Source organism: Burkholderia singularis (assembly GCF_001718875.1).
GTDB classification, from domain to species: Bacteria; Pseudomonadota; Gammaproteobacteria; order Burkholderiales; family Burkholderiaceae; genus Burkholderia; species Burkholderia singularis.
The window spans coordinates 3498347-3612119 of the sequence record NZ_CP013448.1 but is presented as its reverse complement, the minus strand read 5'-3'; the positions used below and the strand labels follow the sequence as shown (position 1 = coordinate 3612119).

Below are 113773 nucleotides of genomic sequence, written 5' to 3'. Positions count from 1 at the left end.
AGCGAGCGCCGGGCAATGCGCGTGCGGCGATAATGACGCGGCCTATTTTTCCATTGATTCGATTTCGAGGCAGTCGTTTGGATTGCCCTTTTCCGCCCATGATCCGTACTGGTTTTCGTCTCGCCCGCCCATGTTCTCGGCCGGGTCATTTGCGCGCCCCGTTGCGTGCCCCGTTTTCCGCCCGCGCGCGTCGCGCGGCGGTCGTACTGAGCGTGCTCGCCGCGCTTGCCGCGTGCTCGCCCGCTTATGACTGGCGCACGCTGCACAGCGATGCGGGCTACACGATCGATCTGCCCGCGAAACCGACTGTCGACGAACATGCGATCACCATCTCCGGCGTGCCGATGACGATGCGGATGCAGGCGGCGCACGTCGGCGGGGCGGTGTTCGCGGTCGGCACGGTCATGCTGCCGGACGATCGCGATGCAACCCAGCATGCCGCGCTGGCCTACCTGCGTGCCGGTTTGGCGCGCAACCTTCGCGCGCAGCCGGCCGAGCGCGCAGTGCTCGTGCCGCTCGCGTCGGGCGGACAGGCCACGGGCACCGAGCTGACGATGAGCGGGACGCCGGAATCGGGGAGCGATGCGCTCGCGCCGAAAACTGTGATCGCGCGCATCGTCGCGCGTGGCCGGCATGTCTATCAGGCGGTCGCGATTTCCGATGCGCCGTTGCCCAATGAGCCGCTCGAACAATTTTTCGGCTCGCTGAAGCTCGATTGAAACGGTAAATCGGCGTCCTGAGAGTGGGCTTCGAACTGAAAGTTCCTTCGCAAGAATAGTGGCTAGTTGGCGGATTCTGCGGGGTTTTTTGGGTTACCCACAGAGACTGTGGATAACTATGTTGAAAAGTTTGACGAGTGCTCGGCAAACGCCCGCCAGAGCGTCTTTCAGTTAGTTTGCCCGGAATCTTGGCACCCAAAAAAACATATATAAATCAATGTATTGGAGGCCGAGTTTCAAGTGATGGCTGGCATGCGCGGCGCGCCCCTCGGATACTGGCAATTGTGTATAAGTCAAGTCTTGACATCGAAATTTTTGCTGTGATGTCTGCCGGCAATACAAGTCGGCCGCAGCAATCACAAGCGGGTGTGAGGCCTCAGCCAAGCGAAAAAGCCCGCCGATACCGAATCGCTTCAGCGATATGTCCCGAATTTGCCGAATCGTCACCTGCCAGATCCGCGATCGTGCGCGCGACCTTCAGCACCCGGTAATATGCGCGCGCCGACCAGCCGAAGCGCTCGCCCGCCTCGCGCAGCAGCGTTTCGCCCGCGCTGTCCGGGCGACAGAACGCATCGGTTTCCCGGCCGGTCAGCCGGTGGTTGGTCTTGCGTTGACGCGCGAATTGACGCTCGCGCGCCTGCGCGACGCGCTCCGCCACGGCCGCACTCGGTTCGCGCGTCGCGGGCGAACGCTCGGCGAGTTCCGCAGGCGTCAGCGCGGGAAGCTCGATCTGGATGTCGATCCGATCGACGAGCGGCCCGGACAATTTGCGCAGATAACGCGCGGCGACATCCGGCGAGCAGCGGCAGCGGCCCGATGGATCGCCGCGCCAGCCGCACGGGCATGGATTCATTGCGGCGATGAGCTGGCACGCGGCGGGGAAATCTGCTTGCAGCGCGGCGCGCGAGATCGTGATGTGCCCGGCTTCGAGCGGCTCGCGCAGCGTCTCGAGCACGTTCCGGTCGAATTCGGGCAGTTCATCGAGAAACAGCACGCCGAGATGCGCGAGCGTGATTTCGCCCGGTTGAGGCGGATTGCGGCCGCCCACGAGCGCGGCCGGGCTCGACGAGTGATGCGGCGCGCGAAACGGGCGCCGCCGCCACTGCGCGGGCGAGAAGCCCGCGCGGCTCGATGAAAGGATGGCCGCCGACGTCAGCGCCTCGTCGTCGGTCAACGGTGGCAGCAAGCCGGGCAGCCGTGCGGCCAGCATCGATTTGCCGGCCCCCGGCGGGCCGATCATCAGCATGTGATGGCCGCCCGCCGCGGCGACCTCGAGCGCGCGCTTCGCGGCGCACTGGCCGATCACGTCGGCGAGATCGGGCGCGCCCGCATCGGGCAACTCGTCGAGCCGGGGTGCGGCGACGGGCGACAGCCTGGCGTCCGGCCTACCGGCAAGATGCGCGCATAGTGCCTGAAGATCGGCCGCACCGTAGACGGTAACGCCCGGCACAAGCGCCGCTTCGGCTGCGCTCGGAAGCGGCAGATAGAGTTCCGGTACGCTCCCGCGGGTTCGCGACGGGGACGCTGGCACAAATCCGGCCGACATGGGCGCGGCCCACGCCGATCCGGCCGTTGGCATGCCGGCCGCGGGTATCCCGGCCGATGTAATGCCGGCCGGGATTGCCGTTGCAGCCCGCGCATCCCCGGCCTGCACGGATTCCGGCGCCGTGCTCGCCGCAGGCTCGGGCGTGTCCGGCTGCTCGCCGCGCGCGGTGCCGCACGCCATTGCGAATGCGCCCCGCATCGGCCGTAGCGCGCCGGTGAGGGACAGCTCGCCCGCGAATTCGCGATGCTCGAGCGCGCCGGCCGGAAGCTGCTGACTTGCAGCGAGGATGCCGAGCGCGATCGGCAGATCGAAGCGGCCCGACTCCTTCGGCAGATCGGCGGGCGCGAGATTGACGGTGATGCGCCGCACCGGGAATTCGAAACCGCAGTTCGACAGCGCGGCGCGCACGCGTTCGCGGCTTTCGCGCACTTCGAGATCGGGCAGCCCGACGATCGAGAACGACGGCAATCCGTTGGCGAGATGGACTTCTACGGTGACTTCCGGCGCACGGCCGGCAGCCGGCGCGCGGCTGCGCACCACGGCAAGCGACATGATCGGACTCCTCGTCGACCGGACGGGCGGCGCCGATCGATGATCGGCGCCGCCCCGGTTTCTGGTGTTTACGAACGATTTCGATGCGCGTTTGCCGGCGATGCGCGAATTTGTGACTGCTCAGCCGCCGCTCGGGCGAGCGGCGGCGTACTTCGATATCAGGCCTCAGTCAGCTTGCGTTCGAGTTCGGCGACGCGCTTTTCGAGTTCTTCGAGCCGCGCGCGGGTGCGGGCGAGCACTTGCGACTGCGTGTCGAACTCCTCGCGGGTGACGAGATCGAGCTTCGAGAAGCCTTGCGAAAGCACGGCCTTCACGTTGCGTTCGACATCCTTGACCGGCGAGTTTTTCAGCAGATCGCCAATGCGCGATTGCAGGTCGTTGAAAACGTCGCTGGGTTGCTTCATGGTGTTCCCCTTCCGAATGCACAAAAAATGTGCAACTGCAGTTGCGTTCGTGCCCGCGAAATGCGCATGACCGAAGTTGGTGCGTGCGCGGGCCCGCTTTCCGGGCATTCGAGCGCGAAACCCGCGTTCGCCGTGCGCCGGACGTGCAAGCACTCTAACAACCTTCCTTTCGGTACGCCAGCCAACCATGTCCGCGTTGGCCGTTCGGCCAGGGGCGGGATGCGCCGCCGCCGCGCCCGCGCGCATCGTCGAAATCCGCCTGAAAGTCTGACAACACGGCGCTTGCCGACATGGCATGCGAGTTGCTGAGGATATTCCGCTACACATTGCAGCGGCGATGGGCAACCACATAGCGAGAGGACTTCATGAAACTGATTACTGCAATCATCAAGCCGTTCAAGCTCGATGAGACGCGTGAGGCCCTGTCGGCCCTGGGCGTCTCGGGCATCACGGTGACGGAGGTCAAAGGGTTCGGCCGCCAGAAGGGGCACACCGAGCTGTATCGCGGGGCCGAATACGTCGTCGATTTCCTGCCGAAGATGAAGATCGAGGCCGCCGTGCCGGAGGATCTCGTCGAGCAGGCGGTCGAGGCGATCGAGCGGGCGGCGCGCACGGGCAAGATCGGCGACGGCAAGATCTTCGTTACGCCGATCGAGCAGGTGATTCGGATTCGCACTGGGGAGACGGGCGCCGACGCCCTTTGATTTCAACGACACGAGACATACGAACGACAAGAGGAAAACCAAGATGCGCAAGATTCTGATGTCCCTGCTGATGGCCGGCTCGCTGCTCGCGGCCGGCATCGGCGCCGCGATGGCCGACGATGCCGCGTCGGCGGCCGCCGCATCCGGCGCGCCGGCGAGCGCCGCGGCTGTCGCGACCGACGCCGCATCCGCGAGCGCCGCGCCGGCAAGCGCCGCCGCCGCATCGGCTGCCGCGCCGGCTTCCGCTGCCGCCGCGCCGGCCGCGCCTGCCGCGCCGTTCTCGGTCGATGCGTCGAAGATCAGCGCGGGCGATACCGCATGGATGCTGACGTCGACCGCACTCGTGTTGTTCATGACGATTCCAGGGCTGGCCCTTTTTTACGGCGGCATGGTCCGCAAGAAGAACGTGCTCGCGACGGTGATGCAGAGCTTCGCGATCACGGCGCTCGTCACGGTGCTGTGGACCGTGATCGGTTACAGCCTCGCGTTCACGCCCGGCAGCGGCTTCATCGGCGGCTTGTCGCGGGTGTTCCTGTCGGGCATGAACTACATCCACGGCGACAAGGCGACGACGCTGACGGTGAGCCATCTCGCGACGACGATTCCGGAAAGCGTCTACTTCGTCTATCAGATGACGTTTGCGATCATCACGCCGGCGCTCATTTGCGGCGCGTTCGCCGATCGGATGAAGTTCTCGGCGATGCTCGTGTTCATGACGCTCTGGTCGCTGATCGTCTACGTGCCGGTGGCGCATATGGTCTGGGAGCCGACCGGCTGGCTGTCGTCGGACGGCGTGCTCGACTTCGCGGGCGGCACGGTCGTGCACATCAACGCGGGCATTGCGGGCCTCGTGTCGTGTCTCGTACTCGGCAAGCGCGTCGGCTACGGCCGCGAGGCGATGCCGCCGCACAATCTCGTGCTGACGTTGATCGGCGGCTCGATGCTGTGGGTGGGCTGGTTCGGCTTCAATGCCGGCTCGGCGGTGGCGGCCGACGGCCGCGCCGGTTTCGCGATGCTGACGACGCAAGTGGCCACCGCGTGCGCGGCGCTCGGCTGGATGTTCGCGGAGTGGATCGCCAAGGGCAAGCCGTCGGTGCTCGGCATCGTGTCGGGCGCGGTGGCGGGGCTCGTGGCGATCACGCCGGCCGCCGGCTTCGTCGGCGTCGCGGGGGCGCTCGTGATCGGTGTCGCGGCGGGCGTCGTCTGCTTCTGGTCGGCGACGTGGCTCAAGTCGAAGCTCGGCTACGACGATTCGCTCGATGCGTTCGGCGTGCATGGCGTCGGCGGCATTCTGGGCGCTTTGCTGACGGGCGTGTTCGCGGTGAAGGATATCGGCGGCGCGGACGGCAGCCTGCTGCTGCAAGCGAAGGGCGTCGCGATTACGCTGGTCTACAGCGGCATCGTCAGCTTCATCCTGCTGAAGCTCATCGATCTCGTCATCGGCTTGCGGGTGACCGAGGAGGAGGAGCGCGAAGGGCTCGACGTGATTCTGCACGGCGAGCACGTCGAATGATTGACCGGCGCGGGCAGATGTTCCGGGCCGGCGGCGGCCAACCGTATGTACTTTGGCCGCCGCATGCACCAGTATGAGCGCAGCGATTTCGACCCGCCTTCCGGCGGGTTTTTTTTCGGGTCCGCCGCCTGCTTCCCGCACCGTCCGGCGCGCTTGCAGATACGGTATTGGCCATATCCCTGCGCTCAATCAGGTCAATAGCGACAAACATTCGGTCATATCTTGTGTTTGCGGGAACAATCCCCAAATGCAGCAAGCAATTGCTCTACAATCTTTTTTCTCCCGTCCGCGAGTCACACATGGTTCCCCATCTCGTTACGGCGTTAAATGGCCCGCTGCTCGAACTCGAGCGCAAGATCCTCGACGCCACGCCTGCGATCGAACGCTGGTTCAGGCTCGAATGGCAGGAGCACACGCCGCCGTTTTATTGTTCGGTCGATTTGCGCAATGCGGGCTTCAAGCTCGCGCCTGTCGATGCGAACCTTTTTCCGGGCGGCTTCAATAACCTGCCGCCCGAAGTGCTGCCGCTCGCGGTGCAGGCGGCGATGGCGGCGATCGAGAAAATCTGTCCGGACGCGAAGGGGCTGCTCGTGATTCCCGAGCTGCCGACGCGCAATGCGTATTACCTCGAGAACGTCGCGCGCCTCGCGACGATCATGCGCCAGGCGGGCCTGAACGTGCGTTTCGGCTCGCTCGATCCAAGCATCGTCGACATCACGCCGATCACGCTCGCCGACGGCCAGCGGATCGTGCTCGAACCGCTCGAGCGCACGCCGCGCCGCCTTGGCCTGAAGAATTTCGATCCATGCTCGATCCTGCTGAACAACGATCTGTCGGCAGGCATTCCGAGCGTGCTGGAAAATTTGCACGAGCAGTATCTGCTGCCGCCGCTGCATGCCGGCTGGGCGGTGCGCCGCAAGTCGACGCATTTTTCGTGCTATGACGACGTCGCGAAGAAATTCGCGAAGATGGTCGGCGTCGATCCGTGGATGCTCAATCCGTATTTCTCGTCCGTCGAGGGCGTCGACTGGCACGCGCCCAACGGCGGCGATGCGCTTGCCGAGGCGATCGACGCGGTGCTCAAAAAGATCGCGCGCAAGTACCGCGAGTACGGAATCGGCGAGCGGCCGTATGTCGTCGTGAAGGCCGACGCGGGCACGGCGGGCCGCGGCGTGATGACCGTGCACGACGCGGCGGAGATCGGCCGGCTGTCGAAGCCCGAGCGCGTGAAAATGGCTGAGTCGAAGGCGGGCGCGCCGGTGCGCGACGTGATCGTGCAGGAGGGCGTGTATACGTTCGAGCGGATCGGCGACGAGGTGGCCGAGCCGGTCGTCTATATGATCGACCGTTATGTCGTGGGCGGGTTCTATCGCACACATGGCGCGCGCGATCGCGACCAGAATTTGAACGCGCCCGGCATGCATTACGTGCCGCTCGGCTTCGAACACACGGCGCTGCCGGATACGCACGCGAAGCCGGGCGTGGCGCCGCCGAACCGCTTCTATATGTATGGCGTCGTCGCGCGGCTTGCGCTTATCGCGTCGTCGGTCGAACTCGAGAAGACCGACCCGGAAGCCATCCAGGTGTGACGCCGCCTTTTCCGCATCAGGTACGCATGGACATTCTCTTTATCGCCGACCCGCTCGAGCGCTTCAAGATCTACAAGGATTCGACCTACGCGATGATCGCGGAGGCCGCGCGGCGCGGGCACGCGGTGTATGCGTGCGAGCCGAGCGCGCTCGCATGGACCGGCGCGGGCGTCGAGGCCGACGTGTATCGTGTGACGATCGTCGGCGATACGGCCGATCTGCATCGCGAGCGCTGGTACGAAGCGGGCGCGCGCGAGGCGCGTGCGCTGCCGTCGTTCGGCGCGATCTTGATGCGCAAGGATCCGCCGTTCGACATGGAGTACGTGACGTCGACGTGGTTGCTCGAGCTTGCCGAGCGCGCGGGCGCGCGCGTATTCAACCGGCCGCAGGCGATTCGCGATCATTCGGAGAAACTCGCGATCGGCGAGTTCGCGCAGTTCGTCGCGCCGTCGCTCGTCACGCGCGACGCCGCTCGGCTGCGCGCGTTCCATGCCGAGCATGGCGACGTGATCATCAAGCCGCTCGACGGCATGGGCGGCATGGGCGTGTTCCGTGTGAAGCCGGACGGAATGAATCTCGGCTCGATCATCGAGATGCTGACGCACGACGGCGCGCGCACCGTGATGGCGCAGAAATTCATCCCGGAAATCAGCGCGGGCGACAAGCGGATCCTGCTGATCGGCGGCGAGCCGGTGCCGTATTCGCTCGCGCGGATTCCGCAGGGCAACGAGGTGCGCGGCAATTTGGCGGCGGGCGGCGTCGGCGTCGCTCAGCCGCTCGGCGCGCGCGACCGCGAGATCGCGACCGCGCTCGCGCCGGTGCTCGCAGCGCGCGGGCTGCTGCTCGTAGGCCTGGACGTGATCGGCGATGCGTTGACCGAAGTGAATGTCACGAGTCCGACTTGCTTTCGGGAAATCATGGATCAGACGGGGTTCGACGTCGCGTCGATGTTTGTCGACGCGTTGGAGCAGGCGGTTCGCTAACGTCTGTTTTGGCCCCCTCGGCTCGGCGGCGCACGCGCAGGCCCATCGCCGCCGGCATGGTCGACCGGCCTGCTACAATGCCCGCTCGCCGGCACGTTATCGTGCGCGAGGCCCGGCGGTCGGGCCGCACTCGTTGTAAGGCTGATATGAAACGACCCCCACGCTTACTTCGTTCGCCGCGCCTGCAAAGGGCGGCCAGCTCTTCTCCGTCGACGGAATTCGTTTCGGGGCGACGGATGGCGGTTCGGCGGAGGTTGACATGGCAGGCATTCTGATCATCGCGCACGCGCCGCTCGCTGCCGCGTTGCGGGACTGTATCGTGCACATCTACGGCGGGCTGCCCGCGCGTATCGGTTGCATCGACGTGCAGCCGAGCAGCGATCCGGTCCAGGTCATGGCGTTCGCGCATGCGGAACTCGCGCGCCTGAAGGAAGACAATGGTGTGCTCGTGCTGACCGACATGTACGGCGCAACGCCCGCGAACATTGCAGGACAACTCGCGAAGGTCGAAGGCGTCAGAGTGTTGGCGGGCGTCAATCTGCCGATGCTGGTGCGCGCGGTGTGCTACCGCACGACGCCGCTCGATACGCTTGTCGACAAGGCGCTCGCCGGCTCGACGAAGGGAATCCACGAAATCGCGGCGGGCACGCCGCCGCCGCGTTCGGGCACGTTCGGCTGCGGCGAATGCGCGCCGATTCCACCCGAACCGAAAGCGCGCGCCGAAGAGCCGCATTGAGCGGCTCGCGGCAATCGCAATCGCCTCCGTGCGGCTGGCAGGCAGGCCGGCCGCAAGCTCGTTTTGACCTCATTGGAACACCATGCTTCAACAAGAAACGACCATCGTCAACAAATTGGGGCTCCATGCGCGCGCGTCGGCCAAGCTTACGCAGCTCGCAGGCAATTTTCAGTCGGAAGTCTGGATGACGCGCAACGGTCGCCGGATCAATGCGAAGAGCATCATGGGCGTGATGATGCTGGCTGCCGGGATCGGCAGTACGGTGACGATCGAGACGGACGGGCCGGACGAGAAAGAGGCGATGGACGCGCTGCTCAAACTGATCGCCGACAAATTCGGCGAAGGTCAGTAACCGGCCGGGCGGCCGCGGCGGGCAGCCGCCGCGTTATGCTGAAAAAATGCCGCGCGCCGCCGCGGCATTTTTTTCATCATGCGTTCGTTTCTGGCGTACTTGACCGGCTGCCATGTTGCGCCGCATGCAGCCGCGCGCGGGGTGCGGAATTTATAATCGTCAGCCGGGGTCATAAGCGCATCGCGACGGTGCGTCGCGGCTCACGTCTTTAGGAGGTGCGCGTGTCCTTCACGCTGCAGGGCATTCCCGTTTCAAGAGGTATCGCGATCGGACGCGCGTATCTGATCGCGCCGGCGGCGCTCGATGTCGCGCATTATCTGATCGAGGCCGACCAGATCGACGCCGAGGTGGCGCGCTTACGCGCGGCGCTGGGCGCCGTGCGCGGCGAACTCGATGCGCTGCGCGCCGACTTGACTCACGATACGCCGAGCGAAGTGGCTGCGTTCATCGACGTGCACGCGATGATTCTCGGCGACGCGATGCTCGTTCAGGAAACGATCGATCTGATCCGCACGCGCCGCTATAACGTCGAATGGGCGTTGACCGAGCAACTCGACGTGCTTGCGAGTCACTTCGACGACATCGAAGACGAATATCTGCGCGAGCGCAAGGCCGATATCGAACAGGTGGTCGAGCGGGTGCTGAAAGCGCTCGCGGGCGCGCCGTCGGCTGCGCAGGCGCTCGACAAGGCGGCGAAGAGCCGCGACGAGATGATCGTCGTCGCGCACGACATCGCGCCTGCCGACATGATGCAGTTCAAGACGCAGTCGTTTCAGGCATTCGTCACCGATCTCGGCGGGCGCACGTCGCATACGGCGATCGTCGCGCGCAGCCTCGGTATTCCGGCCGCGGTCGGTGTGCAGCATGCGAGCGCACTGATTCGTCAGGACGATCTCATCATCGTCGACGGCGACGCCGGGATCGTGATCGTCGATCCGGCGCCGATCGTGCTCGAGGAGTATTCGTACCGGCAATCGGAAAAGGCGCTCGAGCAGCGCAAGCTGCAGCGGCTGAAGTTCTCGCCGGCGCTTACGCTGTGCGGCGCGAAAATCGACCTGCTCGCGAACATTGAGCTGCCCGACGACGCGAAAGCGGCCGTCGATGCGGGCGCGGTCGGCGTCGGCCTGTTCCGCTCCGAGTTTCTGTTCATGAATCACAAGAACCAGATGCCGGAGGAGGAAGAGCAGTTCGCCGCGTACAAGCGCGCGGTCGAACTGATGCAGGGCAAGCCCGTGACGATCCGCACGATCGACGTCGGCGCGGACAAGCCGCTCGACGCGCACGACGAAGGTTACGAGACCGCGCCAAACCCGGCGCTCGGCCTGCGTGCGATCCGCTGGAGCTTGTCGGAGCCGCAGATGTTCCTCACGCAGTTGCGCGCGATGCTGCGCGCATCGGCGTTCGGGCAGGTGAAGATCCTGGTGCCGATGCTCGCGCACGCGCAAGAGATCGATCAGACGCTCGACCTCATCAACGAGGCGAAACGCCAGCTCGATGCGGCGGGGCTGGCCTACGATCCGAACGTGCGCGTCGGCGCGATGATCGAGATTCCGGCCGCGGCGATCGCGCTGCCGTTGTTCCTGAAGCGCTTCGATTTCCTGTCGATCGGCACGAACGATCTGATTCAGTACACGCTCGCGATCGATCGCGCGGACAACGCGGTCGCCCATTTGTACGATCCGTTGCATCCGGCGGTGCTGCATCTGATCGCCTTCACGCTGCGCGAGGCCAAGCGCGCGGGCGTGCCGGTATCGGTGTGCGGCGAGATGGCGGGCGATCCGGCGCTCACGCGGCTGCTGCTCGGCATGGGGCTCACCGAGTTCTCGATGCATCCGAGCCAGTTGCTCGTCGTCAAGCAGGAGATCCTGCGCGCGCATTTGAAGGCGCTCGAGAAGCCGACCGCGGACGTGCTCGCGGCATTCGAGCCGGAGGAAGTGCAGGCGGCGTTGCAGCGGCTCGCGAGCGCGGAGCCGAAGGCGGACGTCGCGGCTTGAGGGTGGGCTGGGCATGCATGGCGTAGGCGTCGTGTGCCTGACGCAGGCTCGCCGGGCTTCGGCGTGATCGTCGCGCGCACCGGCGAGTATCGTGATTCCCGCGATAGTGGCCGATGGTGGCGACTGCCGGGATTGCCGCGGGTGACTGCGGCTCGGTTGACTGTCTGCGTGGTGGGCTATCGGCATCGTCGCGCCGGCTTCGCGGCAGCGTGGTTATCGCGCGATGTGCCAAAGCGTGCACGGTGTGCCGCGTTGCTTGCGTTGCGTCGGCACGCTCGCGTGCACTGACCGATGACCGACGTGGCGACGCGCGACCCGCGTCAGTGCGTGCCGCCCGCGCCGCATACCGCGCAATCCGGCTGCCGCGCGATTCTCATCGTGTTCCATTCCATGCGCAGCGAATCGAGCATCATCAGCCGGCCGGTGAGCGTCGTGCCAATGTTGCCGATCACGCGCAGCGCCTCGGCCGCCTGCATCGCGCCGATGATGCCGACCGTCGGTGCGAACACGCCCATCGTCGCGCATGCCACTTCCTCGAACGGCTGATCCTCCGGGAACACGCACGCGTAGCACGGCGAGTCCGGATCGCGGAAATCGAACGTGCTGATCTGCCCGTCGAAACGCAGCGCAGCGCCGCTGACGAGCGGCACGCGGTGCGCGACGCAGGCGCGGTTGATCGCGTGGCGGGTCGCGAAGTTGTCGGTGCAGTCGAGCACGACGCTCGCGCGCGGGACGTGCGCCTTCAGCCACGCATCGTCGACGCGCTCGGCGAGCGCGTTCACCTTTACGTCGGGATTCAGGCGCGCGAGCGTGTCGCGCGCCGATTCGACCTTCGTGCGGCCGACCGACGCCGTCGCGTGCAGGATTTGCCGCTGCAGGTTCGTCAGATCGACCGTGTCGGCGTCGACGATCGTGATCGTGCCGACGCCGGCCGCGGCAAGATACATCGCCGCGGGCGAACCGAGGCCGCCCGCGCCGACGACAAGCGCGTGCGCCTCGAGAAAGCGCTGCTGCGCTTCGATACCGATTTCGTCGACGAGGATGTGGCGCGAGTAGCGCAGAAGTTGATCGTCATTCATGGTGGGCGGGCGCGAGGGCGGAGAACCGGTGTGGGCTTATTTTAGGCGCGCAAAGAAAACGGGCCATCGCGGCGGCTTGCCGCGATGGCCCGTGTGCGGGCCGGATGCTTACACGCTGCGGCTTACTGGGGCGCCGACGCGGGCTTGGGCGCCGTTTTCGGTGCCGCTTTGGCCGCCGACGCGCCCTTGGCCGCCGAAGCTGCCGTCTTGCCGGCCGCGTCTTTCGAGGCCGCGCTATCGGCGGCGAGCATCTTCGACTGCTGGAACGGCTTGCCTTCGAGCTTGTTGAGCGCCTGCTGCATCATGAAATCGTCGGCGCTGCCGAACTCCACCGGCTTGCGGTCGCGATCCTTCTGCCGCTCTTCAGGCGTCTTCTTGTCGTTCTGCTCCTCGAGGATGCGCAGTTGCTCCATCCGGCGCTGTTCGCGTTCCTCGAGTTCCTTCTTCTCGTTCGGGTCCTGCGTGTTGGCGAGATGGTTCGTGTAATCGACCTCGCGCGTGACGAGCGCGTCGTCCGGATCGCCGTCCGCGAATTGATCGACCGGGATGTCCGGCACGATGCCCTTGTTCTGGATCGAGCGGCCGCTCGGCGTGTAGTAGTACGCGGTCGTCAGGCGCAGCGCGCTGTCCGCGGTCATCGGCCGCACCGTCTGCACCGAGCCTTTGCCGAACGTCGCCTTGCCCATGATGGTCGCGCGGTGCGCGTCCTGCAGCGCGCCCGCGACGATCTCCGAGGCCGACGCCGAATACGCGTTGGTCAGCACGATCATCGGCACGGTCTTATAGATCGCCGGCAGATTTTTCAGCGGATCGGTATCGAATGTCGGCAGACGGTAGTTGTCGAAATTGTCGCGGTAGACCTGCTTCGAATCCGGGATCTGGCCGTTGGTCGACACGACGACGGAATCCGGCGGCAGGAACGCGCCCGCGACGCCGACCGCGCTTTGCAGCAGGCCGCCGCCGTTGTTGCGCAGATCGAGAATCAGGCCCTTCAGATTCGGCTGCTGGCGCGCGATGTCCTCGAGCTTCGCGGCGAGATCGGGCGTGGTGCGCTCCTGGAAGCTCGTGATGCGCACATACGCGTAGCCCTGATCGAGCAGCTTCGCCTTCACGCTCTGCACCTTGATGATCGCGCGCGTGACCGTGACGGGGAACGTGCGATCGTCGCTTTTGCGGAAGATCGTCAGCGTGACCTTCGTGCCCGGTTCGCCCCGCATCTGCTTGACGGCCTTGTCGAGCGTCATGCCGCGCACCGGGCGATCGTTGATTCGCGTGATCAAGTCGCCGGGGCGGATGCCGGCGCGGAACGCGGGGGTATCCTCGATCGGCGAGATCACCTTGACGAGCCCGTCTTCCTGCGAGATTTCGATGCCGAGGCCGGCGAAGCGGCCCTTCGTCTGTTCCTGCAATTCCTGGTAATCGGTCTTGTCGAGAAACGACGAATGCGGATCGAGGCTCGATACCATGCCCTTGATCGCGGCGGTCAGCAGTTTCTTGTCGTCGACGGGCTCGACGTATTCACGCTTGATTTGCCCGAACACTTCGGCGAAGAGGCGCAACTGATCGAGCGGCAGCGGCGCGGCGACCGACGTTGCGGCCTGCTCGGCCGATGCGGAAATCTGCAGCGTCGCGAAGACGCCGGTTGCGAGGCCCGCGGCAATCAGGCCGATGTTCTTCAATTTCATACGCATAGAGTTGGGTACGATCGGAAAGCGCTTGGCTGTCGCGGGAGCAACGGGACGAGCGAACGACGGTCAAGTATAACTGTTCGCCCGGATGCCTTGTGGATCGGGGCGAAACGGGATGCGGCGGTGAATTCGACCGCGCCGCGGCGCACAGGTTCGCCGCGGCGCGGCACGGGCGGACAGTATTTTGCGTGGCCGAGGCGGCGTGCGTGCGCTGCGCCACCGTTGGCCGTGTGCGCGGCGCCGGCTTGCGTGGGCTCGCGCCGGTTTGCCCGCGCAGCTTACGCTTATTACGCCTGCGCCTTGCCCTGCTGGGCGACGGCCGCCTGCGCTTTCGCGATTGCGTCCTGGTCGCCGAGATAGTAGTGCTTGACGGGCTTCAGGTTGTCGTCGAGTTCGTAGACGAGCGGCACGCCGTTCGGGATGTTCAGGCCAACGATATCGGCATCGGAGATACCGTCGAGATACTTGATCAGCGCGCGCAGCGAATTGCCGTGCGCGGCGATCAGCACCTGCTTGCCGGCCTTGATCGCCGGGGCGATCGATTCGTTCCAGAGCGGCAGCACGCGCGCGACCGTATCCTTCAGACATTCGGTGAGCGGCAATTGCTCGCGCGGCACCTTCGCGTAACGCGGATCGCCGTATGGCGCGCGCTCGTCCGACGCGTCGAGCGCGGGCGGCGGCGTATCGTAGCTGCGGCGCCAGACCAGCACCTGCTCGTCGCCGTACTTCGCGGCGGTTTCCGCCTTGTTGAGCCCCGACAGCGCGCCGTAATGGCGCTCGTTGAGCCGCCACGAATGGACGACGGGCAGGTACATCAGATCCATCTGGTCCTGCACGTGCCAAAGCGTGCGGATCGCGCGCTTGAGCACCGACGTGTAGGCAATGTCGAACGTGTAGCCGGCCTCCTTGAGGAGCAGGCCGGCCTGTTGCGCTTCGCGGTTGCCTTGTTCGGTCAGGTCGACGTCAACCCAGCCGGTGAAGCGGTTTTCCTTGTTCCACGTCGATTCGCCGTGGCGGATGAGAACGAGCTTGTACATGGATGCTTGCGGTCGGTAGTGAGGAAGCGGTAAGCGGATGCGGCCCCTCGCGGGACGGTATCGTAGACAGGAGGTTATTTTATAATGGCGGGATTGTCCTGATTCGATTTCTCAGTTTTCTCTTTTCCGACGGATTTTCCGTGACGTTCTTCACCGATTACACGAATCTCGCGCTCATCGCGATCCTGGTGGTTTCCGGCGGCCTGCTTGCATGGCCCGCGTTCAAGCGCGGCGGCGGCGGGCTGTCCGCCGCCGAGGCCACTCAATTGATCAACCGCCGTAACGCGATCGTCGTCGATCTGCGCGCGGCGGCCGCGTTCGATGCGGGGCACCTGCCGTCCGCGCGCTCGATCGCGTTCGACGAACTCCAGACGAAAGTCGGCCAATTGTCGAAAAACAAGGGTACGCCGGTGCTGCTCGTGTGCGAGAACGGTCAGCAATCGCACAAAGCGCGCAAGCTCGTCGAGCAAGCCGGTTACCAGGACGTTCATGTGCTGCAGGGCGGCCTCGCCGCATGGCAGCAGGCCGGCATGCCGGTCGTCAAATAAGGAGTGGCGAAGTGAACAAAGTGGTCATGTACAGCACCCAGGTGTGCCCGTATTGCATCCAGGCCGAGCGGCTGCTCAAGCTGCGTGGCGTCGAGCACATCGAGAAGGTGCTGGTCGACAAGGAGCCGGCGCGCCGTGCGGAAATGATGGAACGCACCGGCCGCCGCACGGTGCCGCAAATCTATATCGGCGACACGCACGTCGGCGGCTACGACGATTTGTCGAAGCTCGATCGCGAAGGCGGCTTGACACCGCTTCTCGAAACCGCTGCCGCTTGATCCTCGCAGCGCGGTGCGCCGCCGCACGACGGGCGGCGCACGACCTTAGCATGACCATACCGGGCGGCCGGAGGGTTCCGGCCGCCACGATTATTTTTTAGGGAACCACCATGTCCGACGTCGAAAATCAACCGTTCTTCAACATCCAGCGCATCTACCTGAAAGACTTGTCGCTCGAGCAGCCGAATTCGCCGGCGATTTTCCTCGAGCAGGACATGCCGTCGGTTGAAGTCGAAGTCGACGTGAAGGCCGAGCGCCTTGCCGAAAGCGTCTACGAGATTGCCGTGTCGGGCACCGTCACCGCGAAGGTCCGTGATAAGGTCGCGTTTCTGATCGAGGCGAAGCAGGCCGGTATCTTCGATATCCGTAACATCCCGGACGACCAGATCGATCCGCTGTGCGGGATCGCATGCCCGACCATCCTGTTCCCGTACCTGCGCTCGAACATTGCCGATGCGATCACGCGCGCGGGCTTTCCGCCGATCCATCTTGCCGAGATCAATTTCCAGGCGCTGTACGAGCAGCGTCTCGCCCAACTCGCGCAACAACAAGGCGGCGCGCCGAACGGCTCGACGCTCAACTGAGCGCGGGCAAGCGTCATGAACGACCGGCTCGCGCGCAACCGGTGCGCAGCATGAAGGTTGCGGTTCTGGGCGCGGGCGCGTGGGGCACGGCACTCGCCGCGCATCTCGCCGCGCGGCACGACACGCTGCTTTGGGCTCGCGATGCCGCGCTTGCGGCGGAGCTTGCCGCGCGGCGCGAGAACGTCCGTTATCTGGGCGGCGTCGCGTTGCCGCCGGCGTTGCGTTACGGCGCCGATCTCGCCGAGGCGTTCGCGCATGCGCAGGCGGATGACGCGCTGTGCGTGATCGCCGCGCCCGTGGCCGGGCTGCGCGCGTTGCTTCGCGAGATGCACGGCACCGGCCGTGCGCCCGCGCATTTCGTCTGGGTTTGCAAAGGTTTCGACGCCGACACGCGACTGCTGCCGCATCAGATGGTGGCCGGCGAATTGCCCGCGCACGCGAGCCACGGCGTGTTGTCGGGGCCGAGCTTCGCACGCGAGGTCGCTCAAGGGCTGCCTGTCGCGTTGACTGTCGCGAGCGCGTCTGCCGCGTGCCGCGAGCGCACGCTCGCCGCGTTTCATCATGGCGCGATGCGCATTTATACCGGCGACGACGTCGTTGGCGTGGAGGTCGGCGGCGCGGTGAAGAACGTGCTCGCCATCGCCACGGGCATTGCCGATGGGCTCGGTCTCGGTCTCAATGCGCGCGCGGCGCTCGTCACGCGCGGGCTCGCCGAGATGTCGCGGCTCGGCGTCGCGCTCGGCGGCCGGGCCGAGACGTTCACGGGGCTGACCGGCCTGGGCGATTTGATCTTGACCGCCACGGGTGATTTGTCGCGCAATCGGACGGTGGGCATGCAGCTTGCGGCAGATCGCTCACTCGACGACATCCTCGCGGCGCTCGGGCACGTTGCCGAAGGCGTGCGATGTGCGCGGGCGGTATTGTCGATCGCGCAAGAGCGCGGCGTCGAGATGCCGATCACCGCGGCAGTGTGCGCTGTGCTGTTCGACGGTGTCACGCCGTGCGATGCGGTGAGCGGATTGCTGCGCCGGGACGCGAAAGCGGAGTGAGGGCGGCGCGAATCAAACGCGGCCCGGGTTGGGCCGCGGTCTGTAATCGATGAATTGACCGGCGGCGACGCGGGCGCGCAGGCTTGTTTATCTGGCGTTCACGCGCTGTGGACGGAGAACGTGATGCCGATCATCGGTTCAACGTTTGTCGACGCAAGCATCGTCGATATCACGACACTTCCGCTCGATGCGATCGTCAACGCGGCAAACGAGTCGCTACTGGGCGGCGGCGGCGTGGACGGCGCGATTCATCGCGCGGCAGGGCCGGCGCTCGTGGCGGAATGTGCGACGTTGGGCGGTTGCGCGACGGGCGATGCGAAGCTCACGCGCGCGTACCAATTGCCCGCGAAATATGTCGTCCATACGGTCGGCCCGGTATGGCGGGGCGGCGGGCATCGAGAGGCCGAGTTGCTCGCGTCGTGCTACCGGCGCTCGCTCGAAGTCGCGGCCGACGCGAGATGCGTGTCGATCGCGTTTCCTGCGATCAGTTGCGGCGTCTATCGCTTTCCGCCGGATGCCGCGACGGCGATCGCCGTGCGCACGGTGAGCAACGCGCTGTCGTCTGGCGCGCGTTTTCAGCGCATCGTATTTGCGTGCTTTTCCGACGACATGCTGGCGCATTATGCAGCCGAGCTCGCGCGGCTCAAGTGAGATCGAGGGGCGCCGCTGCCCGCCGTCGTGCGCGGTCAGCGGCGCGGGTTCGTCTATACCGGCTTGCGCGCCACGACGGTCGGAAACATCCGGCCGCGATCGTCGGCGAATCGGATCTCGGCAAAGCCGGCTCGTTCGAGTTGCGTCCGGGTCTGCGCATGCGTGCGGAAAACATTCCATTTCACGCCGAGCACGTGCACGAACAACGTTTGTTGCAGTGCGAGCGCATCCGGCGTGGTCACGCTCAGATCCCAGGGCGATTCATCCGATAGCGCCGGCGGCGGCGTCAGAAAGCTCGTGATCAAATGACCGCCGGGCTTCAGTGCGTCGAAGAACCGGCGATACAGCGCGATCACGCGGTCTTCGTCGGGTTCGTAGATATTGAGGCCGTTGCTCGTCAGCGCATCCACCTGCGCATGCAGACCCAGCGACCACGCGTCGCCACGGCGTAGCGACAGCCGATCGGTCAAGCCGCGCTCGGTTGCCAGCGCCCAAGCACCATCCAATGCGCGCGGGTCGAGATCGATGCCGAGCAGCTTTATATCGTCATAGCCGCTGTGGTCGAGCAGCAGCAGATCGCCCATCCATCCGCATGGCACGGACGCGAGCGTGATGCCAGGCTTGAGTAGCGCTTGCAGTTCCCGGCGAAAGACGCCGAAGCGTTCGCGCGTGGCAAGCCCGGCGGGCAGACGCTCGAATAATCGATATTCGAGATCGGTTGTCGCGCCCGGTTTCAACGTGCCAGGTTCGTAGGTCACGAGACGATGTGTCCACTCACCGTCGAGCCCGCGATTGACGAGCAGGAAGCGTCCGAATTCGAATGTGGCGAGCTGCTCGACCAGCGCGAGCTGCTGGCCGAGCATCGCGGCCGGAAGATCGTCCTGTGCGCGCAAGCGGGCCTGGATCGTGGCGATGGCGGATTCGACGGTGTGATCGGAACCGGTGCGATGGGAAATCAATTGATTGGCGCTGTTCATTGCGATGATGACCTCATCTCGTTGAGTGCCGTAACGATCATAGAAAGCGAGTCGATCAACCGAAAGCCGACGTTGCGACGGCCTAACCTGCTTTGGCGCGGAACTCAGGCGACGCTGCCGAAACCGATTGATTGACCACCATCCGGCGGCAATTGGCGGTCGATGCTGCGTTTCATCACGCACCGCCTTCGAATCCCGCCTGCCGCCACGCCTCGAATACGACCACCGCAACGGTATTCGACAGATTGAGGCTGCGGTTGCCCGGCCGCATCGGCAGCCGCACGCGCTGGGGTGCGGCAAATCGTTCGACCAGCTCGGCGCGCAGCCCGCGCGTTTCCGAGCCGAACACGAACCAGTCGCCCGGCGCGAACGCCCGATCGTGAAAGCGTCCCGAGCCGCGCGTCGTGAACGCGAACATCCGTGCGGGGTCCGGTGCTTCGGCGGCGACGAATGCGTCCCAGTTCGGATGAACTTGCATTTGCGCGTACTCGTGATAGTCGAGCCCTGCGCGCCGCATTTTCGCATCGTCGAGCGGAAAGCCGAGCGGCTCGATCAGATGCAAGCGTGCGCCCGTATTCGCGCACAGGCGGATGACGTTGCCGGTGTTCGGCGGAATTTCGGGTTCGACTAGGACGACGTTGAACATGATTCGATCGATGTTTGCTGGTGAGCGCCTGTTGCGGCTCCGTGTTTTCCGACGGCGCGAGGTGGCGCCGTCAATCCTTCGCGGTGCGCAGCGCGACGAAATTCGTCACGCGGCGCGCGCCCGCGTCCTTCAATGCGCGCGCGATCGCGTCGAGCGTCGCGCCTGACGTCATCACGTCGTCGACGATGCCGATGTGCAATCCCGTCACCGGCCGCGCGATTGCGAACGCAGCCGCGACGTTCATGCGCCGCGCGTCATAGGCGAGCCGCGATTGCGGCGCGGTGTCTGTGACGCGCGCGACCAGCGTCGGGTCGGCCCGCACGCACAATGCCTGCGCGAGCGGTCGCGCGATTTCCCATGCCTGGTTATAGCCACGCTCGACGAGACGCCGCGCCCCAAGCGGCACAGGGGCGATCGCGTCGAGCGGCGGCGCGTCGTCGAGCGCGTCCGACGCAAGCCGTGCGAGCCGCGCGCCGAATTCGCGGCCGAGCGCGAGATGCGCGCGGAACTTCAGTTCTAGCGCAAGGCCGTCGAGCGGCGCGCGGTAATCAGCGAGCGCGAGCGTTGCGTCGAATCCCGGCGGGGCGTTCGCGCACGCGCTGCAGTAATAGCGCGCGGCGCGCGGCGGCCGCGCTTTTTCCGGCGCGTTCGTGGGTGGCCGCGCGAGCGCCGCTTGCAGCGGTTGCGCGCGTGCCGAGGTGCCCGTGCCGTGCGGCGAACTTGCTGCCGGCAACGCGTGCGCAGCGCGCCACGTCTGCATGTCATGACGCATGCGCTTGCCGGCGAGCGGGAGCGCACAGCGCGGGCAGCGCAGCCGTGCTTCGTTCCAATAGGCGTCGTCGCACCACGCGCAAATCGTCTGGTGTGACAAATTGCCGCACAGCGCGCAGCGGTTCGGCAGCGCGGCGGCAACAAGGCGCGCGAATAGACCGGCCGCACAGATCCTCGCCACGCGGATGCTGCGTCGCAAAATCGCACGGTCGGCCATCGTCGGCTCCTGTCCAAGGCCGCTTCGCTGAACGCCGCGAAGCGAGCGAGTATACTTCGGGCTCTTCGCCAGTGTGCTCCAAATGTCCCCAGCTCCCGCACAAACCGGCCGTCCGGCCGATGACCCGCGGCGTTTGCGGCAGATCTTCGATCGCCGCGCCGCCGGATTCGGCGCCGTGTCGTTTCTGCCGCGCGAGATCGCGCAGCGCATGCGCGAGCGTCTCGATTACATCAAGATCAGTCCCGCGAGCGTGCTCGACGCGGGCTGCGGCACGGGCGACGACCTGCCCCTGCTGCGCGCGCGCTTTCCCGAGGCGCCGGTGTTCGGTGTCGACGTGTCCCACGGGATGCTCGCGCGCGCGGCCGAGCGCGATGCCGCCGATACCAACTGGCGCCGCTTCCTCCCCGCGACGCTTGCCAAGGCGCTCGGCCAGCGCGGCCCGCGCGTCGCGCAGGCCGATTTCTCCATGCTGCCGTTTGCCGGCGGCGCGTTCGATCTTCTCTGGTCCAATTGCGCTTTGCATTGGCATGCGCGTCCTGATCTCGTGCTGCCCGAATGGCACCGTGTGTTGCGTGTCGATGGGCTGCTGATGTTCAGCACGCTTGGGCCCGATACGCTGCGCGAGCTGCGCGCGGCGTGGGCGGACGCGGCTCGCGCAGTCGACGCGGCCGCACCGGCGCGCATCGTGGATTTCGTCGATATGCACGATTTGGGCGACATGCTCGTCGAAAGCGGTTTCGAGATTCCGGTGATGGATCAGGAGGTGCTGACCGTCACCTACAAGTCTCCCGCTTCGCTGCTCGCGGATGTGCGCCGCTGGGGCGCGTATCCGTTCGAACGCGACGAGGCGTCGGCGCGGGCGTCGCGGCGGCTGCTTGCGGCGCTGCACGATGCGCTCGATGCGCGTCGGCGCGACGATGGCACGATCCCGCTCACCTTCGAGGTGATCTACGGTCACGCGTGGAAGGCGGCGCCGCGCACGACGGCCGAAGGCTACGGCATCGTGCGTGTGCAGGACATCGGAAAAGGGCGTTCGAAGCGCCCGTGAAAGTGCGTTTGAGGGGGCGCGCAGCGGGTCGTGCGCAGCCGGGAAACATTGGGCAATGCACAGCCCGCACGGATGGAAAGCGTCCTCCGAAATGGCCGGAAAGCTTGTCGCGCTTGGCTCGCCGGGCATCGCCGCTTGCTTGTGGATGACTTTGAACCCGCCTATAATGCGACAGTTTGTCGTCCTGGGGGTGTCCCACAATACCGGTCGGACGGCGCTTTGACGAGCAGTTGGAGCCAAGCATCAGACGTCGTTCGCGAGAGGCAGCGATGGAAGCAGCGGAAGGTTTGCCGGATGCCGAGCCGGTCCTGAAGGACTGGTTGATGAAACGCAACTGCTCGGTGTCGCCGCGTCAGTTCGTGACGTTCTATGTCTCGCTCGCCGCATGCTCGCTGATGATTGCGGTCCTGTTGTTTTGGCGCGGAGCATGGCTCGTGCTGCCGTTTACCGGGATCGAGCTGTTGGCGGTAGGCGTCGCGTTTATCGTTTATGCGCGCCATGCAGTCGATTACGAGCGCATCCGGCTGTTTCGTCACCGGCTCATCATCGAGAGGATGAGCGCGGAGCGGCTGACGCAGATCGAATTGAACCCGGACTGGGTGAGGGTCGAGCCGGGCGAGTCGCCGTGCGATCCGATCAGGTTGGTATCGCGTGGCGAAGCGTTCGTGATCGGGCAGCATCTTGCGCAATACCGGCGCGCTCAGTTTGCGCGCGAGCTACGTGCATCGTTGATGCGCGGTGGCTGAAACGGGTGGCCGGTGTAGCGGGCGGCCTGCGGCGGGGCAGGGTTTGAATGGAAATTTTGGGTAAGGAAGCTATGAAAACAATCAAGCGAGCCCTCACGGGCGTGCTGGCATGCAGCGGGCTGCTCTTCGCCGGTGCCGCTGCGGCGGTCGGCGACAGCCCGGGCGGCCCCCGCGTCAACGAGATCAATCTCCAGCCGCCCGTGACGAAGATTGCCGAGGAGCTTTACGACCTTCACACGATGATGCTGATCCTCTGTACGGTGATCTTCGTCGGCGTGTTCGGCGTGATGTTCTATTCGATCTTCGCGCACCGCAAATCGAAAGGCCACAAGGCCGCCAATTTCCACGAAAGCACCACGGTCGAAATCATCTGGACGATCGTGCCGTTCATCATCGTCGTGCTGATGGCGCTGCCCGCGACGAAGGCCGTCGTCGCAATGAAGGACACGACGAACGCCGATCTGACGATCAAGGTCACCGGTTACCAATGGAAGTGGGCGTATGACTACGTGAAGGGTCCGGGCGAAGGCATCGGCTTTTTGTCGACGCTGACGACGCCGCGCAGCGAGGTCAACGGCCAGAAGCCGATTTCCGATACCTATCTGCAGGAAGTCGACAATCCGCTCGTCGTGCCGGTTAACAAGAAGATTCGCATCATCACGACCGCGAACGATGTCGTCCATTCCTGGTATGTGCCCGCGTTCGGCGTGAAGCAGGATGCGATTCCCGGCTTCGTGCGCGACACGTGGTTCAAGGCCGACAAGGTCGGCACCTACCGCGGTTTCTGTACCGAGCTGTGCGGCAAGGAGCATGCGTACATGCCCGTCGTCGTCGAGGTGCTGTCGGACGACGATTACGCGAAGTGGGTGAGCGCGCAGAAGGCCAAGCTCGCCGCGGGCGCGGTCGATCCGAACAAGGTCTATACGCGCGCCGAGCTGATCGCGCACGGCGAGGAAGTCTACAAGGCGAACTGCGCGGTGTGCCATCAGCCGAACGGCAAGGGTCTCGGCGCATTCCCGGCAATCGATGGCGGCCAGATCGCGAACGGTCCGATCGCCGCGCACGTCGAGCGCGTGCTGAAGGGCAAGGGCGCGATGCCGTCGTGGGCGTCGCTGTCGGATCTCGACATCGCGTCGGTGATCACGTTCGAGCGCAATTCGTGGGGCAACCATAAGGGCGACTCGCTGCAGCCGAAGCAGGTGGCCGATGCGCGTAACGGCAAGTTGCCGGAGGACAGCGCGCCGGCCGCGGGCGAGGCCGCCGCGGCACCCGCCGCCGAAGCCGCATCGGGCGCGTCCGCACCGGCGCAGCAGGCTCAAGCCCAGGCGCTGCCGGCTGCGATCTACTTCGAGATCGGCAAGAGCGAGCTGCCCGCGGACGCGAAGGGCGCGATCGCCGCAGCCGTCGATTACGCGAACGCACATCCGGACGCGAAGCTCGTGCTGTCGGGCTATACCGACAAGACGGGCTCGGTCGCGACGAACGAGGAGCTGGCGAAGCATCGTGCGCAGGCGGTGCGCGATGCGCTGAAAGCCGCGGGCGTCGCCGAAGCGCGCATCATCATGAAAAAGCCGGAAACGATCACGGGCGGGGCGGACGCGAAGGAAGCCCGGCGGGTCGAGATCGGCCCGGCGGCTTGACGTGTCGCTGTGTTTGTCGACGTATTCGCATTAGGAGATTCTCATGTCTAGCATCGGGCACGACGTAACCGCGGGCCACGCGCACGACGACCACGCGCACGAAACGCCGCACGGCTGGCGGCGGTGGCTGTATGCCACCAACCATAAGGACATCGGTACGCTGTACCTGTTGTTCTCGTTCATCATGTTCCTGTCGGGCGGCGTGATGGCGCTCGGCATCCGCGCCGAGTTGTTCGAGCCGGGGTTGCAGATCATGCGTCCGGAGTTCTTCAACGAACTCACGACGATGCACGGCCTGATCATGGTGTTCGGCGCGATCATGCCGGCGTTCGTCGGCTTCGCGAACTGGATGATTCCGCTGCAAATCGGTGCATCCGACATGGCGTTCGCGCGGATGAACAACTTCAGCTTCTGGCTGCTGCCGGTCGCGGCGGTGCTGCTCGTCGGCTCGTTCTTCGCGCCGGGCGGCGCGACGGCCGCCGGCTGGACGCTGTACGCGCCGCTGTCGACGCAGATGGGCCCGGGCATGGACTTCGCGATCTTCGCGGTGCACATCATGGGCGCGTCGTCGATCATGGGCTCGATCAACATCATCGTGACGATCCTGAACATGCGCGCGCCGGGCATGACGCTGATGAAGATGCCGATGTTCGCGTGGACCTGGCTCATCACCGCGTACCTGCTGATCGCCGTGATGCCGGTTCTGGCCGGCGCGATCACGATGGTGCTGTTCGACCGCCATTTCGGCACGTCGTTCTTCAACGCGGCGGGCGGCGGCGATCCGGTGATGTACCAGCACATCTTCTGGTTCTTCGGCCACCCCGAGGTGTACATCATGATTCTGCCGGCGTTCGGGATCGTGTCGCAGGTGATCCCGGCGTTCGCGCGCAAGCCGCTGTTCGGCTATAGCTCGATGGTGTACGCGACGGCGTCGATCGCGATCCTGTCGTTCATGGTCTGGGCGCACCACATGTTCGCGACCGGCATGCCGGTCACGGGCCAGCTCTTCTTCATGTACGCGACGATGCTGATCGCGGTGCCGACGGGCGTGAAGGTGTTCAATTGGCTCGCGACGATGTGGCGCGGTTCGATGACGTTCGAAACCCCGATGCTGTTCGCGATCGGCTTCCTGTTCGTGTTCACGTTCGGCGGCCTGACGGGCCTGATGCTCGCGATGGCACCGCTCGATATCCAGTATCACGGCACGTATTTTGTCGTCGCGCACTTCCATTACGTGCTCGTCGCGGGTTCGCTGTTCGCGCTGTTCGCCGGCTGGTATTACTGGTCGCCGAAGTGGACCGGCTGGATGTACAACGAAACGCGCGGCAAGATCCATTTCTGGGCGTCGATGATTTTCTTCAACGTCACGTTCTTCCCGATGCACTTCCTGGGCCTCGCCGGCATGCCGCGCCGTTATGCGGACTATGCGGCGCAGTTCACCGACTTCAACCAGGTCGCGACGATCGGCGCGTTCGGCTTCGGCCTCGCGCAGGTGTACTTCCTGTTCGCGGTCGTGCTGCCCGCCTACCGCGGCGGCGGCGAACTGGAGAAAGCAAGTGACAAGCCGTGGGATGGCGCGACGGGCCTCGAATGGACGATCCCGAGCCCGGCTCCGTTCCACACGTTCGAGCAGCCGCCGACGGTCGAGTAACGATTGGCCGGTAATCGCCGCTCGCGTCGCATGACGCGGGCGGCGGTTCCGATCGAAGCAATACGAACCTACGCATGACCCGGAATCCACAACAAAGACGCACGCCCGAGCAGATCAGCGCGGGCAACAAGCGGATGGGGCTGATCCTCGTGATCGTCGCCGCCGTCTTTTTTGTGGGTGCCGTCGTGAGGCAGTGGATTGCGTCCACGTCCTGACGCAGTACTTGAGGAAGTCGTGATGTCGAAGTCCGGCGCGCATGTCGATCGCGCGTTCAACCGGTCGATGCTGTTGAAGCTCGTCGTCGTGGCGGGGCTGATGTTCGGCTTCGGCTTCGCTCTGGTGCCGATGTACCGCGCGATCTGCCAGATCACCGGCCTGAACAACCTGCTGCAGCGCGACGTCAGCGCGAGCGAGGCGAAGAATACGCAGGTCGATTACAGCCGCAAGGTGTCGATCGAACTCGATGCGAACGCGCGTGGGCCGCTGGGCTTCAAGCCGAAGCTCGGCAGCATCGATGTGCATCCGGGCGAATTGACGACGGTTGTCTACGAAGTCACGAACGGCCAGGGCAGGACGGTGGTCGCGCAGGCGATTCCGAGTTACGCGCCGAAGCAGGCCACCGAGTTTTTCAAGAAAATCGAGTGTTTCTGCTTTACGCAACAGACGCTCGCGGCGCACGAGACACGTGACATGCCGGTCGTGTTCGTGATCGACCCGAAGTTGCCGAAGGACGTGAAAACGATCACGCTGTCGTACACGTTCTTCGAATTGAATGCGCCCGCGCCTGCTCGCGGTGCGGCGCAAGAGCCGGGCCGCGCTGCGGCGAAGCCCGCCGCGTAAGACCGAGGGAGGCGACGATGATGAGCGAAATGGGTAGAAAAGGCACATTCGCACAGTCGATGAAGGCGGTGCTCTGGTCGTTTTTCGGCGTGAGGCGGCGGCGCGATCTCGAGGCCGACGCGACGCAGTTGAACCCGCTGCACGTGTTGAGCGCCGCGCTGATCGGCGCGGCGATCTTCATCGCCGTGTTGATCCTCGTCGTACACGCGGTGGTGGGGTAGTCAATACGGATTGAGACGGCGCGCCGATTGCGCGTGCCGGGATGCAACAAGCGAGGCGGCGCCGCGTGCGTCGCCGAGAAATAAGCCGGAGCGTTCCGGAACAAATTGGACTGAAGTGGAGAATCAAGCATGACCGGTCAAAACGAGAGCCCGTACTATTTTGTGCCGCATCCGTCGCAGCACCCGATCAGCGCGGCCATCGGCCTGCTGGTCATGCTCGGATCGTTCGCGCTGTGGATCAACGGCGAGCCGTGGGCGCCCTTTACCGCGCTCGTCGGCCTGCTTTGGCTGCTGTTCACGCTGTATCACTGGTTTGGCGATGCGATCGGCGAATCGGAAGGCGGGATGTACGGCAAGAATGTCGACAAGTCGTTCCGCTGGAGCATGAGCTGGTTCATCTTCTCCGAAGTGATGTTCTTCGGTGCATTCTTCGGCGCGCTTTTCTACGCGCGTGAAATCGCCCTGCACCAACTCGGCAGCCTCGACTACAAGCTGATCTGGCCGGATTTCTCCGCCGTTTGGCCGAACGAAGGGCCGGCCGCACTCGCGGGCCATTTCAAGACGATGGGCCCGTGGCCGATTCCGACGCTGAACACCGCGTTGCTGCTGTCGTCGGGCGCGACGCTGACGGTGTCGCACCACGCGCTGCGTGAAGATCACCGGAACAAGGCGATCGCATGGCTTGCCGCGACGCTCGTGCTTGGGGTCTGCTTCTTGTTCCTGCAAGGTTTCGAATATTTCCACGCATACAACGAGTTGAACCTGACGCTCGGCTCCGGCGTGTACGGCTCGACGTTCTTCCTGCTGACGGGCTTCCACGGTTTCCACGTGTTCCTTGGCGGCACGATGCTCGCGGTCGTGCTGGTGCGGATGATCCGCGGTCACTTCAAGCCGGATCACCACTTCGCATTCGAAGGCGCAGCGTGGTATTGGCACTTCGTCGACGTCGTCTGGCTGGGTCTTTACGTCGTCGTCTACTGGCTGTAACGGAAACGGCCCGCGCGATGCCCGCGCGGGCTGCTGGCTTGATTTGCCGATGCGCTGTGTACGCGCCGCCGGCAACTGGGCCGACGCGCCGCACCGACTTTGTCGGGCGGCGTTTTTGCTTGATGGTGGCGTGTGTGCGGCGATATGCCGCACCCGGCCGTATCAGCGGCCGATCGGAATGCCGGTCGAATGGATCCAGCCCATCCAGTTTGCGATCAGGATGAACAGGAACAACGAGATCGACAATCCGACGCGCATCGCGAGCGACCAAACCATCCGCTTCGTATGGCCCCGGTCGTGCATCATGAAATACAGCGCGGATGCCATGCTGGCAATGATGAGAACGAAGGCGATCGGAACGAGAATGTGCATGAAGCTGGCCGGAAAGCGGCAGTTCGTAACGGAGATCTCGATTATCTCATTTCAGCCGCGCGGCGGCTGCCTCCGGAGGCTGGCGCGATGAAGGTCCGCTGGTTGCCCGCGCTGCTGATTCTTGCCGTGATCGCGGTGACGGTGCGGCTCGGCTTTTGGCAGCGCGACCGCGCGCATCAGAAGGAGGCGCTCGATGCGCAGATCGCGCGCTATGAGCACGCGAGCCCGGTCGATGTGCCGCGCGAACGCGTTGAACTCAACGAGATCGAGTTCCATCGCGTGCGCGCGACCGGGCGCTTCATGCGTGAAGCCGCTGTTTTTCTCGACAATCGGCCCTACCGTGATCAGCCCGGCTTTTACGTCGTGATGCCGATGAAGCTGGCCAACGGCGGTTATGTGCTTGTGAACCGCGGCTGGTTGCCGCGCAACATCGCCGACCGTACCGCGATCCAGCCGTTCGTGACGCCCGCGGGCGAGGTGACGCTCAGCGGCATCGCGCGTCGCGACGCGACTCGCGTATTCGAACTCGGCAGCGGCGGGTCGGCCGCGGGGCAAAGGATTCGGCAGAATCTCGACGTTGCCGCCTACGCGCGCGAAACCGGCTTGCCGCTGCAGCCGTTCGTGATTCAGCAGACGAGCGACGACGGCGACCACCTGGTGCGCGACTGGCCTGCGCCGACGATGGGCGTCGAGCGCAACTACGGCTATATGTTGCAGTGGTGGGCGATGGCGGCGGCGGCGGCCGGGTTGGGCCTTTATGCCGCGTGGCGAGCGGCGAGGCGTCCGGGAAAAAAGCAGGCCGGGCGTGCCGATGCGGCTTGACGCCGGCCGATTCGTCATTCAGGTGCGGCAGGCGGGTGCGGCCGTTGGACGGCAACGCGGAGAATGGTGCGCGCATCGTCTGAATCCCGCCGGCATGCCGTAAAGCGTATGACGTAAGGTGTGCGCCGTCTGGCTAAGCGTCGGCTTGATTCGCCATAGTTTGGACGATCCGGCGCGGTGCGGCCGAACCGGCCGGCTTGCGTGGCGTGGCGCCGCGTCCCGTTTTCAATGTTTCAAGAGGTTCATGAACATGCATTCTTCTCGTCCGACGCAGCAGTCAGCCGATGCTCCGCGAACGGCATCCGCGCAGCGCGGCTCCTGGCAGCGGGGCCGCTGGGTGTTGCTCGCGCTTGCGCTCGTCTGCGCGGCGCCCGTGATTGCGTCGTACTTCACGTATTACGTGATCAAGCCGAACGGCGGATCGACAAACTACGGTACGTTGATCGAGCCGCAGCGGCCGATTCCGCCTGAGCTGACCGTGGTCGATGAGGCCGGGCGGGCGGTGCCGCTTGCGTCGCTGCGCGGCGTCTGGCTGTTCGTGATGGAGGACAGCGGCGCATGCGATGCCGCGTGCGCAAAGAAGCTCTATTTCATGCGTCAGGTGCGCGCGACGCAGGCAGGCGAGCGGCAGCGGATCACGATGGTCTGGCTGAAGAGCGATGCGGCGGCGGTGCCCGCGACGATCGAGCGCGCGTATCCGGACACCCGCAAGCTGCGCGCCGATCCGGCCGCCGTGGCGGCATGGCTGCCGGCCGATGCGGGCACGCGCGTGACCGACCATATCTATATCGTCGATCCCAGCGGGAACCTGATGATGCGTTTCCCGAAAGACCCGGACCCGAGCAAGATCAAGCGGGACGTGACCAAGCTCCTCAAGTGGTCGAGCATCGGCTAAAGCGCCGGCCGCGCCCGGCGACGAAGGTAGGAGAGAAGAACCGATGTATCTACTGCAACTCGGCCTGATCGGCCTCTGTATCGCGTTGCTGCCGTTGTCTTACGTATGGGTGAAGGCGGACGATGACAAATTCCGCAAGCTCGTCTGGGTGACGACTTTCCTGACGCTCGATCTCGTGATGTTCGGCGGCTTTACCCGGCTCACCGATTCCGGCCTCGGTTGCCCGGATTGGCCGGGCTGTTACGGGACGTCGTCGCCGTTCATCGCGCATGCGGCGATCACCGCCGCGCATCAGGCGATGCCGACCGGCCCGGTCAGCATGACGAAGGCGTGGATCGAGATGGTGCACCGCTATTTCGCGATGGCCATCGGCGTGCTGATCATCGCGCAGATGGTCATTGCATGGGCGGCGCGGCTGCGCGGCCGGACGCTCTGCGTGTCGCCGTGGTGGCCGACCGGCCTGCTGATGCTGATTCTCGTGCAAGGCGCGTTCGGCGCGTGGACCGTGACGATGAAACTGCAACCCGTGATCGTGACGATCCATCTGCTGCTCGGGCTGACGCTGCTCGGCTCGCTCGGCTGGCTGGCCGCGCGGCTCACCCCGCCGCCCGCGATCGACGCCGCCGCCGGCCGCTACCGCGCGGCGGCGCTCGCGGCGCTCGTGCTGCTGGTGGCGCAGATCGCGTTGGGCGGCTGGGTCAGCACGAACTACGCGGTGCTTGCCTGTACCGATTTCCCGACTTGCAACGGTGCGTGGATTCCGTCGATGGATTTCCGCAACGGCTTTCATCTGTGGCGCGCGCTGGGCATGACAAACGACGGCGACGCGATCACGCAGGACGCGCTCGTTGCGATCCATTGGACGCACCGGACTTTCGCATTCGTCGTCGTGGCCTATTTGGTTGCGTTCGCGCTGAAGGTGCGGCGCTTCGCGTCGTTGCGGCGGCCGGCCGATGGGGTGCTCGCCGTCGTCGCGCTGCAATGCGCGACGGGCCTGACGAACATCGTGCTACAGTGGCCGTTGCCCGTCGCGGTCATGCACAACGGCGGGGCTGCGGTCCTGCTGCTGCTCGTCGTCATGTTAAACTTGCGCATCCTTTCAAGCCGTTCCGGCCGCATCGCGCAACCCGCGCGCGATACCGCGCCCGCGTGACGCCTACCAAGCATGGACACCACGCTTTCCCGACATCCCGGTAACCGCCTATCCCAATACCTCGCGCTGACGAAGCCGCGTGTCACGCAACTTGCGGTGTTTTGCGCCGTGATCGGGATGTTCCTCGCGACGCCGGGGATGGTGCCGTGGAAGGTGCTCGTCGGCGGCACGGTCGGCATTTGGCTGTTGGCCGGCGCGGCGTTCGCGATCAATTGCCTCGTCGAGCAGAAAATCGACGCGATGATGCGGCGCACCGCGTGGCGTCCGTCCGCGCGCGGCGAGATCACCACCGCGCAGATCCTGTTGTTCTCGGCCGTGCTGGGCGGCGCCGGCGCGTTCACGCTGTACACGTTCACGAATCCGCTGACGATGTGGCTGACGATCGCCACGTTTGTCGGTTATGCGGTGATCTACACGCTGCTGCTCAAGCCCGCCACCCCGCAGAACATCGTGATCGGCGGCGCATCGGGCGCGATGCCGCCGGCGCTCGGCTGGGCGGCCGTCACGGGCGCGGTGCCGGGCGACGCGTGGATTCTCGTCCTCATCATCTTCGTTTGGACGCCGCCGCACTTCTGGGTGCTCGCGCTGTACCGCCGCAAGGATTACGAGAACGCGGGGCTGCCGATGCTGCCCGTCACGCACGGCGAAAAATTCACGCGGCTGCATATCTTGCTTTACACGCTGATTCTGTTTGCCGTGTCGATGATGCCGTTCATCTCGGGCATGAGCGGAATCGTTTTTCTGACGAGCGCGGTGCTGCTCGGCGCGATCTTCGTCGGCTACGCGTGGAAAATCTACCGCGATTACTCGGATGCGCTCGCACGCAGTGCGTTCCGTTACTCGATCGTGTATTTGTCGCTGCTGTTCGCGGCGCTGCTCGTCGATCACTACGCGCGTCCCGTGATCGGGATGTGACTCTTTCGCTTCGACTGCGATGCTCAAATCCCTGTTTGCACGCCGCGCGCGCCGCGGCTGGTTGTTCGCCTGCGCGCTGGCACTCGCATTGACGGCTGCGGGCTGCGACAAGCAGCCCGCGTTCCAGAATCTCGACATCACCGGCAACACGCAGTTCGGCGCCGACTTCGCATTGCCCGATACGGCGGGCAAGATCCGCACCCTCGGTGAGTTCAAGGGGCGCGCTGTCGTGCTGTTTTTCGGCTACACGCATTGCCCGGACGTTTGCCCGACGACGCTCGCGGAGCTTGCGCAGGCGATGCAGCAGCTCGGCCCGGACAGCAAGCGCGTGCAGGTGCTGTTCGTCACCGTCGATCCCGAGCGCGATACCGCGCAGATCATGTCGCAGTACGCGAGCGCGTTCAATCCGGCTTTCGTCGCGCTGCGGCCCGCCGACGATGCGCAACTGAAAAAGATCGCGAAGGACTTCCGCATCTACTACGCCAAGGTGCCGGGCAAGACGCCTGACAGTTACACGATGGACCACACTGCCGCGAGCTACGTGTTCGATCCCAGCGGCAAGCTCCGCCTGTTCGTGCGCGATGGCCAGGGGCCGGGGCCGTGGGTCCACGATCTGAAGCTGCTGCTCGATTGAGCGGTGGCGGCGCGCGCCGGCCTCCGGCGTCGGCGCTCGATGTTTGAGGCGGCAATACGCGGGCGGTTTGGAGCCGGCCCGCGCATGACGCTGCTCCATACCCATATAAGCGGGATGTATTTCACAGCGCTTCGATCTTGTGACACCATCTGCGTTTTCCAAGGTGCGGCTTGGCCTAACAGGCTGTCGCGCTCCTTTTATCGAGCCTGAATGGTTCCAGCAAGCGAGAAAAACAGATGAAGCGTCGCACTCTCCTGAAGGTGGTTTCCGCGGTGGCGGCCGGTGCGGCCGCGCTGTCCGTTTCTGCCGGCGCATATGCGCAGAGCAAGACGATCAAGGTCGGCACGGTGTCGGGGCCCGACGCCGAGGTTTGGCAGGTCGTGCAGAAAGTCGCGAAGGAGAAAGAAGGGCTCGACGTGAAAGTGATCGAGTTCAACGACTACGTGCAGCCGAACGCCGCGCTCGATTCGGGCGACCTCGACGCGAACAGCTTCCAGCATCAGCCGTATCTCGACAGCCAAGTCAAACAGCGCGGTTACAAGATCGTCAGCGTCGGCCTCACGTATATCTCGCCGATCGGCGTGTATTCGAAGAAATACAAGTCGTTGAAGGATCTGCCGGCCGGCGCGAAGGTTGCGTTGCCGAACGATCCGTCCAACGAGAATCGCGCGCTGCTGCTGTTGCAGTCGCAGGGCGTGATCAAGCTGAAAGCCGGTGCAGGCACGGGCGGCAATAACGCGACCGTGCTGGATATTGCCGACAATCCGAAGAAGCTGAAGCTGACCGAACTCGATGCCGCGCAACTGCCGCGTGTGCTGGGCGATGTCGACGCGGCGGTGATCAACACGAATTACGCGCTTGCAGCGAACCTGCAGCCGACCAAGGATGCGATCGCGCTTGAATCGCTGACGAGCCCATACGCGAATTTGATCGCGGTGCGCGTGAAGGATAAGGATCAGCCGTGGGTGAAGAAGCTTGTCAAGGCTTACCAGTCGCCGGAAGTGAAGGAATTCATCACGAAGCAGTTCAAGGGGGCGATGGTTGCGTCGTTTTGAGCACCGTTTGATTGGGGTGTCGAAGAAGCGCTGAATCCCACCGACGCCCGTTTCGAATTGCCGAAGGCCCGCGCTTGCGCGGGCCTTGGTTTTTTTTGTGCGAGAGGTTGGCCACGCACGTCGGATTCCGCGACGCAAGCGGATCGTGACCGACTGTTTATCCTGTCCGTGATGCCGCGACGCGACGGTGTTTTTATCGATTCAACGTAGCTCGCCATGATCGGCGAAAGGGGTAGCGGCCCTGTCGATCCAGCGATCAACGAGCAACCGGCCGGATGCGCAGGGCGTGCGTTTGCCCGTGAGCGGTCTAGCGCGGCGATAGCCATAGGCAGTACGAAGCCAATACGAATTTTGACGACATCCGTTTTTATCGCTTTTCTTGCGATCGTGGGTATCGAAGGAGTTGCGGTCGTGGCTGCTGCCAAAAGTATGATCATTCCGGGGCAAACGAAAATTCCAGGAAATCTTTGCTTGGCGGATGCTGCACGGATTGATTGTTATATCGATTTTGTGCGTCCGGTAATATCCGTTGCTGGTATGAGGTTTGCCGGTTTTTCGAACATGTGCATGAGCGCTTTGTTTATGTTTTTTTATGGTTCAATCGGCTTTTCACTGTGTAATGCAACTGATCGGGATTATTCATTGAATCGATGATTGTGAATGGGGGCAGTGTTGTATCGGCGCTGCCGCGCCTTATTCGCATAAAAAGCGGATTTGTGCGCCGTGAAAGACAATGATGCTTGATGGTCACGGCATCAAGCGAATAAGCGAGATATCGTTTCCGGAGCAACTCGTTTGTACCGTTGCGCCGGTGGTGTAAGCCAACGCGGCGATCTCGAGCATGGCTTTTCCATTGAATGTGTCCAGGCCGTGTGCATAACCAAGCGTATTCCAGTTTTTGGACGCATCTTGGCCGCTGAACAGAATGCGCGGTGTCCAGTCGCTAATATCGTATGAGATGGCGGAGATCGTCACATTCTGATCCGGACAACCGGCGTCTTCTGCGTGGCAATAACGCACTCCAATGGTAAATATAAATAGCGTGGCGCTGAATTGAGCGATGACTCTCCATGAGTTTTTCATTTCATTTTCTCCTTTGATTTTGCTTGGTGATGAGTTTGAAAATTTCGAGTGCCTTGTTCTGGGTGAAAAATAAGATGTGGGACGTTTGTTTTGGTTTGTGCGGTGAAAATGTGCTGCTGTTTCGGGCTTCTGCTTGAATCGAGCTTGCGAACGTGATTTTGGGGAATAAATGGTGCTTGGGTTAAGTGGTTGTGGTGTTTTTTTAAACGTTTTCAGTCTAGGAAGAATAAAAGAATAATTCAATGGAGGTGAGATAAATTTATTTTCGGAGATTGTTTTTTCGGGGTTTTAAAATTTTGCAACGGTGAGCGGAAAGGGGGTATTGTCCGGATATTTCGTGTCGGTGATTCGGTAAGCGGGAAATCGTATTCATTGGGCCGTATTGATGTGAGATGTGAAACTGATTTACATCGATTCATGCGCCTGCGAATTTGGCAAAAACGGATAGGCTCGCATCGCACGCCAGCAGCCAGCATGCGGCGGCGGCCACGCGTAGACGCCTGTTGCTCGCGCCGTCTTGGTTGCGCGATCGTTGGCCGATGCGCCGCTGGCTGGCTGCATCCGTGGCCCGCTTACTTTTCATTTGCCCCGCCCGGCGCATTCCTGCCCATGCGGGTTCCGGAGAAGTGTTCGTAGATAAAAATCCCTTGTATAACAACCGGTTGATGCGTGTACCTTCAAATCTCCCACGACGCCTTAATTTGCCGGGCTAGAATGACGCGCGGCTGAGGCGGAAGTAGGGCCGGACGCTGCCGGCGGGGTGCCGGCACAGGTTCGGCCGCCGATGCAGGCGATCGCCTCGAAAGTTTTGATGGGTAACGGATATTGGCGGGCGCAATATCCTCGAAAATTGGCCGTCGTTCCCCGTTTTCGGGGCCGGCGCGAGCCGCGTGCGTTCCGGAGAACGCGGCTCGCAGCGTCATGCAGAACCGAACCGGGGGAGACAAGACTCATGAAACGATTCAAGTTCGTTGCCGTTCACGCGATCGCCGCAGGCGTCGCGGCGTTTTCGATGCTCGGCGGCGCGGCCGCGCATGCGCAGACCGTCAAGGTGCTGTCGATCGTCGATCATCCGGCGCTCGACGCGATTCGCGACGGCGTGCGCGCGGAGCTGAAAGCCGAAGGCTACGGCGAGGACAAGCTGAAGTGGGAATATCAGAGCGCGCAGGGCAACGCGGGCACCGCCGCGCAGATCGCGCGCAAGTTCATCGGCGACCAGCCGGACGTGATCGTCGCGATTGCGACGCCCGCCGCGCAGGCGGTCGTCGCATCGACGAAGAGCGTGCCCGTCGTCTACTCGGGCGTGACCGATCCCGTTGCCGCGCAACTCGTCAAGGGCTGGGGGCCGTCGGGTACCAACGTGACGGGCGTGTCCGACAAGCTGCCGCTCGACAGGCAGGTCGCGCTGATCAAGCGCGTCGTGCCGAAGGCGAAGACGGTCGGCATGGTCTACAACCCCGGCGAGGCGAACTCGGTGGTCGTGGTGAAGGAACTCAAGGAGATTCTCGCGAAGCAGGGGATGACGCTCAAGGAGGCGGCCGCGCCGCGCACGGTCGACATCGCGCCCGCCGCGAAGAGCCTGATCGGCAAGGTCGACGTGATCTACACGAATACCGACAACAACGTCGTGTCCGCTTACGAATCGCTGGTGAAGGTCGCCAACGACGCAAAGATCCCGCTCGTCGCCGGCGACACCGACAGCGTGAAGCGCGGCGGCATCGCGGCGCTCGGCATCAATTACGGCGATCTCGGGCGGCAGACCGGCAAGATCGTCGCGCGCATTCTGAAGGGCGAGAAGCCGGGCGCGATCGCGTCCGAGACGAGCAGCAACCTCGAGCTGTTCGTCAATACCGACGCGGCCGCGAAACAGGGCGTGACGCTCTCGCCGGATCTGGTCAAGGAGGCGAAGACGGTCATCAAGTGATCGCATGACGCGCGCCGCCGCGGCCGCCCTCGCGGGCGCGGCGGCGGCGCGGGCGATGCATGCGGCCGGGCGCGACGCCGGTCGGCCGCTGCTCGCAGGTTCGCCGCTTGCAGCAATAGGATTTCTTCAATCATGTCTCTGTTTTCTCTGCTGGGCGCGCTCGAAATCGGCCTCGTTTTCAGCCTCGTCGCGCTCGGGGTGCTGATCTCGTTTCGCATCCTCAACTTTCCCGATTTGACTGTCGACGGCAGCTTTCCGCTGGGCGGCGCCGTTGCCGCGACGCTGATCGCCGCAGGCCACGATCCGTTCACGTCGACGCTGGCTGCGATATTCGCCGGCGCGTGCGCGGGCTTCGTCACCGGCTGGCTGAACGTGCGCCTGAAAATCATGGATCTGCTCGCGAGCATTCTGATGATGATCGCGCTCTATTCGGTGAACCTGCGGATCATGGGCCGGCCGAACGTGCCGCTCATCACCGAGCCGACGCTCTTCACGGCGCTCCAGCCTGACTGGCTGCCCGATTACGTGCTGCGGCCGGCGTTGTTGTTCGTGGTGGTGGTTGTCGCGAAGCTCGGGCTCGACTGGTTTTTCTCGTCGCAATTGGGCCTCGCGATGCGTGCAACCGGCGCGAATCCGCGCATGGCGCGTGCACAGGGCATCGCGACCGGCCGCGCGACGCTCGCCGGGATGGCGTTGTCCAACGCGCTCGTCGCGCTCGCCGGCGCATTGTTTGCGCAGACGCAGGGCGGCGCCGATATCTCGATGGGGATCGGCACGATCGTGATCGGTCTGGCCGCGGTGATCATCGGCGAGACGCTCGTGCCCGCACGCCGGCTCGTGTTCACGACGTTCGCCGTCGTGCTCGGGGCGATTCTTTATCGTTTCTTCATCGCGCTCGCGCTCAACAGCGATTTCATCGGGCTGAAGGCGCAGGATCTGAATCTCGTGACGGCCGTGCTGGTGACGCTCGCGCTGGTGTTGCCCGCGACGCGCAAGAAGCTGTTCGCCCGCAAGACGGGAGGGGCGTGAAATGCTGTTGGCGCAAGATCTGAAGTTGACGTTCAACCCCGGCACGCCGATCGAGACGCGTGCGCTGCGCGGGCTTTCGCTCGAGATTCCGAACGGCCAGTTCGTTACCGTGATCGGCTCGAACGGCGCCGGCAAGTCGACGTTCCTGAACGCGGTCAGCGGCGACCAGATGGTCGATTCGGGGAGCATCACGATCGACGGCGCCGATGTCACGCGCAAGCCCGCGTGGGATCGTGCGCCGCTCGTCGCGCGCGTGTTCCAGGACCCGATGGCGGGCACCTGCGAGGCGCTGACGATCGAGGAAAACATGGCGCTCGCGCTTGCGCGCGGCGAGCGGCGCGGTTTTCGGGCGGCGCTGAACCGCGCGTCGCGCGAGCTGTTTCGCGACAAGCTGCGGCTGCTCAATCTCGGGCTCGAAAACCGCTTGACCGATCGGATCGGTTTGCTGTCGGGCGGGCAGCGGCAGGCGGTGAGCTTGTTGATGGCGTCGCTGCGACCGTCGCGGATTCTGCTGCTCGACGAGCACACGGCCGCGCTCGATCCGAAGACGGCCGCGTTCGTGCTGGAGTTGACCGCGCGGATCGTCGCCGACGGCAAACTGACGACGATGATGGTCACGCACAGCATGCGGCAGGCGCTCGATTACGGCGATCGCACGGTGATGCTGCATCAAGGGCAGGTGGTGCTCGACGTAGCCGGCGATGCGCGGCGCGGGCTCGACGTGCCCGATCTGCTGAAGATGTTCGAGCAGACGCGGCGTGAGCAGCTCGATGATGATGCGTTGCTGCTTGGCTGAGATTCGCAAGCGGGGCGGCGGCATGGCCGCGCGGCCGTGTCGTCGGCCGCGCGCGCGGCTGGCGTGTCGCATGAAGAAGTTGCTTGCCGTGGTTCGGCGACGGCGGGTGGTTGCGGTGCGCCGGTTGGGCGGCAATCGCGCGCGAGCGGGCTTTTCGTGGGCGCGCACGCGGTTGCCTGCCAGAGTCCGCGCCGGTTTTCCGCCGCCTATCCTCTGACGAACGGTTAGTTTCGCATCGGCGTTGTGTACCGCGAGTGCGTTGCCATATACTGTATATATATACAGTTATCGGTGATGCGATGTCCGTTTCCTCCGTCTCCCTCGAATCGCTCCATCCTTCGCTCTGGCGCGGCTCCCAGCTTGCGCGCGGCGGGCCGCGCACGCTCGATACCGGCTTCGCGTCGTTGTCCGCCGAGCTGCCGGGAGGCGGCTGGCCCGTTGACGGGCTCGTCGAAATGCTCGTGCCGCATGCGGGTTGCGGCGAGTTGCGCGTGCTTGCGCCCGCGCTGGCCGCCGCCGGCAGCGCACGGCGGCCGTTGGTGCTCGTCGCGCCGCCGTATGTGCCGCATGCATGTGCGCTTGCCAGCCTCGGCATACCGCTTGATGCGTTGCTATGGCTGCGCGCCGAACGCGGCGGGGACGCACTGTGGGCGGCCGAGCAGGCCCTCAAGACCGGCTGCTGCGGAGCGCTTTTGCTTTGGCAGCAGGACGTGCGCGTCGAGGCGCTGCGTCGCTTGCACGTTGCCGCCGCCCGCGCGGGCGACACGCTGTGCGTGGTGTGCCGGCCGCCGTCGGCGGCGCGGCAGCCGTCGCCCGCGGTGCTGCGCGTCGCGCTTCATCCGGCTGCAGGCGGCGTGTCGGTCGAGATCGTCAAGCGTCGCGGGCCGGCGCACGGCGCGCCGCTCGCGCTCGAATTGCCGTCGCCCATCGTGGAGAGCCGCTATGCGCGTCTTGCTCGCTATCCATTTGCCTCGTCTGCCGCTCGACGTGTGCGTACCGCAGTCGCTTGAGCGCGCTGCGGGTTGCGGGTGCGGCGTCGATGACGGGGCGGCTGCAAAGCGTGAGCTTGCAACCAGGCATGGGCAAGCGGCAAAACGCAACCCTGCGGGGCCTGGGCACGACACCGGAAGCCAGCGCGCCGCGGGCTGCGTGGTGCTCGAGCAAGGCGTCGTGCTGATCGCAGACGCGTGCGCCGGTGCGCGTGGCGTGCGCGTGGGCATGAAGCGCGGCGGCGTGCTGACGTTATCGCCCGGCACGCGGCTCATCGAGCGCGATCCGCTGCGCGAGGCCGATGCGTTGCGCGCCGTTGCGCTCGCGTTGTTGAAGTTTTCGCCCTGTGTGGCGCTCGAAGACGAAGCCACGCTGATCGTCGATGTCGGGGCGAGCTTGCGTTTGTTCGGCGGTTTGCCGTCGTTGTGCCGGCAGGTGCGGGCGACGCTCGCCACGCTCGGTTATGCATCGCGCCTCGCGGTCGCACCGACTGGGGGCGGCGCATGGCTGCTTGCGCGAGCGCCGGATGGCCGGTGTGCCCGGCGCCGCGTCACGCGTCTTGCGTCGCTCGTGCGCGCGCTCGATGCGCTGCCATGCGAGCTGCTGCCCGGTGCGCGTCCGTATGCGGACTGGTTGCGCGGTCTCGGCTGCCGCACGCTTGCCGATCTGCGCCGCTTGCCGCGTGCGGGGCTGCAGCGCCGTTGCGGCCCCGCGCTCGTCGCCGCGCTCGATCGTGCTTATGGCGATGCCGCGGAGCTGCATGCGTGGCTGCCGGTGCCGCCTGTCTTCGACGCACGGATCGAGTTGCCGGAGCGCGTCGACTATGCGCAGGCAGTATTGTTCGTCGCACGCCGGCTCGTCGTGCAGTTATGCGGCTGGCTCGCCGCGCGGCAATTGTCCTTGGCGGCAATGACATTTGCGCTCGAGCACGAGCGCGGCCGGCAGGCGGTGCCGCCGACATCGCTGACGCTCGCGTTTGCCGAGCCCGCGCGCGACGAAACGCACTTCATGCGCGTGCTCGGCGAGCGGCTCGCGCGGCTCGCCCTGCCTGCCGCGGTGATTGCGGTGCGGTTGACTGTCACGCGCGTCGAATCGGTCGCGCTGAGCGCCGGTGATCTGTTTCCCGAGCCCGGCCGCACACGCGAGGCGCGGGCACGGCTTGTCGAACTGCTGAGCGCGCGGCTCGGTGCGGACAGCGTGCTGCGTGCGGCGCCCGCTGCCGATTATCGGCCCGAGGCGGCCAACCGCTGGGTGCCGCTGCATACGCCGGCAGCCAAGTCAGCCGGAACGCCGGCGGGCTCGCCTGCTGCGGCGTTTGCCGCATCGCCCGCCGCGCCGCCGCGTCCCGCATGGCTGCTAGTCGAGCCGTTGCTGCTCGAAACGCAAGAGAACCGGCCGGTTTACCGCACGCTGCTCAGGATCATGTCGTCGGCCGAGCGTATCGAGGCGGGCTGGTTCGATGGTCAGCTGGTCGAACGTGACTACCATGTCGCGCAGGACGCCGCAGGCGCGTGCTATTGGGTCTACCAGGAACGCGCGAGCAGCCGCGGCGGCGCCGGGCCGCGCTGGTTTCTGCACGGCCTTTTCGGGTGAGCGGCGATGGACGGAGCCTCGTTCCATCGCTTGCCCGACTATGCGGAGCTGTTCTGCCGGTCGAATTTTTCGTTTCTGCACGGTGCGTCGCATGCGGAGGAACTCGTCGAGCGCGCATTGCAACTCGGCTATCGCGGCATCGCGATTACCGACGAGTGCTCGCTCGCGGGCGCGCCGCGCATGCATGCCGCGGCGAAGGGAAAGAATCTGCGGCTCGTCGTTGGCTCGTACTTCGATGTGACGCCGGACGATGTCGAACCCGGCCGCGATCCGGGGCCCGGCGCGTTCGGCCTCGTGCTGCTCGCGCAGAACCGCGAGGGCTACGGTAACTTGTCCGAGCTGATCTCATGGCGGCGGATGAGCGCGCCGAAAGGCACATACCGGCTGACGCCGAGCATGCTGGCTGCGCCGCCGCCGGCGTTCGCGCATTTGCGCGGCGTGCCCGACTGCTTCGCGATCCTCGTGCCGACGTATCCGGCTCGTGCCGATGTGCTCGATATGCAACTCGCCTGGTTCGACGCGCTGTTCGGCGCGCGTGCGCGGCTCGGACTCGTGCGGCTGGAGCGCGCGCTCGACGGCGCGCATCGCGACGAGGTTCGCGTGGCCGGCGCGCGGCGCGGGATGCACGTCGTCGCGCTCGGCGACGTGACGATGCACGTGCGCTCATGCAAACCGTTGCAGGACGCAATGACGGCGATTCGGCTCGGCATGCCGATCGCGGAATGTGGCTACGCGCTTGCACCGAATGCTGAGCAGCATTTGCGTGCACGTCCTCGGCTGGCGCAGTTGTTCGACGCCGCCGAGCTTGCGCAAACGTGCCAGATATTGGACGCGTGCCATTTCTCGCTCGACGAATTGCGCTATGAGTATCCGCACGAAATCGTGCCGGCAGGGCACACGCCTGCGAGCTACCTGGAGCAGCAAACCTGGGCGGGCGCGCGCAAGCGCTATCCTGAAGGCATACCGGACAGGGTGCGCCGGAGCATCGAGTACGAACTCGGCTTGATCGCCGAGCTGGAATACGAGCCTTATTTCCTGACGGTCTACGACATCGTCCAATATGCGCGCAGCCGGAACATCCTGTGCCAGGGCCGGGGTTCGGCGGCGAATTCGGTCGTCTGTTATTGCCTGCACGTGACCGAGGTGGACCCCGACCGGAGCACGACGCTGTTCGAGCGTTTCATCAGCCGCGAGCGCGGCGAGCCGCCCGATATCGATGTCGATTTCGAGCATCAGCGCCGCGAAGAAGTCATCCAGTATCTCTACGAGAAATACGGCCACGATCGCGCCGCGCTCGCCGCCGCCGTTGCGACGTACCGTCCGCGCGGCGCGCTGCGCGAGACCGGCAAGGCGCTCGGCGTCGATCCGATGCTGATCGAGCAGGTGGCCAAAGCGCACCGCTGGTTCGACGGTAGCGACGATCTGCTCGCGCAGTTCGCGCTGGCGGGGCTCGATCCGGATACGCCGCTGATTCGGGCTTGGGCTGCGCTTGCCGCGCGGCTGCTCGGTTTTCCGCGCCATCTGTCGCAGCATTCGGGCGGCTTCGTGATCAGCCGCGGCAAGCTCACGCGGCTCGTGCCGGTCGAGAACGCGGCGATGGATGGGCGGCGCGTGATTCAGTGGGACAAGGACGATCTGGAGTCGCTCGGCCTGATGAAGGTCGACGTGCTCGCGCTTGGGATGCTGTCGGCGCTGCATCGCGCATTCGACATGATCGACGCGTGGCGCGGCAAGCGCAACGGCAAGCCGTTCGGGATGGACAGCATCGTGCAGAACGACAAGGCGACCTACGACATGATCTGCCGCGCCGATACGGTCGGCGTATTCCAGATCGAATCGCGTGCGCAGATGGCGATGCTGCCCAAGCTCAGGCCGCGCAAGTATTACGACCTGGTCGTCGAGGTGTCGATCGTGCGGCCTGGCCCGATCCAGGGCGGCGCGGTGCATCCGTATTTGCAGCGGCGCCGGATCGAGTCCGGCGAGGAGCCGGGGCAGATCACGTATCCGAGCGCCGATCTCGAGAAGGTGCTCGAGCGCACGCTCGGCATCCCGATTTTCCAGGAACAGGTGATGCAGATCGCGATCGTCGCGGCCGGCTTCACCCCCGGCGAGGCAGATGAACTGCGCCGCGCGATGGCTTCGTGGAAGCGCAAGGGCGATATTGCCAAATATCGGAAGAAAATCATCGACGGCATGCTCGAGCGCCAGTATTCGCGCGAATTCGCTGATCAGATCTTCGAGCAGATCAAGGGCTTCGGTGAATATGGTTTTCCGGAGAGTCATGCGGCGAGCTTCGCGCATCTCGTCTATGCGAGCAGTTGGCTCAAATGCCACGAGCCGGCGATCTTTCTTGCCGCGCTGCTGAACAGTCAGCCGATGGGCTTTTATCCGCCTGCGCAACTCGTGCAGGACGCGAAGCGCCATCGCGTGACTGTACTGCCGGTTGATGCGACGAAAAGCGGCTGGCACGCCTTGCTCGAGGCACTGCCCGGCAGCCCGCCGCCCGGTGGCCAACCGGCGGTGCGGCTCGGGCTGTCGCTGGTGCGCGGGCTAGGCGAGGACGCGGCGCGGCGGATCGAGGCGGCGCGTGCGGCGGGGCCGTTGGCGAGCGTGGACGAGCTGGCGCGCCGCGCGAGCCTGACACGTCGCGATCTCGAGGCGCTGGCTGCCGCGAACGCGTTCGCGACGCTCGCCGGCAATCGCCGCGACGCGCTGTGGCAGGCGGTGGCTGCGGCGCCGGAGCGCGGCCTGCTTGCCGCCGCGCCGATCGATGAGCCGGTAAGGCCCGCGCTTGGCGTGCCGACCGAAGCTGAAGACATTCACGCCGACTATCGAACCATAGGGCTCACGCTGAACCGGCATCCACTCGCATTGTTGCGCGCAGTGCTCGATGCGCGGCGGCTGTCTTCCGCTCAGGCGCTGCGCGCGTGCCGCGATGGCCGGCTTGCGCGCGCATGCGGGATCGTGACGGCGCGGCAGATGCCCAGCACCGCGAAAGGCGTACTGTTCGTCACGCTGGAGGACGAGACGGGGTGCGTAAACGTGATCGTCAAGCCCGAGCTGCTTGAGCGGCAGCGCCGCGAGACGCTCGATTCGCAGTTGCTGGCGGTGTCGGGCGTCTGGCAGAGCGATCATGGCGTCGCGCACCTGGTTGCGCAATATCTCGAGGATCTGACGGCGCTGCTGGGCGACTTACGGACGTCGAGCCGCGAATTTCATTGAGGCCCCATATCGGCCGACGTGGAGGCCGATATGGTGGCCGGAACGTGGAGCATACCAATTCATACCAGTGCACCAATATCGGCGCGATTCCGGTTGCTATCCCGTAAAAATCCCGCCCTTCGAGATCGCGCCGTGAATACATATTTTTGTATGTTCGGGTAAATACCTAGCCTGCAATCCCCTGTAAATAAAGGGTTAAAGGCCGTGCAAACCCTTGTGCCGCAACGCTTTACGGCCGCGTGCGGTACGCGCCGGGACCAAATTGACTGGTATTATTTTGGTTATATAATGGCCTCGCCTTTCGACGGGCGGCGTCTGCCGTCGCGATTTCGTCAGCCGAGCTGTTGTGCCGATGTGCGAGACTGAGCATACGCGCGTGCGGCCGGTTTTCTTCCTCTCGCACATACATCTGACGCACGCCGACCCGATCCTGAAGAGAACATCATGCTGACCGGAAACATACTCACTGCCGAAGGCTGGATTCACGGCACGATCGAGTTCGAGAACGGCCGAATCACGGCGCTGTCGGGCGCCGCGACGGACCCGTCGAAGAACGACGCGCCTTACATCCTGCCCGGTTTCATCGATCTGCACGTACACGGCGCGGGCGGCGCCGACGTCATGGAAGGCGGCGATGCGATCGAGACGATCGTCCGCACGCACGCGCGCTACGGCACGACGAGCCTGCTGGCCACGACGATGACGGCGCCGCGCGACGAACTCAAACGCGTCGTCGCGGAGCTTGGCGGCGTCGCGCGCGCACGCACGCCGGGCGGCTCGCGCGTGCTCGGCGTGCATCTCGAGGGGCCGTACATCAACCCCGGCAAGCTCGGCGCGCAGCCGGACGCCGCCGTCTCGGCCGTGCTCGACGAAGTGCTCGATTACCTGTCGATCGCGCCGATCCGCGTCGTCACGCTCGCGCCGGAGATCGCCGGCCATATCGAAATCATCTCGGAGATGGCCGCGCGCGGCGTGCGCGTGCAGCTTGGCCATTCGCTCGGAACCTACGACGACGCCGTCGCCGCGCTCAAACACGGCGCTTGCGGTTTCACGCATTTGTTCAACGCGATGTCGCCGCTGCATCACCGCAATCCGGGCCTCGTCGGCGCGGCGCTCGCGCATGCGGAGTACGCGGAGATCATTCCCGACCTGCTGCACGTGCATCCGGGCGCGATTCGCGCGGCGCTGCGCGCGATTCCGCGCCTGTACGTCGTCACCGACAGCACGTCGGCCACCGGCATGCCCGACGGCGAATACCGGCTCGGCAGCCAGCACGTGACGAAGTGCCTGGGCGGCGTGCGGCTTGCCGACGGCACGCTGGCGGGCAGCACGCTGACGATGGACCAGGCGTTGCGCAACCTCGTGTCGCTCGGCTTGCCGATCGCCGACGTGTCGAACCGGATGTCGCGCTATGCGGCCGATTATCTGGGCCTTGCCGATCGCGGCCGCATCGCGCGCGGCGCATGGGCCGATCTCGTCGCGCTCGATCGCGATCTGAACCTTACCGCGACCTACGTCGAAGGAGAATCGATTGTCGAATATGCTTAACGAGGCGCGCGAGTCCGCGCAGGTCGTCGCCGCGCAACTCGCGGACACGAGCCTCGTCGAGGCGCTGGCCCGGCGGCTTGCCGAGCGCGCGCCGCAAGTCGCGCTGAGCGTGGCGCGCGGCAGCTCGGATCACGCGGCGAGCTATTTCGCAAGCCTGACGATGAGCCGCGTCGGCGTGCCGGTCGCATCGCTGCCGATGTCGGTCGCGACGCTGCAGCAGGCGCCGCTGAAGGTTCAAGGCCAGCTCGCGCTTGCGTTCTCGCAATCGGGCAAGAGTCCCGATCTCGTCAATACGATGTCCGCGCTGCGCGACGCGGGCGCGCTGACGGTCGCCGCCGTCAACGTGCTGCCGTCGCCGCTCGCCGATGCCTGCGAGTATCGGCTGCCGTTGCTGGCCGGCCCCGAGCTGTCGGTTGCCGCGACGAAAAGCTATATCGCGATGCTGTCGGTTGCCGCGCAACTCGTCGCGTTCTGGCAGCGCGACGCCGCGCTCGTCACCGCGCTGCGTGCTCTGCCCGACGTGCTCGTTCAGGCGGGCCGGCTCGATTGGTCGTGCGCTGTCGGAGAATTGCGCGACATCGAGCGGATGATCGTGATCGGCCGCGGGCTTGGTCTTGCGATCGCGCAGGAGGCGGCGCTCAAGTTGAAGGAGACGTCGGGCATCCAGGCCGAGGCGTTCTCGAGCGCCGAAGTGCGGCACGGTCCGATGGAGCTGATCGATCGCGACTATCCGCTGCTGGTGTTCGCGTTGCCCGGCCCCGAGCAGCAGGGTTTGTTGCAGCTTGCGCGGGACATGCGCGCACGCGGCGCGCGCGTGCTCGTCGCGGCGCCGCCGGGTACGCCCGAGGCGACGCTGCCGCTCGCGGGCACCGCGCATCCGGCGCTCGATCCGATCGCCGCGATCCTGTCGTTTTATGTCATGGCGGCCGAGTTGGCCGCCGCTCGCGGCCGCGATCCGGACACGCCGCGCCATCTGCATAAAGTCACCGAAACACATTGACGAGACGAGACCGCCCCATGAGACGCGCCGAGGAGTTCCAGTTGAAGCAGCCGCCCCACGATCAGACCATCCTGCTCGCTCCGCTGACGGGCCCTGTCGTGCCGCTCGCCGACGTACCCGATCCGGTGTTCTCGGGCGGCATGTTCGGCGACGGCATCGGTATCGATCCACTCGAGGGCCGGCTCGTCGCGCCGTGCGCGGGCATCGTGTCGCACGTCGCGCGCACGGGCCACGCCGTGACGGTCACGTCCGACAGCGGCGCCGAAATCCTGTTGCATATCGGCATCGACACGGTCGAGCTTGACGGGCTCGGTTTCACCGCGAAAGTGGCCGCAGGCACGCGCGTCGCGGCGGGCGATCTGCTGATCGAGTTCGATCAGGATCTGGTCGCGCGTTCGGCGCCGAGCCTCGTATCGGTGGTCGCGATCGCCAATTCCGATGCGTTCGAAATCGTCGAGCGCGCGGGCGCGGGTGTCGTGAAGGCGGGCGCCGGACCGCTCCTCACGCTGCGCGCGCGCGGCGGCGCGGCGGTCTCGGCGGGCAACGCGGCAGCCGCAAGCGATGCCGGCGAGGCGGCTGGCCCGGTTGCCGGCGCGTATGCGGGGGGCGGCCAGCCTGCCACGGCCGAACTGCCCGAGGTGCGCCGGTCGATCACGCTCACGCAGCCGGGCGGCCTGCACGCGCGCCCGGCCGCGCGCGCGCGCGAAGCTGCGCGCGGGCTCGATGCGCAGGTCGACGTGCACTTCGACGGGCGCCGCGCGGCGTTGCAAAGCGTCGTCGGGCTGCTCGGCCTCGGCGCGGGAGAAAACGCGACGATCGAGCTGGTCGGCACGGGGCGCGATGCGGCGCGGGCGGTTGAACTCGTCGCACACGAGCTGCTGCGCGAAGCGCATGGCGAAGCCGAGGAGAAGCCGGCGCGCGCGGCGTCGCCGGCACCGGCCGCCGCGCCTGTCTTTGCGGCGGCACGTGCGCCGCTCGATCCGAACACGCTCGCGGGCGTATGCGCGTCGCCCGGCATCTCGGTCGGCGCGCTCGTGCGTTGGGACGACGCCGACGTCGCACCGCCCGAACTCGCGGCCGGTACGCCGGCCGCCGAAAGCCGTCTGCTCGACCGCGCGCTCGCCGCTGTCGACGCGGAGCTGGAAGCGACGGTGCGCGAAGCGTCGCAGCGCGGCGCGGTCGGCGAGGCGGGTATCTTCTCCGTGCATCGCGTGCTGCTCGAGGACCCGGCGCTCGTCGATGCCGCGCGCGACTTGATCAGCCTCGGCAAGAGCGCGGGCCACGCGTGGCGCGAGACGATCCGCGCGCAGATCGCGGTGCTGTCCGGCGTGGATGACGCGCTGCTCGCCGAGCGCGCGGCCGATCTGCGCGACATCGACAAGCGCGTGCTGCGCGCGCTCGGCTATACGAGCGCGACCGCGCGCGAACTGCCCGCCGAAGCGGTACTCGCGGCCGAGGAGTTCACGCCGTCCGATCTCGCGTCGCTCGATCGCGAGCGCGTGACGGCGCTCGTGATGGCGCGCGGCGGCGCGACATCGCACGCGGCGATCATCGCGCGGCAGCTCGGCATTCCGGCGCTCGTTGCGGTCGGCGACGCGCTTTTCGCGATTCCGGAGCACACGCAGGTCGTCGTCGATGCGAGCGCGGGCCGCATCGAATATGCGCCGACCGAACTCGACGTCGAGCGCGCGCGGCTCGAGCGCAAACGGCTTGCCGGCGTGCGCGAGGCGAATCGCCGGATGTCGGGCGAGGCCGCGGTGACGCGTGATGGCCGCAAGATCGAGGTGGCCGCGAACATCGCGACGCTCGACGATGCCCGCATCGCGCTCGACAACGGCGCCGATGCGATCGGCCTGTTGCGCACCGAGCTGATGTTCATCCACCGGCAGGCCGCACCGACGACGGCCGAGCATCGGGACAGCTATCAATCGATCGTCGATGCGTTGCAGGGCCGCACGGCGATCATCCGCACGCTGGACGTCGGCGCCGACAAGGAAGTCGATTACCTGACGCTGCCGCCCGAGCCGAATCCGGCGCTGGGCCTGCGCGGAATCCGGCTCGCGCAGGTGCGCCCCGATCTGCTCGACGATCAGTTGCAGGGCCTCCTCGCGGTGCAGCCATACGGCTCGGTGCGAATCCTGCTGCCGATGGTCACCGATGTAGGCGAGCTGGTGAGGATCAGAAAGCGCATCGACGCGTTCGCGCACGCGATGGGCCGCACGGCGCCGGTCGAGGTGGGGGTGATGATCGAGGTGCCGTCGGCGGCGCTGCTCGCCGATCAGCTCGCGCAGCACGCGGATTTTCTGTCGATCGGCACCAACGACCTGACCCAATATACGCTCGCGATGGACCGGTGCCAGGCGGATCTCGCCGCGCTCGCGGACGGCCTGCATCCGGCCGTGCTGCGGCTGATCGATGCGACGGTGCGCGGCGCGGACAAGCACGGCAAGTGGGTCGGCGTGTGCGGCGCGCTCGGCGGCGATCCCGTCGCGGTGCCGCTCCTGGTCGGTCTCGGCGTGACGGAGCTGTCGGTGGACCCGGTGTCGGTGCCGGGCATCAAGGCGCGCGTGCGCGGTCTCGATTACCCATTGTGCCGTCAGCGCGCGCAGGATTTGCTCGCGCTCGAATCGGCGCAGGCGGTAAGAGCGGCAAGCCGCGAGATCTGGCCGGCGGACTGAGCAGCGTCCGGCGTTGCGTTGATCGCGGGTGTAGTGTTGCGGGGTATTTCAGCATCAATCAGCATGACTGAATAAATTATTCGACGACGAGACATCAAAGGATTGGAGGATCGAATGGACGGGAATCCGTTTCTGAAAATACAGAGCCTAGGCCGAGCGCTGATGCTGCCGATCGCGGTACTGCCGGTGGCGGGCATCTTGCTGCGTCTCGGGCAGCAGGACGTGCTCAACATCAAGATGATCGCCGACGCGGGCGGCGCCATCTTCGACAATCTGCCGCTGCTGTTCGCGATCGGCGTTGCAGTTGGCTTTGCGAAGGACAACAACGGCGTCGCGGCGCTCGCGGGCGTGATCGGCTATCTAATCGAAGTCGCGGTCATGAAGGACATCGATCCGAAGCTGAACATGGGCGTGCTGTCGGGGATCATCGCGGGCGTGGTCGCGGGGCTTCTGTACAACCGTTACAAAGATATCAAGCTGCCCGATTACCTGGCGTTCTTCGGCGGCAAGCGCTTCGTGCCGATCATCACCGGACTCGTGTGCGTGGTGCTCGGGATCGTGTTCGGCTATGTGTGGCAGCCGGTGCAGCACGCGATCGACGCGGTCGGCCAGTGGTTGTTGACGGCGGGCGCGATCGGCACGTTCGTCTACGGCTTCCTGAACCGTCTGCTGCTTGTCACGGGCCTGCATCACATCATCAACTCGCTCGTCTGGTTCGTGTTCGGCACGTTCACGCCAGCCGGCGGCGCGGCGGTGACGGGCGATCTGCACCGCTTCTTCGCCGGCGATCCGGGCGCGGGCAGCTTCATGGCGGGCTTTTTCCCGATCATGATGTTCGGCCTGCCCGCCGCTTGCCTCGCGATGTTTCATGAGGCGCCGAAGGAGCGCCGCGCGATCGTCGGCGGGCTGCTGTTCTCGATGGCGCTGACCTCGTTCCTGACGGGCGTGACCGAGCCGATCGAATTCAGCTTCATGTTCCTCGCACCGGTGCTCTACGTCATCCATGCGGTGTTGACGGGCTTGTCGCTCGCGATCTGTCAGCTGCTCGGCGTGAAGCTCGGCTTTACGTTCTCGGGCGGCGCGATCGACTACGTGCTGAATTACGGGCTGTCGACGAAGGGCTGGGTGGCGATTCCGCTGGGCTTGGCGTATGGCGCCGTGTATTACGGGTTGTTCCGCTGGTTTATCCGCAAATTCAATATGGCGACGCCGGGCCGCGAGCCGGCCGGTGCCGATGCGCAAGCCCAGTCGTTCGCGGCAGGCGGCTTCGTCGCGCCGGCGGCGGGGGCGGCCGTGCCGCGCGCGCAGCGCTACATCGCGGCGCTTGGCGGCGCGGCGAATCTGTCGGTCGTCGATGCATGCACGACGCGCCTGCGTTTGTCGGTCGTCGATCCGGACAAGGTGTCGGAAGCCGATCTGCGGACAATCGGCGCGCGTGGTGTGCTCAAGCGTGGCGGCAGCAGCGTGCAGGTGATCATCGGGCCGGAGGCGGATCTCATCGCCGACGAAATCCGCACGGCCGTTAGCGGTGGCGCGGGCGCCGCCGGTGCTGCGGCTTCGGCCGTGCCATCGGCCGCGGCAGCCGACTCGGCGCCGATGGCCGGTGCATCCGCGAGCGCGCAGACCGGGCCGCTCGATCCGGACCCGGCGCGCTGGCTCGCGGTGTTCGGCGGCGCAACCAACGTGGCGGCGCTCGACGCCATTGCGGCGACGCGGCTGCGTGTGGTCGTGCGCGATCCGTCGGCGGTCGACCGTCAGCGTCTCGCGGCGCTCGACGTCGCGTGGGTGGCGGCCGATACGTTCCATATCGTCTGCGGACCGTCGGCATCGCGCTATGCGCAGTATCTGGCGGCGCGTCTGCCGTCGACGGGCGGCGGCGCGGCGGCTCAGCCGGCTTGATGCCGCGCGCGTAGGGCGCGGTTCCCGTGCGGGTGGGGCGCAGGGGCCGCGAGCAGTGAGCAAGAGCGGTGACGGCCATCCGAGGCCCGTCACCGCTCTTTTGTTTTTCAGCCAGGGCTGCGTGGCGTTTCCGGCGTCCGGCCGCCGCTGACGTCTCGATCGGCTGGCGCTCGGCCGGCACGGGCCGAGCCATTTATCGGCCCGGCCCCGTGTACCGCCTATCCGCGCATCACTTTCACTCGTTCGTCAGCACGAACGTCGGCTCCCGATACCCAATGCCCGCACGCTGCAGCTTGGCGAGTTCGCGCTGCTTGAGCACCGTCGCGAAGCCCGCCCAGTCGCGTTCGAGCGCGGCCTTGTCGACATGATGGGTGTCGCCGAGCTTGTAGCGCACGCCCGCCGCATAGGGCAACTCCCAGTCCGCCTTGTGCCACGCGCGTTCGGCGAGCGCGAGAAGCCTCGGGTATGCCATGTATTCGAGCAGCCGGTCGTTACGCATCACTTCCCCCCAAGCCTGCCCCTGGATGCCTTCGATTCGCGGTGCGGCGCCGGTGCCCGTCACGTCGAACGGATTGCCGTCGCGATCGCCGAACAACTCGGCGTTTTGCGGCAGGTTTTCCGGCGCGAAGGAGAACACCTTGTACTCGTCCGTCGCATGCGAGCCCCAGTAATAGCCGCGTTCGCGCGGGTTCGTCGTGTACGGGAAATCGAAGTACAAGTAGTCGGGCAGCGCGAGCACGGTCTCGTAACCCTTCGCGCTCCAGTCGCGCGCGCTGTCGGCCGCGCCCCAGAATACGGTGTCCCACAGCGACACCATCACGTGCTTCGTGCTGAAGTCCTGCGGACCGTTCGCATGTTTGAGACCGTCCTGCCAAGCGGCCATCGTGCCGATGCCGTTGGCGGCGACGATCGCGCTGACCTGTTTCGCGAAGCGCGTGGGCAACTCGTCGATCGATTTGATCTCGCCACGCTGCAACAGCGCATTGCACATCGGCGAGCGGGCCCACGGCTTGTCTTGAGCGGCGAGGTCGACGCGCCCCTTGCCGGGATCGGTCCCGTCGAGCGCCTGGAATCCGGCGCCGAGCAGGATGTTCTTCGCCTCGTCGCCGCCGAAGTGCCAGGTGGCGAGCGGCGCTTGCGCGTCGGCGTGCATCGCGGCGATTTCGCGGATCACCTTCGATGCGAAGTTCAGCGCGCCGGGCACGCACGGATTCAGATCGCTGCGCCGGTCGTAGAACTGAACCGTCGTGAGCCGCGACGTGTCCTGCGGATCGAGCAGGCGGTATGCGTTCGCCTCCTGTTCGCGGCCGGCGGCGTGCAGGCGCCGATAGCGCGCTTCCATCGTCACGACGGCCGCGCGCGAGTGCGCAGGCATGTCGATTTCGGGGATCACGTCGACAAAGCGGCTGGCCGCATAGCGCAGCAAGCCGATGTAGTCGTCGCGCGTCAGATAGCCGCCGCCTGAGCGGTTATCGGGCCCCGAGCCGAGTTGCGGCAGCAGGCAGCGCGTTTCGCCCGGATCGTGGCAGCGGCGCGCGCCGATCTCGGTCAACTCCGGCAGCCCCGGAATCTCGATCCGCCAGCCTTCGTCGTCGGACAGATGCAGGTGCAGCCGGTTGAGCTTGTATGCGCTCATCTGGTCGATCAGGCGGCGCAGCGTCGCGGGATGCTTGAAATTGCGCGCGAGATCGACGTGCATTCCGCGGTGCGGGAAGCGCGGCGCGTCTTCGACGAGCATCGCGGGAATCCGTCCGCCGCCCGCGGGCGTGAGCGAAAAGAGCGTCTGCACGCCATAGTAGAGGCCGGCGGTATCGTAGCCTTCGATAAATGCGCCGCGCGGGCCGATCGTGAGCCGGTAGCCGCCCGGCACCGCGATATCGGCGGGCAGCCGGCGCGGCGCGAGCATGCCCGCGACCGGCGCGCCGTTCCCGCTGTCGAGCCCCAGCGTGCCGGCGCGCTCGCGCAGCGCGGCGACGTGCGTGGGCGCGAGATCCGGCAGCATCAGCGCGACGCCGCGCAGTTCGAGCGCGCCGCCGAGCGCGCGCTGGCGCTTCACGCTAGGCAGCGCGCGGCTCGTGACCGGCTGCGCGGCCACGGCCGGCGCGTTGCCGGCCGAGTTGCTCTGCGCATCGGCGGGCAGGGATTCGACGTAGCGCGTTTCGTCGTCGGTGTCGTTGTAGCGGAGCACCGCGGGCGCCGCGCCGGCGACGACGACATACGGTCGAGGCAGCACGTCGCTGTAGCGCAGGAACCAGTATTCGGCGACGAACGGCAACTCGACGCGCTCGCCCGGCGCGAGTTTGAGCGCGCCCGGTTGCGGCGTCAGCTCGTACAGATCGCCCGTCAGGTGGCGCAGCGTGAAGCCCGGCCGATCGATCTTGAAGAGCCGGCGGATGCTGTGCAGATAGAGCCGCCAGCCGCCGTCCGTGATGAGCTGGCGGCCGCGATTTTGCAGGATCAAGCGGCCGGTCGCGCAGCTTGCCCAGTCGGCGCCGAGATTCGCGCACGGCACGCCGGCCGATGCAGCGTGGTTGTTGTCGATGGCGACACGCAGCGCGAGGCTGTTCGACAGCAGAGCCGCAAGCGTGCCGGGCACGACGGGGCGTGCTGGGCTCGCCGCCGGGCCGGCGGTTTCGGGCACGGCAAGCTGCGCGGGCGCGGCGACCGGCAGCAAAGTGGCCACGGCCAGCCAGCCGGCACCAAAAAGACGGGGAATCAGGTTCATGTGGAGTCCTTGGAAAAGGTACGGCGATACGACGCCGTTGGATTACGTCGCTGCAATCGGGTCTTTCAAGGAAGCGGGAAAAAGGCCGCCGCGAGCGGGCCGTGGCGAAAGCGGCAGCGCAGGCCGAACGGGAACTGGGATGTCTCCTCCGCCAATGGGATGCGGCCTGTCGACGGCCTCCAGAGGATCTTATGAAACCTTTTATTGGTGTTCAAGTGGTATTAATTTGGATTTGTATTGGCATTGAATTTGGCGAAAAAAAAGCTCTCGCGTGAGGCGAGAGCGTGGTTTGTTGCAAGCGATCGATCGTTGATCGCGTGAGGCGGTGGAGCGCGGACGTTCGCGCGGCGCTTGACTGCTTACGCCTGCGCCGTGGCGTGTGCGCTGCCCGTCATGCCCGCGTCACGCCCGAGCCGCGTTTTTGACGCGCCTCGAGCCACATTGCATTGATCGTGCCGAATGCGAGCGCGACGCCGATGCCGAGAATCCAACTGAAGTACCACATGATTCGACTCCTTCCGATTTCTTGCTTCTTGCGAACGGTTCCAACGTTGCGCGAATCCGGCGCTGCCGCCCAAGCGGACCGGCGCCGGTCGAGCGCAACGTTAATACATTGAATGCCGGTTTTCGTGGAGCACGTCCGGCGTGACTTTGCCGCGCACCACGCGGTACACCCAGCCCGTATAGACCAGGATGAGCGGCAGGAACACGATCACGGCGCCGAGCATCACCTCGAGCGTCAGGCGGCTGGAGGTCGAATCCCAAACGGTGAGGCTGCTCCTCGGGTCAAGCGAAGACGGCATGATGAACGGGAACATCGAAAAGGCCGCGGTCAGAATCACGCCGACGATCGTGAGGCCGGTGCAAACAAACGCGGTCTTCTCGCGCTTCGAACCGGCCAGCCATGCCGCGATCAAGCCGCCCGCGATGCCGACAGCGGGGGCGGCGAGCATCCATGGATACTGGCCGTAGTTCGCGAACCAGAGGCCCGAGCCGGCCGCGACCTGCTTGACGAGCGGGTTCGCGACAGTATCGACGGGCGCCGCCTGCGTGATCCGATAGCCGTCGACGAATGACGCGACGAGCACGCCCGCGATCGCGAACAGCACGGCCGCGGCGAGCGCCGATACGCGCAGCGCGAACGTGGCGCGCTTGGCGATCGCGCCGTCCGTCTTCATTTTGACGAACGCGGCGCCGTGGGCGACGAACATCGCCAGGCTCACCAGCCCGCACAGCAGCGCGAACGGATTCAGCAGCGCCCAGAAACTGCCGTGATAGCTGACGCGCAGGTCGCTGTCGAATGCGAACGGCACGCCTTGCAGCAGATTGCCGAACGCGACGCCGAACACCAGCGCGGGCACGAAGCCGCCGGCGAACAGTCCCCAGTCCCAGCATGCGCGCCAGCGCGGATCGTCGCGCTTGCTCCGATAGTCGAAGCCGACCGGGCGGAAGAACAGCGCAAACAGCACGAGCAGCATCGCGAAGTAGAAGCCCGAGAACGACGCCGCATAGACGAGCGGCCACGCGGCGAACATCGCGCCGCCCGCCGTGATGAGCCACACCTGGTTGCCTTCCCAGGTCGCGCCGACCGTGTTGACGACGATACGGCGTTCGTCGTCGGTCTTGCCGATGAACGGCAGCAGAACGGTCGCGCCCATGTCGAAGCCGTCGGTCAGCGAGAAGCCGATGATCAGCGCGCCGACGAGCACCCACCAGATCACCTTGAGCGTTGCGTAGTCCATAGCAGTTCCTTATTCGAATTCGATCGTGCGGCGCGCATCACGCGGCCGTCTTGCCGACGGCGTTGCCGAGCCCTTGCACGGCCTGCTCATAGTGATAGCGGCCGGTGTGCAGCGACGACGGTCCAAGCCGCGCGTACTTGAACATCAGCGTGATTTCGACGATGAACAGCACCGTGTAGAACAGGATGAAGCCGGCGAGACTCAGGTACAGGTCGGTGGGAGTGAGGCTCGATGCGGACAGGTGCGTCGGCAGGATGCCGGCGATCGTCCACGGCTGGCGGCCCACTTCGGCAACGACCCAGCCGAACTCGGCGGCGAGCCACGGCAGCGGAATCGCCCACACGGCCCAGCGCAGGAACCAGCGGCGCTTGTCTTGCAGCAACTGACGGCGCGCGCAGAACCAGAACGCGGCGATGAACGTCGCGAGGAACAGCACACCGAGGAACACCATGATGCGGAACGAGAAGAACACAGGCGCAACCGGCGGGATGGTCCGCTTCGCGGCCGCCTTGATCTGTTCGGCAGTCGCATCCGTCACGTTCGGCGTGAACTGCTTGAGCATCAGCCCGTAGCCGAGATATTGCTTGTGCGCGTCGAAGGTCGCCTTCGTCTCGGCGCTGGTATCGCCCGACTTCAGCTTCTGCAGCGCGCCGTAAGCGATCATGCCGCTTCGGATGTGCGCCTCGCTGTACTTCGCGAGATCGCGCAAGCCGATCACCGGCTCGTCGATCGAGCGCGTGGCAATCAGCCCGAGCGCATACGGAATGCGGATGGCGTAATCGGTCCGTTCGGCCTGCTGGTTAGGGATGCCGATCAACGTGAACGATGCGGGCGCCGGCTGCGTCTCCCATTCGGATTCGATAGCGGCAAGCTTCATCTTTTGCACTTCCCCCGTCGTATAACCGGATTCGTCGCCGAGCACGATCACGCACAGCGTCGACGCGAGCCCGAAGCCCGCCGCGACCGCGAACGAGCGCAGCGCGAAATCGATGTCGCGGCGCTTGAGCAGATACCACGCCGAGATGCCGAGCACGAACATCGACGCGGTCACGTAGCCGGCCGACACGGTATGCACGAACTTCACCTGAGCGACCGGATTGAAGATCACGTCGAAGAGATTCGTCAGCTCCATGCGCATCGTCTGGTAGTTGAATTCGGCGCCGACCGGGTTGTTCATCCAGCCGTTCGCGACGAGAATCCACAGCGCCGACAGGTTCGAGCCAAGCGCGACGAGGAACGTGACGATCAGGTGCTGGACTTTCGACAGTCGCTTCCAGCCGAAGAAGAACAGCCCGACGAACGTCGATTCGAGAAAGAACGCCATCAGCCCTTCGACGGCGAGCGGCACGCCGAAGATATCGCCGACGTAATGCGAGTAGTAAGACCAGTTCGTGCCGAACTGGAATTCGAGCGTGATGCCGGTGGTCACGCCCATGGCGAAGTTGATCCCGAAGAGCTTGCCCCAGAACTGGGTCATGTCCTTGTAGACTTCCTTGCCGGTCATCACATAAACCGCTTCCATGATGACGAGCAGCCACGACAGGCCGAGCGTGAGCGGGACAAATAAAAAATGGTAGAGCGCGGTAATGCCGAACTGCAGACGTGACAGTTCGACGACTTCACTGCTTATCATGGCGGTCTCCGTGGGTGGATGCGTGTGGCGGCGCCGACAGCAGCTGCGTGGCGACGACGGCAGGCGGCAGCGACATGTGCTCGGCCTGCGGATGGTTGAAGAATGCGTATTTGAGCGCGACGAGCAGGATCAGCTTGACGATCAGCACGAGCGTAATGTCGCGCGCGAAGCTCGGGCCTTGAACCCATTCGGCGATCCGGCCGCGCCGGCCGGCCGGCGTTGGGGGATGCGGCGTTTTTTTGTCGGCGAGAGTCGAAGCCATGATGTCCAGAATGACGCGATAGGCATGGAGCGGCGCCGGCTTCGCAATGCGCTCGGACGCACGCGGCATGGCTTGGCCGGTCATCCCAATTGTAGGAGGACTCCTTGCCAACTCGGTGTATGGCGCTGCGGCACACCGTCGCTAAATGCGTGGGGAAATTTGAGTTGGCTCAATAAGTGAGCGCATCGGGCAGGGTCGGGTGAAATTTTGCGCCGCATTGGCCACTGAACCAGCCGCGAATCCGCGCGCGGGCGCCATGAAAAAAATCATTGGAAGCGCTTGGCGCAGCCGGACGGCGGAAGAGGCGAACCGCAGTGGCGGCCGCAAATGAAAAAGCCCGCTGTCGAATGACAGCGGGCTTGCGCCGAACACGTGGCGGCCCGGTCGGGCCGCTCTTTCATGCGTATGCGGCGAGCGCCGTGCGCATCTTTTTCATTGCGCTCGCCTCGATTTGGCGAATGCGCTCCGCCGACACGCCGAATTCGGCGGCGAGATCGTGCAGCGTCGAGCCGCCCGAACCGTCGTCGTCGACGTTCAGCCAGCGCGCCTCGATGATTCGGCGGCTGCGCGCGTCGAGCGAATCGAGCGCTTGCGCAATGCCGTCCGTCTGCAGCATGTCGCGCTGCCGCGCGGCGAGCACGGCGGTCGGCTCGTTATGCGAATCGGCAAGATAGGCGATCGGCGCGTATGACTCCTCGCCGTCTTCGACCTGGCCTTCGAGCGCGATATCGCCGCCCGCGAGACGGGTTTCCATCTCGGCGACTTCCTCGCGCTTGACATTCAGCTCTTGCGCGAGGCCGTCGATTTCCTCCGGCGTGAACGCCTGAGTGCCTTTCTTGTGGCTGCGCAGATTGAAGAACAGCTTGCGTTGCGCCTTCGTCGTCGCGACCTTCACCATCCGCCAGTTGCGCAGGATGTATTCGTGAATCTCGGCCTTGATCCAATGAATCGCATACGACACGAGCCGCACGTTTTGCGCGGGGTCGAAGCGCTTGACTGCCTTCATCAGGCCGATGTTGCCTTCCTGAATCAGGTCGCCGTGGGGCAGGCCGTAGCCGAGATAGTTGCGCGAGATCGACACGACGAGCCGCAGGTGCGACAGCACGAGCCGGCGCGCGGCGTCGAGGTTGTTGTGCTCGCGGTACTCGGTTGCGTACTGACGCTCTTCGTCGGGCGTGAGCAGCGGAATCCGGTTGACGGCCTGGATATACGCGTCGATGTTGCCAAGCTGGCCGGGCAGCATCGAATGAGATGCGAGCATCAGCGAGCCTGCCGATGCGGCCTTAGCGGACGCCGGGCACAGGGTATTCGGAAGGGTCAATGCGTTGCTCACGTAAAAAACTCCTTTGGAATCAGGGACAAACCCCGTCAGTGAAACGATTCCAGGCTTAATCTTAGCACTCCATCAACCGGAGTGCTAATTCTTAGAAGGCTTGCGGCCGCCGGAGTTCCCATTTTTGCTATCGCTTTTTCAAATTGATAGCTGCTCTTGAGATGCCATTCTAGCTGGCATACGTAAGCTATTGTTTTGCGGGCGATTCAAACAAATGCTGCTGATTCTTGTGGAAACAGAAGAAAACCATTTCGTCCGACGATGCCGACCGAAAAAGTCCTTTACCATAAGATGCTGTTCGCTCGAGCCGGCTGTCATCCACCGATAGGTGGCGGCGAGGCTCTATTCAACCTGAGAAGTTGGAGTGACTAAATGAACTATAAGAAGAATCGCGCTCGGACAGGGCGGGCAGTTGCGCGGATTGCCGTCGCGGTCGCATTGCTGGGGGTTTCCGGCGTCGCTTGCGCGGACCGTTGGGGTTTGCAACTCGGCGGCGGCATCGGCGACCATGATGTGAAGAAGGGCGATATCGCCGTGGTCTGGGATCCGAATTGGAGTTGGTGGGAAATCGGCGGCTGGCATTTCGCGTTCGTTGCCGAGGGGCACGTATCGTACTGGCGGTACACGGGCGACGCGGCGATTCACAGCAACGTCTGGGAATTCGGCGCGACGCCGGTGCTGCGCTTCATCAAGGGTTCGGGCTATGTGCGGCCGTTCATTGAGGCGGGCGTCGGCGTGCGTCTTCTCACGCATCCGACGATTTCGAGTCGTTACTCGATGTCGACGGCGTTCCAGTTCGCCGATATGGTGGGCATCGGCGCACAATTCGGGGATCGTCAGCAGTATCAAGCTGGTTTTCGCTTTCAGCACGAATCCAACGCAGGTATCAAACATCCGAATCCTGGTATAAATTTCAGCCAACTCTACGTGCAGTACAACTTCTGACCGGCGCGCGTATGCGCGCCCGCAGTTGAGGAGTATGGCGATGGTGGCGAAGGGGATCGATGCGATTCGCGCGCTCGAGCGCGACCGGTTTCGTGCGATGGTCGACGGCGACGGCGAGGCGCTCGATGCGTTGTTGTCCGACGGTGTCTACTTCGTGCACACGAACGGCAAGCGCGAAACCAAGCAGCAGTTCATCGACGCGATCGTGACCGGCCGTCGCCGCTATCGGCAGATCGAGATTCAGTCGCAGGACGTGCTGCCGCTCGGCGAGGCCACTTTTGTCGTCGCCGGGCGCGCGCTGGTCGAAATGGAAACCAACAACGGCGGTTTGGTGTTTCCGATCGCGTACACCGCGGTGCAGACGCAGGAGAAAGGCCGCTGGCGCCTTCTCGCGTGGCAGGCAACCCGCTGCGCGACCGAGGGCTAGAAAGAAGTCCCTCGTGCCCGTGACGGGCTTGCGCGGACGGCCAAGTCGGCGAAAGCACTCAATTCGGCGAATATGCGTTTGCGCCTGCCGATTCCGCCGGCGCAGCTCACTGCTGCGATCGTCGTTCGTGGCTATCGTGCATCCCTTCCGGCGCGGTATCGCTATTGCCGGGCAAACGCGTGCGCGCGCGCCCGCTACGGGGATGCGCACGCGTGCATATCCGGCGGCCATTTTTCCCAAAGCGCCGGTGGTTTATTGCCGATTATTTTTATTGAGTTGGGTTTTGTGGTTTTTGGCGAATTTTCGATCGAAACAAGAAGGATTGACGGGCCCCTGATCGGGGCCTTTTCGTTTGCAGCGGCTTCGTGAGCCGCGATTTCGCGCCGGCGCCGCGGATCTCGCCTGCGCCGGCAACGCGCGCCGTGGTGCGCCGCGCGTTACAGCCCGTACTGGCCGGTTCGCTCTGCTTGATGGTGACGGCGTGCGCCCGAGCCGCTCAGGCGGCCGCCCGCCGCTTGTCACGGCTCCATGCCGAGCGGTTGATCGCGCTCACGACCGCCTCCGTGCCTGCGGCGGCCGGATCGCGGTGAACGCCGACGCCATGCCGCAGTGTCGCGCCGCCGACCTTTGCGCCGACGAATACCGCGATGTCGCCTTGTGCGGTGCGCTCGGCCTCACACGACACCACCTCGATTGCCACGCCTGCCGCCGCGGCGAATGCGGCGGCCGACTGCCGCACCGCGCTTGGCGCGTCACCGGCGGGCGCAAGCGCGATCTCGCGATCGAGCCAGCTCGCCGATGCGCCAGCCCGCGCGGCGGGCCCGGCCGTTTGCAGATACTCGCTCGCGAAGAGCGTACAGATTGCGTCCGCGGTCATTTCCTCACCCGAAGCGTCGGCCGAGGCCTGCACGACGTGGCTGAATTCGATCTGCACGCGCCGCGGCGGCGTAAACCCCATCCCGCGCTCGAGCAGATAGGTCGCGCCACCCTTGCCGGATTGGCTGTTCACGCGAATCACCGCGTCATAGCTGCGGCCGAGATCGGCGGGATCGATCGGCAGATAGGGCACCTCCCAGCGCGCGTCGGGCTGCTGCTGCGCGAAGCCCTTGCGGATCGCATCCTGATGCGAGCCCGAGAACGCGGTGAAAACGAGATCGCCCGCGTAAGGATGGCGTGGATGCACGGGAATCTGGTTGCAGCGCTCGACGGTGTGCCGCACCGCGTCGATATCGGAGAAATCGAGACCCGGATCGATGCCCTGCGTGTACAGGTTCAGCGCGAGCGTGACGAGGTCGACGTTGCCGGTGCGCTCGCCGTTGCCGAACAGGCAGCCCTCGATGCGCTCCGCGCCCGCGAGCAGCGCGAGTTCGGCCGCGGCCACGGCAGTACCGCGATCGTTGTGCGGATGCACGGACAGCACGATGCTGTCCCGGTAGCTGAGATGGCGGTCCATCCACTCGATCTGGTCGGCGAACACGTTCGGCGTGGCCGCTTCGACGGTCGCGGGCAGGTTCACGATCATCTTGCGCTCGCGCGTGGGCCGCCAAGTTTGCGCAACCGCGTCGCACACCTCGCGCGCGAACGACAGCTCGGTCATGCTGAACGTCTCGGGCGAGTATTGAAAGGTCCAATGCGTGCCGGGGCGCGCCCGCGCGTGCTCCTTGATGAGCCGGGTGCCGTCGACGGCGAGCGCCTTCACTTCTTCCTTCGACGCGCCAAATACGATCCGGCGAAACGACGGGCAGATTGCGTTGTACAGATGGACGATCGCGCGCGGCGCGCCTTCGAGCGCGTCGAACGTGCGCGCGATCAGATCCTCGCGCGATTGCACGAGCACTTCGATCGTCACGTCGTCGGGAATGCGTTTTTCGACGATCAGCTTGCGCACGAAATCGAAGTCGGTCTGCGAAGCCGACGGAAACCCGACTTCGATTTCCTTGAAGCCGATCGCGACGAGTCTCTCGAAAAACTCGAGCTTCTTGTCGATGCTCATCGGCTCGATGAGTGCCTGATTGCCGTCGCGCAGATCGGTGCTCATCCAGACCGGCGCGCGCTCGATCGTGCGGCTCGGCCATCGGCGTGCGTTGATGCGCACGGGTTCGAACGGTCGGTATTTGTCGGCGGGATTGCGTTGCATCGTGACCTCGAGTGTCGAGTCGCGAGCGAAGACAATGACGGCATGACGCGCCGGTAGGCGCCGCCTGCGCACGCTCATGCCGGATTGCATGACGCACGCGGGAATCTTCGCATTTCGCCCGACGGATCGACGGACGAAGGCTGACGACTATGGGTTGTAAAAAACAGCGAGAAGGAAACTGCGGGAACTGCTAAGGGCGGGACCGTGCCGGTGCGGCACGGCGCCACGACAGCTTTACGCTAGTCGTAGCGATAGCGGCCGCGCTAGGCGGCCGGAAGTAATTCGGAGGGTGTTCTGATAGGAACGCATGGCGACAACTCTATGCGAAGTTCGCGGCGGCTGTCAATCATGCGCGCCAAGCGCCGTGCGGCAGCGCACTCGGCGTTTATTCGACGATTCGCGCGAGCCGCACGATCGTCTCGACCTGCGTGGCGATCGTGATCGGCACCGGGATTTCGCCGCGCATGACGGCGTCGGTCCAGGCGGCTGTCGTGGCCGCGTCGCGCGATTCGGGCAACTCGGCGGGCGGCGCATCGGGTGACGAGCGTACCGGCTCGACGACCGTCTCGCACAGTCCGTCATGCAGCCAGTCGATCTGCACCTGGCGGCGCGTGTCGGCGACCGCCTCGCCTTCGGTGCCGCGAGCGAGCAGCGCGCCGCCGGCGGCTGCCGGCGGATGGTTGCGAAACAGTTCGATGAGGCTGTCACGGTACGGCGGGTGGGTGTAGTTGACGAGGCGTAGCCCGGCCGGTTCGAACGGCTGCAGCAGCTTGACGATCGTGTGCGTCGAATTGCGCACGCCCAGCACGCGGCGTAGCGCGATCAGGCGCGCGAGCTTCGGCGCGAGCACGCCGATCGGCGCGAAGGCGACGCGGCGCTCGGCGAGCGTATCCTCGATCTCGTCGTGCGTGCTGCCGGGCGGGATCGACAGTTCGTTGAAGATTTCCGCGCTCGTCACGCGGCCCGGATCGTCGGCGACGCCGTGCACGAGCACGGGCACGCCCTCGCGCGCGAGCAACAGCGCGAGAAGCGGTACGAGGTTCGGCTGCTTGCGCGCGCCGTTATAGCTCGGGATCGATACCGGGCGGAAGACGCCGTCCTGCACGTGCAGCGGCTCGAACGACGCGTGCGCGGCGGCGAGCATCGCCGCCAGCTCGGCAGGCGTTTCGCCTTTGAGCCGATAAGCGATCAGGACCGCGCCGAGTTCGACGTCCGATACGTGGCCGTCCAGTATCGCGCGGTAAAGGGCGAGCGCGTCGTCGAAGGGCAGCGGGCGGGCGCCGTTGGGGCCGCGCCCGATCTCCTTGATGAAGCGGGCACACGCGAAAGGTTCGGGTAGCGGGGCGTTGGCGTCGGAATCGGTCATTGAGGAGCGGGAGCGGCGGCCGGGACTGGGTTCGTTGGTCGAACGGCAACGCGCAACTCGGTATGCAGGGAAATCACTGAGTACCGCATTTGTGTGATTCTTGCAAGCGCAAGTGTTTTTCGGGCGGCCATCGGCGGCTTGGCACGCCGTTGACGGATGGCCGCAGGCATGAGGCGGGTTGTTTGCGGCGCATTGCTGTCTTTATCGCACGGTAATGGCGGCGGGTGCGCATCGGGATGGTGCGAGAATTTGGCAAGCGGGCCTCGTGAAGGCTCCTGCGACGGACAGGCGAGCCGGGCTTCGCCCCCGATCGGGCGCTGAATCGGGCGCCTGCCGGTTCGCCGGCAGGCGCGGCATTCGTTTTTTTAGCGGCGCGCGTCGGGTTGCGCGCCGTGCCGGCCGACACAGCGGCATTCGCCACGTCACGCGCCCCGCATGGCTGCCGGGGACGCGGGCGGCGCGTTACACTTTCGGCCGTTATCGGTTATCGGTTATCGGTTATCGGATCGCGTTCGCCGTTGCGCAACGGGCGGAGCATCTTTTCAGCCGCGCGGCAAGTGCCGGGCAGTGTCAGTCGCAACGGCCGATCGGCGGCCCACGCAATGAGGATCACGATGAAGCTATACAGTTATTTCCGCAGCTCGGCGTCGTTTCGCGTGCGCATTGCGCTGCGTCTGAAGGGGCTGCCGTTCGATTATGTGCCGGTGCACCTGTTGCGCGACGGCGGCCAGCAATTGAAGGACGACTATCGCGCGCTGAATCCGGACGCGCTCGTGCCGACGCTCGTCGACGGCGATTCGCCGCTGCATCAGTCGCTCGCGATCATCGAGTATCTCGACGAAAAGTATCCGGATGTGCCGCTGCTGCCGCACGCGCCGCTCGATCGCGCATACGTGCGCGCGATCGGGTTGTTGGTGGCCTGCGAGATCCACCCGCTGAACAACCTGCGCGTGCTGAAGTACCTGAAGCACACGCTGAAGATCGACGACGACGCAAAAGATGCGTGGTATCGCCATTGGATCGATGACGGATTCGCGAAGCTCGAGGCGCGCCTCGCGCACGATCCGCGCACGGGCAAGCTGTGCTTTGGTGACACGCCGACGCTTGCCGATCTCTGCGTCGTGCCGCAAGTGTTCAATGCGCACCGCTTCGCGATCGACACCACGCGTTATCCGACGATCCAGCGCATTTTCGACCATGCGATGACGTTCGATGCGTTCAAGGCGTCGGTGCCCGCCGCGCAGCCGGACGCGGAGCAGTAGCCGCACACGGTTTTTGCCCGTGCGCGGCAAGCCGCGATCGGCCGATTAGCTGGTTTGCCGAATTATCGGATTGCCGGCCGGATGAAAATCGGCAAACGGGCGTCCCAAATCCCAAAGCGCCGCGCCCGTTCCAGCGCATGCGCCGGCATGATCGCGCGGCGTTAGCCAAGCAGCGCGTCCGCGAATTCTTCCGCGCTGAACGGCTGCAGATCCTCGACCTTCTCGCCGACACCGATGAAATACACCGGAATCGGCCGTTGCCGCGCGATCGCGGCGAGGATGCCGCCCTTCGCGGTGCCGTCGAGCTTGGTGACGATCAGGCCCGTCAGGCCGAGCGCATCGTCGAATGCCTTGACCTGCGTAAGCGCATTCTGGCCGGTATTCGCGTCGATCACGAGCAGGACTTCATGCGGTGCGCCGTCGTGCGCCTTGCCGATCACACGCTTCACCTTGCGCAGTTCCTCCATCAGATGGAGTTGCGTCGGCAGGCGGCCCGCCGTGTCGGCCATCATCACGTCGATTTTGCGCGCGCGCGCCGCGCCGACCGCGTCGAAGATCACCGCGGCCGGATCGCCGCTTTCCTGCTGAACGACGGTCACGTTGTTGCGCTCGCCCCAGATCGCGAGTTGCTCGCGCGCGGCCGCGCGAAACGTGTCGCCCGCCGCGAGCAGCACCGACTGATCGAAGCGCTGCAGATGCTTTGCGAGCTTGCCGATGCTCGTTGTCTTGCCCGCACCGTTGACGCCCGCGATCATCATCACGAGCGGCTGCGCGCGGCCTAGCACGAGCGATTTCTCGAGCGGCGCCAATAGCTCGATGATCAGGTCGCGCAACGCGCGCTTGACTTGCTGCGGATCGGTCAGGCGAGCCGCGCGCACTTTTTCGCGCAGCGCGGTGAGCAAATGCTCGGTCGCGTCGATGCCGGCGTCGGACATCAGCAGCGCCGTTTCGAGTTCTTCATAGAGCGCGTCGTCGATTTTCGTGTTGACGAACACGCTGGTGATGTTCGAACTCGTTTTCGCGAGACCCGATTTCAGCCGCGTCAGCCACGATTTTTTCGCGGCCGGCTCGGCAGCGGGCGGCGGTACGATTTCGACCGTTTCGACCACTTCGCCGTCACGGTTCGCGGATGGCGTGACCGTCACCACGACGGATGGTGACGCTGCGGCGGGCGTGGCGGCCGAGCCGCCTGCGTCGGGCACGGCAGCGGAGGTAGCGGGTATCGGCGGCACGGAGCCGGCTGCCGGCGCATCTTCGTGCGCGGCGGCATCCGCGTGCGCTTCGGGTGCAACTGCCGGCGCCGCTTCGTCGCGCGCGTCGTGTTGCGCAAGCTCGTCTGCCGGATGGTCCGCGTCGGGCGTTGGTTGCGGCTCGGCCGATGTGGCGTCGGGCGCTTTCCTGAATCGTTTGAAAAAGCTGAACATGATTTTGCTTGCGGAAAGAGGCGGGGCGGGCGCGGCACCGGTCGGCCGGCCCGATGCGAGCATCTGAAGGCGCGCCGCCAAGCGCGCCTGAAGCGCGATATTTTATCAGGCGCATGCGGTTCGCCGCTCGCGCGCGGCAAAGGGCGCGCGCCGCTTGTGGTAACGTGCGCGTCATTGCGGTGCGCGGTGCGCAGCTTGTGCTGCGGCGCGGGCCGTTTCCAGCGTTTTTCGTTCGTATCATCGAATTCTTCGTATGTCCCGTACTTCTCCGGCGCGGCCTTCCGCGCCACGCGCTGCGGCAGCGGCAGGCCGAGGCAGGCCGCACACGATCCGCATCATCGGCGGCGATTGGAAGCGCACGCCGCTTCCGGTGCTGGATGTCGATGGCCTGCGACCGACGCCCGACCGCGTGCGCGAGACGCTCTTCAATTGGCTCGGCCAGGATCTCGAAGGCCGGCGCTGCCTCGATCTGTTCGCGGGCAGCGGCGCGCTCGGTTTCGAGGCGGCGTCGCGGGGCGCGGCGAGCGTCGTGATGGTCGAGCGTCATCCACGCGCCGCGCAGCAGTTGCGCGCGCTCAAGGAAAAACTCGCCGCGCGCGCGATCGAGATCGCTGAGGCCGACGCGCTGCGTATCGCCGCCGGTCTCGCGCCCGGCTCGTTCGATGTCGTGTTCATCGATCCGCCGTTCGGCGACGCGGCCGCACTCGCACGTGCGCTTGCGCTTGCGCCGAATCTCGTCGCGCCGGGCGGGCGCCTGTATGTCGAGACGGGCGCGCCGCTCGATCCGGCCGCGCACGCGTCGCTCGCGGGCTGGCAGGTGTGCCGGCACGGCAAGGCGGGCGCTGTTCACTATCATTTGCTGCAACGCGAAAATGATGAATAATGCGCGTTCCAAACGACACGAGCCAGATACGTGTTACCGAGGCGCCGCACCAGGTGACGTGCGCCCATGTCGGCGGTTCGCGCGCGAAGCGCAGGACCGCGACCCCAATTGCCCGATGACAGGAGGCGCGACATGGTAGTCGCTGTGTATCCCGGTACGTTCGATCCGCTCACGCGCGGCCACGAGGATCTTGTGCGGCGTGCATCGAGTATTTTTGATACGCTCGTCGTCGGCGTTGCCGACAGCCGTGCGAAAAAGCCGTTTTTCTCGCTCGAGGAGCGTCTGCAGATTGCGAACGAGGTGCTGGGCCATTACCCGAACGTGAAGGTGATGGGCTTCACCGGTTTGCTCAAGGATTTCGTGCGGGCGAACGACGCGCGCGTGATCGTGCGGGGGCTGCGCGCGGTGTCGGATTTCGAGTATGAGTTCCAGATGGCCGGGATGAACCGCTATCTGCTGCCCGATGTCGAGACGATGTTCATGACCCCGTCGGACCAATATCAGTTCATCTCGGGCACGATCGTGCGCGAGATCGCGCAGTTGGGCGGCGATGTCAGCAAGTTCGTGTTCCCGTCGGTCGAGAAATGGCTGACGGAGAAGGTGACCGCGATGTCCAACGGACCATCCGCGTGAGCGGCCGCGCGCGGCGGCGGCTCTGGCCGGCCGGCCGCGCGTTGGCGCAAGTGAGATCAGTATGGCTTTGATGATTACCGACGAATGCATCAATTGCGACGTTTGCGAGCCCGAGTGCCCGAACGGCGCGATTTCGATGGGTCCGGAAATCTATGTGATCGATCCGAACAAATGCACCGAATGCGTCGGCCATTTCGATGAGCCGCAGTGCCAGCAGGTGTGCCCGGTCGAATGCATCCCGCAGGATCCGGGGCATCCGGAGACGAAGGATCAGTTGATGGCGAAGTATCGCGCGTTGATCGCGCCGCAGGAGCAAGGCGGCGCATGACGTGCGCGGGCGGCAGCGCATGGCCGGGATGGATTTCCGGCGGCGGGCTGCCGGCGCGAACGGCTCACGATTCAGCCGGTTTGCTATCCGGCGCCGTATCCGGATACTGACCGATGCAGGCGAGCCGGTTGAGCCGACCGCCTTGGACCTTGCTCAGACGAGCAGCTCGCGCAACGCCGCGACGAGCGTATCGCATTCGGCGTCGGTGCCGATCGTGATTCGCAGATGCTGATCGATTCGCGGCAGCTTGAAGTGCCGCACGAAAATCTCCCGTTCTTTCAGCCTTGCCGAGAGTGCCGCTGCGTCGTGGCGCGGATGGCGCACGAACACGAAGTTCGCGGCAGACGGCACGACGTCGAAGCCGAGCGCCGCGAGCGCGCCGATGAGCCGCTCGCGGCTTGCGATCACCTGCGCGCGCGTTTTCTCGAACCACGCATCGTCCTCATATGACGCTTGCACCGCGGCCTGCGCGAGACGGTCGAGCGGATACGAGTTGAAGCTGTCCTTGACGCGCGTGAGCGCGTCGATCAGCCCCGCGTCGCCGAACGCAAAGCCGACGCGCATCCCGGCCAGCGAGCGCGCCTTCGATACCGTTTGCACGACAAGCAGATTCGGATAGCGTGCGATTAGCGATACCGCCGATTGCGCGCCGAAGTCGACATACGCTTCGTCGATCACGACGACGGAACTCGGATTCGCGGCGACAATGCACTCGATATCGGCGAGCGGCAGCGCGCGGCCCGTCGGCGCGTTCGGGTTCGGGAACAGCACGCAGCCCGAATCGTCGAGATAGTCGTCGACGCGAATCGAGAAATCGTCGGCAAGCGGTATCGTCTCGTAGGCGATTCGATAGAGTCGCGCATACGTCGGATAGAAGCTGTATGTGATGTCCGGAAAGCGCAGCGGCCGCTCGTGTTGCAGCAGCGCCTGGAACGCGTGTGCGAGCACCTCGTCGGAGCCGTTGCCGGCGAACACCTGCTCGGGCGCGAGCCCGTGATGCGCGGCCACCGTTTCGCGCAGCCGGCGCGCGACGGGGTCCGGATAGCGGCGCAGCGCATCGCCCGTTTCGCCAAGCTCGCGCCGGATCGCGTCGAGCGCACGCGGCGACGGCGGATAAGGGTTTTCGTTCGTGTTCAGTTTGACGGGATGCGCGAGCGCGGGCTGTTCGCCCGGCACATAGGGCTCGAGTCGATGAACGATGTCGCTCCAATAACGGCTCACTACTGGGCTCCTGACGCGATAAAACAATGAGATTAACCGATGCGCACGCCGTGCGCGCGGCACGGGCGAGCCCGTAAAAGACCAAACCGGCGCAATCCGCGAAGCCCGCGCGCCGCCGCGCCTATCCGCAGCCTGTTACGCGCCGCCGTTGCGGTGCAACTGCATCATCGCGCGTTCAAGTTCGCCTTTGATGACGAGCGGCATCACCGCGCGCGCGCGTTCGATCGCCGCGTCGATCACATCCTGCTCTTCCTTGCGCGGCGGCTTCAGCACGAAGTTCGCGACGTCGGGCTTCGCGCCGGCGCGCGCGCTTTCGGGAATCAGCTCGCGCGGATGGCCGATACCGATCCGCAGCCGCCAGTATTGCTGCGACGACAGATGTGCGGAGATGTCCTTGAGGCCGTTGTGCCCGCCACTGCCGCCGCCGAGCTTCAGCTTGACAGCGCCGGGCGGCAGATCGAGTTCGTCGTGCGCGACCAGGATCTGGTCCGGCAGGATCTTGAAGAAATGCGCGAGCGCGACGACCGATTGGCCAGAGCGGTTCATGTAGGTCTGCGGCTCGAGCAGGTGCACCTCTTCGCCAAAGAGCCGTGCCTTTGCATAGCAGCCGTGGAAGCGCCGCTCGTCGCGCAGCGATGCGCCGGCTTCGCGCGCGAGCTGATCGACGAGCCAGAAGCCCGCGTTGTGGCGCGTTGCCGTATATTCTGCCCCGGGATTGCCGAGGCCGACGATCAACTTGATCATGATGTACTCGCCTGTCAGGGCACGCCGCCGCCCTGGTGGGTCGCAACAAAGAAAAACCCGCCGGGCAAGCCGCGGCGGGTCGTCGACCGTTGTGAAAAACGGTCCGGGAAGGCGCTGAAGGGCGCTTAAGCAGCCGGCGTTTCGCCTTCGCCCGCCGCCGCTTCTTCCGACACGGCGCCGGCCGGAATCGTCGCGGAGGCAACCACCGGGTTTTCTGCGTCGACGTGCGGGGTCAGCGCGACGCCCTTCGGCAGTGCGATGTCCTTCGCATGCAGCGACTGGCCCGCTTCGATCTTCGACAGATCGACTTCGAGGAATTCCGGCAGGTCGCCCGGCAGGCACTCGACGTCGATTTCCGTGACGACGTGCGACACGACCGCGCTCGACAGCTTCACGGCCGGGCTCGTTTCCGCGTTCAGGAAGTGCAGCGGCACCTTCGTGTGCAGCTTCTTCTTCGGGTCGATGCGCTGGAAGTCAACGTGCAGCACGAGCTGACGGAACGGATGATATTGCACGTCGCGCAGCAGCACGCGTTGCGACTTGCCTTCGACTTCGAGATCGAGGATCGACGAGTGGAAGGCTTCCTTCTTCAGCGCGTGCCACAGCGCGTTGTGATCGATCTCGATCATTTGCGGCGCGGCTTCGCCACCGTACACGATACCCGTGGTCTTGCCGGCATTACGCAGGCGGCGGCTCGCACCCGTACCTTGCTGTTTGCGCTCGAAAGCGACGACTTTCATGACTTTCTCCAATGACTGCCCGCGACCAGGCAGTAAAACAGGGCCCCGCTATCGCACGGAGCCTTCGACGAACGGCCGGGGGTTCGTCAGTCCCGGCCGATTATGCAAAAAGCGAAGCTCGACGCTTCGCTTTCTGCGCATGCTTTGCAGCGGCGGTTCGTTTTACGATTCCGCGAACAGCGACATCACCGAATCGCCGCGGCGGATTCGCGAGAACGTCTCGGCCAGCAGGCCGGCGCTCGACAGCGCACGAATCTTCGGGCAGCCGAGCGATTCGGCGGACAGCGGGATCGTATCGGTGACGACGAGTTCGTCGAGCGCCGATGCGGCGATCCGGTCGCCCGCGCCGCCCGACAGGACGGGGTGGGTCGCATACGCGAACACCTGCTTCGCGCCACGCTCCTTCAACACTTGCGCGGCCTTGCAGAGCGTGCCGGCGGTATCGACCATGTCGTCCATGATCACGCACGTCCGGCCGTCAACTTCACCGATGATGTTCATCACTTCGGCGACGTTCGCTTTCGGACGGCGTTTGTCGATGATCGCCAGGTCGCAGTTCAACTGCTTCGCGAGCGCGCGGGCGCGCACGACGCCGCCGACGTCCGGCGACACGACGAGCAGATCCGGATGGCTTTGCTTGCGCAGATCGCCGAGCAGGATCGGCGTGGCGTAAATGTTGTCGACCGGGATGTCGAAGAAGCCTTGAATCTGGTCGGCGTGCAGATCCATCGTGATGATCCGCTCGACGCCGGCGATTTCCAGCATGTTCGCGACGACCTTCGCGGAAATCGCGACGCGTGCGGAACGCGGGCGGCGATCCTGGCGCGCGTAGCCGAAGTAGGGGATGGCGGCGGTGATCCGGCCGGCGGATGCGCGCTTCAGCGCATCGACCATGATCATCAGCTCCATCAGGTTGTCATTCGTCGGCGCACACGTGGATTGAAGGACGAAAACATCCTTGCCCCGCACGTTTTCCTGGATCTCGACTTGGATCTCGCCGTCGGAGAAACGGCTGACCATTGCTTTGCCGAGGGGAATACCGAGAATTTTGACGACTTCCTGTGCAAGCGCGGGATTGGCGTTGCCAGTAAAAACCATCAGGCCGTCATGGCTGCTCATCATGCACCTGCTTCGGGCTTAGGCGGGAAATGCGGGAAATGTTTGGCAGGGGAGGAAGGACTCGAACCCTCGCATGCCGGAATCAAAATCCGGTGCCTTGACCAACTTGGCGACTCCCCTACACTCAACTTTGAGCAACATCGGAAGTGTAGGCCATCCGATGCCGCGAAACTTCATGACGCGAAAGCGTAGAGTGGATGCTCACCCAAGCTCTCGGTAACCGTGCTGCTCCAGCCTTCCGGCAATTTGGCTTGCACCGCTTTTGCCTCGTCTTTGCTACCGAATGCCGCAAAAACGCTTGCACCAGAGCCTGTCATCCGAGCGGGGGTCAGATTATAAAACCAATCGACCACCTTTGCAACTTCCGCGTACTGCCTTGTCACAACAGCTTGCATATCATTCCGGCCAAAGCTGTCTGGCCATCCTGCTTCGCTGCCACGCTGTGCAAGAAAGTCCGTAATTGTGACGGGCTTTGAATCCCTTGTCAACGATTTATCGGAAAAAATCGCTGCGGTCGGAACATGAACCGATGGTGTCACAACCAAGAACCAACGAGGCGGTAATTCTACCTGTTGGAGCGCTTCTCCGATACCCTCGGCGAATGCATTTTTTCCGAATACGAAGAACGGTACGTCCGCGCCGAGCTTGACCGCCAGCGCCTGCAATTCCGCGCGTGGCAGATCGAGGCGCCAGAGCCGGTTCAGCGCGAGCAGCGTCGTTGCCGCGTCGGAGCTGCCGCCGCCCAAGCCCGCGCCCATCGGCAGGCGTTTGTCGATTTCGATGTCGACGCCGGCCGCGACGCTGGCGTGCGTCTTAAGCAGCAAGGCCGCGCGCACCACGAGGTCGGCTTGCGCCGGCACGCCCGGCACGTCGGTCTTGCGCGAGACTTGGCCGTCGTCGCGCAACGTGAAGTGCAGCACGTCGCCCCAGTCGAGCAATTGGAACACGCTTTGCAGTTCATGGTAGCCGTCCGGACGGCGGCCCGTGATATGCAGGAACAGGTTCAGTTTCGCCGGGGCGAGGCAGTTGCGCAGCGAGCGGGTCGTATCGGTCATGCGAAAAACTTTTTCGAACAAAAATGCACGCGCTCAGTGCTCGAGCACGAGCTTGATGTCGAGCGCGGGCTCTTGCCGCATCAGGTCGACGCGCTTGACGCCGACTGCGGGCGCGTCGGCGTATGCGAGATAATCGATGGTCCAGCCGTCCTGGCGGATTTCCTTGATGCGTGTGCCGTCTTGCGGGTCGCGCACGGTTTCGGCGGGCGTCGCGGGAGCGGGGGCCGGCTGTAGCCAGTAGCGCAGCCCGTCGAGCGGCAGCGAGAAGCCGAGCGTTTTTTGCATCAGCTCGCCGACGTCCGATGCATACTGCGGTTCGCGGTTCGGCAGCTCGAGCGATGCGCCGTCGGGCGCCGATTTGACGATTGCGAGCGTTTGCCCGAGCGGATTCCTCAATTCGAGCGTCACGCTCGCGCCTTGCTCCTGCCAGTCGAAATTGCCGTAGACGTTGCGCGCCGTGCCGAGTTCATCATGGTATTGCACCGCGAAGCGGCCCGTATATGCGCGGCTCGACGCGGTGCGCAGCGCGTCCGAAGCGGCGGCAGCCGCGCCGGGCGCGCTCGTGCGCGGCGGCGACGCGCAGCCGGCAAGCGCGAGCGCGGCGCAGACCGATGCGGCGAACGCAAAGCCGCGTGCCGCGCGTGGCATGGCGAAACGCTTCATCGCGATCAAAGCCCGTTCACCTGAAAACGCTTGAGCGTCTGCACGAGCGTGTCATTGTCCGGCTCGAGCTTGCGCGCGGCGCGCCACGCGGCGCGTGCTTCGTCCTGCGAGCCGCTTTTCCACAGCACTTCACCGAGATGCGCGCCGATTTCCGCGTTCGGCTGCAGATCGTATGCGCGCTGCAGGATTTGCTTGGCGTTGGCGGTATCGCCGAGGCGATACTTGACCCAGCCGAGGCTGTCCATGATGAATGCGTCGTTGGGCGCGAGCGTGTTCGCCTTCTCGATCAGCTTGCTCGCTTCCTGCAGGCGCAGATTGCGATCGGCAAGCGAATAGCCGAGCGCGTTGTACGCCTGCGGATTGTCCGGCTGTGCACGCATCAGCAGGCGCAATTGCTGTTCCATCGTCGTGTATTGGCCGATCTTTTCGCACGCCATTGCGTAGTCGTAACGCAGATCGGCATCGTCCGGAAAATCGTTGACGGCCTGCGCGAGCCGGTCCGCGGCTTCCTTGTAGCGCTTCGCGCTGAAGAGGAGCGATGCGTCGGTGCGCACGACCATTGCGGCGTCGCGCGGGTCGGACGGCTGCAGGTTCGCGAGCAATTTGCGCGCTTCGTCGGTCTTGCCTTGCTTTTGCAGCAATTGCGCGCGCGTGATCTGCGCGGACAGGTATTGCTGGCTCGATTCGTCGACCTTGTCGAGCCATTGCGCGGCAAGCGCATCGTTGTTCTGGTCGAGCGCGATCTGCGCGAGATAGACGTAAGCCTGCCCGACGTCCGCGCCGGATTTCTTCTGCGCGACCCGCACATAATCCTTCAGGTACGCGCTTGCCTCGTCGAGATGCTTCTGCTGAATCTTGATGAGCGCGAGCGCCATCAGCGGCGTCGGGTCGCGCGAGTCGTTCTTGCGCATCGCTTCGAATTGCGTTTGCGCGTCGTTCAGGCGATCGTCGGCAAGATAGAGCTGGGCGAGCGCCAAGCGGCCGTCGCGGGACTTCGGGTTCTGCTGGACGAACTTTTCGAACGATGCGATGCCGCTCGCGCGTTCGGCCGGCCCCATTTGCGACAGCATCAGCGCTGCGGGCAGATAGTCGGGTTTGATGCGCAGCGCTTCCTTCAGCGACTGCACCGCGCCGGTTTTGTCGTCGGTCGCGAGTAGCTGCCGCGCGATCGCGAGCCGCGCTTGCGGACGGTTCATGTCGTTCTTCAGCAGATCCTGCAGAACGGTCAGGCCGCCGACGCGGTTCGGCCCGCGCGACAGCAGCGCCTGCAGCGCGAGAATCGCGTCGCCCCGGGTGTCGGGCGACGTGCGCGCGAGTTCTTGCGCGAGCAGCGGCTGCGCGTCGGCGGGCCGGCCGCCGAGCACGAGCAAAGCGGCGTCGACTTGCCCGGCGCGCTGCGAATTCGGTGCATACTCGCGCCACAGATTCGCTGCGGACAGCGCATCGGCCGGGCTTTGCGCGGCGAGCGCGATTTCGGTTGCGCGCTGTGCCATGCGCGGATCGCGCGTGTCGCGCGCGAGCGCCAGGTAGGTCTGGTACGCGGGCGCGGGCAGATTGCGCTGCAGGGCGACCTCGGCCGCGAGCACCTGATAGACGATCTGGCTTGTCAACGGGACATTCGGCAGATTTTTCTGCTCTTCCGGCAACGTCGGCGCGAAGGCGTCTTGCGATGCGTCGTCGTCTGCCTGGTCTTGCGCATGGACGGGGAAGGCGGCCAACGTCCACGCCGCGATGAGCGCGGCGCCGATCGCATGGCGTACCGGGGCGGTGCGCGGGCTGCGCGCAGCGGCAACGCGCTTCGGGAACAGCTTCGAGGGCAAGGTCATGGAAATCCGTTCAATGTTTCAGCCGATTGTAACGCGCTCGCTACAATACGCGCACTGTTGCCATTTGCTAGCGTGTGTTACGCCCGAAACATGCGCGCGAACGTCCGAAACCGCCCGTTCCTGGCGGAAAATTTCTTCCGGGCGCGGGGCGGGTGGTTTGGCGGCGGGCGGGCTCCGATGCCGCGGTGTCGGCCCAGCCGGCGTTGCCGCGACGGGCCGCGCCGTCATACGGGCGATTTCGGGCATGCTTGCGGCAGCCGTTTTCGGTTCGCGCTTGTCGCACGGGCGGACGTTCGTGCTGCATGACGCTTGCCGCCGGGATGTGCGGGGCGTTACCCGTGCTGCATCCCGCGGGCATTTGTGCTGTCCGTCGCGGTGACGGGATTTCCGGCGGCTCGTGCCGCAAGTAGGCGGCCGCGGCGGCTCGGCGCCGCGCAAGCGGGCATCGCCGTGGGCTGCGCGTGCATGTCGTCGCGAATGTCAGCAGCCTTTGCTCAGTGAGATAGAGACCAGTCAACCATGCCAGAGTTGCCGGAAGTCGAGGTTACCCGCCGCGGCATCGAGCCGTTCGTCGCAGGCCGGTGCGTGAAGCGCGTCGACGTGCGCACCACGATGTTGCGCTGGCCGGTGCCAGCCGATCTCGCCGATTTGCTGAAGGCGCGCGAGGTGCGCGGCGTCACGCGTCGCGGCAAATATCTGTTGTTCGAAGTCGATGCGGGATGGTTCATCGTCCATCTCGGCATGACGGGTACGCTGCGCGTGCTGCCGACCGGTAAGCCGCCAGCGCCTGAAAAGCACGATCACGTCGACTGGATCTTTGACGAATTCGTGTTGCGCTTTCGCGATCCGCGCCGTTTTGGCGCCGTGCTCTGGCATCCGCGCGATGCCGGCGACGTGAGTGCGCACCCGCTGCTCGCGAGCCTGGGTGTCGAGCCGTTCTCTCAAGCTTTTTCGGGCGCGCTGATGCATGTGCGCACGCGCGGGCGCACGGTGTCGGTCAAGCAGGCGCTGCTTGCGGGCGATATCGTCGTCGGCGTGGGTAATATCTATGCGTCCGAGAGCCTCTTTCGCGCGGGCATCCGGCCGACTGTCGCGGCCGGGCGCGTGTCGTTGCCGCGTTACGAGCGTCTGGCCGACGCCGTGCGCGCCACGCTTGCCGATGCAATCGACCGGGGCGGCAGCACGCTGCGCGACTTCGTCGGCAGCAGCGGCGAGAGCGGCTACTTCCAGCTCGACTGTTTCGTCTACGACCGCGCGGGCAAGCCGTGCCGGGTTTGCGGCACGCCGATCCGGCAGATCGTCCAGGGTCAACGGTCGACCTATTTTTGTCCGAATTGCCAGCATTGAAATCTTGAAACCTCCTCGCACTCCTCCCCCAGCCGCCGCCGTCACGCCGCTTCACCGGAGCTTTGCGCCGACGCTGATCGAATGGCAGCGCAAGCACGGCCGCCACGATCTGCCGTGGCAGAACACGCGCGATCCGTACCGGATCTGGTTGTCCGAGATCATGCTCCAGCAGACGCAGGTGTCGACGGTCGTGCCGTACTATGTGCGCTTTCTTGAGCGTTATCCGGACGTCGCCGCGCTCGCGGCCGCGCCGATCGACGATGTGATGGCGTTGTGGGCCGGGCTTGGCTACTACTCGCGCGCGCGCAATCTGCATCGTTGCGCGCAGGCTGTTGTCGAGCAGCATGGCGGCGCATTTCCTGCGACGCCCGATGCGCTTGCCGAATTGCCGGGCATTGGCCGCTCGACGGCCGCGGCGATCGCGTCGTTCGCGTTTGGCGCGCGTGCGACGATCCTCGACGGCAATGTGAAGCGGGTGCTCGCGCGCGTGTTCGGCGTCGAGGGTTTTCCGGGCGACAAGCGCGTCGAGAACGAGATGTGGGCGCTTGCCGAGGCGTTGTTGCCAGATGCGGCCAACCCGGCCGACGTGACCGCTTACACGCAGGGTTTGATGGACCTTGGCGCGACGCTGTGCGTGCGCGGCAAGCCCGATTGCGCGCGCTGCCCGTTCGTGGGCGATTGTGTCGCGCAGCGCACCGGCAGACAGCGCGAGCTGCCGGCCGCGCGCCCGAAGAAGGCAGTGCCCACGCGTCGCACGTGGATGCTGGTGCTGCGTGACGGCGACGCGGTGTTGTTGCAGCGGCGCCCGCCCGCAGGCATTTGGGGCGGCTTATGGAGCCTGCCCGAGGCGGACGGCGATGCGGCGCTCGCGCGCCGCGCGCGCGAATTCGGCGGCGCGAAGCCGGTGCCGCTCGCGCCGCTCACCCATACGTTTACGCACTTCAAGCTCGAGATCGAGCCGCGGCTCGCGCAACTCGACGGCACGGCGGCGGCCGTGCCGCAAGCGGCCGACGACGAGACCGCATGGGTGCCGCTCGACAAGCTCGATGCTTACGGCGTGCCCGCGCCGGTGCGCAAGCTGCTCGACGGGTTGACCGGGTCGTTGCTTTAGGGCGGTGCGAGGGTGGCAATGCCGTTTGGGCGGTTATCCGGCGTCCGGCCGGGTCGAAAAAGGCGGCCCGAACGGGCTGATCCGAGCGGCTGGTGCTGCCTGCGCCGAAAGGCAGCGGCGAGCAGCGCCGGAGCATCGCCATTACCGGCGCTGGAGGGGGCAGGACAGCAAGGCGCAACGGATTGCCGCGGCGGGGGCCCCTGCAATGGCGATCCCGGCGTGATCTACAGCCATCCATGCCGATGCAATTCCCGATGCACCGCGTCGATGCGCGCGCCGACATCGGGAAACTCCATCAGCTTTTGCCGCGCGCGTAAATCGAGCGGCAGCACTTCGGCAAGCCGATTCGACACCCAGGTAGGGTCGTCGAAACGAAATGGTTCGATGAACGGCAGCTCGGTCCCGGATTTGCGCAACGCCTCGATGATCCGCTCGAGTGCTTCCGAGCACGCGCCGAAGCGGGCAAGCGCGTCGTCGCCGTCGAGCGGGAGGTCGTCTTGCATCGGCTCGGCGATGCCGACCAGCAAGCCGTTCGATTCGACCCGGTGCGACAACAGCTCGAAGCGCTGCGTGCCGAGCGTGCGCAGGTAGAGCATGCCGAATTCGCCGGTGTCGCATTCGATGATCCGCGCCATGCAGCCGATCGTTTCCGGCACTGATATTTCGCCTTCCTGAGCGACTTCGGGGCCGCTTTTCAGCAGGCATACGCCGAACGGTGCATTGTCGCGCAGGCAGGCGCGCGCCATGTCCAGATAACGCGCCTCGAACACTTTCAGAGGCAGCAGCCCGCCGGGGAACAGTACCGTATGCAGCGGGAAAAGCGGCAAATCGATTAGCGTGGTCGACAGAGAGGACATGGCGGGGCCGGGGTGCAGGAGCGGCGCTAGGTGACTAGCCGCGACGACGCGTCCACATCGACGGGCGCGTCACGATGCCGCACGATCACATTGGCCTGTTGCGAAAGACGGGCGGCAAGCGTCTCCGCGAGAAATACCGACCTGTGCTGGCCGCCTGTGCAACCGATGGCGACTGTCAGATAGCTGCGGTTGTCTTCGCGAAAATGCGGCAGCCATTTGACGAGAAACGATTCGATGTCGTCCAGCATTTGATGGACGATGGGCAATGCGTCGAGAAACGCGACGACCGGCCTGTCGAGCCCGGTGAGCGGGCGCAGTTCGTGATCGTAGTACGGATTGGGCAACGCGCGCACGTCGAACATGAAATCGGCGTCGAGCGGCACGCCCCGCTTGAAGCCGAACGATTCGAACATCAACACGAGATCGTCGTTTTTCTGCTCGATGAAACGTTTGACCCACGTGCGCAGTACGTTCGCGCGCAGATTGCTCGTGTCGATCTGATGGCCGAACTCGGCGAGCGGGGCGACGAGGTCGCGCTCGCGCTCGATGGCTTCTTCCAGCGACGATAGCAGGCCGATGTCCGCGTCCTGCGACGGCGAGCCCGACAGCGGGTGGCGGCGGCGCGTCTCGGAGAAGCGCTGGATCAGCGCCTGCGTGCTTGCGTTCAGAAACAGCACGCGCACATCGTGCGCGTGCGACAACGCCCGGATCAAGACGGGCATTTCGTCGAGCGATGCGCTCGAGCGCGCGTCGATCGCCACGGCGAGCCGGTGCTGACCTTCGTCGGCTAGATAGCGGGCAAGCTCGGGCAGAACGCGCGGCGGCAAGTTGTCGACGCAGTAGTAGCCTGCGTCCTCGAGCGCGTTCAGCGCGACGGATTTGCCGGAGCCGGAAATGCCGGTGATGAGGACAATGCGCATGAGCAGAGGGAATCGTGACGTTTCATCATAGCACCGGCTCGCGTGCGCGCATCGTCGCGCAGCCGGCGCGGGTTAGACGAGCTTGCCGGGGAACTGGCTGTCCGGGTCTTGCATGGCCAGGCGCTGGCGGTCCATGAAGTCGCGCAGGGTATCGATGCCGCGCAATTGCAGGATCGTGTTGCGCACCGCCGCCTCGACGAGCACCGCGAGGTTGCGGCCCGCCGCGACTTGAATCGTGACCTTGCTGATCGGCAGGCCGAGCACGTCGACCGTTTGGCTTTCGAGCGGCAGCCGCTGGAATTCGCCGTCCGGCCGGCGCACGAGCTGAACGATCAGCTTCAGCTTCATTTTCCGGCGCACCGCGGTTTCGCCGAAGATCGTCTTGATGTCGAGCAGGCCGAGGCCGCGCACTTCGAGCAGGTTTTGCAGCAGCGGCGGGCAGCGCCCTTCGACGAAATCGGGGCCAAGTCGGACGAAATCGACGGCGTCGTCGGCGACCAGCCCGTGCCCGCGGCTGATCAATTCGAGCCCAAGCTCGCTCTTGCCGAGCCCCGAATCGCCGGTGAGCAGCACGCCCATGCCGAGGATGTCGAGGAACACGCCGTGCAGCGTCGCGCGCGGCGCGAGGATGCGCGACATGTAGAGGCGCAGGCTGTCGATCACGGCGGCGGCCGACATCGGCGTGGTGAAAAGCGGCGTCGACGAGCGCGTGCAGCGCAAAACAAGCTCGGGCGGTGCGGCCGCGCCGCCCGCGACCACGAGAAACGGCGGTTCGAGCGCGATCAGCTCGGCCATGTGGCGAGAGCGGTCTTCGTCAGTCTGGCGTTGGTAGTAGTCGATTTCCGCTTCGCCCAGCACCTGGATCCGGTTCGGGTGGATCAGATTCAGGTGGCCGACGAGATCGGCGCTCGACGTCGCGTTCGCGACCGTGTCGGCGGAGAATCCGCGCTCCCAGCCTTCATGCCCCGTCAGCCAGCTCAGCTTCAGCATGGCGGCGTTGTCGTCGAAGATGCTCTGGGCGTTGATGCTGGACGTATCCATGAGTCCGTCACTCCAAGGGATCGGCACGCCGATGCCGCAACGGCGGTTGCGGCGCGGGCCCGGCGGTGGGCGGCTCGGTCTGGCGGCGCAAGCCGCAACAATGGGGCGCGAACCGTTCCCTCAAGGTTGCCACTGAGTCAGCAGCCGATGCAACTCATCGCGGTCCGTTTCGGTGTGCAGACGCTCTCGTGTGTCGCGGTCGGATAAGAGCTGGGCGATTTCGGAGAGGATTTCGAGATGCTGCTGCGTCGCCTGTTCCGGCACGAGCAGAAAGATCAGCAGCGAGACGGGCTGACCGTCCGGCGCTTCGAACGGAATCGGTTCCGCGAGCCTTACGAACGCGGCGAGCGGGTGCTTGAGCCCCTTGATCCGGCCGTGCGGAATCGCGACGCCTTCGCCGAGGCCCGTCGAGCCGAGGCGCTCGCGTGCGAAGAGATTGTCGGTGACGGTACTGCGGGCGATGCCGTTCTGATTCTCGAAGATCAGGCCGGCTTGTTCGAAGACGCGTTTCTTGCTGGTGACGGAGAGGTCGACGACGACATTCTCCGGAGGCAGGATTTTGGCTAGGCGATTCATGTTGGCAAGCATGAGGGCGGCCTGGGGTCTCCTCGCGGCGGACTGATTTTCCATATTGGACAAAAAGACGGCGTTAGGCGACGGAGACTGGAGAAAACGCGGCGAACCGGTTCACGCCCCCGATGATAATTCGGACATTATAGAGCACTGTAAGCGGTGCCGCGCATCGTGCTAAACACGGGCCGTCGCTTGCCGGATACGGCCCGCGCGCATCGTGCGGCGGCATTCGGCTCATGAAAAAGCCCGCGCGTGGCGGGCCGCTTGGTTGGCGCGGATGCGCCGCCGGTCATTGCGGAGGCAACTCGATTTCGGCCGACTGATGATGCTTGATCGGTTCGTGAACGTGCGCTTGCAAGCGCTCCATGTGCTTGACGACTTGCCGGTCGAGTTTGTCGATCAGCAGATCGATCGCTGCATACATATCGCCGTTCGCGCTTTCGACGAAGATGTCTTTACCTTTCAGATGCAGCGTGATTTCCGCTTTTTGCCGTCTGTCCTTTTCCTTGTGATTGTCGACCGTGAGGATCACAGCGCCATCGATGACCTGATCGCTATGTCGTAGCACCCTGTCGAGCTTGGTGATCACGTATTCGCGAATAGCAGGCGTGACTTCGAGATGGTGTCCACTGATCTTCAGGTTCATAGTGCTTCTCCATGCTGATGACCACCTTCCGCGTAGAGGCGGCAGCGCCTGCCGATCGCGTATGCCGGTGCTCGCGGTGGCGAGCGGATGGATCGGCCGGCTTTGCCGTCGACGGTGCGGCGGCCGGAAAATGCCCGCCGAGCACGACGGGCTACAGAGACTTGCGCAGATTCACCGCGGGGATTTTCAGGGCTTCGCGATACTTGGCAACCGTGCGGCGCGCGACCACGAACCCCTGTTCCGCCAGCAGCTCGGCTATGCGGCTGTCTGAAAGAGGAGATTTAGGGTCTTCGGCTCCTATCAGTTGTTTGATGAGGGCGCGGATCGCAGTGGATGACGCGGCGCCCCCGGTGTCCGTCGATACGTGCGATCCAAAGAAGTACTTGAATTCGAGCGTACCGAACGGGGTCAACATGTACTTGCCGGTTGTCACACGGGAGACAGTCGACTCGTGTAGGCCCAGCGTATCAGCTATTTCCCGCAAAACCAAGGGGCGCATGGCAATTTCGCCGTGCGCGAAGAAATTCTTTTGACGCTCGACAATCGCTTGTGCAACGCGAAGAATCGTCTCGAAGCGCTGCTGGATGTTCTTGATCAGCCAGCGCGCCTCTTGCAATTGCTGCTTGAGCGAACCCGTGCCCGGATCACCGCGGCTATTGCGCAGAATATTCGCGTACAGATGGTTGATCCGCAGCCGCGGCACCACGTCCGGATTGAGTTCGGCCTGCCAGCCCTGGCCCGCTTTCTTCACAATGATGTCGGGCACCACGTAGTCCGCTTCGGCCTTGCCGTATGCCGCACCGGGGAACGGTTCGAGCGAGCGGATCAACGCGTGCGCATCGCGCAGCTCGTCGTCGCCCGTCTTCAATTGCTTGCGCAGGCGCGTGAAATCGCGCGCGGCGAGCAGCTCCAGATGCTGTGACACGATGTCGAGCGCGAGCGCGCGTGTCGGGGACGGATCGAGACGCAGCAATTGCAGCTTCAGGCACTCGGCCGGGGAGCGCGCGCCGACGCCCGCCGGATCGAAGCTGTGCAGCAGCGCGAGCGCCGCGTTCAGCTCGTCGGCGTCGACTTCGAGTTCGGCCGGCAGATCGGCGAGGATTTCGTCGAGCGATGCCGTCAAATAGCCGTCGTCGTCGAGCGATTCGATCAGGAACGTTACGAGTGCGCGATCGCGCGGGCTGGCCTGCGTGACGCACAGTTGAGCGGTGAGATGATCGCGCAGCGATGTCGTCGTTTCGTGGATTTGCAGCGGTGGCAGATCGTCGTCGTCGGAGGCGGCGCTCGAGCGGCCGAATTCGTCGAGATTCCACGGGCTTGTGTCGCTGCTGTCGGACGAATAGTTATCGTATTCATCGACGCCCGCAGGTTCGGTGTGCTCGCTCGTCGAGCTGGTGCCGTTCGACAGGCCGGGTTGCGGATCGGGCGCGGACGGGGCGGGCGTGTGGGCGATCAACGAGCCGTCGGCCGCAACGCGCAGCGGGCTCGCGATCCAGTCGTCGTTTTCGAGCAGCGGATTTTGCGCGACCGCCATCGCGACTTCCTGCTGCAGTTCAAGCGTCGACAACTGCAGCAACCGGATCGATTGCTGCAGTTGCGGCGTGAGCGCGAGATGCTGCGACAGGCGGAGTTGGAGACTGGCTTTCATGGCAAAGAGGGAGTCATACCGGCAGTTTGCCACGAGGGCGGCGCATTGAGGCAATCGAATGACGCGCGGCAGCGGAAGGGGCGCGGGAGCGCGCACCGCGCGAAGCGCGGCGGCGTGCGAAAGGGCGGGCGGGGGATTCCGCGCCGCTCACATGCGGAAGTGCTCGCCGAGGTAGACGCGCCGCACGCTTTCGTTTTCGATGATTTCCTGCGGCGCGCCGGAGGCGAGAACCGACCCGTCGCTGATGATGTACGCGTGATCGCAGATGCCGAGCGTTTCGCGCACGTTGTGATCGGTGATCAGCACGCCGATGTTGCGCTGCTTGAGGAACTTCACGATCTTCTGGATTTCGAGCACCGCGATCGGATCGACGCCCGCGAACGGCTCGTCTAGCAAGATGAAACTCGGGTTGCTCGCGAGCGCGCGCGCGATCTCGACACGGCGGCGCTCGCCGCCCGACAGCGACAGCGCCGGATTCTCGCGCAGGTGCGCGATCTGCAGCTCGTCGAGGAGCGCCTCGGTGCGCGCGCCGATTTCGTCTTTCGTGAGCCGCTTACCGTTGTCGCCGTGCTGCAATTCGAGCACCGCGCGGATGTTCTGCTCGACGCTCAGCTTGCGGAACACCGACGCCTCCTGCGGCAAATACGACAGGCCGAGCGATGCGCGCTTGTGGATCGGCATCAGGCTGATCGGGCTGCCGTTCAGCGAGATATCGCCCGCGTCGAGCGGCACGAGGCCGACGATCATATAGAACGACGTGGTCTTGCCGGCGCCGTTCGGGCCGAGCAGGCCGACCACTTCGCCGCTTTTCACGTCGAGCGACACGTCCTTGACGACGGTGCGCGAGCCATAGCGCTTTTTCAGGTTGCGCACGACGAGCGAACTCGACGTGCCGGCCGGCTGACGGTTCGGGAGGGCGTTCATTGGGCGGGCGCTCCCTGCAGATCGGTCGACGGCGCGAGCTTGGCCGGCCCGCCGACGAGCGGCGCGGCGCCGCCGCTTTTCGGCGTCAGCATCGCGCGCACGCGGCCGCCGGGGTTGCCCGGCGCGATGACGTCCTTGCCGCCCCGGGCGGTGTAGAAATCGCGCTGGCCGTCGTAAGTGATCACGCTGCCGTGCACGGTGTCGGCGACGGTGGACTGGCCTTGCAGCCGGCGCACGGTCGCGTTCGTCGTCAGCGTCGTGAGATCCTGCTTGCCGTCGTAGTCGATGCGCTCGGCATCGCCGTCGATGTATTCGTCGAGGCCTTCGCGCTTCTGGCGGAACGACGCGTGCCGCTTGCCGGACGCCGTCGCGGTTGCGTACTGATAGCCTTGCGGGTCCTGGCGCACTTCGACGCGATCGCCCTTGATGATGATCGTGCCCTTCGTGATGACGACGTTGCCCGTGGCGACCGTCACCTGCTTCAGATCGTCATAGGTCAGGTTGTCCGCCTCGACGTTGATCGGCTTGTCGCGGTCGGCTCTTTCGGCGTGCGCCGCAGGCGCCACGCCCGCGAGCGGCAGCACGACGAGCGCTGCCGCGAGTGCGGCGCGAGCGGCGCGATGGGCGCCGCTCGGCAATAAACAGGGGAACGATTCGTTCATGCAGTTCCGCATGGTGAGTTACTTGGGTTGGCTTCGCGCGCCGCCCGACGTGTCGGACGCGGCGATCATGCCGCGCACGTTGCCATACAGCTCGATGACCCGGGTGACGTTGTTGTACTTCATGCCGGCCGTGGCGTTTGCGATCGACAGGCCGCGCTGAAGTTTAACCGGCTTTTCGGTCTCGATCACATCGTCGTTGACCAACACCCGGAAATGCTCGGAATCCGCCTGCATCGGCGGATCGTTCGGGCCTGCCGCGCGCACGATCTGCGCGTTGTCGTATAGATCGACGATCGAGACGTCGCCGTTGACGACGCCGCGTTTGGCGGTCGCGGTCACGGTGGGCTTGCCCGGTTGGAACGCGCGCAGCGCGGGCAGCGTCAGATCGCTGGTTTCGTCGTCTTCGTAATGAACCAGCCCCTCGGCCGTCAACCGGTATTGGGTCGAGCCCGTCTGGTCGAGTTCGGTAACGGAGAAGTTGTTGGCGAAATAATCGGGCGTATGGGATTTCGAATGCTTGATCTCTTCGCCGGGCGGCGGCAGCGTCGCTTGCAGCAGCCAGTACGTGCCGCCCGCGAGCGCTGCCATCGCGACGAGCGGGATCAGCGAAGTCAGCCGGGATTTGCCGTCCATTCGTTCAGACTCCACAAGCGGCTGCGAGCAGCGCGTCGTAGCGATGCTGCGCGCGCAGGATCGCATCGCACACTTCGCGCACCGCGCCGTGTCCGCCCCGCGCCTCGGCCACCCAATGCGCGCGCGCGATCACCTCCGGATGGGCATTCGCCGGCGCGGCCGCGAAACCGCAACGCAGCATCACTGCGAGATCGGGCCAGTCGTCGCCCATGTAGCCGCACGCTTCGGCGGCGATGCCGGTCTTCTGCAACAGTTCGGCGAACGCGGCGGGCTTGTGCTCGACGCCCTGAAACAGATGCGCGATCTTCATCTCGGCCGCGCGCGCGGCGACGATGTCCGAGCGGCGGCCCGTGATGATCGCCGTTGCGATGCCGGCTTCGCGCAACAGCTTGACGCCGTGGCCGTCGAGCGAGTTGAACGACTTCATCGCGTCGCCGGCGGCCGTGAAGTGCAGGCTGCCGTCGGTGAGAACGCCGTCTACGTCGAAAATCATCAGCTTCACGCGGCCGGCGCGCTCGGCCGTGGACGCGGGAGATGAAGGGGACGCGGGGGACGTGGACATCAAATCACCTTCTTCGAGAACAGGTCGTGCATGTTGAGCGCGCCGACCAGCACGCCCGTTTCGTCGACGACGAGCATTTGGTTGATCCGGTGGCGCTCCATCAGCTCCACTGCCTCGACGGCCAGATGGTTCGGCGCGATCGTGCGCGGGTGGCGCGTCATCACGTCGGCGATCGGCAGCCGGCGGAAATCGCCGTCGCGCTCGAGCACGCGGCGCAGGTCGCCGTCGGTGAAGATGCCCGCGACGCGGCCTTGCCCGTCGACGACGGCCGTCATCCCCATGCGCTTCGCGGTGATCTGGAAGAGGGCGTCGGAGAGCGTCGCGTCGAGCGTGACGAGCGGCATTTCGTCGCCGGTGCGCATCACGTCGCGCACGTAGGTCAGCAGACGCCGGCCGAGCGCGCCGCCGGGATGCGAGCGCGCGAAATCGTCGGGGCCGAAGCCGCGCGCGTCGAGCACCGCGACGGCGAGTGCGTCGCCGAGCGCGAGCGCGGCCGTGGTGCTGGCTGTCGGCGCGAGATTCAGCGGACAGGCTTCTTTCGCGACGGCCGCGTTCAGATGGACGTCGGCGAGCTTGGCGAGGCTCGATGCGGGACGGCCGGTCAACGCGATCAGCTTCGCGCCGAGCCGCTTGACGACCGGCAGGATCGCGACGAGTTCGGCCGATTCGCCGGAATACGAGATCGCGATGAACACGTCGTCCGCGGTGACCATGCCGAGATCGCCGTGACTTGCTTCGGCCGGATGCACGAAGAACGCAGGCGTGCCGGTGCTCGCGAGCGTCGCGGCGATTTTACGGGCGATATGCCCCGATTTGCCGATGCCGGAGACGACCACGCGGCCCCGGCAATTCAGCAGGAAGCCGACTGCGCTGACGAAATCTCCGTTGAGCTGATCGGCGAGTGCGCGAACGGCGTTCGCCTCGATGTCGAGCACGTCGCGAGCGAGCGCGAGCGCCCGATCATCATTGATTTTCGCTATCATGCGCGGAGTATAGCAAAGGCGTTTGTTCGCCGCGCCGGGCCCCTGGGGCCTGTTCACGCTGATAACGGGCTGGCAGCGCACATTCGCGCCGGATTCGAAAATCCGCTCGCGGAGCCGGCCACGGCGCCTGCGGGGGCGTCCCGCGGAGCGCAAAGGTCGATCGCCGCGTCATGCCCGTTGCGAATGCGCCGCGCATTCGCGCCGCTTCGAAGCCGGCCCTTGGGCGCCCCACGGGGCTGCCTTCGGTTGCCCCGCCGGGACTTTGTTCGGCCGCCGCGCTCGGTGCGCGCAGCCCGTCATCAGCAAGAGCAGGCCTTAGCGCCCATCTCCCGTAGTCATCTCCCGGCCCAACCGGCGCTTGTATCGCGCCGCCGACGAACGAGGACGCTTCGCCCGTGATTTCTCCGCTCGAAATGACGCTTCTCCTGCTGCTCGCCTCAGTGGTGGGCGTCGTTGTGTTCAGGTCGCTGAATCTGCCGCCGATGCTTGGCTATCTGACCGTCGGCATTCTCGTTGGCCCGCACGCGGCGGGCTTCGCGGCCGACCTCGAGCGCGCCGAGCATCTCGCCGAATTCGGCGTCGTGTTCCTGATGTTCTCGATCGGCCTCGAATTCTCGCTCGCGAAGCTGCGCGCGATGCGCCGGCTCGTGTTCGGGCTCGGGCTCGCGCAGGTGGTCGGCACGATCGCGGTCGCGCTCGTGCTCGGCGCGATCTTCGAGCGCTGGGTGCACATCACGTGGGAGGGCTGCATCGCGCTCGGCGGCGCGCTGGCGATGTCGTCGACGGCGATTGTCTCGAAGATGCTCGCCGAGCGGCTCGAGATCGAGACCGAGCACGGCCGCAACATCTTTGGCGTGCTGCTGTTCCAGGATCTTGCCGTGGTGCCGCTGCTCATCGTGATCGCCGCGTTCGGCGGCGAGTCGTCGAAGGATCTCGCGGTGTCGCTCGGGCTTGCGTCGGTGAAGATCGTCGTCGCGCTCGCGCTGCTGCTCATCGTCGGCCAGCGCTTCATGACCCGCTGGCTCGACGTGGTCGCGCGGCGGCGCTCGCAGGAGCTGTTCGTGCTGAACCTGCTGCTGGTCACGCTCGGCGCCGCGTTCGTCACCGATCGCTTCGGGCTGTCGCTTGCGCTCGGCGCGTTCATCGCCGGGATGCTGATCGCCGAGACGCCATACCGCCATCAGGTGGAGGAGGACATCAAGCCGTTTCGCGACGTGCTGCTCGGCCTGTTCTTCGTGACGACCGGCATGCTGCTCGATCCGAGCGTGATCTGGCGGCATCCGTTCGTGGTTCTGGGTTTCTTCGTCGGCCAGATTTTGTTGAAGAGCATGATGATTACCGGGCTCGCGCGTGCGTTCGGCGCGGCGCCGGGCGTCGCGATGCGTACCGGGCTCGGGCTTGCGCAGGCCGGGGAGTTCGGTTTCGTGCTGCTGAATCTGATTCTCGATCGGCATCTCGTCGATCCCACGCTGTTGCAGGCGATTCTCGCGTCGATGCTGTTGTCGATGCTTGCCGCGCCGTTCCTGATCCAGAACGCGAACCGGATCGTGATGCGGCTGTCGTCCACCGAATGGATGCAGCAGTCGCTGCAAATGACGCGAATCGCGACGCAGAGCCTCAAGCAGCAAGGCCACGTGATCATTTGCGGTTACGGCCGCGCGGGGCAGAACCTGGCGCGGATGCTGGAGCAGGAGGGGATCTCGTATGTCGCGCTCGACCTCGATCCGGACCGCGTGAGCGCGGCGGCGGCCGCCGGCGAATCGGTCGTGTTTGGCGACGCGGCGCGGCGCGAGTCGCTCGTCGCGGCGGGCATTCATCGCGCGGCGGCGGTGGCGATCACGTATGCGAACACGCCGTCCGCGCTGCGCGTGCTGCACAACGTTCACGAACTGGAGCCAACGCTGCCCGCGATCGTGCGCACGGTCGACGATGCCGATCTCGAGAAGCTGCTCGCGGCGGGGGCGACCGAGGTGATTCCGGAGATCGTCGAAGGCAGCCTGATGCTCGCGTCGCATACGCTCGTGCTGATGGGCGTGCCGATGCGGCGTGTGGTGCGGCGCGTGGAGGAGATGCGCGATGCGCGCTACAGTCTGCTGCGCGGCTACTTCCACGGCGCGGACGATGCGGACGACGACGATCACGAGCAGGTGCGGCTACAATCGGTGCCCGTCGACGCGCGTTCGGAGGCGGTCGGCCGCTCGCTTGCCGATCTGGGGCTGTTCGCGCTCGGCCTCGAGGTGACGGCGATCCGCCGGCATGGGATTCGCGGCGTCGAGCCCGATCCGGGCACGTTGCTGCGCGCAAGCGACATTGTCGTGCTGCGCGGCTTGCCGGAGTCGCTCGCGATCGCCGAGGAGCGGCTGTCGCGGCTCAGGCGCGACAGCGGGCCGGCCGCGGCGGTTTGACGCCGTCGCGCGGTTTTTCCGCCGGGTTCGGGCCGCCGCCCGGGTCGAGCCCCGCATGACACGCGGCCCGCGCGTCATCTCGCGCCATTCATTCAGTTTTGGAGAGTTTCATGATTGCCTCGTCGCCCGACGCGCAGCTCGGCCCCGTCGAATTCATCCGCAGCCGGATTCGCACGGTGCCCGACTGGCCTCAGCCGGGCGTGATGTTTCGCGACATCACGCCGTTGTTGCAAAGCGCGAAGGCGCTGCGCGTGCTCGTCGATCTGTTCGTCGAACGTTATGTCGACGCGAAGCTCGACTATGTCGCGGGGCTCGATGCGCGCGGTTTCATCATCGCGCCGATCGTCGCATACGAACTCAATGTCGGTTTCGTGCCGATCCGCAAGGTCGGCAAGCTGCCGTACAAGACGCGCTCGGAGTCGTATGCGCTCGAATACGGCACATCGACCGTCGAGATTCACGAGGACGCGTGCAAGGCCGGCGACCGGATCATCATCGTCGACGACCTGATCGCCACGGGCGGCACGATGATGGCGGGCAAGAACCTGCTCGAGCGGCTCGGCGCGCAGGTCGTCGAGGGCGCGGCGATCGTCGATCTGCCGGATCTCGGCGGCTCGGCGCGGCTGCGCGGCGCGGGTTTGCCGCTTTATACGGTAACCGAATTTTCCGGACACTGAGCGCGTTGCGCGCCGCGTCCGTTTCGAATCATCAAGCGAGCTTGCGATGCCGAATTTCATGTTGTTTCTCGCCGCTTCGCTGGCGATCACGATTGCGCCCGGCCCGGACAACCTGCAGGTGCTTGCGCGCGGCATCTCGCAGGGCCGGACGGCTGCCGTCGTCGCAGCGTTCGGCTTCGCGTCCGGGGTGCTGTTTCACACGACGCTTGCCGCGTTCGGGATCGCCGCGCTGCTGAGTTCGTCGCCCGTCGCGTTTCATCTGCTCAAGCTCGCGGGCGGTGCGTATTTGATCTGGATCGGCGTGAAGGCGCTGACGAGCAAGGGGCTCGCGACCGCGCACGAACGCGCGCCGCAGCCGGTTGCGACGATCTTTCGGCAGAGCGTGATCGGCAGTATGCTGAATCCGAAGGTGACGCTGTTTTTTGTCGTGTTCCTGCCGCAGTTCGTCGATCCGGGCGGCCCGCAGCCCGTTGCGCTGCAAATGTTCGAACTGGGCGTGCTGTTCATGGTTCAGGCGGCCGTCGTATTCTCGGCGTTCGGTCTTGGCGCGGGGGCGATCGGCGCATGGCTCAAGCGCCGGCCGCGTGCGGGCGTCTGGCTCGACCGGCTCGCCGGCGCGACGTTTGTCGCGCTCGGCCTGCGCGTGGCGTTCAACGATTGACGCGGCGCGCGATGATGACCTTCCCGTGCATCGCCGCCGCGCGCCGTTTCGATCCGTCGGCGCACATACCGTTCTGGATCGCCGGGCGGCAGGTCGGCTGGCTGCGCCGCTGCGACGTCGCGCGGCTTGCGCGCTGGCCGGATGTGTTCGAGTTTCCGGCGGGGCGCGTCGAGCTTGCCGCGCGCTATGACAGTGTCGACGCGCGCAGCATGGCGCTGGCAGGGCCGATCGGCGCGCTCGCGGCGGACGGCGCGATCGTCGGCTGGCGCGACGAGATCTACGCGATCCGCAACCGCTTCGACGACCCGCCGCTCGCGTATATCGAGCGTGCGGCGTCGCGCTTCTTCGGTACGCTGACATACGCGGTGCATTTGAACGGCGTCGTAGAATATGCGCCCGCCGAGCCGTTTCGAATGTGGCTGGGCAGGCGCAGTGCGACAAAGGCGACCGACCCTGGAATGCTCGATAACGTCGTCGCGGGCGGCATCGGCTGGGGCCTCGGCATCGAGGACACGCTCGCGAAGGAGTGCTGGGAAGAGGCGGGCATTGCGCCCGAGCTTGCCGCGCGCGCGATTCCCGGCCGCGTTGCGCACGTGCTGTGCTCGCTGCCGGAGGGCACGGAGGCCGAGCAGGTATTCATCTACGATTTGCCGCTGCCGCGCGATTTCTCGCCGTGCAATCAGGACGGCGAAGTGGCCGAGCATCTGCTCGCGGGTGTCGACGAGATCGTCGGCTGGCTGCGCGCGGGCGCGGCAACCGTCGATGCGAGCGTCGCGATGCTCGACAGCCTGGTGCGGCATCGCGCGATTTCGCCCGAAGCCGCGCCCGGGCTCGATGCGCTGTTCGCGCCGCCGCCGCTGGCGTTCGGTTGAGCCGCGCGATGCGGCGCGAATCGATTTGATCAGAAGATTAGAGAAATGGGAGTCGCGGTCATGTCGACCGATCACAGCTTTATCCTGAAACTGTCGTGCCCGGATCGGCACGGCATCGTCCACGCCGTCTCGGGTTTCCTGTTCGAGCGCGGCAGCAATATTCTCGATTCCGCGCAGTTCGGCGACAGCCATACCGGCGAGTTCTTCATGCGCGTGCATTTCGATCGGGCCGACGGGGGCAGTGCCGCCGCCGCGCTCGACGCGCTGCGTGCCGAATTCGCGCCGCTCGCCGCGCAGTTCGACATGCGTTGGGAACTGCATGACGCGTCGGTGAAGCCGCGCGTCGTGATCCTCGTGTCGAAGATCGGCCATTGCCTGAACGATCTGCTGTTCCGTTACCGGACCGGCCAGTTGCCGATCGAGATTTCGGCGATCGTGTCGAACCACAAGGATTTCTATCAGCTCGCCGCGAGCTACGACATTCCGTTCCACCACTTCCCGCTTGCCGCGGGTGCGCCGGCCGATGCGAAGGCCGCGCAGGAGGCGCGCGTGCTCGAGGTGATCGGCGAGCATTCGGCCGATCTCGTCGTGCTCGCGCGCTACATGCAGATCCTGTCGCCGGCGATGTGCGAGCGGCTGGCGGGGCGCGCGATCAATATCCATCATTCGTTTCTGCCGAGCTTCAAGGGTGCGAAGCCGTATTACCAGGCGTTCGATCGCGGCGTGAAGCTGATCGGCGCGACCGCGCACTATGTGACCACCGATCTCGACGAGGGGCCGATCATCGAGCAGGAGGTCGAGCGCGTCGATCACAGCATGACGCCGGACGAGCTGACGGCGGTGGGCCGCGACGTCGAATGCGTGACGCTCGCGCGCGCGGTGAAATGGCACGTCGAGCATCGGATCGTGCTGAACGGCACGAAAACGGTGGTGTTTCGCTGAGCCGGCACGCGGCGGATTTCAAGACCGGCTGCCGCGAGTCCGCGTATCGCGCGCCTGCGGCGGCGCAAAGCGAGAAAAGGAAAAGGCCGCGTTGAACGCGGCCTTTTCCTAGGCGTACACTCGGCGGGACGTCGGCCGGGTGCTCGACGGCGCGCTCAGATGAGCCGCAGATAGAGCAACTCGCGCTTTACGTATGCATAGAAGATCGGCGCGGCGACCACGCCCGGCAGGCCGAACGCCGCTTCCATCACGAGCATCGCCAGTAACAGCTCCCACGCGCGCGACTCGATCTGGCCGCCGATGATCCGCGCGTTCAGAAAATATTCGAGCTTGTGAATGATGACGAGGAACGCAAGCGAGGCGACCGCGGTGCTCATGCTGACCGACAGCGACACCGCCACGATCAGCGTGTTCGAGATCAGGTTACCGATCACGGGCAGCAGGCCGACGATGAACGTGACGAGCACGAGCGTCTTGGATAGCGGCAGCCGCTGGTGGAAGAGCGGCAGCGCGACGAGCAGGTACAGGCTCGTGAAGAACGCGTTGAGCGCGGAGATCTTGATCTGCGCGAACACGATCCGGCGGAACGCGTCGGAAAAGCGCGAGATACGCGTGACGAGCGCGGTGGACAGCGGCTGGCGCGATTTGTTTCGATCGACGCCGATCGCGATCATCGCGCCGATGATCATCCCGAACAGCACATGGCCGAAGCCGCGTGCGACATTCTTGCCGCCTTGCTGGAGCTGATCCATGTGCTTGTTCATCAGCAGCGTGGCCTTCGCGCGCATCTGGTCGGCATCGACGGGCAGCAGGTTCGAGATCCATGCGGGAGTGCGCGCACGCGCCTGATCGACGATCTGCATGAGCTGGCCGAGCAGATTCTGCGCATTCGGAACCGTGTGCTCGAAATGTTCGATAACGGCGATCGTCAGACCGGCGAGGCCGCCGACGATCACGGCCGACAGCAGCACGACCGCAAGCCAGCGCGCGCGCTGGCTCGACATGTGGCGTTCGATCGCGGGCGCGATCATGTGGACGAGCTGATAGACGAGCAGGCCGGCCAGGAGGCCGCCGAGCAGCTTCAGGGACAGGATGAGCCAGAGCGCGACGACGGCGAGGAGGTAGCTGCCGATCTCGATCGCCGAAAGCTTCGGCAGGCTGAAATCGCTCGTTAGCCGGACGCTGCGCAGGTGCGGTTCCCGCGACTGCGGCTCGCGCGTCGGCTCAGATTGCTTCTCCATGACTTTCCCTGTATCTAGACCGCCATCCCGCACGTTTGAGGCCGCAAGCGCGCGGCGGACAATGGCTAGGCATCGCCGCGCAGTATAGCAACGATTGTTGGCCGGAATATTAGGATGTTGTAAGGAAAAATCGCGCGTTGCGCTTGCGGGCGGCGGCCCGTTGTCCGTTGCCCGCGCGGCGAGCGCCGGGCGTTGCGTCGCGGGCGCCCGGCGGGCCGCAGCGCGGCGGGCCCGCAAGCACCGCGCGCGCAAATACCGGCCGCGGCACGCCCGCCGCAGGCCTGCCGCTTGCGCCGGGTCGGGTTACTTGCCGCGCTTCAGAAGCGGGGCCAGATACTTGCCGGTGAAGCTCGCCTTCGTCTTCGACACCTGCTCGGGCGTGCCCTGCGCGATGATCTGGCCGCCGCCCGCGCCGCCTTCCGGACCGAGATCGATGACCCAGTCGGCCGTCTTGATCACGTCGAGATTGTGCTCGATGATGACCACCGTGTTGCCCTGGTCGCGCAGACGGTGGATTACTTCGAGCAGCAGCGCGATGTCGTGAAAGTGCAGGCCGGTCGTCGGCTCGTCCAGGATGTACAGCGTGCGGCCCGTGTCGCGCTTCGACAGTTCCAGCGACAGCTTCACGCGCTGTGCCTCGCCGCCCGACAGCGTCGTCGCCGATTGGCCGAGCCGGATGTAGCCGAGGCCCACGTCGAGCAGCGTCTTCAGCTTGCGCGCGACGACCGGCACCGCGTTGAAGAACTCGTAAGCATGCTCGACCGTCATGTCGAGCACTTCGCTGATGTTCTTGCCCTTGTACTGGACTTCGAGCGTTTCGCGGTTGTAGCGCTTGCCGTGGCACACGTCGCACGGCACGTAGACGTCCGGCAGGAAGTGCATCTCCACTTTCAGCACGCCGTCGCCCTGGCACGATTCGCAGCGCCCGCCCTTCACGTTGAACGAGAAGCGGCCCGGATCGTAGCCGCGCTCCTTCGACGTGGGCACGCCGGCGAACAGTTCGCGAATCGGCGTGAACACGCCGGTATAGGTGGCCGGATTCGAGCGCGGCGTGCGGCCGATCGGCGATTGATCGACGTTGATCACCTTGTCGAAGTGCTCGAGCCCCTCGATCGACTCGTGCGGCGCCGGTTCCGCCGACGAGCCGTACAAATGGCGCGCGACCGCGTGGTACAGCGTGTCGTTGATGAGCGTCGACTTGCCCGAGCCGGACACGCCGGTGATGCAGGTCAAAAGCCCGACCGGCAGTTCGAGGTTCACGTGCTTCAGATTGTTGCCGTGCGCGTCGACGATCCGCAGCATCCGTTCGGCGTTCGGCGCGATCCGCTCGTCCGGGTACTCGATCGTTTTTTTGCCGGACAGGTACAGGCCCGTCAGCGATTCGCCATTGCCCTGCACCTGCTTCGGCGTGCCTTCGGCCACCACCACGCCGCCGTGTTCGCCCGCGCCCGGGCCCATGTCGACCACGTAGTCGGCGGTGCGGATCATGTCCTCGTCGTGTTCGACGACGATCACCGAATTGCCGAGATCGCGCAGATGCTTGAGCGTTCCGATCAGGCGATCGTTGTCGCGCTGGTGCAGGCCGATCGACGGTTCGTCGAGCACATACATCACGCCCGTCAAGCCCGAGCCGATTTGCGACGCGAGCCGGATGCGCTGCGCCTCGCCGCCCGACAGCGTCTCGGCGCTGCGCTCGAGCGACAGATAATCGAGGCCGACGTTGTTCAGGAACGTGAGGCGCGCGACGATCTCCTTGATCACTTTGTCGGCGATCTCGCGCTTTGCGCCGTCGAGCGTCAGGCCGGCGAAATAGCCGAGCGCGTCGCGCAACGGCCAACTGCTGATTTCGTAGATCCCGCGCGCGTAGTCGCCCGCGCCGATTCGCACGTAGCGCGCCTCGCGGCGCAGCCGCGTGCCGTCGCACGACGGGCACGGCTGATTGTTCTGGTATTTCGCAAGCTCCTCGCGCACCGCGACCGAATCGGTTTCGCGGTAGCGGCGTTCGAGGTTCGGAATGATTCCCTCGAACACATGCTCGCGGATCGTCGTGCGGCCGCGCTCGTTGATATAGGAGAACGGAATCGTTTGCTTGCCGGAGCCGAACAGCAGGATCTTCCTGATCTTTTCGGGAAGATCCTCGAACGCCGTGTCGATGTCGAAATCGTAGAATGCCGCGAGGCTTTGCAGCATCTGGAAGTAGAACTGATTGCGCCGGTCCCAGCCCTTCACCGCGCCTGCCGCGAGCGACAGCGACGGATGCGCGACCACCCGCTTCGGATCGAAGAACGTGATCTGGCCGAGGCCGTCGCATTCCGGGCACGCGCCCATCGGGTTGTTGAACGAGAACAGGCGCGGCTCGAGTTCCTGCAGCGAATACGAGCAGACCGGGCACGCGAACTTCGAGCTGAACAGATGCTCGCGGTCGGTATCCATTTCGAGCGCGATCGCGCGGCCGTCGGCCAGGCGCAGCGCGGTCTCGAACGATTCGGCGAGGCGCTGCTTCATGTCCGCGCGCACCTTCAGCCGATCGACGACGACGTCGATCGTATGCTTGTCGTTTTTCTTGAGCTTGGGCAGCGAATCGACCTCGTAGATCTTCGCGACACCCTCGTTCGCCGCGCCGCCGCCCGAGCGCACGCGAAAGCGCACGAAGCCCTGCGCCTGCATTTCCTCGAACAATTCGGCGTGCTCGCCCTTACGGTTCGTGACGACGGGCGCGAGGATCATCAGCTTGGTGTCCTCAGGCAGCGCGAGCGCCGCGTCGACCATCTGCGACACGCTTTGTGCTTCGAGCGGGATTTCGTGGTCCGGGCAATACGGCGTGCCGACGCGTGCGTACAACAGCCGCAGATAGTCGTGGATTTCGGTGACGGTGCCCACCGTCGAGCGCGGATTGTGCGACGTGGCCTTTTGCTCGATCGAAATCGCCGGCGACAAACCCTCGATCAGATCGACATCGGGCTTTTCCATCAACTGAAGGAACTGCCGCGCGTAAGCGGACAGGCTTTCGACGTAGCGCCGCTGGCCTTCCGCATAGAGCGTGTCGAATGCGAGCGACGATTTGCCGGACCCGGAGAGGCCGGTGATCACGATCAGCTTGTGCCGCGGAAGGTCGAGATTGACGTTCTTCAGGTTGTGGGTGCGCGCCCCACGGATACGGATATGTTCCATGAACCCGGCGGAAGAGGAGGGGACCAAACCTGCTACTATAACGACTTTTCGGGACCGTCGTTTCAGGCTCCGAAGCATTGCAAGAGCCGTCAGCAGGGAGCGCTCGCGCCGCCACGCTGCGCCGAGCATTCGAATTCAAGCCCGATGTCCAATCATTCCGTCGCATCCACCCGCATGAGCGCGCCCGAATTGCGCGCGACCACATCGCTCGCGGCCATCTTCGCGCTGCGCATGCTTGGGCTTTTCATGATCATGCCGGTGTTCTCCGTCTACGCGAAGACGATCCCGGGCGGCGACAACGTGCTGCTCGTGGGCATCGCGCTCGGCGCGTATGGCGTCACCCAATCGCTTCTGTACATCTTCTACGGCTGGGCGTCGGACAAGTTCGGGCGCAAGCCGGTGATCGCCGCCGGCCTGCTCGTGTTCGCGCTCGGCAGCTTCATCGCGGCGTTCGCTCACGACATCACGTGGATCATCGTCGGCCGGGTCGTGCAGGGAATGGGCGCGGTGTCGTCGGCGGTGCTGGCGTTCATCGCGGATCTGACGTCGGAGCGTAACCGGACGAAGGCGATGGCGATGGTCGGCGGCTCGATCGGCGTGTCGTTCGCGGTCGCGATCGTCGGCGCGCCGATCCTGTTTCAGTGGGTCGGGATGAGCGGCCTGTTCGCGATCGTCGGTGCGTTGTCGATCGTCGCGATCGGCGTCGTGCTGTGGATCGTGCCCGATGCGCCGCGGCCCGTTCACGTACCCGCGCCGTTCGCCGAGGTGCTGCACAACGTGGAACTGCTGCGCCTGAATTTCGGCGTGCTCGTGCTGCATGCGACGCAGACCGCGCTGTTCCTCGTCGTACCGCGGCTGCTCGTCGATGGCGGGCTGCCTGTCGCGTCGCACTGGAAGGTCTATTTGCCGGTGATGGGGCTTGCGTTCGTGATGATGGTGCCCGCGATCATCGTCGCCGAGAAACGGGGCAAGATGAAACCCGTGCTGCTCGGCGCAATTGCGGCTATCCTGATCGGCCAATTGTTGCTGGGCTTCGCCGCGCATACGATTCTGATTGTCGCGGCGATTCTGTTGGTTTATTTCGTCGGTTTCAATATCCTCGAGGCATCGCAGCCGTCGCTCGTGTCGAAGTTGGCGCCGGGCTCGCGCAAGGGTGCGGCCACGGGCGTGTACAACACGACGCAATCGATCGGGCTCGCGCTCGGCGGCGGTTTGGGTGGCTTCTTGCTGAAGAGCGGGGGGGCGAACACCGTTTTCTTCGCGTGCTCGGCCCTCGTGGCGGTGTGGCTTATAATCGCGGCCCGCATGAAACAGCCGCCGCGCAAGGCCTGACACGCGAGCGCCGGGTGAAGCCGGCACGGCGGCGTGAGGCCGGAGCCGGGCATGCGGCCCACGCCGCTGCCGCAAACGGTTTTGCCGCGCTGTTTGGCATCGAATCAACTGGAGAAACACATGGCATCCGTCAACAAGGTCATTCTCGTCGGCAATCTCGGCGCCGATCCCGAAGTGCGTTACCTGCCGAGCGGTGATGCGGTCGCGAATATCCGCCTTGCGACGACCGATCGCTATAAGGACAAGGCGTCCGGCGAATTCAAGGAAATGACTGAATGGCACCGCGTCGCGTTCTTCGGACGGCTTGCCGAGATCGTCAGCGAATATCTGAAGAAGGGCTCGTCGGTTTATATCGAGGGACGGATTCGCACGCGCAAGTGGCAGGGGCAGGATGGGCAGGACCGCTACTCGACCGAAATCGTTGCCGATCAGATGCAAATGCTTGGCGGCCGTGGCGGCTCGGGCGGTGGTGGCGGTAGCGATGACGGCGGCTACGGCGGCGGCCGCGATGCTGAGCGTGGTGGCGCTCGCCCTGCGGGCGGCGGCTCGGCCGCGCGCGGCGGCGGCAGTGCCAGCCGGCCGAGCGCGCCGGCCGGCGGCGGGTTCGACGAGATGGACGACGATATTCCGTTCTGACTTCCCGTAAGCAGGAGCTGCAAAGAAAACCCCGCCTTTGAGCGGGGTTTTCTTTGCGATCAGCGATTCGCGGCAACTTTCGCGAACCGCAGCGCCTTGCCGATGGAACCGGATGTTTTCTTCGAAACGTATATGGCCGTCCCGGCCGTCAAGTCCGGCGAAGCCCAGTTCCATCCATAGGTGCTTCAAATGCCTGCCCGATTCACGTGCGTTGACACCTTCGTCGCGTTTGCCGTAGCGCTCGCTCAAGTACGCGCTTCACGATTAATTTGCGTTGGCGTCAGCGCGCCGGGTCGACACAGCCGAAACGGAGACACCGAGGTCACCGCGAGCGGCCTATCGACGCGGTGGTTCGAACGGCGGACAGGGCGGCAAAAATGCCGGCGCGCTCAGTCCCATTGAGGCGCGAGGCCGGCCGGGTTGACTTCGCGGCCGTTGCGTTCGAGCGCGGCGATCTGGGCGATATCATCGTCGTTCAGGCGCAGCGTCTGGGCGAGCAGATTGCTGGCGAGATTCTCGCGCTTCGTGGACGACGGAATGACCGAGTAGCCGAGTTGCAGCGCCCACGCGAGCGCGACCTGGGCCGGCGTGGCGTGGTGCCGCCGCGCGATCGCGCCGATAGTGGGATCGCTGAGCACCTTTCCATACGCGAGCGTCATATACGACGTGACATGGATACCTTCACGCCGCAGGAACTCGACGAGCGTGCGGTTCTGCAGATACGGGCTCAGTTCGATCTGGTTGGTTGCAATCGCATCCCTGCCGACCACGGCGATCGCCTGCCGCGTCAGTTCGATGTTGAAGTTCGAGATGCCGATTTGCCGCGTCAGGCCCTTTGCTTTTGCGTCGGCGAGCGCGGTCATGAATTCCCCGAGCGCCACGCCGTTGCCGGGCGCGGGCCAGTGGATCAGCGTCAGATCGACGTAGTCGGTACGCAGTTTCGCGAGGCTCTGCTCGAGGCTCGGCACGAGCTTGTCTTTCGCATAGTGGTCGACCCAAATTTTCGTGGTCACGAACAGTTCGTCGCGGCGCACGCCGGAGGTGGCGATCGCACTGCCTACTTCGGCTTCGTTACCGTAGATCTGCGCGGTATCGATCGCGCGATAGCCGAGTTCGAGTCCGGTGCTGACCGAATCGACGACAACTTGCCCTTGCAGGCGGAATGTGCCGAGGCCGAATGCGGGGATTTTGTTCATTGTTCATTCCTGGGAGGGATCGCGCTGTCGGCCATTCTGGCGGTGGGGGGCGATGAAATAAATGCCGCTGCAAGACAAAGATATTTGACTTCAAATCAAATAGGACCGCTGATCGAGATCGGTTGCGCGCGGCTCGGAAACGTGCGGGCGGCAGCCGAGCTTCAAGCGGCGCGCTTCTTTGAAACGACGATGAGGCCGACCGAGCCAACGTGGCGACCTTGGCGCGGATTTCCGGCGGCTGCGAGTGCGCGATCCGTTCAACGTGCGCAGGCTGCTTTCGATGTGATGCCGCTCGGTTCGCGGTATTGCGAACGCGAAGAATTCGACGCGCACGAACGTCGCCACCGGCCGGCGGAAGAAGGGGCGCAACTCTATTGCAAGCCTCTTGGAAAGTCTCGCCGCGAGATGGCGGACCTTCGCCGGAAGCAACCATGCGCCAACGACGCCTGTATGGTTTGGGCGCGCCGAATTGAATTATCCGCGCAGCCCCAGTCCCTTCATGTTTTCGGCTTCCATCGCCGCGCGCCATTCCTCGCTTGCCTCGATCGGGTCCATCGCGTCTTCGATCGAGAACATCGCGCGTTCAGCGGCCATTCTCGTTTCATCGGCTAGAACGTCCTCCGACGTGTCGGAGTCGTCCTCGGGCGGCATCATCATGTCGCGCAGCATCGCTTTGAGCTCAGGCGTATCCCAAGGCAGGCCGCGCTGCATCCGGATCTTGATGTAATGCCTGACTTCCGCGTCCTGTTCCGGCGTCAGCGGCAATCCGCGGAAGGTGCTTTCTGAGGCAGGAGGAATCATGGCGGGCTCCAGCTTTGCAGGTCACCAGTGTAGTCCCGTTGCGGTCTGGCGTGCGATAAAAAACAAAACCCGGCGATTCCCCACGAATCCCGGGTTTCTCGTTTGCCGCGCTTTCGATCGCCTGTATATGCCCGAGCGGGCAAACGCAGTTAACCGATGACGACAACGACAGCAAGTAACTACCGAATTTCTCCTTATTCCGGGCGGGTAAAGCGTTATCCCCCGGGCGCCGTTTCGAATCGACAGCGCACGATCATGGCACGTGACCGATGCCCGTTTGTCATTAGTGCTGCGTTTCCGGCCGCCGCAGCATGGCGGCGGCCGGGCGCAGTCTTTCGGCCCTCGTGAAACGGGTCATAAGCCAAGCGTACCGCTTCTGCTTGTGCAGCCGACAACCGGCGCACAAACAGTGAATCTGAAATCCAGCTTCTTGCCCGGTATGTCGAGCGTGAGATCGGCTTCGGACTTCAATTTGTCTACCGCACCGCCGAATTTCGCGCTCGGATGCGCGTGGTTCAACGTACCGCCGCCAATCAATCGATTCGCGATATAAAGCTCCACGGTTGCGGAGACCGGATTCGCACTCACGCGGAATTCCAGCGTCACCGGACCGATCGCGACCGAGTGTCGGGATGCGTTGAAAATATCCTTGTCGAGCTGGTTGGTCCGGATATGCGCGAGCAGATCCGGGCTCGCGCCCATTTTTTGCGATGACCGCGTGGCGGTCGAGTGCAGCGGATGGACGGTGCTCATCGGCTAATCCACGCAGAGCGCGTCGACATCGGTATCCGCCGTATCGTCGCGGAGCAGATCGACTGGGACAGGAATGATGCCGTTCGCGCCACGAATGAAGATCTCCTTGTGATATCGGCTCTCGAATGAATAAACCGGCGTCGTATAGTGTCTGACAGACGGTGATGGACGTTTGGCGATGCCCATCACCTTGAGAACGACGCCGTCCATGAAATGGAGTTCGGGCGCAAGCCGGATATGCCCGACATGCAGCGGTGCGTGCCCTTTCGCGATGACCCGGAAAAAACCTGGCATGCGAGAACCCAAGGCCGCATAAATCGCCTTTGCATTCGCGACGGGTACGAGTACCCGGTGAAGCGGGCTGATTTCCGAACTCATGGTTGGTTGGTCTCTACTCGCGATTTCCCGCACGTCTACATGCAAGAACTCACTTCTTTGTTGCCGGCCCGTGTCGTTTCCGACATCACGAACGTTACGGCGGCGCTTCGATGAAATCCATTACATTTGATTACGCAAGCCGCCGGCTTTCTATTTGCTGACGAAAAGTGGGCCGGGGTGGTGATTTGTTCATGATTTCGTCCGGTTCGCGTCTTCATTTCGGGGCAACGCTGTGCCGACGAAACAAATCCGAACGATTTGGCCGGCGAGCGCGATCGCATCGCCCACAGTCTTGTCGACCCTCTCACACTTGCCTATGATTTAACAGAATTCAACATTTGACCGTCAATCGTTCACATAAACAGCACGACCTTCCTCTGCTGGGCCGGCGGAATGTCGTGCGTTTTTTCTATGGGCCGTCGAAATGGCGTTGCTTGAAAATGGTTTGTCAGGGCAGCTTTGTCTGTTGCGCGCGCATCACGTGTTAGGGCGCGATCCGTTGCGTTGCGACACGGTGCTTACCGATTCCTATGTGTCGCGCGTCCATGCGAGCATCTGCTGGGCCGCGGGGCAGTGGGAGCTGCACGACCATAGCCGCAACGGCACATTCGTATCGGGCGCGCTCGTCGGCGCGGGCGAGCGGGTGGTGTTGCGCGAGGGCGATCTGATCCAGCTCGGCAGCGCCGGCTCGGTGCGCTGGCGCATCCGCCAGCTGGGCGAGCCTGTCGACATGCTTTGGCCGCTGCATCCGCCCGCACCGCCGATCAGGCTCGAGCACGCGCACGCGCTGCCGGGCACGAAGATCACTGTGTCGCGCTCCGCGCACGGCGACTGGCTATGCGACGACACGGCACCGCCGCGCGTGTTGCGCGACGGCGACACCGTGATTTGCGGTGATTTCGCTTGGCAACTGGTGCTTGCGCACTGGAACGAAACGGGCGCGCTGCCGCGTGCGGCGCAGGCCGTGGCGTTGCCGCAACGTGTCGATTTCGTCGTGAGCCGCGATGAGGAGCACGTGAGCGCGATGCTGCATACGCGCGGCGGCGCGATCGACCTGGGCGCGCGTGCGCACCACTACTGCCTCGTGACGCTTGCGCGGGCGCGGTTCTCCGACGCGCGGGCGGGATACGACACCGCATCGCAAGGCTGGATCGAGCTTGATACGCTCGCGCGGATGCTCGGACTCGACGAATCGCACGTCAATGTGCAGATCTATCGCGCCCGTTCGCAATTCATGCCGCTTCTGTCCGCCGGCTCACCTGAACTCGTCGAGCGTCGCCGCGGCGGCGTGCGCTTCGGTGCGCTGGCGTTTCGCGTCATGCGCGGCGACCGGCTCGAGTGTCAGTCGCCCTGTTTGGCCGACCCTTTCGACGCGCCGGCCGGGCCGGCCACCATCGACGGCCCGCCAGCCTCCCTTTATTCCATCGTTTCGAGCTGAGCGGCGTTTCATGGGAAAGTCGGTTTTGGCTGGACGCAAAAGTATTTGCCTGCGTGATCCGCGACCGTTTCCGGACGAAGGCGTGGAACTGCAGGGCATGCATCGCTATCGTTTGGGCGCGGTGCTCGGCGAGGGCGGCGCGGGATGCGTCTACGAGGCGATCCGGCTCGATACGGCGCGGCGTGTCGCGATCAAGCTGTTGCGCGATGACGCGCCGCGCACCGGGCGCGAGCGCACCCGCTTTCTTCGTGAACTCGAATTGTGCGCGCGGCTGTCGCATCCGAACGTCGTCGCGCTGCTCGACAGCGGGGAGACCGCCGACGGCCGGTTGTTCGCGGTGTTCGAGCATGTCGCGGGCCGCACGCTGCGCGCGTTGTTGTCGGCCGACGGCGCGTTGCAGGCCGAGACGACGGGCGTGCTGATGGCGCAAGTGCTGGACGGGCTCGCGCATGCGCACGGCAATGGCGTCGTGCATCGCGATTTGAAGCCGCAGAACGTGATGGTGACGACGATCGACGGCGAGCCGTGCGCGAAAATTCTCGATTTCGGCATAGGGGCGTTGCTGCCCGACGCGCGCGCTGCCGACGAACTGACGCTGACCGCGGCGACCGAAGTGCTCGGCTCGCCGCAATATTGCGCGCCCGAGCAGCTTCGCGGCGAGCCTCCGACCGCGAAGAGCGATTTCTACGCGTGGGGGCTGATGGTGATCGAGTGTCTGACCGGGCATCCGGTGATGCAAGGCGCGAGCGTCGCGGACGTCTTGTACCAGCACCTGAGCCCCGTCGATGTCGCGTTGCCGCCCGCGATTGCCGCGCACCCGCTCGGAGACGTGCTGCGCGATGCGTTGAACAAGGATCCGCGGCAGCGCGCGGCTTCCGCGCAGGCGCTTGCCAGCCGGTTTCGCGCGATCCATTTTCCGGCGCTGGTCGGCGGCCTGCGCTACGGCCGGCGCGTGAGTGCCGGGCAGGCGGGTCTCGCGCACCGCGAGCCGGGTCAGCCGGCAGCCGCCGACGCGTCGCTCGGGCGGCGGCAGATCACCGCGCTGTGCTGCCGCGTCGCGCTCGTCGCGAACGGCGGCCACGATATGGACGATGCGGCCGCGCTCGAGGAAGCGCTCGACACGACGCACGCGCAATGGCTCACGCGCTGCTCGGACATCGCGATCCGCTATGGCGGCTATGCGGCGGGCACGCTTGGCGACACGCTGCTGTTCTACTTCGGCTATCCGCAGAGCATCGACCGGCCCGCGCAGCGCGCGTGTCGGGCGGCGCTCGAAATGACGCGGCAGGCGGAACAGGCGGTTGGCGCATGGCGCATCGAAATCGCGGGGGCGATCCATGTGGGCGCGGCGCTCGCATCGGTGAGCGGCGCATCGGGCGGTGCGACGGCGCGGGCGGCCATCGGCTTGCAGCGCATCGCGCAGCCGGGCCGCATTCTGTTGAGCGGCGAGGCGGCGCATGCGCTCGAGCGTCATGTCGACGCGGCGTTGACGGCGCACGTCTTCGCGGCGCCCGGCGCGGCGGCCCAGCCGGTGCATGAACTGCTTGGCGAGCGTTACGAGCGCGGGCCGTTCGAGTCGCTCGAACTTGGCGATGCCGTGCCGATCGTCGGCCGCGAGCGTGAGCAGGCGGCGCTCGCGCGCGCGTGGCGCGATGCGGCAAACGGCGACAAACATGCCGCCGGTGAGCGGCGCGCGACGCTCGTGGTAGGCGAACCGGGCATCGGCAAGTCGAGGCTCGTGCATGCGTTGCGCGAAACGGTGCGCGCGCAGGGCGGCGCGTGCGCCGTGTGCGTCTGCCTGCCGGAACAGACGAATCATGCGCTCTTTCCGATCCTGCGGTTCGTGCGCGCGCACTGGCAGCTCGATACCGGCGGTGCGGGCGCGCTCGAGCGGATGCTCGACGCGTTCGACGGCGACCGTGTGGCCGCGCGCGCGATGCTCGTCGCGTGGCTCGGGCTGCCGGGGGCGGCGGATCAATTGCATTGGTCGGGTGCGCAGCAACAGGCGCTGTTCGATGTGCTGTGTCAACTCCTCGCTTCACTCGGCGCAGGCGGCCCCGTGCTTGTGATTGTCGAGGACGTGCAGTGGGTCGACAGCGTGACGGGCGATTTTCTCGACGCGCTTTCGCGTCACCCGGCCGGTGCATCGATGTGTATCGTGCTGACGTCGCGGCCGGAGCAACTGGAGCGCTGGCGCAACAATACCGAGCGGCTGATGCTGCGGCGCTTGCCTGCCGCGGCCACCCGCAGCTTGATCGCATCGCTGATGCCGGGCGTTCACGCCGATCACGCCGCGCTCGATTTTCTCGCGAAACGCACGGGCGGCGTGCCGCTGTATGTCGAGGAGACGGTGCGCGCGCTTTTATCCGGCGGTGCGCAGAGCGCGCACGGCGATTTGCTGGATCTGTCGGACGCGACGCGCTGGCCGTTTCCAGGCAGCTTGCGCGAGACGCTCGAGCGCACGCTCGAACGCGCCGACGACGCGCTCGACACGGTGCAGCTCGCCGCGACGATCGGGCTGGAAGTCGATGCGCGGCTGCTCGCGGATGCGTCGCCGCACGAGGGCGCCGCGCTCGACGATCGTCTGCGGCGTCTGCTGGAGGGCAGGGTGTTGTATGCGCAGCATCGGTTGGGCGGCGCGACTTACGTGTTCCGTCACGCGCTGCTGCGCGAAGCCGCGTATGAATCGATGCCGGCCGCGATGCGTCGCGCGAATCATGGCCGCGTTGCGCGGGCCTTGCTCGCGCGCCCCGCGAGCGGCGACATTGCCGCGCGCTCCGCGGTGATCGCCAATCATTTTGCGAGTGCGCATGCGTATGCGGATGCCGTGCCGCACGGCATCGACGCGGCGCGGCGTTCGCTCGAGCGTTCGCTTCACGACGACGCGCTTCGCTATGCGGGAGCGGTGCGGGGCTGGCTGCTGCACTGCGACTATCCGGATCTCGACAAGGACGCGGTCGAGACCGACTTGATCCTCGCGCATGCGCAAATGGCGCGCGACGGCTGGGGCGACCCGCGCGTGCGCGAGCACACGGACCGCGTGCTCGCGCGCGTGGCCGCGCTTTCCGATCCGCAAGCCGCGGCGAGCGCGTTGGGCACCATCGCGCTTTACTCGCATGTGGCACGTGATGCCGCGGCGGTGCGCGAAACCACCGACCGGTTGTCGGAGCTGGCACGCTTGTCGGCGCGCGCGGATCTGGTCGTTGCCGCCGACGCGTTGCGCGGCATCGGTTTATGGATCGACGGCTACGCGTCGCAAGCGCTCGAAGCGCTCAATAGGGCGAGCACCGCGTATGATCCGTGGCGCGACGCCGACCATCGCTACGTGCTCGGGCTCGACACGCGGGCGTGGGCGTTGTCGGCGCAGGCGAGCGTATTGCTCGACATCGACGACGATGTCGAGCGCACGCTTTCGGTCGCGCGCGAGGCGGTCGAGCGGGCGACCTGTACCGACCATTTGCCGACGATCGGCGTGACGCTGATGTATCTGTCGCGGATGCAGCAGACCGTCGGCGATCGCGACGGGGCGCGCGATACGCTGGATGTGCTGCTGAGCCTCGCGCGACGCTATGGAATGAGCGCGGTCGAAAGTTATGCGGCGGTCGTTCAAGCATGGTGCGACGGCGATCGCGACGCGGCTGCCGCGAACGTTGCCGCGCTGTACGCGGCGGGTTGCCGGCTCGGTCTGACTTATTACGAATCGGTCATTGCCGATATCGACGCGGCGCACGGCAACTGGGGCGCGGCCGTCGAGACGCTCGATGCGTGCCTCGCGCTTGCCGACGTGACGGGTGAGCGCTTTTACGTAGCGGAGCTGCTGCTGAAGAAGGCGCGCTGCTTGCATGAGGTTCGCGAGCGCTGCCCGGACGACGACGTCGATGCGCTTTGCGCCCAAGTGGAGACGATCGCAACGCAGCAAGGCATGCACCGGATCATGAAGAAAGCGCAGCATCAGCTGCGCGAGTTCCAGCTAGAACGTTACTCAACCTCGAGAGCATATGATGGACCATAGCGCTAACTTACCCACTTACGAGCAATTTCTGGAGTTCCGTGCGGCTGTGATCAGAGCGATTGCCGTGGCCTGGAACGACAAGGATTATCTCGACCAGCTATTGGCCGATCCGGTCAAGGCGTTGCACGATAAATTCGATTACCGCTTTCCTCTGCCGGTGGATCTGAAGGCGGTGGCCGAAACCGCGACCTGGACGCCTGAGACGACAGCCGGCTGGACATGCATCAAGAACAACGTGCTCGAACTCGTGCTGCCGCCCGCGCCGCCGCAGGATCAGGAGGCTGTCGCGCTGGCCGCATACAACAGCAGAAATCTCACGCCGTTCGGGCGTTGATTCAGGAGAACCAACATGGCATTGGACAACGCAGTTCCTACCCAGTATTCGTTGCTCGAGTTTCAGGAGGTCTATCTTCGCGCGATCGCGCTATCGTGGCGCGACCCCGTGTTCAAGGCGGCGTTGCTCGAGAACCCTCAAGACGCGATCGAGCGTTATCTCAACTACCGCTGCCCGTGGATCGTCGATTTGAAGATTACCGAGGCCGGGCCGGAATGCGGATGGGATGCGCAAGCGCAACGCTGGAATTTGCCGCGCAACGCGATCACATTCGGCGTGCCGAAACGGCCCGAGCTTGCCGAGCAAGCGATCGCACTTGCCGCGTATAACGATTCGGGCCCCGCCTATCTGTTCTCCTGCTGCTGACCGATGTATGCAATGAGATGGCGCAGCCCGAAGCACGGGCTGCGCCGTTTGTTTTGATGGCGGCCTTACCTGTGGAGCAACCATGCTCGATGATTTCTCGCGCGTGCTGCGCTTCAAGCCGCATTTGCTCGTGCTCGACGCCGGCCCGGACGTGCTGTACGTCGTCGACGAGTTCCGGCGCGCGGCGCTGCCGGGCGCCGTGTTTCCCGCACTGGCCGCGTGCATGCGCGACGGCTTGTCGATCGCGCAGATGTTCGCGGCGCTCGCCGGGCGGTTTTCAGACTGGCAGTTGCTGGCGGCGCTCGATCATCTGGTGCGGCGCGGTTATGTGAGCGCCGACGCGCCGGGCGAGCGCGATATCGCGGCGGGCTTCTTCGAGCGCACGGGCGTTGACGGCGCGGCCGCGGCCGGCATCGCATCGCAGCTCGCGGTAAGTGTCGAGGCGTTCGGCGTAGACCCGGCCGCTCAACTCGACGCATTGGCCGCGGCCGGCATCAGGGTGACGCCGCACGCACCGCTCGTCGTCGCGTTGACCGACGGCTACGACCGCCCCGAGCTTGCCGCCGCCGCCGAACGTGCGGCGGCGCGCGGCGGTGCGTTGTTCATCGTCGTGCCCGATCGCGTCGAACCGCTGCTCGGGCCGTTGATCGGCCCGCTGTCGGCGCCGGCCGGCGCGGCGGCCGATACCGTGGACGATCGGCCCTGTATCGAATGTGTACGTTACTGGACGTCGCTGAACCGGCCGGTCGAGACGCTGCTCGCGCGTCTTCACGGCCACGATGCCGTGCGCCCGCCGCCCGTGCGCAGCCGGGCGAGCGCGGCTGCTGTGGCCGCGCTTGTCGCGTCGGCCGTCGAGCAGTTTGCGGTGAGCGCCGAGCGTCGCCGGGCGTCGGCCGTGCGGATCGTATCGCTGCGCGTCGACACGCTCGCGAGCGTCGCGCATCGCGTTGTCAGGCGCGCGCAGTGTCCGCGTTGCGCGAACCCGGCGTGGATGCGCGAGCAGGCCGAGCGGCCGGTCGCGCTCGCCTCGGTCGATACGGCCGTGCCGCGCGAAGGCGGCTATCGCACGTTGACCGCCACCGAGTTTTTCGAGCGCTATAAGCACCTGATTTCGCCCGTCAGCGGACCGGTCGTCTATCTGCATCCGATGCCGGGGCGCAACGCCGGGAACCGGCACGTCTATGTCGCGGGCTATCTGGTTTGTCCGCGTGAGGCGCCGCCGCGCGAGAATCGCTTCGACAAGCTCAGCTCCGGCAAGGGCGCAAGCGATGCGCAGGCGCGCGCGAGCGCGCTGGCCGAAGCGCTCGAACGCTTCAGCGGCGTGTATCAAGGGGACGAAGCGGCGATACGCGGCAGCCTCGCCGAACTCGCCATGCATGCGCCGCCAGGTTGTACGCCGATAGACGTCAATGCGCTGCAGCAATTCAGCGAGCGCCAGTTCGAGCAGCGCGAGCAGCAAAATCGAACCACCGACGATCCGCGCAAGCAGGTTCCCGAACGCTTCACGCCGGACAGCGTGATCGACTGGACGCCCGCATGGTCACTTGCCACCGGCGCGCGCCGGCTGGTGCCGCTTAGCTATTGCTATGCGGAGACGCCTGCGTCGAGCGGCACCGCGTATTGCATCCACAATCCGAACGGCTGTGCGGCTGGCACACGCATCGAGGAAGCGATCCTGCAAGGCCTCTTCGAATTGGTCGAGCGCGATGCGGTGGCGATCTGGTGGTACAACGAACTGCGCCGGCCGGGTGTCGACATCGCGAGTTTCGCCGATCCGTATTTCGATGCGCTCGTCGCCGAGTATGCGTCGCTTGGCTGGCGCTTATGGGCGCTGGACCTCACGCACGATCTGCGTATTCCCGTGTTCGCGGCGCTCGCGCGCGAGGAAGCGACGGGCCGCTTCTCGATCGGCTTCGGCTGCCACCTCGACGCCCGCATCGCGTTGCAGCGGGCGCTGACCGAAGTGAATCAGTTGCTCGACGTCGGCGCGTCTGCGCCTGCGCCGTGGGATGCCGACAAGCTGGCGACCGACGCGTTCCTGTTTCCCGATTCCGCGCAGCCGCTCGTGCTTGCGCCGGCGTTTGCGCGGGCACACGGCGCGGGCTTCGACTTGAAGCAAGGTGTCGACGAGTGCGTCGCGCGGTTGTCGGCCGCGGGCATCGATACGCTCGTCGTCGACAAGACGCGGCCCGACATCGGCTTGTCGGTGGTGCAGGTGATCGCGCCCGGCCTTTGCCACTTCTGGCCGCGCTTTGGCGCGGCGCGGCTGTATTCGGTGCCGGTGCGCGAGCGTTGGCGCGCGCGCGCGCGTGACGAGGCCGAGCTGAACCGCGCGCTGTTGTTCCTATAACGCCGGCGCAGGTGAGTGCCGATTTATTGTGCCAATTGTGATCGCAGGCAATGAAGCCGTCCGGACGTCAATATGACGGATTTGATCGTGAATATCCATTATGTGGGTGAGAATACAAGCGCCGAGAGTCAATCGATCGAAATTAACGATATTAATAAATAAAGCTTGATGATTGACGTTGAGGATTTTTATTTTTAATCGATTATTGATTTACAGTATGGACTGACGATTGCCTAAGTGCGCTCGCACCCGATGATATGAGCGCTGCCGCGCCGATTGCGGGACGGCACGGCCCGAATTCGTGCATTTGCCGGGAAACGATTGCGTCATCCACCACACATACCCGATGCGGGTTGTCGTGGATGATCGCATAAACTTCAGTGAGTGCGAATCGATATTCAATTGATATCCGAATATCGAATTGCCGGTCAATCGAATGCATTGCCGAATTCCCGGCGATTTACTTTTTCGGGAGCATCCCGATGGCCAGCCTCCCTAGCCGATTATCCGATGGTCTGAGCATGCTGCGCACGGGCCTTGCCGGCGCGAGCGTCTTGGCGGCGGCCGCGACGGTCCTGCTTGGCACCGCGCTGCTGCCGGGCAAGTATGCTCCGCGCGCGCAAGGCGCCACGTGCGTCGCGCATGCGGCCGCGCCGATCGACACCGATGGCGACGCCGATGCGCGTTCGGCGAGCACCGTCTCAGCAGCCATGGTGCCGGCCGTCTGGGTGGACGGCGCGGCGTGCGGCTCGTCCGCCGCGGGGCCGGTACAGGCGGTGGATTCGATACTCGGGCAGCCGGCCGGCGGGATGGACGCTGCTTTATCGACGCAATCGTATTGGGACATGATTTACTCCACGTTTCGAGAAGGGGCATTGATTGCGCTCGCGCTGGGCGCAATCGGTTCGTTGGCGCTGGTGCGCTTATCCGCGCTGCGTGTCAGGCGGCTCGCGGTTTTCATCGATAAAGCCGAGCGTGCGTGCGGCGGCGGCGCCAAGGTCGTTGCCGAGCGGCTCGCATGCGTGCGTTGGCAGAATCCGGCAATGAAACGGCCGGTCGGCGTGTTTGCGCCGGCGAGCTATCGCAACAAACCGGCCGTCGCGGGGCTGCGGCCGGCGGTGCAGACCGCGGCCGCGCAGCAAGCCGGGACGAGCCGCGCTTCCCGTGGCAACGGGCGGGGGCGCGGCGATGCGCCGGGCGCGACGGCGGTGCGTGCACCGGCGGCGCCGCACATATCGAATATGTCCTCCGTGGCATCCGGTTCACGAGACGGTTCGCACAACGACGCAAATCGGTTTGGCCGTGTGCGGGTGCTCAAGCGCTTCGTGAAGGACCACGAATTCATGCAACGGTTTGCCTGGCAGGCATTGCATGATCCGCTCACCGGATTGCCGAATCGCGCGGAATTCGAGCGCCACGTCGACGCCGCGCTTGCCGACGAGCAACGCGGCTCGATCGCCCTGTTGTTTCTCGATCTCGACCGTTTCCGGATCATCAACGATACATGCGGCTATGCGGCGGGCGATGCGATGTTGGCCACGATCGCGGCGCGGCTCGTCGCTCGAGCCGCGCCCGGCGACATCGTCGCGCGACTTGGCGGCGACGAGTTTTGCGTGCTGCTGGCCGCACGCGACGAGGCCGCCGCGAACGGCGCGGCCGAGCATTTGCGCGCCAGCATCGACGGCTTTGTCTTCGTCTGGGAAGGGCAGCCGTTTTCGGTCACCGTCAGCGTTGGCGTGGCGCTGATCGATGCGACCGGGCGCGCGCGGCGCGTCGAGGAAGCCGTGCGCCTGGCGGGTATTGCGTGCGATGTCGCGAAGGAGCGCGGGCGCAACCGCGTGCAACGCGCCGATCCGCTCGACCGCGAGCTTGCGCATCACGTGAGCGACGTGTCGTGGTGCACGCGGGTCAGGCATGCGCTCGAATACGACGATTTTTGCCTGTACGTGCAGCCGATTGTCGACACGGCCGGGCATATCGACGCCGGGCCGCAGCGCGCGAGCCGCGCGGAGCTGCTGCTGCGGATGGGTTCGCTCGGCGAGCATGGCGACGTTGCGTCGCCCGGCCGTTTCATTCGCGCGGCGGAGCGCTACGGGCTGGTGACGGACATCGACCGCTGGGTTGTGCGCACCGCGCTCGACAGGCTTGCCCGCACGACCCAGCGGCGTTTCTCCGAATATGCAATCAACTTGTCCGGCATGTCGATCGGCGACGAGCGTTTTCTAGACTATGTGTGCGAGCAGTTCGTGCGCACCGGTGTTTCACCGGAGCTGATCTGCTTTGAAATCACCGAGACGGCTGCCATCGCCAACCTGCCTGATGCGCTGCATTTCATGAACGAGCTCAAGGCGATCGGATGCCGGTTCGCACTCGACGATTTCGGCGCGGGTGTCGCGTCGCTCAGCTATTTGAAGCAATTGCCGGTGGAGTATCTGAAGATCGACGGCAGCTTCGTGGCCAATATCGCGAGCGATA

104 protein-coding genes and 1 tRNA gene (2 of these 105 cut by a window edge) are annotated in these 113773 nt (G+C 65.1%); 60 read left to right on the top strand and 45 right to left on the bottom strand.

Annotation, left to right across the window (positions count from 1 at the left end):
* Positions 1–719, top strand: the 3' portion of a protein-coding gene (locus AQ611_RS15945) for a hypothetical protein (RefSeq protein WP_374755090.1). Its footprint begins 52 nt before the window's first position; 719 of the gene's 771 nt are visible here — the last part of the coding sequence; the start codon falls outside the window, past its left edge; it ends in the stop codon at positions 717–719.
* Between the two features lie 376 nt (positions 720–1095).
* On the opposite strand, the gene AQ611_RS15940 is transcribed toward AQ611_RS15945, so the two are convergent.
* Both AQ611_RS15940 and AQ611_RS15935 read right to left on the bottom strand, forming a co-directional pair.
* Positions 1096–2817, bottom strand: a complete 1722-nt coding sequence (locus tag AQ611_RS15940; protein ID WP_069235038.1) for a YifB family Mg chelatase-like AAA ATPase — start codon at positions 2815–2817, stop codon at positions 1096–1098.
* A gap of 158 nt (positions 2818–2975) precedes the next feature.
* Positions 2976–3221 carry an accessory factor UbiK family protein gene (locus AQ611_RS15935; protein WP_059518016.1) on the bottom strand — a complete coding sequence of 82 codons (246 nt, stop codon included), beginning with the start codon at positions 3219–3221 and terminating at the stop codon, positions 2976–2978.
* A 365-nt stretch (positions 3222–3586) separates the two neighbouring features.
* Between AQ611_RS15935 and AQ611_RS15930 the strand changes: the two genes are divergently transcribed.
* The 6 genes from AQ611_RS15930 to AQ611_RS15905 all read left to right on the top strand — a co-directional run bounded on the left by AQ611_RS15930 (position 3587) and on the right by AQ611_RS15905 (position 9098).
* On the top strand, positions 3587–3925 hold the full coding sequence (locus AQ611_RS15930; protein WP_059517661.1) for a P-II family nitrogen regulator: 339 nt from the start codon (positions 3587–3589) through the stop codon (positions 3923–3925).
* A gap of 43 nt (positions 3926–3968) precedes the next feature.
* Entirely contained in the window at positions 3969–5438 is a 1470-nt protein-coding gene (locus tag AQ611_RS15925; RefSeq protein ID WP_069235037.1) for an ammonium transporter, read from the top strand.
* A 299-nt stretch (positions 5439–5737) separates the two neighbouring features.
* Positions 5738–7027: a glutamate--cysteine ligase gene (gene gshA / locus AQ611_RS15920; protein WP_059517665.1), complete on the top strand. Its 1290-nt coding sequence runs from the start codon at positions 5738–5740 to the stop codon at positions 7025–7027.
* A 26-nt stretch (positions 7028–7053) separates the two neighbouring features.
* Positions 7054–8010 (top strand): glutathione synthase, encoded by a 957-nt coding sequence (gshB, locus tag AQ611_RS15915; RefSeq protein ID WP_069235036.1) that lies wholly within the window; start codon positions 7054–7056, stop codon positions 8008–8010.
* A 259-nt stretch (positions 8011–8269) separates the two neighbouring features.
* Positions 8270–8746 (top strand): PTS sugar transporter subunit IIA, encoded by a 477-nt coding sequence (locus AQ611_RS15910; protein ID WP_059517669.1) that lies wholly within the window; start codon positions 8270–8272, stop codon positions 8744–8746.
* A gap of 82 nt (positions 8747–8828) precedes the next feature.
* Entirely contained in the window at positions 8829–9098 is a 270-nt protein-coding gene (locus AQ611_RS15905; RefSeq protein ID WP_059517671.1) for an HPr family phosphocarrier protein, read from the top strand.
* On the opposite strand, the gene AQ611_RS15900 is transcribed toward AQ611_RS15905, so the two are convergent.
* Positions 9092–9271 carry a hypothetical protein gene (locus AQ611_RS15900; RefSeq protein ID WP_069235035.1) on the bottom strand — a complete coding sequence of 60 codons (180 nt, stop codon included), beginning with the start codon at positions 9269–9271 and terminating at the stop codon, positions 9092–9094. The genes AQ611_RS15905 and AQ611_RS15900 overlap by 7 nt on opposite strands.
* Before the next feature lie 48 nt (positions 9272–9319).
* Here AQ611_RS15900 and ptsP (AQ611_RS15895) point away from each other — a divergent pair, with 48 nt between their 5' ends.
* Positions 9320–11092, top strand: coding sequence for a phosphoenolpyruvate--protein phosphotransferase (gene ptsP / locus AQ611_RS15895; RefSeq protein WP_059518018.1), 1773 nt, complete (start codon positions 9320–9322; stop codon positions 11090–11092).
* Between the two features lie 320 nt (positions 11093–11412).
* On the opposite strand, the gene AQ611_RS15890 is transcribed toward ptsP (AQ611_RS15895), so the two are convergent.
* The 3 genes from AQ611_RS15890 to gpmA all read right to left on the bottom strand — a co-directional run bounded on the left by AQ611_RS15890 (position 11413) and on the right by gpmA (position 14896).
* On the bottom strand, positions 11413–12171 hold the full coding sequence (locus AQ611_RS15890) for a HesA/MoeB/ThiF family protein (protein ID WP_069235034.1): 759 nt from the start codon (positions 12169–12171) through the stop codon (positions 11413–11415).
* Positions 12172–12293: 122 nt separating this feature from the next.
* A complete protein-coding gene (locus AQ611_RS15885; RefSeq protein ID WP_059517675.1) occupies positions 12294–13862 on the bottom strand; it encodes a S41 family peptidase in 1569 nt (522 codons plus the stop codon).
* Between the two features lie 284 nt (positions 13863–14146).
* A complete protein-coding gene (gene gpmA, locus AQ611_RS15880) occupies positions 14147–14896 on the bottom strand; it encodes a 2,3-diphosphoglycerate-dependent phosphoglycerate mutase (RefSeq protein ID WP_059517677.1) in 750 nt (249 codons plus the stop codon).
* Between the two features lie 140 nt (positions 14897–15036).
* On the opposite strand from gpmA, the gene AQ611_RS15875 reads away from it, so the two are divergent.
* The 5 genes from AQ611_RS15875 to AQ611_RS15855 all read left to right on the top strand — a co-directional run bounded on the left by AQ611_RS15875 (position 15037) and on the right by AQ611_RS15855 (position 18006).
* Complete coding sequence (locus AQ611_RS15875) at positions 15037–15444, top strand: rhodanese-like domain-containing protein (RefSeq protein ID WP_059517679.1); 408 nt, start codon at positions 15037–15039, stop codon at positions 15442–15444.
* 11 nt (positions 15445–15455) lie between these two features.
* Complete coding sequence (gene grxC / locus AQ611_RS15870; protein WP_059517681.1) at positions 15456–15722, top strand: glutaredoxin 3; 267 nt, start codon at positions 15456–15458, stop codon at positions 15720–15722.
* A gap of 110 nt (positions 15723–15832) precedes the next feature.
* Positions 15833–16306 (top strand): protein-export chaperone SecB, encoded by a 474-nt coding sequence (gene secB, locus AQ611_RS15865; protein WP_059517683.1) that lies wholly within the window; start codon positions 15833–15835, stop codon positions 16304–16306.
* Positions 16307–16356: 50 nt separating this feature from the next.
* The gene (locus AQ611_RS15860; RefSeq protein WP_069235033.1) at positions 16357–17355 is read left to right on the top strand and encodes an NAD(P)H-dependent glycerol-3-phosphate dehydrogenase; all 999 of its coding nucleotides are present in this window, start codon (positions 16357–16359) and stop codon (positions 17353–17355) included.
* Positions 17356–17478: 123 nt separating this feature from the next.
* Complete coding sequence (locus tag AQ611_RS15855; protein ID WP_069235350.1) at positions 17479–18006, top strand: O-acetyl-ADP-ribose deacetylase; 528 nt, start codon at positions 17479–17481, stop codon at positions 18004–18006.
* A 53-nt stretch (positions 18007–18059) separates the two neighbouring features.
* On the opposite strand, the gene AQ611_RS15850 is transcribed toward AQ611_RS15855, so the two are convergent.
* The 3 genes from AQ611_RS15850 to AQ611_RS24870 form a co-directional block, all read right to left on the bottom strand.
* Complete coding sequence (locus AQ611_RS15850) at positions 18060–18983, bottom strand: class I SAM-dependent methyltransferase (RefSeq protein ID WP_069235032.1); 924 nt, start codon at positions 18981–18983, stop codon at positions 18060–18062.
* Positions 18984–19158: 175 nt separating this feature from the next.
* The gene (gene trmL, locus AQ611_RS15845) at positions 19159–19629 is read right to left on the bottom strand and encodes a tRNA (uridine(34)/cytosine(34)/5-carboxymethylaminomethyluridine(34)-2'-O)-methyltransferase TrmL (RefSeq protein WP_059517688.1); all 471 of its coding nucleotides are present in this window, start codon (positions 19627–19629) and stop codon (positions 19159–19161) included.
* Positions 19630–19699: 70 nt separating this feature from the next.
* Complete coding sequence (locus tag AQ611_RS24870) at positions 19700–20617, bottom strand: ComF family protein (protein WP_083237341.1); 918 nt, start codon at positions 20615–20617, stop codon at positions 19700–19702.
* Between the two features lie 82 nt (positions 20618–20699).
* On the opposite strand from AQ611_RS24870, the gene AQ611_RS15835 reads away from it, so the two are divergent.
* The 8 genes from AQ611_RS15835 (at position 20700) to AQ611_RS15800 (ending at position 27750) form a co-directional block, all read left to right on the top strand.
* Positions 20700–21665 (top strand): methyltransferase domain-containing protein, encoded by a 966-nt coding sequence (locus tag AQ611_RS15835; protein ID WP_069235031.1) that lies wholly within the window; start codon positions 20700–20702, stop codon positions 21663–21665.
* 269 nt (positions 21666–21934) lie between these two features.
* The gene (locus tag AQ611_RS15830) at positions 21935–22411 is read left to right on the top strand and encodes a DUF2244 domain-containing protein (protein WP_059517694.1); all 477 of its coding nucleotides are present in this window, start codon (positions 21935–21937) and stop codon (positions 22409–22411) included.
* A 47-nt stretch (positions 22412–22458) separates the two neighbouring features.
* Positions 22459–24051, top strand: coding sequence for a cytochrome c oxidase subunit II (gene coxB / locus AQ611_RS15825; protein ID WP_069235030.1), 1593 nt, complete (start codon positions 22459–22461; stop codon positions 24049–24051).
* 43 nt (positions 24052–24094) lie between these two features.
* Positions 24095–25702, top strand: coding sequence for a cytochrome c oxidase subunit I (gene ctaD, locus AQ611_RS15820; RefSeq protein ID WP_059517699.1), 1608 nt, complete (start codon positions 24095–24097; stop codon positions 25700–25702).
* Positions 25703–25776: 74 nt separating this feature from the next.
* Positions 25777–25917: a cytochrome oxidase small assembly protein gene (locus tag AQ611_RS15815; RefSeq protein WP_069235029.1), complete on the top strand. Its 141-nt coding sequence runs from the start codon at positions 25777–25779 to the stop codon at positions 25915–25917.
* 22 nt (positions 25918–25939) lie between these two features.
* The gene (locus AQ611_RS15810; protein ID WP_059518024.1) at positions 25940–26542 is read left to right on the top strand and encodes a cytochrome c oxidase assembly protein; all 603 of its coding nucleotides are present in this window, start codon (positions 25940–25942) and stop codon (positions 26540–26542) included.
* Positions 26543–26562: 20 nt separating this feature from the next.
* On the top strand, positions 26563–26763 hold the full coding sequence (locus AQ611_RS15805) for a DUF2970 domain-containing protein (protein ID WP_059518026.1): 201 nt from the start codon (positions 26563–26565) through the stop codon (positions 26761–26763).
* A 129-nt stretch (positions 26764–26892) separates the two neighbouring features.
* A complete protein-coding gene (locus AQ611_RS15800) occupies positions 26893–27750 on the top strand; it encodes a cytochrome c oxidase subunit 3 (protein WP_059517702.1) in 858 nt (285 codons plus the stop codon).
* A 162-nt stretch (positions 27751–27912) separates the two neighbouring features.
* On the opposite strand, the gene AQ611_RS15795 is transcribed toward AQ611_RS15800, so the two are convergent.
* Positions 27913–28122 (bottom strand): twin transmembrane helix small protein, encoded by a 210-nt coding sequence (locus tag AQ611_RS15795; RefSeq protein WP_059569691.1) that lies wholly within the window; start codon positions 28120–28122, stop codon positions 27913–27915.
* A gap of 87 nt (positions 28123–28209) precedes the next feature.
* Here AQ611_RS15795 and AQ611_RS15790 point away from each other — a divergent pair, with 87 nt between their 5' ends.
* The 7 genes from AQ611_RS15790 (at position 28210) to AQ611_RS25620 (ending at position 34250) form a co-directional block, all read left to right on the top strand.
* Positions 28210–28944, top strand: a complete 735-nt coding sequence (locus AQ611_RS15790; protein WP_069235028.1) for an SURF1 family protein — start codon at positions 28210–28212, stop codon at positions 28942–28944.
* Positions 28945–29194: 250 nt separating this feature from the next.
* A complete protein-coding gene (locus tag AQ611_RS15785; RefSeq protein WP_083237410.1) occupies positions 29195–29839 on the top strand; it encodes an SCO family protein in 645 nt (214 codons plus the stop codon).
* A 43-nt stretch (positions 29840–29882) separates the two neighbouring features.
* Positions 29883–30992, top strand: coding sequence for a COX15/CtaA family protein (locus AQ611_RS15780; RefSeq protein WP_069235026.1), 1110 nt, complete (start codon positions 29883–29885; stop codon positions 30990–30992).
* Between the two features lie 12 nt (positions 30993–31004).
* Positions 31005–31907, top strand: coding sequence for a heme o synthase (cyoE, locus tag AQ611_RS15775; RefSeq protein ID WP_059517712.1), 903 nt, complete (start codon positions 31005–31007; stop codon positions 31905–31907).
* A gap of 19 nt (positions 31908–31926) precedes the next feature.
* On the top strand, positions 31927–32541 hold the full coding sequence (locus tag AQ611_RS15770; RefSeq protein WP_069235025.1) for an SCO family protein: 615 nt from the start codon (positions 31927–31929) through the stop codon (positions 32539–32541).
* Positions 32542–32777: 236 nt separating this feature from the next.
* Positions 32778–33596, top strand: a complete 819-nt coding sequence (locus AQ611_RS15765; protein WP_059517716.1) for a MetQ/NlpA family ABC transporter substrate-binding protein — start codon at positions 32778–32780, stop codon at positions 33594–33596.
* A gap of 216 nt (positions 33597–33812) precedes the next feature.
* Positions 33813–34250: a hypothetical protein gene (locus AQ611_RS25620; protein ID WP_146011813.1), complete on the top strand. Its 438-nt coding sequence runs from the start codon at positions 33813–33815 to the stop codon at positions 34248–34250.
* Positions 34251–34343: 93 nt separating this feature from the next.
* Here AQ611_RS25620 and AQ611_RS15760 read toward each other — a convergent pair whose 3' ends face one another.
* Complete coding sequence (locus tag AQ611_RS15760; protein WP_069235024.1) at positions 34344–34679, bottom strand: hypothetical protein; 336 nt, start codon at positions 34677–34679, stop codon at positions 34344–34346.
* Between the two features lie 952 nt (positions 34680–35631).
* Between AQ611_RS15760 and AQ611_RS15755 the strand changes: the two genes are divergently transcribed.
* The 10 genes from AQ611_RS15755 (at position 35632) to nagE (ending at position 51358) form a co-directional block, all read left to right on the top strand.
* Positions 35632–36603 (top strand): ABC transporter substrate-binding protein, encoded by a 972-nt coding sequence (locus AQ611_RS15755; protein WP_059517720.1) that lies wholly within the window; start codon positions 35632–35634, stop codon positions 36601–36603.
* Between the two features lie 132 nt (positions 36604–36735).
* Complete coding sequence (locus AQ611_RS15750) at positions 36736–37632, top strand: ABC transporter permease (RefSeq protein ID WP_069235023.1); 897 nt, start codon at positions 36736–36738, stop codon at positions 37630–37632.
* Position 37633: 1 nt separating this feature from the next.
* The gene (locus AQ611_RS15745; RefSeq protein WP_069235022.1) at positions 37634–38428 is read left to right on the top strand and encodes an ABC transporter ATP-binding protein; all 795 of its coding nucleotides are present in this window, start codon (positions 37634–37636) and stop codon (positions 38426–38428) included.
* Between the two features lie 299 nt (positions 38429–38727).
* Positions 38728–39438, top strand: a complete 711-nt coding sequence (gene imuA, locus AQ611_RS15740; protein WP_069235021.1) for a translesion DNA synthesis-associated protein ImuA — start codon at positions 38728–38730, stop codon at positions 39436–39438.
* Positions 39371–41011, top strand: coding sequence for a Y-family DNA polymerase (locus AQ611_RS15735; protein WP_231935867.1), 1641 nt, complete (start codon positions 39371–39373; stop codon positions 41009–41011). The genes imuA and AQ611_RS15735 overlap by 68 nt, the downstream gene beginning before the upstream one ends.
* A gap of 6 nt (positions 41012–41017) precedes the next feature.
* Positions 41018–44233 (top strand): error-prone DNA polymerase, encoded by a 3216-nt coding sequence (locus AQ611_RS15730; protein WP_069235020.1) that lies wholly within the window; start codon positions 41018–41020, stop codon positions 44231–44233.
* 444 nt (positions 44234–44677) lie between these two features.
* Positions 44678–45781, top strand: coding sequence for an N-acetylglucosamine-6-phosphate deacetylase (nagA, locus tag AQ611_RS15725; protein ID WP_059517733.1), 1104 nt, complete (start codon positions 44678–44680; stop codon positions 45779–45781).
* Positions 45774–46781, top strand: a complete 1008-nt coding sequence (locus AQ611_RS15720; RefSeq protein WP_059517735.1) for an SIS domain-containing protein — start codon at positions 45774–45776, stop codon at positions 46779–46781. Before nagA ends, AQ611_RS15720 begins: the two co-directional genes overlap by 8 nt.
* A gap of 17 nt (positions 46782–46798) precedes the next feature.
* Positions 46799–49459, top strand: coding sequence for a phosphoenolpyruvate--protein phosphotransferase (gene ptsP, locus AQ611_RS15715; RefSeq protein WP_069235019.1), 2661 nt, complete (start codon positions 46799–46801; stop codon positions 49457–49459).
* A 114-nt stretch (positions 49460–49573) separates the two neighbouring features.
* The gene (gene nagE / locus AQ611_RS15710) at positions 49574–51358 is read left to right on the top strand and encodes an N-acetylglucosamine-specific PTS transporter subunit IIBC (RefSeq protein ID WP_069235018.1); all 1785 of its coding nucleotides are present in this window, start codon (positions 49574–49576) and stop codon (positions 51356–51358) included.
* 235 nt (positions 51359–51593) lie between these two features.
* Here nagE and AQ611_RS15705 read toward each other — a convergent pair whose 3' ends face one another.
* The 6 genes from AQ611_RS15705 to rpoH form a co-directional block, all read right to left on the bottom strand.
* A complete protein-coding gene (locus tag AQ611_RS15705; protein ID WP_069235017.1) occupies positions 51594–54083 on the bottom strand; it encodes a family 20 glycosylhydrolase in 2490 nt (829 codons plus the stop codon).
* Between the two features lie 391 nt (positions 54084–54474).
* A complete protein-coding gene (gene cydX, locus AQ611_RS15700) occupies positions 54475–54588 on the bottom strand; it encodes a cytochrome bd-I oxidase subunit CydX (RefSeq protein WP_059569674.1) in 114 nt (37 codons plus the stop codon).
* A 100-nt stretch (positions 54589–54688) separates the two neighbouring features.
* Complete coding sequence (gene cydB / locus AQ611_RS15695) at positions 54689–55825, bottom strand: cytochrome d ubiquinol oxidase subunit II (RefSeq protein WP_069235016.1); 1137 nt, start codon at positions 55823–55825, stop codon at positions 54689–54691.
* A 37-nt stretch (positions 55826–55862) separates the two neighbouring features.
* Positions 55863–57458, bottom strand: a complete 1596-nt coding sequence (locus AQ611_RS15690) for a cytochrome ubiquinol oxidase subunit I (RefSeq protein WP_069235015.1) — start codon at positions 57456–57458, stop codon at positions 55863–55865.
* A complete protein-coding gene (cydP, locus tag AQ611_RS15685) occupies positions 57445–57720 on the bottom strand; it encodes a cytochrome oxidase putative small subunit CydP (RefSeq protein WP_069235348.1) in 276 nt (91 codons plus the stop codon). The genes AQ611_RS15690 and cydP overlap by 14 nt, the downstream gene beginning before the upstream one ends.
* Positions 57721–58117: 397 nt before the next feature.
* Positions 58118–59053, bottom strand: coding sequence for an RNA polymerase sigma factor RpoH (rpoH, locus tag AQ611_RS15680; RefSeq protein ID WP_069235014.1), 936 nt, complete (start codon positions 59051–59053; stop codon positions 58118–58120).
* Between the two features lie 372 nt (positions 59054–59425).
* Here rpoH and AQ611_RS15675 point away from each other — a divergent pair, with 372 nt between their 5' ends.
* The 3 genes from AQ611_RS15675 to AQ611_RS25615 all read left to right on the top strand — a co-directional run bounded on the left by AQ611_RS15675 (position 59426) and on the right by AQ611_RS25615 (position 60794).
* Complete coding sequence (locus AQ611_RS15675; protein ID WP_069235013.1) at positions 59426–59998, top strand: acyloxyacyl hydrolase; 573 nt, start codon at positions 59426–59428, stop codon at positions 59996–59998.
* 40 nt (positions 59999–60038) lie between these two features.
* The gene (locus AQ611_RS15670) at positions 60039–60425 is read left to right on the top strand and encodes a nuclear transport factor 2 family protein (RefSeq protein ID WP_059518030.1); all 387 of its coding nucleotides are present in this window, start codon (positions 60039–60041) and stop codon (positions 60423–60425) included.
* 72 nt (positions 60426–60497) lie between these two features.
* The gene (locus tag AQ611_RS25615; RefSeq protein WP_146011814.1) at positions 60498–60794 is read left to right on the top strand and encodes a hypothetical protein; all 297 of its coding nucleotides are present in this window, start codon (positions 60498–60500) and stop codon (positions 60792–60794) included.
* A gap of 127 nt (positions 60795–60921) precedes the next feature.
* Here the strand turns inward: AQ611_RS25615 and leuA are convergent, their stop codons facing one another.
* Both leuA and ybiB read right to left on the bottom strand, forming a co-directional pair.
* Positions 60922–62562 carry a 2-isopropylmalate synthase gene (leuA, locus tag AQ611_RS15665; protein ID WP_069235347.1) on the bottom strand — a complete coding sequence of 547 codons (1641 nt, stop codon included), beginning with the start codon at positions 62560–62562 and terminating at the stop codon, positions 60922–60924.
* 385 nt (positions 62563–62947) lie between these two features.
* Positions 62948–63928: a DNA-binding protein YbiB gene (gene ybiB, locus AQ611_RS15660; protein ID WP_059517753.1), complete on the bottom strand. Its 981-nt coding sequence runs from the start codon at positions 63926–63928 to the stop codon at positions 62948–62950.
* Between the two features lie 614 nt (positions 63929–64542).
* Between ybiB and maiA the strand changes: the two genes are divergently transcribed.
* A complete protein-coding gene (gene maiA, locus AQ611_RS15655) occupies positions 64543–65190 on the top strand; it encodes a maleylacetoacetate isomerase (protein WP_059517755.1) in 648 nt (215 codons plus the stop codon).
* Positions 65191–65351: 161 nt separating this feature from the next.
* Here the strand turns inward: maiA and ftsY are convergent, their stop codons facing one another.
* Complete coding sequence (gene ftsY, locus AQ611_RS15650) at positions 65352–66614, bottom strand: signal recognition particle-docking protein FtsY (protein ID WP_069235346.1); 1263 nt, start codon at positions 66612–66614, stop codon at positions 65352–65354.
* Between the two features lie 253 nt (positions 66615–66867).
* On the opposite strand from ftsY, the gene rsmD reads away from it, so the two are divergent.
* The 3 genes from rsmD (at position 66868) to AQ611_RS15635 (ending at position 68458) form a co-directional block, all read left to right on the top strand.
* Positions 66868–67497, top strand: a complete 630-nt coding sequence (gene rsmD, locus AQ611_RS15645) for a 16S rRNA (guanine(966)-N(2))-methyltransferase RsmD (RefSeq protein WP_069235012.1) — start codon at positions 66868–66870, stop codon at positions 67495–67497.
* A 132-nt stretch (positions 67498–67629) separates the two neighbouring features.
* On the top strand, positions 67630–68130 hold the full coding sequence (gene coaD / locus AQ611_RS15640) for a pantetheine-phosphate adenylyltransferase (protein WP_059517759.1): 501 nt from the start codon (positions 67630–67632) through the stop codon (positions 68128–68130).
* Positions 68131–68191: 61 nt separating this feature from the next.
* Positions 68192–68458 carry a YfhL family 4Fe-4S dicluster ferredoxin gene (locus tag AQ611_RS15635; protein WP_069235011.1) on the top strand — a complete coding sequence of 89 codons (267 nt, stop codon included), beginning with the start codon at positions 68192–68194 and terminating at the stop codon, positions 68456–68458.
* Positions 68459–68611: 153 nt separating this feature from the next.
* Here AQ611_RS15635 and hisC read toward each other — a convergent pair whose 3' ends face one another.
* The 8 genes from hisC to AQ611_RS15595 all read right to left on the bottom strand — a co-directional run bounded on the left by hisC (position 68612) and on the right by AQ611_RS15595 (position 75826).
* Positions 68612–69679: a histidinol-phosphate transaminase gene (gene hisC / locus AQ611_RS15630; protein WP_069235010.1), complete on the bottom strand. Its 1068-nt coding sequence runs from the start codon at positions 69677–69679 to the stop codon at positions 68612–68614.
* Positions 69680–69814: 135 nt separating this feature from the next.
* The gene (gene pth / locus AQ611_RS15625; RefSeq protein WP_069235009.1) at positions 69815–70423 is read right to left on the bottom strand and encodes an aminoacyl-tRNA hydrolase; all 609 of its coding nucleotides are present in this window, start codon (positions 70421–70423) and stop codon (positions 69815–69817) included.
* 125 nt (positions 70424–70548) lie between these two features.
* Positions 70549–71163 carry a 50S ribosomal protein L25/general stress protein Ctc gene (locus AQ611_RS15620; protein WP_059517767.1) on the bottom strand — a complete coding sequence of 205 codons (615 nt, stop codon included), beginning with the start codon at positions 71161–71163 and terminating at the stop codon, positions 70549–70551.
* Between the two features lie 162 nt (positions 71164–71325).
* On the bottom strand, positions 71326–72282 hold the full coding sequence (locus tag AQ611_RS15615; RefSeq protein WP_059518037.1) for a ribose-phosphate pyrophosphokinase: 957 nt from the start codon (positions 72280–72282) through the stop codon (positions 71326–71328).
* 43 nt (positions 72283–72325) lie between these two features.
* Positions 72326–72402 (bottom strand) — tRNA-Gln (locus AQ611_RS15610).
* Between the two features lie 53 nt (positions 72403–72455).
* The gene (ispE, locus tag AQ611_RS15605) at positions 72456–73337 is read right to left on the bottom strand and encodes a 4-(cytidine 5'-diphospho)-2-C-methyl-D-erythritol kinase (RefSeq protein WP_069235008.1); all 882 of its coding nucleotides are present in this window, start codon (positions 73335–73337) and stop codon (positions 72456–72458) included.
* Positions 73338–73370: 33 nt separating this feature from the next.
* Positions 73371–74009 (bottom strand): lipoprotein insertase outer membrane protein LolB, encoded by a 639-nt coding sequence (lolB, locus tag AQ611_RS15600; protein ID WP_173678712.1) that lies wholly within the window; start codon positions 74007–74009, stop codon positions 73371–73373.
* Entirely contained in the window at positions 74006–75826 is a 1821-nt protein-coding gene (locus AQ611_RS15595) for a tetratricopeptide repeat protein (protein WP_059517771.1), read from the bottom strand. Before AQ611_RS15595 ends, lolB begins: the two co-directional genes overlap by 4 nt.
* A gap of 519 nt (positions 75827–76345) precedes the next feature.
* Here AQ611_RS15595 and mutM point away from each other — a divergent pair.
* Together mutM and mutY are read left to right on the top strand one after the other, a co-directional pair.
* The gene (mutM, locus tag AQ611_RS15590; RefSeq protein WP_059517773.1) at positions 76346–77173 is read left to right on the top strand and encodes a bifunctional DNA-formamidopyrimidine glycosylase/DNA-(apurinic or apyrimidinic site) lyase; all 828 of its coding nucleotides are present in this window, start codon (positions 76346–76348) and stop codon (positions 77171–77173) included.
* A 4-nt stretch (positions 77174–77177) separates the two neighbouring features.
* Complete coding sequence (gene mutY, locus AQ611_RS15585; protein WP_069235007.1) at positions 77178–78284, top strand: A/G-specific adenine glycosylase; 1107 nt, start codon at positions 77178–77180, stop codon at positions 78282–78284.
* Positions 78285–78508: 224 nt separating this feature from the next.
* Here the strand turns inward: mutY and AQ611_RS15580 are convergent, their stop codons facing one another.
* The 11 genes from AQ611_RS15580 to kdsD all read right to left on the bottom strand — a co-directional run bounded on the left by AQ611_RS15580 (position 78509) and on the right by kdsD (position 87733).
* Positions 78509–79141 (bottom strand): LON peptidase substrate-binding domain-containing protein, encoded by a 633-nt coding sequence (locus tag AQ611_RS15580; RefSeq protein ID WP_069235006.1) that lies wholly within the window; start codon positions 79139–79141, stop codon positions 78509–78511.
* 26 nt (positions 79142–79167) lie between these two features.
* The gene (gene rapZ, locus AQ611_RS15575) at positions 79168–80061 is read right to left on the bottom strand and encodes an RNase adapter RapZ (protein ID WP_059517779.1); all 894 of its coding nucleotides are present in this window, start codon (positions 80059–80061) and stop codon (positions 79168–79170) included.
* A gap of 72 nt (positions 80062–80133) precedes the next feature.
* Positions 80134–81102 carry an HPr(Ser) kinase/phosphatase gene (gene hprK / locus AQ611_RS15570; protein ID WP_004195225.1) on the bottom strand — a complete coding sequence of 323 codons (969 nt, stop codon included), beginning with the start codon at positions 81100–81102 and terminating at the stop codon, positions 80134–80136.
* Positions 81103–81222: 120 nt separating this feature from the next.
* Positions 81223–81732, bottom strand: a complete 510-nt coding sequence (ptsN, locus tag AQ611_RS15565) for a PTS IIA-like nitrogen regulatory protein PtsN (protein ID WP_059517781.1) — start codon at positions 81730–81732, stop codon at positions 81223–81225.
* A 232-nt stretch (positions 81733–81964) separates the two neighbouring features.
* Positions 81965–82321, bottom strand: coding sequence for a ribosome hibernation-promoting factor, HPF/YfiA family (hpf, locus tag AQ611_RS15560; RefSeq protein WP_059517783.1), 357 nt, complete (start codon positions 82319–82321; stop codon positions 81965–81967).
* A gap of 151 nt (positions 82322–82472) precedes the next feature.
* Positions 82473–83969, bottom strand: coding sequence for an RNA polymerase factor sigma-54 (locus AQ611_RS15555; RefSeq protein WP_059517785.1), 1497 nt, complete (start codon positions 83967–83969; stop codon positions 82473–82475).
* A 147-nt stretch (positions 83970–84116) separates the two neighbouring features.
* A complete protein-coding gene (gene lptB / locus AQ611_RS15550) occupies positions 84117–84893 on the bottom strand; it encodes an LPS export ABC transporter ATP-binding protein (protein WP_059517787.1) in 777 nt (258 codons plus the stop codon).
* Positions 84890–85555 (bottom strand): lipopolysaccharide transport periplasmic protein LptA, encoded by a 666-nt coding sequence (gene lptA / locus AQ611_RS15545; protein WP_059517789.1) that lies wholly within the window; start codon positions 85553–85555, stop codon positions 84890–84892. Before lptA ends, lptB begins: the two co-directional genes overlap by 4 nt.
* A gap of 18 nt (positions 85556–85573) precedes the next feature.
* Positions 85574–86188 carry an LPS export ABC transporter periplasmic protein LptC gene (lptC, locus tag AQ611_RS15540; RefSeq protein ID WP_059517791.1) on the bottom strand — a complete coding sequence of 205 codons (615 nt, stop codon included), beginning with the start codon at positions 86186–86188 and terminating at the stop codon, positions 85574–85576.
* A 4-nt stretch (positions 86189–86192) separates the two neighbouring features.
* Positions 86193–86750, bottom strand: a complete 558-nt coding sequence (locus tag AQ611_RS15535; protein WP_069235005.1) for a KdsC family phosphatase — start codon at positions 86748–86750, stop codon at positions 86193–86195.
* Positions 86750–87733 (bottom strand): arabinose 5-phosphate isomerase KdsD, encoded by a 984-nt coding sequence (gene kdsD / locus AQ611_RS15530; RefSeq protein WP_059517795.1) that lies wholly within the window; start codon positions 87731–87733, stop codon positions 86750–86752. The genes AQ611_RS15535 and kdsD overlap by 1 nt, the downstream gene beginning before the upstream one ends.
* 395 nt (positions 87734–88128) lie before the next feature.
* Here kdsD and AQ611_RS15525 point away from each other — a divergent pair, with 395 nt between their 5' ends.
* The 5 genes from AQ611_RS15525 (at position 88129) to purU (ending at position 93290) form a co-directional block, all read left to right on the top strand.
* A complete protein-coding gene (locus AQ611_RS15525) occupies positions 88129–90138 on the top strand; it encodes a monovalent cation:proton antiporter family protein (RefSeq protein WP_069235004.1) in 2010 nt (669 codons plus the stop codon).
* Between the two features lie 110 nt (positions 90139–90248).
* The gene (locus tag AQ611_RS15520; protein WP_069235003.1) at positions 90249–90815 is read left to right on the top strand and encodes an adenine phosphoribosyltransferase; all 567 of its coding nucleotides are present in this window, start codon (positions 90249–90251) and stop codon (positions 90813–90815) included.
* Positions 90816–90861: 46 nt separating this feature from the next.
* Entirely contained in the window at positions 90862–91476 is a 615-nt protein-coding gene (locus AQ611_RS15515; RefSeq protein WP_059517800.1) for a LysE family translocator, read from the top strand.
* 14 nt (positions 91477–91490) lie between these two features.
* The gene (locus AQ611_RS15510; RefSeq protein WP_069235344.1) at positions 91491–92348 is read left to right on the top strand and encodes an NUDIX hydrolase; all 858 of its coding nucleotides are present in this window, start codon (positions 91491–91493) and stop codon (positions 92346–92348) included.
* Positions 92349–92408: 60 nt separating this feature from the next.
* Positions 92409–93290 (top strand): formyltetrahydrofolate deformylase, encoded by an 882-nt coding sequence (purU, locus tag AQ611_RS15505; RefSeq protein ID WP_059518040.1) that lies wholly within the window; start codon positions 92409–92411, stop codon positions 93288–93290.
* 155 nt (positions 93291–93445) lie between these two features.
* Here the strand turns inward: purU and AQ611_RS15500 are convergent, their stop codons facing one another.
* Entirely contained in the window at positions 93446–94531 is a 1086-nt protein-coding gene (locus AQ611_RS15500; RefSeq protein ID WP_059517802.1) for an AI-2E family transporter, read from the bottom strand.
* A gap of 303 nt (positions 94532–94834) precedes the next feature.
* Entirely contained in the window at positions 94835–97702 is a 2868-nt protein-coding gene (uvrA, locus tag AQ611_RS15495; protein ID WP_059517804.1) for an excinuclease ABC subunit UvrA, read from the bottom strand.
* 144 nt (positions 97703–97846) lie between these two features.
* Here uvrA and AQ611_RS15490 point away from each other — a divergent pair, with 144 nt between their 5' ends.
* Together AQ611_RS15490 and AQ611_RS15485 are read left to right on the top strand one after the other, a co-directional pair.
* Entirely contained in the window at positions 97847–99034 is a 1188-nt protein-coding gene (locus tag AQ611_RS15490) for an MFS transporter (RefSeq protein ID WP_059517806.1), read from the top strand.
* Between the two features lie 120 nt (positions 99035–99154).
* Positions 99155–99670, top strand: a complete 516-nt coding sequence (locus tag AQ611_RS15485) for a single-stranded DNA-binding protein (RefSeq protein WP_059518043.1) — start codon at positions 99155–99157, stop codon at positions 99668–99670.
* A gap of 389 nt (positions 99671–100059) precedes the next feature.
* Here AQ611_RS15485 and dkgB read toward each other — a convergent pair whose 3' ends face one another.
* The 4 genes from dkgB to AQ611_RS15460 all read right to left on the bottom strand — a co-directional run bounded on the left by dkgB (position 100060) and on the right by AQ611_RS15460 (position 102798).
* Positions 100060–100866, bottom strand: a complete 807-nt coding sequence (gene dkgB, locus AQ611_RS15480) for a 2,5-didehydrogluconate reductase DkgB (protein ID WP_069235002.1) — start codon at positions 100864–100866, stop codon at positions 100060–100062.
* A 474-nt stretch (positions 100867–101340) separates the two neighbouring features.
* Positions 101341–101667 (bottom strand): hypothetical protein, encoded by a 327-nt coding sequence (locus tag AQ611_RS15470; protein ID WP_059517811.1) that lies wholly within the window; start codon positions 101665–101667, stop codon positions 101341–101343.
* A gap of 354 nt (positions 101668–102021) precedes the next feature.
* Positions 102022–102369: a hypothetical protein gene (locus tag AQ611_RS15465; protein ID WP_089341557.1), complete on the bottom strand. Its 348-nt coding sequence runs from the start codon at positions 102367–102369 to the stop codon at positions 102022–102024.
* A 54-nt stretch (positions 102370–102423) separates the two neighbouring features.
* Positions 102424–102798 carry a hypothetical protein gene (locus AQ611_RS15460; RefSeq protein ID WP_059517814.1) on the bottom strand — a complete coding sequence of 125 codons (375 nt, stop codon included), beginning with the start codon at positions 102796–102798 and terminating at the stop codon, positions 102424–102426.
* Between the two features lie 424 nt (positions 102799–103222).
* On the opposite strand from AQ611_RS15460, the gene AQ611_RS15455 reads away from it, so the two are divergent.
* The 6 genes from AQ611_RS15455 to AQ611_RS15430 form a co-directional block, all read left to right on the top strand.
* Positions 103223–104236: an FHA domain-containing protein gene (locus AQ611_RS15455; protein ID WP_083237340.1), complete on the top strand. Its 1014-nt coding sequence runs from the start codon at positions 103223–103225 to the stop codon at positions 104234–104236.
* A gap of 10 nt (positions 104237–104246) precedes the next feature.
* Positions 104247–108248: a TOMM system kinase/cyclase fusion protein gene (locus tag AQ611_RS15450; RefSeq protein ID WP_069235000.1), complete on the top strand. Its 4002-nt coding sequence runs from the start codon at positions 104247–104249 to the stop codon at positions 108246–108248.
* Entirely contained in the window at positions 108235–108582 is a 348-nt protein-coding gene (locus AQ611_RS15445; RefSeq protein WP_059517824.1) for a BMA_0021/BMA_0022 family TOMM bacteriocin, read from the top strand. Before AQ611_RS15450 ends, AQ611_RS15445 begins: the two co-directional genes overlap by 14 nt.
* A 15-nt stretch (positions 108583–108597) precedes the next feature.
* Positions 108598–108948 carry a BMA_0021/BMA_0022 family TOMM bacteriocin gene (locus AQ611_RS15440; RefSeq protein WP_059517826.1) on the top strand — a complete coding sequence of 117 codons (351 nt, stop codon included), beginning with the start codon at positions 108598–108600 and terminating at the stop codon, positions 108946–108948.
* Positions 108949–109030: 82 nt separating this feature from the next.
* On the top strand, positions 109031–111298 hold the full coding sequence (locus AQ611_RS15435; RefSeq protein WP_069234999.1) for a TOMM precursor leader peptide-binding protein: 2268 nt from the start codon (positions 109031–109033) through the stop codon (positions 111296–111298).
* Positions 111299–111780: 482 nt separating this feature from the next.
* Positions 111781–113773, top strand: partial view of a putative bifunctional diguanylate cyclase/phosphodiesterase gene (locus tag AQ611_RS15430; protein ID WP_069234998.1) — the 5' portion only. Its footprint extends 182 nt past the window's final position; the window shows 1993 of its 2175 coding nt (coding positions 1–1993); it begins with the start codon at positions 111781–111783; its stop codon lies off the right edge, out of view.

Coding starts and splice junctions, on each gene's coding strand:
- AQ611_RS15940 (WP_069235038.1), bottom strand. CDS start 2,817: ATGTCGCTTGCCGTGGTGCGCAGCCGCGCGCCGGCTGCCGGCCGTGCG.
- AQ611_RS15935 (WP_059518016.1), bottom strand. CDS start 3,221: ATGAAGCAACCCAGCGACGTTTTCAACGACCTGCAATCGCGCATTGGC.
- AQ611_RS15930 (WP_059517661.1), top strand. CDS start 3,587: ATGAAACTGATTACTGCAATCATCAAGCCGTTCAAGCTCGATGAGACG.
- AQ611_RS15925 (WP_069235037.1), top strand. CDS start 3,969: ATGCGCAAGATTCTGATGTCCCTGCTGATGGCCGGCTCGCTGCTCGCG.
- gshA (WP_059517665.1), top strand. CDS start 5,738: ATGGTTCCCCATCTCGTTACGGCGTTAAATGGCCCGCTGCTCGAACTC.
- gshB (WP_069235036.1), top strand. CDS start 7,054: ATGGACATTCTCTTTATCGCCGACCCGCTCGAGCGCTTCAAGATCTAC.
- AQ611_RS15910 (WP_059517669.1), top strand. CDS start 8,270: ATGGCAGGCATTCTGATCATCGCGCACGCGCCGCTCGCTGCCGCGTTG.
- AQ611_RS15905 (WP_059517671.1), top strand. CDS start 8,829: ATGCTTCAACAAGAAACGACCATCGTCAACAAATTGGGGCTCCATGCG.
- AQ611_RS15900 (WP_069235035.1), bottom strand. CDS start 9,271: ATGACCCCGGCTGACGATTATAAATTCCGCACCCCGCGCGCGGCTGCA.
- AQ611_RS15890 (WP_069235034.1), bottom strand. CDS start 12,171: ATGAATGACGATCAACTTCTGCGCTACTCGCGCCACATCCTCGTCGAC.
- AQ611_RS15885 (WP_059517675.1), bottom strand. CDS start 13,862: ATGCGTATGAAATTGAAGAACATCGGCCTGATTGCCGCGGGCCTCGCA.
- gpmA (WP_059517677.1), bottom strand. CDS start 14,896: ATGTACAAGCTCGTTCTCATCCGCCACGGCGAATCGACGTGGAACAAG.
- secB (WP_059517683.1), top strand. CDS start 15,833: ATGTCCGACGTCGAAAATCAACCGTTCTTCAACATCCAGCGCATCTAC.
- AQ611_RS15860 (WP_069235033.1), top strand. CDS start 16,357: ATGAAGGTTGCGGTTCTGGGCGCGGGCGCGTGGGGCACGGCACTCGCC.
- AQ611_RS15855 (WP_069235350.1), top strand. CDS start 17,479: ATGCCGATCATCGGTTCAACGTTTGTCGACGCAAGCATCGTCGATATC.
- AQ611_RS15850 (WP_069235032.1), bottom strand. CDS start 18,983: ATGAACAGCGCCAATCAATTGATTTCCCATCGCACCGGTTCCGATCAC.
- trmL (WP_059517688.1), bottom strand. CDS start 19,629: ATGTTCAACGTCGTCCTAGTCGAACCCGAAATTCCGCCGAACACCGGC.
- AQ611_RS24870 (WP_083237341.1), bottom strand. CDS start 20,617: ATGGCCGACCGTGCGATTTTGCGACGCAGCATCCGCGTGGCGAGGATC.
- AQ611_RS15835 (WP_069235031.1), top strand. CDS start 20,700: ATGTCCCCAGCTCCCGCACAAACCGGCCGTCCGGCCGATGACCCGCGG.
- AQ611_RS15830 (WP_059517694.1), top strand. CDS start 21,935: ATGGAAGCAGCGGAAGGTTTGCCGGATGCCGAGCCGGTCCTGAAGGAC.
- coxB (WP_069235030.1), top strand. CDS start 22,459: ATGGAAATTTTGGGTAAGGAAGCTATGAAAACAATCAAGCGAGCCCTC.
- ctaD (WP_059517699.1), top strand. CDS start 24,095: ATGTCTAGCATCGGGCACGACGTAACCGCGGGCCACGCGCACGACGAC.
- AQ611_RS15815 (WP_069235029.1), top strand. CDS start 25,777: ATGACCCGGAATCCACAACAAAGACGCACGCCCGAGCAGATCAGCGCG.
- AQ611_RS15810 (WP_059518024.1), top strand. CDS start 25,940: ATGTCGAAGTCCGGCGCGCATGTCGATCGCGCGTTCAACCGGTCGATG.
- AQ611_RS15805 (WP_059518026.1), top strand. CDS start 26,563: ATGAGCGAAATGGGTAGAAAAGGCACATTCGCACAGTCGATGAAGGCG.
- AQ611_RS15800 (WP_059517702.1), top strand. CDS start 26,893: ATGACCGGTCAAAACGAGAGCCCGTACTATTTTGTGCCGCATCCGTCG.
- AQ611_RS15795 (WP_059569691.1), bottom strand. CDS start 28,122: ATGCACATTCTCGTTCCGATCGCCTTCGTTCTCATCATTGCCAGCATG.
- AQ611_RS15790 (WP_069235028.1), top strand. CDS start 28,210: ATGAAGGTCCGCTGGTTGCCCGCGCTGCTGATTCTTGCCGTGATCGCG.
- AQ611_RS15785 (WP_083237410.1), top strand. CDS start 29,195: ATGCATTCTTCTCGTCCGACGCAGCAGTCAGCCGATGCTCCGCGAACG.
- AQ611_RS15780 (WP_069235026.1), top strand. CDS start 29,883: ATGTATCTACTGCAACTCGGCCTGATCGGCCTCTGTATCGCGTTGCTG.
- cyoE (WP_059517712.1), top strand. CDS start 31,005: ATGGACACCACGCTTTCCCGACATCCCGGTAACCGCCTATCCCAATAC.
- AQ611_RS15770 (WP_069235025.1), top strand. CDS start 31,927: ATGCTCAAATCCCTGTTTGCACGCCGCGCGCGCCGCGGCTGGTTGTTC.
- AQ611_RS15765 (WP_059517716.1), top strand. CDS start 32,778: ATGAAGCGTCGCACTCTCCTGAAGGTGGTTTCCGCGGTGGCGGCCGGT.
- AQ611_RS25620 (WP_146011813.1), top strand. CDS start 33,813: ATGATCGGCGAAAGGGGTAGCGGCCCTGTCGATCCAGCGATCAACGAG.
- AQ611_RS15760 (WP_069235024.1), bottom strand. CDS start 34,679: ATGAAAAACTCATGGAGAGTCATCGCTCAATTCAGCGCCACGCTATTT.
- AQ611_RS15755 (WP_059517720.1), top strand. CDS start 35,632: ATGAAACGATTCAAGTTCGTTGCCGTTCACGCGATCGCCGCAGGCGTC.
- AQ611_RS15750 (WP_069235023.1), top strand. CDS start 36,736: ATGTCTCTGTTTTCTCTGCTGGGCGCGCTCGAAATCGGCCTCGTTTTC.
- AQ611_RS15745 (WP_069235022.1), top strand. CDS start 37,634: ATGCTGTTGGCGCAAGATCTGAAGTTGACGTTCAACCCCGGCACGCCG.
- imuA (WP_069235021.1), top strand. CDS start 38,728: ATGTCCGTTTCCTCCGTCTCCCTCGAATCGCTCCATCCTTCGCTCTGG.
- AQ611_RS15735 (WP_231935867.1), top strand. CDS start 39,371: ATGCGCGTCTTGCTCGCTATCCATTTGCCTCGTCTGCCGCTCGACGTG.
- AQ611_RS15730 (WP_069235020.1), top strand. CDS start 41,018: ATGGACGGAGCCTCGTTCCATCGCTTGCCCGACTATGCGGAGCTGTTC.
- nagA (WP_059517733.1), top strand. CDS start 44,678: ATGCTGACCGGAAACATACTCACTGCCGAAGGCTGGATTCACGGCACG.
- AQ611_RS15720 (WP_059517735.1), top strand. CDS start 45,774: ATGCTTAACGAGGCGCGCGAGTCCGCGCAGGTCGTCGCCGCGCAACTC.
- ptsP (WP_069235019.1), top strand. CDS start 46,799: ATGAGACGCGCCGAGGAGTTCCAGTTGAAGCAGCCGCCCCACGATCAG.
- nagE (WP_069235018.1), top strand. CDS start 49,574: ATGGACGGGAATCCGTTTCTGAAAATACAGAGCCTAGGCCGAGCGCTG.
- AQ611_RS15705 (WP_069235017.1), bottom strand. CDS start 54,083: ATGAACCTGATTCCCCGTCTTTTTGGTGCCGGCTGGCTGGCCGTGGCC.
- cydX (WP_059569674.1), bottom strand. CDS start 54,588: ATGTGGTACTTCAGTTGGATTCTCGGCATCGGCGTCGCGCTCGCATTC.
- cydB (WP_069235016.1), bottom strand. CDS start 55,825: ATGGACTACGCAACGCTCAAGGTGATCTGGTGGGTGCTCGTCGGCGCG.
- AQ611_RS15690 (WP_069235015.1), bottom strand. CDS start 57,458: ATGATAAGCAGTGAAGTCGTCGAACTGTCACGTCTGCAGTTCGGCATT.
- cydP (WP_069235348.1), bottom strand. CDS start 57,720: ATGGCTTCGACTCTCGCCGACAAAAAAACGCCGCATCCCCCAACGCCG.
- AQ611_RS15675 (WP_069235013.1), top strand. CDS start 59,426: ATGAACTATAAGAAGAATCGCGCTCGGACAGGGCGGGCAGTTGCGCGG.
- AQ611_RS15670 (WP_059518030.1), top strand. CDS start 60,039: ATGGTGGCGAAGGGGATCGATGCGATTCGCGCGCTCGAGCGCGACCGG.
- AQ611_RS25615 (WP_146011814.1), top strand. CDS start 60,498: ATGCGTTTGCGCCTGCCGATTCCGCCGGCGCAGCTCACTGCTGCGATC.
- leuA (WP_069235347.1), bottom strand. CDS start 62,562: ATGCAACGCAATCCCGCCGACAAATACCGACCGTTCGAACCCGTGCGC.
- ybiB (WP_059517753.1), bottom strand. CDS start 63,928: ATGACCGATTCCGACGCCAACGCCCCGCTACCCGAACCTTTCGCGTGT.
- maiA (WP_059517755.1), top strand. CDS start 64,543: ATGAAGCTATACAGTTATTTCCGCAGCTCGGCGTCGTTTCGCGTGCGC.
- ftsY (WP_069235346.1), bottom strand. CDS start 66,614: ATGTTCAGCTTTTTCAAACGATTCAGGAAAGCGCCCGACGCCACATCG.
- rsmD (WP_069235012.1), top strand. CDS start 66,868: ATGTCCCGTACTTCTCCGGCGCGGCCTTCCGCGCCACGCGCTGCGGCA.
- coaD (WP_059517759.1), top strand. CDS start 67,630: ATGGTAGTCGCTGTGTATCCCGGTACGTTCGATCCGCTCACGCGCGGC.
- AQ611_RS15635 (WP_069235011.1), top strand. CDS start 68,192: ATGGCTTTGATGATTACCGACGAATGCATCAATTGCGACGTTTGCGAG.
- pth (WP_069235009.1), bottom strand. CDS start 70,423: ATGATCAAGTTGATCGTCGGCCTCGGCAATCCCGGGGCAGAATATACG.
- AQ611_RS15620 (WP_059517767.1), bottom strand. CDS start 71,163: ATGAAAGTCGTCGCTTTCGAGCGCAAACAGCAAGGTACGGGTGCGAGC.
- AQ611_RS15615 (WP_059518037.1), bottom strand. CDS start 72,282: ATGAGCAGCCATGACGGCCTGATGGTTTTTACTGGCAACGCCAATCCC.
- ispE (WP_069235008.1), bottom strand. CDS start 73,337: ATGACCGATACGACCCGCTCGCTGCGCAACTGCCTCGCCCCGGCGAAA.
- AQ611_RS15595 (WP_059517771.1), bottom strand. CDS start 75,826: ATGACCTTGCCCTCGAAGCTGTTCCCGAAGCGCGTTGCCGCTGCGCGC.
- mutM (WP_059517773.1), top strand. CDS start 76,346: ATGCCAGAGTTGCCGGAAGTCGAGGTTACCCGCCGCGGCATCGAGCCG.
- AQ611_RS15580 (WP_069235006.1), bottom strand. CDS start 79,141: ATGTCCTCTCTGTCGACCACGCTAATCGATTTGCCGCTTTTCCCGCTG.
- rapZ (WP_059517779.1), bottom strand. CDS start 80,061: ATGCGCATTGTCCTCATCACCGGCATTTCCGGCTCCGGCAAATCCGTC.
- hprK (WP_004195225.1), bottom strand. CDS start 81,102: ATGGATACGTCCAGCATCAACGCCCAGAGCATCTTCGACGACAACGCC.
- ptsN (WP_059517781.1), bottom strand. CDS start 81,732: ATGGAAAATCAGTCCGCCGCGAGGAGACCCCAGGCCGCCCTCATGCTT.
- hpf (WP_059517783.1), bottom strand. CDS start 82,321: ATGAACCTGAAGATCAGTGGACACCATCTCGAAGTCACGCCTGCTATT.
- AQ611_RS15555 (WP_059517785.1), bottom strand. CDS start 83,969: ATGAAAGCCAGTCTCCAACTCCGCCTGTCGCAGCATCTCGCGCTCACG.
- lptB (WP_059517787.1), bottom strand. CDS start 84,893: ATGAACGCCCTCCCGAACCGTCAGCCGGCCGGCACGTCGAGTTCGCTC.
- lptA (WP_059517789.1), bottom strand. CDS start 85,555: ATGAACGAATCGTTCCCCTGTTTATTGCCGAGCGGCGCCCATCGCGCC.
- lptC (WP_059517791.1), bottom strand. CDS start 86,188: ATGGACGGCAAATCCCGGCTGACTTCGCTGATCCCGCTCGTCGCGATG.
- AQ611_RS15535 (WP_069235005.1), bottom strand. CDS start 86,750: ATGTCCACGTCCCCCGCGTCCCCTTCATCTCCCGCGTCCACGGCCGAG.
- kdsD (WP_059517795.1), bottom strand. CDS start 87,733: ATGATAGCGAAAATCAATGATGATCGGGCGCTCGCGCTCGCTCGCGAC.
- AQ611_RS15520 (WP_069235003.1), top strand. CDS start 90,249: ATGATTGCCTCGTCGCCCGACGCGCAGCTCGGCCCCGTCGAATTCATC.
- AQ611_RS15515 (WP_059517800.1), top strand. CDS start 90,862: ATGCCGAATTTCATGTTGTTTCTCGCCGCTTCGCTGGCGATCACGATT.
- AQ611_RS15510 (WP_069235344.1), top strand. CDS start 91,491: ATGACCTTCCCGTGCATCGCCGCCGCGCGCCGTTTCGATCCGTCGGCG.
- purU (WP_059518040.1), top strand. CDS start 92,409: ATGTCGACCGATCACAGCTTTATCCTGAAACTGTCGTGCCCGGATCGG.
- AQ611_RS15500 (WP_059517802.1), bottom strand. CDS start 94,531: ATGGAGAAGCAATCTGAGCCGACGCGCGAGCCGCAGTCGCGGGAACCG.
- uvrA (WP_059517804.1), bottom strand. CDS start 97,702: ATGGAACATATCCGTATCCGTGGGGCGCGCACCCACAACCTGAAGAAC.
- AQ611_RS15490 (WP_059517806.1), top strand. CDS start 97,847: ATGTCCAATCATTCCGTCGCATCCACCCGCATGAGCGCGCCCGAATTG.
- AQ611_RS15485 (WP_059518043.1), top strand. CDS start 99,155: ATGGCATCCGTCAACAAGGTCATTCTCGTCGGCAATCTCGGCGCCGAT.
- dkgB (WP_069235002.1), bottom strand. CDS start 100,866: ATGAACAAAATCCCCGCATTCGGCCTCGGCACATTCCGCCTGCAAGGG.
- AQ611_RS15470 (WP_059517811.1), bottom strand. CDS start 101,667: ATGATTCCTCCTGCCTCAGAAAGCACCTTCCGCGGATTGCCGCTGACG.
- AQ611_RS15465 (WP_089341557.1), bottom strand. CDS start 102,369: ATGGGCGCGAGCCCGGATCTGCTCGCGCATATCCGGACCAACCAGCTC.
- AQ611_RS15460 (WP_059517814.1), bottom strand. CDS start 102,798: ATGAGTTCGGAAATCAGCCCGCTTCACCGGGTACTCGTACCCGTCGCG.
- AQ611_RS15455 (WP_083237340.1), top strand. CDS start 103,223: ATGGCGTTGCTTGAAAATGGTTTGTCAGGGCAGCTTTGTCTGTTGCGC.
- AQ611_RS15450 (WP_069235000.1), top strand. CDS start 104,247: ATGGGAAAGTCGGTTTTGGCTGGACGCAAAAGTATTTGCCTGCGTGAT.
- AQ611_RS15445 (WP_059517824.1), top strand. CDS start 108,235: ATGATGGACCATAGCGCTAACTTACCCACTTACGAGCAATTTCTGGAG.
- AQ611_RS15440 (WP_059517826.1), top strand. CDS start 108,598: ATGGCATTGGACAACGCAGTTCCTACCCAGTATTCGTTGCTCGAGTTT.
- AQ611_RS15435 (WP_069234999.1), top strand. CDS start 109,031: ATGCTCGATGATTTCTCGCGCGTGCTGCGCTTCAAGCCGCATTTGCTC.